Below are 113,759 nucleotides of genomic sequence, written 5' to 3'. Positions count from 1 at the left end.
TTTGGAAAGCTTGCGAACCTTGATCGGAGCCAACGTCACATTTTGTTTAATGGTCAGGTGAGGGAAGAGGTTGAAAGATTGGAAACACATGCCAACGTCGGCCCGGAGGCTGGCAAGATCCTTGCCTTCCTCTGGGAGCAGCTTGCCGTCGATGTGGATGGTGCCCTCGTCGATGGTCTCGAGGCGGTTGATGGTTCGGCACAGGGTTGATTTGCCGGAGCCGGATGGGCCCAAAACTACAACGACCTGGCCCTTAGGGATATCCAGGTTGATGTTCTTGAGAGCATGGAAGTCATCAAAGTACTTGTTCACGCCCTGAATCGAAATCATGGTGTGGTTCGCGTCACTAGTCATAAGCACACTATAAGGTAACCAGGGTCACATTTAAAACTCTCAGTCTAAATTTGCAAAGTTGTGATGCGAATAATGCGAAGAGGCACGATTTAGGAACCGCAAATGAGGGGGATAGACTGTGCAATCGTGGTCGAGGAAAAAATGAAAAACAAGACGTACGAAGTTCGCACATTCGGTTGCCAAATGAACGTGCACGATTCCGAACGACTCTCCGGTCTCTTAGAGGAAGCCGGATACTCACCTGTGCCCGAAAACGGGGAACCAGACCTCATTGTCTTCAACACGTGCGCAGTCCGCGACAACGCAGATCAGCGTCTCTACGGCACCCTCGGGAACCTGCGGAGCGTGAAAGAGCAGCGCCCGAACCTACAAATTGCTGTTGGCGGCTGCCTCGCCCAGAAAGACAAGGACGCTGTCGTTAAGAAAGCGCCCTGGGTGGACGTTGTGTTCGGCACCCACAACATCGGGTCGCTGCCTGCCCTGCTTGACCGCGCTTCGCACAACAAGAAAGCCCAGGTGGAAATCGTTGACTCCCTGGAGCAATTCCCGTCCGTCCTGCCGGCGAAGCGAGAATCAGCCTACGCCGGATGGGTTAGTGTGTCCGTGGGCTGCAACAACACGTGTACTTTCTGCATTGTGCCGTCGTTACGCGGCAAGGAAGTCGACCGCCGGCCTGGCGACATCCTCGCTGAGGTGCAGGCCCTCGTCGATCAGGGCGTGTCTGAGGTGACGCTACTCGGTCAGAACGTTAATGCTTACGGCGTGAACTTTGCCGATCCGGAACTCGAACGCGACCGCAGCGCTTTCTCTAAGCTGCTGCGCGCCTGCGGCACCATAGAAGGCCTCGAGCGTGTGCGTTTCACCAGCCCACACCCAGCGGAATTTACTTCCGACGTCATCGACGCCATGGCGGAAACCCCAAACATCTGCCCGCAGCTGCACATGCCACTGCAATCTGGTTCAGACAAAGTGCTCAAAGAAATGAAGCGCTCCTACCGGTCCGCAAAATTCCTTCGCATCCTCGACGAAGTGCGGGCGAAAATCCCTCATGCAGCGATCACCACTGACATCATCGTCGGCTTCCCGGGTGAAACCGAAGAAGACTTCCAAGCCACCCTCGACGTGGTGGAAAAAGCGCGTTTCACCAGCGCCTATACCTTCCAGTACAGCCCGCGCCCAGGCACGCCGGCCGCAGATTACGACAACCAAATTCCAAAGGAAGTTGTCCAAGAGCGCTACGATCGCCTTCTCGCGCTGCAAGAACGCATCTGCCTGGAGGAAAACAACAAGTTAGTCGGTACTGAGGTTGAGTTGCTCGTCCAGGCGGGTGGCGGACGCAAGAACGACAAGACCCACCGGATGACCGGTCGCGCCCGCGATGGCCGTCTGGTCCACTTCGCCCCTACCGGAAGCATTGACCAACACATTCGGCCTGGCGACGTCATCACCGTCACCATCACCGCAGCCGCACCCTTCTTCCTCCTCGCTGATTCCGGCGTCGGTACCCACCGACGCACCAAGGCAGGAGACATGTCCGAAATCGGCAAGGTGCCTACGACCGCACCGATCGGCGTTGGCCTTGGCCTGCCAAAGATCGGCAAACCGACCCTTTCCGTGGGGGCACCGGCAGCCAATACCGACGGCTGCTGCACGACCCACTAGATTAGGTGAAAGAACTTAGCGAGCCCCAAGGAAGAACGACAGACCGTGAGTGAAACATCCCAGCACACCGCCCACGAGCTAGCCCAACGCGAACGACACGCGGCCCGCCGAATCGACATGTCCGGCTACCGAGCCCCGCTCATCGGAGGTGCTCTCGCTATCGTGGCAAGCTGGCTGCTGCCCTACACCGGGAACATGACGGCCTTGGACATCGCCTTCCTCACCGAGCGATCCTTCGACTACGGAATCTCCACTCCAGAACGCATCTTCGTTTGGCTGTGCGTCCTCGGCCCCGTAGCCCTCACCCTCATCGCCTACTTCCGAAAGTCCACCATACTTGCGCAGCTGGCCTGGGCGCTGTCCGGCATCGCGATGTTCTTTTCCATCTTCGCCATCTGGATGCGACAAACCCGCGACCAAGGCTCCGGGGCCGGCGTCGGCCTCATCCTCGCAGCCATCGCAGTTCTGTTCGTGGTGTATGGCCTGTACAACGTGGTGACCATGCGCACCGAAGAACAGGAAGAAATCGCCGAACTGCGCCGCAAAGAGGTGTACCTCGACCCGGTGGCGCAGCAACAGGCTGAGGCTTTCGAAGGCAAGAATGCCCACAGCGCCGATGAACGCGGGCCTATCGACGACCGTCGCGCCCGAAATGCGCAGCGTCGCGCCCAGCAGCGGCAGCAAGACTCCTAAGCAACAGGGTGACCCCGATTCCCGCGGTGAGGGACTGGTGGGCTTCGGCCCGACATTACGCCCCCGACATTACGCCCCCGAGGTTGCCCCAAAAATGCCCTGTTGACCCCGAACTTCGGGAGGGTAATGTCGGGGTGAACGTGGGACGGCTCCGGCCACGTTGCGATAAAGCGACCTTTGAGACCAGTGAGGCAGTTGAGAATGCTGCGATGGTAAGCATTACGCCCCCCGACATTATGCCCCCGACAATGCACCAAAATCACCCCAAAATCACCCCAAAAACCCCGAACTTCGGGAGGGTAATGTCGGGGAGAAAACGCGGGCGGTTACCTTGCCTTAGAAACCTATGCGGCAGTACAAGGTCAATGCCGCGGCCTTCCGAAAAACCTACACCTGCTTTTGCCAGGCGGTGACGTGGCTGATAGCGGTGGCACCTAGTTCTTTGTTCAGGGCGATCATGGCGGTGTTGTCGTCAGCGACGCTGGTATAGATGCGTGCTAGTTCGGGGTGTGCAGTGAGCGCTGCGTTGTGCGCGTGTGATTTGAGGGCTGTGCCGAGGCCGCGGTGCCGGTGTTCAGAGCGGACGTAGGTTAGTCCTTGGATGGCGACTTTTGGGGAGAATCTCTCGTGGATCCAAATCTCGGAGATTCCGACAACGTCGCCCGTGTCTGTGGTGGCGATGGCGTGGTAGTTTTCGGTGCCCAGGGCCCGGAAGTGTGCGGTGCTTTCTGCCAATCGGGCAGTGTCCCATTCGGCGCGTCGAATGTCGAGGGCGCCGAGTGGTTGGTCTAGTGAGGCCGCGGTGTAGAGTTCGGCAACGCCGGGAAGGAGATCCTCGGGGAAGTCGGTGTTGGCGAATACCTCGATGTCGGGGCGGGCGAGGAGGTCTGCCAGGCGCGCGGGGATAACGTATTCGGTTTGTGCGAGGGCGCAGGTGTAGCCGGCGTCCCGGAAGGTGGCTGCAAACGCGGAAGCGGCGCCGAGGGCGTGCTGGTCCCATAGGTGGATGACGCTGCGGCCAAAGCGACGGGCGATGTCGTCGCTGATGCCGAGCATATCGACGACCAGTTCCCGGGCAGCATCGCTTGGCGGGGTGCCTGGGATGGGTTGGAAGTCGGCATCCAGGACGAGGGAAATATCGAGGCTATGGATGTTGTCAGCGAGCGGTTGCGTCACGATGAGCCACCCGACAGCGGGCGGTTCTGCTTCATCCCCGGTGGCGGAGAATTGGGGATACCCGAACTGGGAGTCGCCGAGGGCACCGGCCCACGGATCGGTGGTGACGGCGAAGATGTGAGTGTGGGCAGTGTGGGACGGGGTGGCTAGGGCGTCGATAAGCTCAGTAATCCCCCGTGAGGCGTCGGCACTGCCGGTGGTTTCCTGCGCGGCGAGGTTGGCCATAAAGACCAACGTGCGGAGCGCGTCTGATGGTTCCTCACCGACGACGGGCCCCGCACACTGATAAACAAACATTTACAGGTCTTCCACCGCACCCAGCGCTGCGTCTGCCCATTCCTGCCACTGGGCGGCCTGGGCGCGAAGCTCCTCTGCTTGCTTGTTCTTACCCGCTGCCTCCGCAGCTTCCGCTTGCTCGGTGAAGTCTTTTACTCGCGCGGTGAACTGGGCGGCGCGGGCCTGAGCTTCGGGGTCGGTGCGGCGCCATTGCGCGTCGGTGGCGTCAGCGACGAGCTTCTCCAGCGCACCAATCTTGTTCTCAAATTCGCGGACGCGGTTCTTCGGAACGAAGCCGATCTCTTCCCACTTTTCCTGCAGCTCGTGGAGCTTACGGCGGGCGCCGTCGAGGTCCTTGTCTGGGTCGATCAGCGGGGTGTACTCGGCGATGAGCGCTTCCTTCGCCTCCGCGTTGCCCTGGAACTCGCGGTCACGTTCGTTATTGACGGCGGTGCGGGCGTCGAAGAAGAAGTCCTGAGCTGCTTTGAACGCTGCCCACAGCTTGTCGTCGATCTCGCGTGGGGCGCGGCCGGCGGCCTTCCACTCCGTCATCAGATCACGGAAGGCGCGGGCGGTTTCCGCCCAGTCGGTAGAATCCTTGAGTTCCTCGGCGCGGGCAACCAGGGCTTCCTTCGCCTTGCGGGCTGCTGCGCGGCCACGATCGAGCTCAGCAAAGTGGGAGCCACGACGACGGTTGAAGGCATCCCGGGCGCGGGAGTAGCGCTTCCACAGGGCGTCGTCAGTCTTGCGGTCGATGCCCCGGATGGTTTTCCACTCATCCAAGATGGCGCGCAACCTGTCGCCGGCAGCCTTCCAATCAGTGGAGGATTCGCCGATGGTTTCGGCTTCGGCGGCCAGGGCTTCCTTTCGGGCCACTGCTTCGGCACGCGCCCTTGCTTTGGCTTCCTTGACGGCCAGGCCGGCCTGCTCGGACGAGTTGATAATGCCGTCCAGGCGCTGCTCCAGGCTGGCGAGGTCGCCAATAACCGCGGCTTCAGTAAGAGATTTCTTCAGGTCAACAGCGGAGAGGCGGATGTTGCCAGAATCTTGCGGGTGGGCGACCAGGCGGGATTCGAGAAGCTCAACCTCGGTAGCCAGGTCGTCGAAGCGGGCACCGTAGTGGGCGAGACCCTCCGCGTGGGTTCCGGCCTGCCAGGAACCGATGAGTCGTTCACCGTCAGCGGTCTTGACAAAAACGTCACCGTTGTCCGCGACCCGGCCCCATTGTGCTGGGTCATTGTGCACCGCATGTGCTGCGGCCGGCACAACTGGCTTGATACCTTGCGCTCCTGGTCGAGGTCCCGGACGAGGTCCTGGGCGTGGGCCTGGCTTCGGAGTTGGAGTGGTCATGGGACGTCCTTCGGGTGTTGTGCCGCGCGACACGGCTGCCAATAAAAGCTGCGGTTCACGGTGAATGAACGCTAAACAGACATTCTAGCCGGAACACTGTATGAGTGTGGGCACTATCCCAGGCTAGAGTTAAGCGCGTGCCCGTGATTTTTATTCCAGCTTCTCCAGCGCTCGTCCCAGAACTTGGGATAGGTGACGCGTCGAGCGTACGGCTGCGCGACGCGGCGCGCTCGCTCATCGACGCTGCCCTGTCCGATCCGCGTTGCCCCCAGGTCACCATAGTGGGCAGCACCGATCCTGACTCGTACACCGCTCACACAGGGAGCTTTCGCGCATGGGGTGCGGATGTCTCAGTAGGAGGCGGCAATCACCTTCCTGAATTGGTGGCACGCTACCTGCTCGGATCGTGCCCCCTGCCCATCACCTCGGGAACCTGGCACCCACCGTATGATGGCGAACTAGTGATTTATCCGCTCGACGGTCCAGCGGGACTGATTGATAAGGCTCCACTCGCCAAGGTTCCCGGGGCCCCTTTGCGGCACCAATGGTGCCAGCAACTGCTGCGCGGCGAAGACGTCCACTGGCCAGCTGACCTGAAACAGCTGCGTATCGACGGCATCATCGACCCCGACCCCTGGTGGGCCTTGCGAGGATCGAAGGTAGTCGGTGCCGAGCTGGTGGCAGTGGAAGAAGAACACGGAGTAGGGCGATATGTTGCCCAATGGAAGGAAATGCACTGATGCGACCGATCGCGGTTGTGGGGCCCACGGCTTCGGGCAAGTCTGCGCTGGGAGTGGCATTGGCGCACCACTTTGGTGGGGAGATCGTCAACGTCGATTCCATGCAGCTCTATTGGGGGATGGACATCGGCACCGCGAAGCTGACGATAGCGGAACGGGAGGGGATTCCACATCACCAGTTGGATGTGTGGGATGTGACCGAAACTGCGTCAGTGGCGCGCTACCAGCGGGATGCGGTGGCTGATGTCGAAGCGATCATGACGCGCGGTAATGTGCCGATCCTCGTAGGCGGCTCCATGCTGTATGTGCAATCCTTAGTGGACGATTGGCAATTTCCGCCGACATCACCCGAGGTGCGGGCCAAGTACGAAGACCGCTTGGCTCAGATCGGAGTTGCGGCGTTGCACGCCGAATTGGCGGAGATCGATCCAGCAGCCGCAGCGATCATCGAAGACGCAGATCCGCGTCGTACCGTGCGGGCGTTGGAAGTCATCGAACTGACCGGTAAGCCATACGCGGCGAGCCAACCACCGATTAACCAGCCCCCACGGTGGGGAGCCACGCTGCTAGGGCTGCGCACCACCAGTGACTGGCTGAACCCCCGAATCGAACTGCGCACAAAGCTGATGTTTGAACGTGGACTGGTAGAGGAGGTGACGGCCTTGCAACAGCAGGGGCTTGTCGCTGATTCCACCGCTGGACGGGCGATCGGCTATGCCCAGGTGCTCGCTGCGCAGGCGGGGGAGCTCACGTGGGACGAAGCCGTGGAACGCACGATCACTGGGACGCGTCGTTACGTGCGCCGACAGCGGGCATGGTTCAACCGAGACCCGCGCATCCACTGGATTGATGCTGCGGGTGACACGCTAGCCCAGGCGCTTAAGATCCTGGCAGCCCGCGAGCGACACGACGAGCCGTAATCCAGCTCTCCCGCAAACTCGCGGCCCGGTCATCGGTAATGGCGAGGAGCCGTTCAGCCTGGGACACCGACAGGGGAGCGTTGATCCTCGCGGGAAGCCGGTGCAGGAAACGTTGGGCGTTCGCACAGTCTTCGTGGAAGCCAGCAATGTCAGGATTGACGCTGTCGCGCTCCAGCAACGCTGGTCGAAGAAGCGTCCGGTCTTCCAGGTGCTGGGCGTCGGGGCTGGTGCAAAACTGGTCGAATTCGTCCAACACATCGGTGATGTCTTGGGCACTGAGCAAAATGGAGGAGCGAAGCGCATCGATCTCGACCGCGTCCGGGCGACGCCTGCTCGCCACCATCAGCATGCCGATGATACCGAGGCTGAGCAGCAAACCCACGGTTTTGAGGGTGAATATCAGCCACATGCAGCCGAGAAGGGAGAGCGCGATGAGCCACCACGGCAGTGACGAGTTGCGACGCGGCACTGAAAAATCTGGGTACTCCGGCATACTGAGCGCGCTCACCTCCTCGAATTTTTACAGCCTAGTGTAGCGAGAATCACTTTAGTAGCCACCGCAGCCGCCGGACCCGCAACCGCAGCCGCCATCGCCACCGCAACCTGCAGGTGGTTTGATTTCCGCGGCGAGCAGGAAAGTGCCGGCGACGACGGCACCATCGGCGGGGACGGCGTCGGTAAGTGGCAGGCACAAATCCAAAGCAACGGGTGCGTTGACGCGGGTACGGATGAACTTGGTGCCGGTCAGCTCGTTGGTGAGCACGGTGGCGTCGTGGATTTCCACGGCCAGTGTGGCAGAGGCGTCAGGGGTCTGGGCAGCGCCGGAGTTAACGATCCGCTCGCCGTGGCTTACCAGAGTTCCCACTGTCAGACCAGCGGCCTCTGCCTGCGCGGCGTTGTCGAACACCTGGGAGTCGATGCTGATAGCGCTGAGCTTGAGGTGCTGCCACTGCTGCGTCGGTTCATCGACGAGCAGTGGGCCCTGCGCCAAGTTGGCGGCCACAGAAGCCACGTGGAAGCCTTCATCATTGACCAGGTCACACAGCGCTAATACGTCGTTGATCATGCTGACGTGGGCGTCATGGACCGTACTGGAATTAAAACCGGCGAACGTGGTGAAGGGTTCAGCTGCCAAAATGAACATCTGTGCGCCGGAAGGATCGGTGAATTCGATGAGCTGCCCGCCGCGCACCTCTCCAATCACCTGGAGCTTTTCTGAAGCGATAGCGGCCTCCACGGCGTCCTGCCATCGCGGAAAATTCATGCCAATGCTGAGCAAATCCCGGGTCATGATTTCAGTCATGGTTTCTTAGTTTAGTGCGGTGCTGGAGCTAAGAATAATCGCGTTATTAGTGGTGGAAGTGGTGAGCATGACACAATGGCAGCTAATGACGAAAAACAATCATGATGACCTCCTTTCTGAGGTTTTTAAGGATCACACATCAGCACCTGCTGCTAACTCAAACGGGATCGATCAATCGGGGCTGCTCGCCCCTTCAGAAGACGCTCCGACAGTCGGCGAACTTGACCTGGAGGCGCGGTCCTCGCTGCGTAAACTCAGCCGTGGCGGTACCGTGCGTGACACCGAGCACCGCGAAGGTTACGAGGTCGAATACCGCAAGCTACGTCTGGAGCGTGTTGTGTTGGTAGGTGTGTGGACGGAAGGGACCACCGCCGAAATTGAAGCGAACATGGCCGAGCTCCAAGCGCTAGCGGAGACCGCCGGTTCGGAAGTGACGGAAGTGCTGTACCAAAAGCGCGACAAACCAGATCCCGGTACCTACATTGGGTCGGGCAAAGTCCGGGAGCTGGCGGACATCATCGCAGCGACCGACTCGGACACGGTCGTCTGTGACGGTGAGCTGACCCCCAGCCAGATGATCGCGCTGGAAGAAGCCCTTAGAGTCAAGGTTATTGACCGGACTATGCTGATTCTGGATATCTTCGCCCAGCACGCCAAATCCAAAGAAGGTAAAGCTCAGGTCGCATTAGCGCAGATGGAGTACCTCTTCAACCGCGTTCGTGGTTGGGGTGGCAATCTCTCCCGCCAGGCGGGCGGCCGTGCCGGTTCTAATGGTGGTGTAGGCCTGCGTGGCCCCGGTGAAACGAAGATCGAGGCGGATCGACGTCGTCTCCGCGCCGACATGGCTCGGCTGCGCAAAGAGATCGCAGGGATGAAGACGACGCGTGAAACCAAACGCGCGAAGCGACGCGCCTCCACCACACCACAGATCGCCATTTCCGGCTACACCAACGCGGGCAAGTCCTCGCTGATTAACGCGATGACTGGCGCGGGTGTGCTGGTGGAAAACGCGCTATTTGCCACCCTGGATCCCACGACACGCCGCGCGGAACTCGCTGATGGCCGTGCTGTGACCTTCACCGACACCGTCGGGTTCGTGCGCCACCTACCGACCTCCTTCGTGGAAGCGTTCCGCTCGACCCTGGAAGAAGTGGTGGATGCGGACTTGGTGCTGCATGTAGTGGACGGTTCCGACCCGTTCCCGCTCAAGCAGATCGAGGCGGTGAACAAGGTCATCCTGGAGATCGTCCGGGAAACCGGCGAGGAGGCGCCACCGGAGATCATCGTGGTGAACAAGATCGATAAAGCTGATCCGCTCACCCTCGCGGAACTGCGTCACGCGCTCGATGATGCGGTGTTCGTCTCCGCTCACACCCTCGAGGGTATTCCGGAGCTGGAAGCCCGCATCGAGCTGTTCCTCAATTCCCTCGATGCGCACGTCCACATGCTTATTCCATTCACGCGCGGCGACGTGGTGGCACGCCTGCACAGCCACGCCACGGTGTTGTCGGAGAAGTACAACGAGCACGGCACGCTTCTCGACGTCCGACTGCCCGGATCCCTGGCCGCGGAATTGGCCGAATTTGTGGTAGAGCCTGACGTCTAGCGTTTGGTGTGTAGGGCCTGGGCACGGATAATGATTAACCGTGATCAAAAGCATGAGCTGGACTGTCCACGGAGACGGTAAAACTATTAAGCCTGGGGCGGTTGTTGCTCCGGAAGAGCGCTTGAGCTGGGGCCGGACCATTGGCATCGGTATGCAGCACGTCATCGCTATGTTTGGTGCGACGTTGCTGGTCCCCACCCTGACCGGTTTCCCGGTGAACACCACACTGTTGTTCTCCGGGCTCGGAACCATGTTGTTCCTGCTGCTGACTCGGAACCGGTTGCCGTCCTACCTGGGCAGTTCTTTTGCGTTCATCGCACCGCTCGTCGCCACCCAAGGCGAAGGTATCAGCACCCAGTTGGGCGGCATTGTTGTCGCCGGCCTGGTGTTGGCACTCATCGGTGTGGTGGTCAAGGTGGCGGGGCGTCGCGTGATCGATGCGGTGATGCCACCGACGGTCACTGGTGCAATCGTCGCCCTGATCGGTCTGAATCTGTCCCCAGTGGCCGCCTCGAACTTTGCCACCCAGCCGCTGGTGGCATGCGTGACGTTGGCTGCGATCCTGGTGGCCACTGTTGCCGGGCGCGGGATGGTGGCACGTCTGGGGATCCTCATCGGCGTTATCGTTGGTTGGGTGTTTGCTGCCGTGACGGGCAATTTGAAGGAAGGTGCGGCTGACACCATCGCACAGGCTGCCTGGATTGGTTTCCCGACCTTCCACGCTCCGGAGTTTAAACTCTCGGTCATCCTGGTCACCCTGCCGGTGATTATTGTGCTGGTGGCGGAAAACGTCGGGCACGTGAAGGCGGTGTCCGCGATGACGGGCCGTAACCTCGATGATCTCGCCGGCGACGCCTTGATCGCGGATGGTCTGGCTACGACACTGGCCGGTGGTTTTGGTGGCTCCGGCACTACCACCTATGCCGAGAACGTGGGCGTGATGGCTGCAACCAAGGTCTACTCGACGGCGGCCTACTGGGTCGCAGCGTGCACCGCGATTGCGCTTGCGTTTATCCCTAAGTTTGGCGCCTTGATCTTCACCATTCCTACCGGGGTGCTGGGCGGAGCGACGATCGTGCTTTATGGCTTGATCGGTATGCTCGGCGTGCGCATCTGGCAAGACAACAACATCAATTTCAATGACCCAGTGAACCTCACCGCAGCAGCGGTGGCCCTGGTTGCGGGTATCGGCAACCTGACGCTCACCGTATTCGGAGTGGAGCTGGAAGGCATCGCCTGGGGTTCAGCAGGCATCATCGTGGTGTATCCGATCCTGCGGTGGTTGTACACGCACGTTGGTGAAGGACGTTTGGCTGGAAAGTTTTAAAACGCACTAATGGCCGGCAGGGGTTGATACCTGCCGGCCATTTTTGGTTAAGAGACCTTAAGCGTCGAGATCCTTCTCAATGAGCTCGGCGATCTTCTTCATTGCGGCCTCGTTTTCGGAGGAGACCACAACCTGGTCGTCCTTTTCTGCGCCGAGCGCCATGATCATCAGGGACGAGGCGGCGTCGGTAGGCTCGTCGTCTTCCTCACCAACGAGAGCGAGGTAGATGTCCTCGTCGTACTCTGCTGCAGCCTCTGCGATGATGGTTGCCGGGCGAGCGTGCAGGCCGACTGCGGAACCTACGGTGACGGTGGTGGAGAACATAAGATCAATCCTTTTCTGTTGGTGGAACGTAGTGTCCCAGTGTAGTGAAAACTGTGCTTAGACGGTGTGAAGGGTCTTGTTTGGCCACAGTTGCTTGACCGCGATGACAGCGAAAGCAGACACCAGCGACCCGGCGACGATGGCCACCAACCATGCCCAGAACGGGCTGATAGCGAAGAATACGAATAGACCACCGTGTGGCGCGCGGGACCCGGCGCCGAACGCCATCGAAATTGCACCGGTTACTGCGCCGCCGAGCATCATTGACGGGATGACACGGAACGGGTCTGCTGCGGCGAATGGGATGGCGCCTTCGGAGATGAAGGAAAGCCCCAGCAGCCAGGCCGATTTGCCGTTTTCCTGCTCTGCAGGGGTAAACTGCTGCTTGCGCAGGAAGGTAGCGATGGACAGCGCGATCGGTGGCACCATACCGGCAGCCATGACAGCGGCCATCACCTTCATCGAGGCTTCGTCGCCGGTGGACAGGCCAGCGGTGGCAAACAAGTACGCTGCCTTGTTCACCGGGCCACCGAGGTCGAAGCACATCATCAGGCCAAGAATGATGCCGAGCAGGATGGAGGAAGACCCGCTCATTCCGGTCAGCCAGTCCTGTAGCCCCATCATGATCGCGGCCAGCGGGCGTCCGAGCACCAGGAACATCAACACGCCAACAAGCAAGGTGGTCACCAGCGGGATGATCACCACAGGCATGAGCGATGCCACCACGCGCGGGACCTTCCAGTTACTAATCCAGTAGGCAATCAAACCGGCCAGGATGCCGGTGACCAGGCCACCAATGAAGCCCGCGCCGAGGGTCACTGCGATAGCGCCACCGGCGAAACCTGGGGCGATACCAGGGCGACCGGCGAGAGCGTAGGCGATGTAGCCGGAGAGTGCGGCGACGATGAATCCCATCGCAGCTTGTCCTATGGCGAAGAACACAGCGCCCAGATACAGGAGCAGTCCAGCGCGTTCGAACGTAACTTCAGCGCCATCGACAGAGATAGTGTTGCCCGGCAGGTTGGTCAGCGAGTACTCCGTGGCAATGTTTTCCCACCCATTGGCCATGTCATAGCCGCCGAAGAGGAATCCGAGGGCGAGCAACAAACCGCCAGCCGCGACGAAGGGGATCATGTAGGACACGCCGGTCATTACAGCTTGTTGAATCCGCTTGCCCCAACCAAGTTGGCCTTTTTCTTCTTCCGTATCCGTGGCCGCGGCGGTTCCGGAGACCCGGTGGGCGTGTGGGTTGTGGGCCGCCTTGATGGCTTCGTCCAGCATTTTGTCTGGCTCGTTAATCGCGCGTTTGACCCCGGATTCGATCACAGGTTTACCGGCGAAGCGTTCGCGTTCCTTCACTCCCACGTCGGTGGCGAAGATAACGGCGTCCGCCGCGGCAATCGTAGCCGATGGAAGCGGGGTGACTGCCGAGGAACCTTGGGTTTCCACCTGGATGGTCACGTCATCGCGCTTCCCGGCTGCTTGGGTGAGGGAATCAGCGGCCATGTAGGTGTGGGCGATTCCGGTCGGGCAGGCGGTGACGGCGACGATACTGACGGCCCCGTTGTTCTTTTCTTCGGCCGCTGTGGCTTGTTTCGGTGCTGGATTAAGAATGCCTTGGACGAGGTCGACGATTTCTTGTTCGCTAGTGGCAGCGCGCAACGCTGACGCGAACTCATCCTTAACCAGCGCGCGGGCCAGCGTTGACAGGATCTTTAGGTGTGCCTTGCCACTTCCTTCCGGGGCCGCGATAAGGAACACCAAGTCAGCGTCCCCGTCGGGGCCACCGAAATCAGCGGCTGGTTCCAGCCGCGCAAATCCCAGTGTCGGATCCTCGACAGCGGCGGTGCGACAGTGCGGAATGGCAATGCGTCCCTTGAAACCGGTGGGGGAGGTGGCTTCGCGGGCTTTGGCGTCGTGAAGCAATTGCGTGGGGTCGCTGGTACGGCCGGCCTCGGCGAGCAGCGCGGCGAGACGTTCAATGACCTCACTGGAGCTGTGGCCGAGATTGCGGTCGAGACTGACGAGCTCCGGAGTGATGACGGGAGTACTCATGAAATGTCCTTAACAGTGACGTTGCTGAGTTGGAGTTGTTCGGGGGTCGGTAATTGGGTGCCGGGCAGGGAAGCAGCGGCGGAGCCGTATGCCACGGCGTGACGCAGCGCTTCAGCAGGGGAAACATCAGTGCACGATGCCATGACGAAGCCCGCGAGGGAGCTATCTCCCGCGCCCACCGTGGACACTGCGGTGATAGGAGGCGGGCATGCAGACCAAGCGCCATCGGCGCGCACCAGGACTGCGCCGGCAGCGCCCAGCGTCACCAGCACATTGTCCACACCGCGTTCCTGCAGTTGACGCGCTGCCTTAACGACGGCCGTAACGTCGCCACTTTTGGCCTCCGCTTCCAAGGCCGCTCCATCCACACCAACGGCCTGCCCCAGTTCCTCGCCGTTGGGTTTGATCAGAGCCGGGCGGGCACGATCGATGTTTTCTAACACAGCGCGCAGGGGAGCGTCAGAGGTATCAATAGCAATGCGCAGTTCGGGGTTCTCGGTGTGCAGCAGCTCTGCCAGGTGCGAATACCAATCGACTGGTGCCCCCGGCGGCAAAGACCCCGCGAGAACCGCCCAGGATGCGCCTTTGGCTTTAGACACAAGGAGCTGCTCGCACTGTTGCAGGGCCGATTCCGTGAGCTGAGGGCCCGGACCATTTAACTTTGTGGTAGTGCCGTCAGGCTCCGTGATGGTGACGTTCGTGCGTACTGCGTCGTCATTCGTGACGAACTCGTAGTTGACGTCCTTCTTAAGCAGCAACCGGATGAACGGATCATTGTGCGGGGCAGGGAACACTGCGAGCGTCGGTCGGCGCGCCAGATGAGCCGCGACACTAACATTGATGCCTTTGCCACCAGCCGCGCGAGTGACGGTGTTCAGGCGGTGGACTGCGCCCCGGCGGAGCTGAGTTGACAGGTCCATCGTGCAGTCGATGCTCGGGTTGGGGGTGAAGGTCAAAATCATGCGACCACTACCTCGATCCCCAACGACTCCAAGATCTCATAATGCTGCGGGATCACCCCGGAATCCGTGACCACAATGTCTATCGAATCCAGCGGGGCGAAAGTAACCAAAAAGTCCTTTTTGAACTTGGTGGAATCACACAGCACCATTACCTTGTGCGCGCTCTGAACCATCGCTGCTTTCACCGCGGCTTCTGACGGGTCAGGGGTGGAACAACCGTGATTAAGGGACAACCCGTTTGCCCCCAGCACGGCCACGTCGGCACGAAGCTGTTGCAGCTCGCGAACGGTTTGGTCCCCGACGATAGCTCGGGTGATCGGTCGGATCCGTCCACCCATCAGGTGAACCCCCGTGAGCCCGTAATCAGTGGTGAGGTTTGCCACCGGAAGAGAGTTGGTGATCATCGTCATGGATGACGTGTGGGATGTCTTACCGCCACTGGCCAGCGCGCGAACGAATTCCAACGTGGTGGTGCCAGAATCGATGGTGATGGCATTGAGCTGTGGTAGCTGTTGCAGCCGGTTCCACGCCGCCGCCGCGATCCGTTTTTTCTTGTCGATGTTCACCATGGTGTTGGAGTCATACTCCATCTCCACGTTGTGGTTGGGAGAAACAGACACCGCGCCACCGTGTACCCGGACCAGCCGCCCTCTTTTCTCCAACGCTTTAAGATCGCGCCGGATTGTCTCTGGCGTGACATTAAAGTGTGATGACAGCTGAGAAACGCTCACATGACCAGCCGATTGTGTGGTCTGCGCAATTTCTGCTTGGCGTTCAAGTGCAGAAAGCATGATGCCTCGCTCTGACTGCTAGTGAAGGAAATAAAGTGACTTAAGCTATAAGCTGTTACCAGCTAGTACTAAGTAACAGCTTAATACCACGCGGTGTTGGAATGTCAACAGGTGTGACCAGGATTCCAGACATAAAACAACATCGAGGTGTTAGGCTTTAAGTAAGCTCAATCGCAATCGTAAAGACGGGTGAGAAGTAGTGACCGACGCAGCACAATCAGTGACAGTTAAAGGCACCGCCGTGGTAGATGGTGTCAGATTCGCCCCGGCCGTGTGGGTGGCTCCGCGCCCAACACTGCCCACCTCCTCCACACCGTTACCGGAGGACAAACGACCCGAAGAATTAGAGCGCTTTACCGTCGCCGCCGATGCCGTTGCAGTCCGGCTGGAAGAGCGGTCAGCCGCTGTCACGGGCAATGCTGCGGAGGTGCTCAAAGCCACCGCAGGAATGGTGCGCGACCGTGGTTGGCGCAAGGCAGTACGCAAGGCTACCAATGCCGGCCATACCGCAGAATTCGCTGTGGTCGAAGCTACGGGCAGCTTCATCGCCATGTTCGAAAAGGCTGGCGGACTCATGGCGGAACGCGTCACTGACCTGCGCGATATTCGTGACCGCGTTATCGCTGAACTGCGAGGCGAACCGGAACCAGGGCTGCCACAGGCCGACCGTGAAGTTGTTCTGCTCGCCGACGATCTCTCTCCCGCCGACACCGCAGTCCTGGATACTTCCATCTTCACGGCGCTCGTCACCCGCCTTGGTGGGCCCACCAGCCATACTGCGATCATCGCGCGACAGCTCGGCGTGCCGTGCATCGTAGCAGCTGGCTCACAACTTGAGACCATCAGCGAAGGCACCGCAGTCCTCGTCGACGGTGGCGCCGGCACCGTAACCACCGGGGTAGACCCAGAGCAAGCTGGTCGGCTGGTGGCAGACTCGCGCGCCAAGGCAGAGAAGATCAAGAGCTGGCGCGGGCCTTCCCAAACCAAGGACGGCCACCGCGTGCAACTCCTCGCCAATGTGCAGGACGGTAACGCGGCAAAGAAAGCAGCGGAAACCCAGGCGGAAGGCATTGGTTTGTTCCGCACGGAATTGTGCTTCCTGTCCGCAACGTCAGAACCTTCGGTGGAAAACCAAGCTGAGGTGTACCAAAAGGTATTTGAAGCCTTCCCGGACTCCAAAGTGGTGGTGCGTACCCTGGACGCCGGCTCGGATAAACCCGTCCCATTCGCCTCGCTCGCGCACGAGGACAATCCTGCCTTGGGTGTGCGTGGTCTGCGCATTGCTCGACAAAACGAAGAGTTACTCACCCGTCAGCTCGACGCTATTGCACTGGCATCCAAGCAAGCAGGTCGCGGACCAGACGTCCCAACTTGGGTGATGGCCCCGATGGTGGCAACGGCGTACGAGGCCCAGTGGTTCGCAGGCTTGTGTCGCGAACGCGGACTCACCGCTGGTGCCATGATCGAGGTGCCAGCCGCGGCACTCATGGCGGACCACCTGCTGCCTCACCTCGACTTTGTGTCTATCGGCACCAACGACCTCACCCAGTACACGATGGCTGCCGACCGACTCTCCCCAGAGCTGGCTTACCTCACGGATCCATGGCAGCCTGCAGTGCTGCGTCTGATCCAGCACACCTGTGAAGTAGCCAAGACCACGCAAACTCCAGTCGGCGTGTGTGGCGAAGCCGCAGCAGATCCAAACCTGGCCATCGTGTTGACTGGCCTGGGCGTGTCTTCGTTGTCTGCGGCGTCGAACTCCGTGGCCGCAGTGGGTGCGCACTTGGCTGAGGTGGACATTAATTTCTGCCTGGCAGCGGCCGACGCTGCGATGAGCGCTTCCGGGGCTCAGGAAGCCCGGGCCGCCGTGCAGGCGCTTTTCGACGCCCAGTCCTAACGAACCTGAGCCAGTTCCGGCTGCAGAACATCTGGAGTCGGAACGGCACGGGCCGGATCGCCGATCGGGGCGTTGGCATACGCAAGCGCCGAGATCAGCGCAGCTTGAGGATCAGCTGCCACGTCCGCTAGGAGCAGTCCCGCGAGGGCAGCATCCTGCCAGGGCAACCACTGTTTGCCTGGATCACCGACGAACTCAGCGGAGTAACTTGCGCCAGCTGCGCCGGAAAACAGCTCAAAATGGGTTCTGCTGTGGCACACCAAGATGTGGGGGACTGCTGCGTCGGTAAGCGTGCTTATCGCTGTGTCGCGCTGCTCGGTGCTGTCGAACTCTGCGGTGTCAATGACGAGCACATCTGGTTTGGTGGTGTACACCTGGCGTAGCACCGCGCCGAGGGGTTGACCGGACGTGGAGACCGCGATCTTCACACCAGGGTGGTAGAGGCGAAGTGCGCGCATGACATCGACGTACCAGGAGGCATGAGCGATGTCAGGAAGCATACCGGCGAGGACGACCCATTCGGCGGTTTCTGCCGCCGCTACGCACATATCCCGCAGGATCGCCAGTTCCGACACTTTCAGTTCCATGGGAGGGTCAACAAACTGCAGCTGGCGACCGGCGGGCGAATCGATGAGGTATCGCACGGGGATAGGGCCGGGGACGTCAACAATCTCGTAGGGAAGCCCCTGCAGCGAGAGCATGCGGATGAATTGACTGACCTCGGGAGCTGGGACCAGCACGCGGGTATCCTGGCCTGCGCAGTAGAGCATTTGGGCCACATTGACCCCGCCGCCTGCTGGTACCACGGCTACTTCGGACAGGGCGTTGGTGTGCTCCCAGGACAGTTCCTCGGACAGCCGTGAGGTGCGGAACAGCTCGGGCGTGGTTGCGACGTTAAGGATCATGATGCGATAACTACCTGGATCTCGCGTTCGCGCAGGGCTTCGACGATGGATTCTGGGGCGTCCGCATCAGTGACTACCACGTCGATGTCGTCGATCCCGGCGAAGCTCACCAGGTAGTCATTGCCGAGCTTGGTGGAGTCACACAGCACGACCACCTTCTGAGCATTGGTGATCATGGCGCGCTTCACCGCGGCCTCCTGGGAATCGGCGGTGGACAGACCGTGGTCCAGGGTGAGAGCATTGGTGCCGATGAACGCGACTTCCGCACGCATCAGGGCCAAGGTGCGTAGTGCGGTATCGCCGACTACCGCCTGGGTGATAGCGCGGACCGTGCCTCCCAGCAGCTGTACCTCGTCTAGTCCGGCGTTAGCCAAGCTCAGTGCGATAGACAGGCAGTTGGTAACGATGGACCAGTGGTGCGCCTGTGGATCTTCAGCCAACATATCTGCCAATGCCGCGACCGTTGTGCCAGCATCGAGGAAAATACCACCGTGCCGATCTGGAAGGAACTCCAGCGCCCCTCGAGCAATAGCGCTTTTGGCGCCAGAGGCGGACTTTGAACGCGTGTCAAGGGTGAACTCGGTGGTGAGGAAGCTTTGGGTGGCTACTGCACCACCGTGGACGCGGTGGATGATTCCTTCGTGAGCGAGTACGGCGAGGTCGCGTCGTACCGTCTCGGCGGTGACATCGAAACGTTGCGCCAGGTCGGTGACATTGACGCGGCCTTCAATAGCGGTGAGGGACGCAATCTGGCGGCGGCGTTCTTCTGCGTACATTCATACTCCTAGGGATAAAGCAGCGGTGTACCACACTAAAACGTGACCCCAGCATTCGGTTATAACTGGAGTCACTGTTGTTGCAGAGTATCTGAATAAATCCAGTCCAGTATCCCACAAAGTTGGTGTCCGATCGGGCAAAGCAAACAAAATGTGTCGCAAAAGCTACCGAAACTACCCCCGATTTGGGAAGAGGAAAGTTTTGTAATGGAAACAATGCCTGGTTGTGGTTACCCCATAGCAGGCCCCTAGCTACAACTTGCGCAGGACGGAGACCACCTTTCCCATGATTTCCGCATGCTCGGCAGGGATTGGGGAGAAGGCATCGTTGTGGGGAAGGAGCCAGACACCAGTGGAGTCTGAGTGGAACTCTTTGACCGTTGCCTCGCCGTCGATCATGGCTGCAACAAATTCACCCTCCTCTGCAACTGGTTGGGAACGGACAACAACCCAGTCTCCGTTGAGGATGCCTGCATCTCGCATGGATTCGCCGACCACTTGCAGCATAAACAGCTCGCCGTCGCCAACAATGTCGGCGGGCAGCGGGTAGTACTCCTCGATGTTCTGCTCGGCAAGAATGGGATTGCCGGCGGCAATGCTGCCCACAACCGGGATGAAGTTGGTAGCTACCGCCTCCGAAGGGGCCGGGGTTTCCACTTGCTTCTTTCGCCCAGGCTTTGGACCGGCCTTTGACTTAGTGACCTCCGGTAGGTGGCGGACATCTACCGCGCGTGGCTTGTTGGGGTCTCGGCGCAAGAAGCCTTTTTCCTCAAGCTGGCGTAGCTGATATGCCACAGAGGAGGTGGACTGCAGATCTACGGCGTCGCCAATCTCGCGAATGCTCGGAGGGTAGCCCCGAAGTACCACGGCATCGCGGATAACTTCTAGGATTCGTCGCTGGCGTTCGGTGAGCTTCGGCTGTGGCGAATTTTTCTTAGCTGGTGACATGGTAAGTCCCTTATGGTGCTTGTTCGAAAATTAACTTAGGAACGGACGTTGGTGTTTTCGAATAATGGTAGTGGCTGTGTTGTTGCCAAACACAGTACCAGCTAAAACACGTGGTGTCATATTAATTTTCGAGTGTTGAGAAAAATTTCTTTCGAAAATGTGGGCCAACGCTAGACATTCGAAAATGATCGTGCTACAAATCGAACATAGCAACGAATTTCGAACATGTGGGCTATGAAAATGCTTCGAGGGAGGGCTGCCGTGTCGGCACGATCTCCTAGAGTGCACAACCAGTCCACTAAGAAAGGAAGGTAGACCCGATGACCACCGTCAGCACTCCACGCTCTTACGCTCACAACAGCTTCGCGTCTCACGCGGTAGTACCTCCTGCGGCAACCTGGAATGGGGGAGATTCCCGGTTTACAGCGAGCCATACTCGCGTTGTTCAAGGGCGCGTGCTACCGCCACAGGGAGTGACTAGCACTCGGCGCAGCGCTTCCCCGCGTCGGTTTGCTCTTGGGCAGCTAGCAATGGGCGCGGTCTTAGGGCTCACCGCTGTGATTGGAATGCTGGCGGTAGATCCGGCTGATGACGTAGTAACGCCAGCCACGGGCACCACGCACTTCGCTTCCATGAATGTGAAGTAAGGGCACTAGAATCAGAAACGTTCCCGCCACGACTATTGCCCGGAGCGTACCTGATCCTATGTACTGTCCTTTTTGCCATCACACGACATCCCGCGTGATTGATTCCCGCGTCATCGATGGCGGCGCCGCAATTCGGCGTAGAAGAGAATGCTCTCAATGCGAGGGCCGGTTCACCACCGTAGAAAAGGCGGTGCTCTTGGTTGTTAAGCGAAACGGTGTGACGGAACCGTTTAGTCGTGAAAAAGTCATCACTGGTGTGAGACGAGCATGCCAGGGACGCGACGTGTCCGACGATGCCCTTAAGCGACTAGCTCAAGAAGTAGAAGAGTCGGTACGCAGCCACGGCAGCAGTCAAATCAACGCTAACGACATTGGCCTAGCCATCTTGGAACCGCTCCGAGAACTGGACGAGGTGGCCTACCTGCGCTTCGCCTCGGTGTATAAGTCCTTCGAAAGCGCAGACGATTTTGAGTCCGAAATTCGTCTCATGCGTCGTCGAGCCCGAAACGCTTAGCTCCCGCTACCGTAACTTAGCGATCGCCTTCTCGATCCGGCGCACCGACACCGAATGCGCGGTTCCCAGTTGCTGAGCGAACAAGCTAACCCGCAACTCCTGCAGCTGCCAATTAATATCCTTGACTGCAGCAGTCTTTTCCCTGCCTCGAGGCAAACTACGGAGCTTCTGCTTCAGCAAGTCCTGGCAGGCAGTGACTTCATCCTGCAGATCCGCATCCCGGTCGGGATCCCTGTCCATCGCATCCAGACGAATAAGCATCGCTCGCAGATACCGGGGCAAGTGACGCAGATGGTCCATCCCATGAATGCTAATGGCGTGCTGCGGCAGCAAGAACGCTAGCTGCTCTCGCATGTCGTCGATAGCCTCGCCAGTCCACTGGTCTAGCTCATCTTTTACCGCCAAATAATCCACCAGCGCCGGTGCCAGCGTGACCACTGTCGCACGGACTTTTCCGGGCACGTCCGGCTTGATCTTCGTTACCAGGTCAGCAAAAGCCTCCGGTGAACGAACGGGGCCGCCGTGGGCCAGCAGCAGATCGCGCACCGCCGCAACCTTTGCGTCCTCCAACAGGCCGGTCATTTTCCCGTGCGGATAGTGCTCTACTCCCACGCGTTGTTTCAGTGGCAGACCATTGAGCATGTTCTTGCCTGGCGTCGGAATCTCCTTGAGCAGTAAAGCAAGGGTGGCGGTGAGCATCGCAGCGTCGGCTTCCGCCTGGGTTGGTAGCGCATGCACGGCAACGCCATCCGAGCTCACCACTAAGGCAGGGTAGGCCACAATGTCCTGACCATCGACCTTAGTCACTACCTCTGTAGGGAGGCTCCCAAGAGCGTCGTTATCCCACGTCAACGCGGTGTCGCTCACTTGCTTTCCACGTCGTACCGCCTTGTTGACGGAGGCCTTAACTTTCTCCGTACTACGGCTCTTGAGCGCCGCCAAAGATTTGTCGGAGTCGACGATCTTCCCGCGTCGGTCAATCGCAGCGTAGGTGATACGCAGGTGCGGTTGGAGTTTGTCTAATGCGAAATCGCTCGGATCAATTCCTGCCGCCCCAAATCCTCGCAAGACCGTGGCGAGTTGCTGCAGCAGATCCCCAAAGTGAGGCTTGAGCTCCGGAAGGGCCCGCGCCGCGAAATCCGGCGCGGGGATAACGGTTCGGCGCAGTGGTTTAGGCAGACTGCGGATTAATTCCGTGACCAGTTCGTGGCGAAGCCCGGGCACCAGCCAATCGAAGCCTTCATCGGTGATGCCTGCGAGTAGCGGGATAGGAATATGGACTGTGACGCCATCGAATTTGTGCCCCGGCTCGAAGTGGTACTTGAGCTCGTACTCGAGTGAGCCCTGGCGCCAAACGTCCGGGAATTGCTCCTCGGCGATAGTGTCGGCCTCTGCGCTGAGCAGTTTCGCTGGATCAAAGTTGAGAAGTTCGGGGTTGCGCTGGCGCTCGCTTTTCCACCAGGAATCAAAGTGACGGGCCGTCGTTATGCGTTCCGGCAGTTTCTTGTCGTAGAAATCAAACAAGGTGTTCTCATCTACGACTAGGTCGCGACGGCGTGCCTTTTCCTCCAGCCGCGCGGCCTCTGCGAGCTGTTGTGCATTGTGGTGGAAGAACGTGTGGTGGGTGTTCCACTGGCCTTCGATGAGCGCGTTGCGGATGAACATCTCTCGCGCGGCCACCGGGTCCACGCGGTGATAGGGCACAAGCTTATCGACGACAATCGTCACCCCGAACAACGTGGACTTTTGATACACCATGGCAGCGCCACGCTTCGTTGACCAATGGGGTTCCGAATACTGATGGCGGAGCAGATCACCGGCGAGTTTTTCTACCCACGCAGGGTCAATCGCTGCCACGTCGCGGGCCCACAGCCGCGACGTATCCACCAGCTCCGCAGCCATGACGAACTGGGGTGGCTTCTTTGCCAGGGCTGAGCCCGGGAACACCATGAACCTAGCGCCGCGGGCACCCATGAATTCCTTGGAGTCACCTTCCCGTTGTCCAATGTGGGAGAGCAAACCAGCAAGAAGGGACTGGTGGAGAGCATCACTGTTGATAGGTGTGGTCTCTGTTGCCCAGCCGAGATCCTTCGTGATCCCGCGGAGTTGCCGGACGAGATCCTGCCATTCCCGGATACGTAGGTAGTGCAGGTATTCCTTGCGAACCAGTTTGCGGAAGGCGTTACCAGATAAGTCTCGGGATTGCTCCGAAAGATAGTCCCAGAGCTTGAGGTAGCTAAGGAAATCGCTGGTGGTGTCTTTAAAGCGGGCGTGCAGTTGGTCAGCTTGTGCCTGGTGTTCGAGAGGGCGTTCGCGCACGTCCTGGATGGTGAGGGCTGCGACGATGATCAGCGCCTTGTCCAAGCAGCCATTGCGATCCGCCTCCACCAGCATTCGTGCTAACCGCGGATCGACGGGAATGCGGGCGAGCTTGCGTCCGATATCAGTCAACACCGGCGCTGCATTCTTCTCTTGTTGGGACATCGCGCCCAATTCGTGGAGTAGCAGCAGGCCATCACGGATCGCTTTCGGGTCCGGCGGCTGGATAAAGGGGAATTCGGAAATATCGCCCAGGCGTAACGACGCCATGTGCAGGATGACGCTGGCGAGGTTGGTACGCAAAATTTCCGGATCGGTGAACTCCGGCCGTGAGAGAAAGTCCTCCTCGGAGTACAACCGAATGGCGATGCCGTCAGCGACACGGCCACATCGGCCAGAGCGCTGATTGGCGCTGGCCTGCGAGATGGGCTCGATCGGCAGACGTTGCACCTTGGTCCGGGTGGAGTAGCGGGAGATGCGGGCCAGGCCCGTGTCCACCACGTAGTGGATCCCGGGCACGGTCAGCGAGGTCTCTGCGATGTTGGTGGCTAAGACAATGCGTCGTCGGGAATGCGGGGCAAACACCCGATGCTGTTCCTCGTTAGAAAGCCGGCCAAACAGGGGCATGACCTCGACCCCGGAGAAGCGACGCTTGTCGAGGGCCTCCATGGCGTCCCTGATGTCGCGTTCGCCGGAGAAGAAACAGAGGATGTCGCCGTCGCCTTCGCTCATCAGTTCTTCCAGCGCCATGATGACGCCGTCAATGGGGTCGATGTCCGTGACGCGATCACCATGCACGACTTCCAGCGGCCGATAGCGAATTTCTACCGGATAGGTGCGCCCGGACACCTCGATGATGGGAGCAGGGGAGCCATCGGCTTCGGTGAAGTGTTCCGCGAAGCGCTCCGGGTCGATCGTCGCGGAGGTGATGATGACCTTGAGGTCCGGACGCTTTGGAAGCAGCGCCTTAAGGTATCCCAGCAGGAAGTCGATGTTCAGGGAGCGTTCGTGCGCCTCATCGATAATGATGGTGTCATAAGCGCGAAGTAGGCGGTCGCGCTGCATTTCGGCAAGCAGAATGCCGTCTGTCATCAACTTGACGGAAGTGGTGTCGGAGACACGATCATCAAAGCGGATGGCGTAGCCAACGCTCTCGCCGATCTTTTGATCCAGTTCCTCGGCGATGCGTTCCGCAACCGTGCGCGCGGCGAGCCTGCGGGGTTGAGTATGCCCAATGAGTCCCCGCGTGCCGCGACCGAGTTCCAGACACATCTTCGGGATCTGCGTGGTTTTGCCAGACCCGGTTTCACCAGCGATGATCACCACTTGGTGGTCGCGGATCGCTGAGATAATGTCGTCGCGACGTGCGCTAACGGGAAGCTGCTCTGGGTAGGTGATAGTGGGCACAGCTTCACGACGCATTGCCACCGCAATCTGAGCCTCATCGATATCGCGGGCAATGGCTGTGAAAGCGCGTGGCGACTTAGCTTTGGCTAAGCGGCGTCGGAAAGCTGCTTCGGCGGTGAGAGAGACCTCACTGAGGCGCTTGTACAGCTCTCGCTTGGTGGGGGACTGTGGGGTATTCATAGCTAACCCACCAGTGTAGTACTAGGTGACTAGCGCGCTGCTTCGAAGGCCTTGGCAATCACGCTGCCGAATTCCTTGAACTCCTCCGCACGGTGCGAAGAAGAACGGAACGCAAGGCCAATCGTGCGTTCGGCCTGCACCTTAGGGGAAAATTCTGCGATCGCGATCCCCGGACGGTGAGCTTCCCACTCCACCGCGGATTCTGGGATGAGTGTGGCGCCCATGCCACCGGCCACGCACTGCATGACGGTGGCCAGGCTGGAGGCCTGTGCCACGGCAGACCGAGTGGTGGTGGGGTGAACGTCAGCCAATCGGCACAGGTCCACAACTTGGTCGCGGAGGCAGTGGCCGTCGTCAAGGAGCAGCAGGTTGAGCTCTTTCAATGCGTTCAGGTCGAGATCAGTGCGGCCAGCGAGCGGGTGGCCTTCCTGTAGCGCGATGACGAACTTTTCGGTGTAGAGCGGCACCTCAACCAACCCTTGCTTGCCGGATGGGATGGCGAACAGGATGACGTCCAGGTGGCCGTCGCGGAGCTGGGCGACGAGCTGCTCGGTTTGAGCCTCAACGATGCGGGGCTCAAGATCGGTGAACTGCTCCTTCATGAGCCGAAGGAAGTTCGGGAGGATGTATGGGGCAACCGTGGGGATCATGCCGATGGTGAGGGGACCAGAGAGGGAACCGTCCGCGCCCTGGGCGTGCATGAGGAACTTGTCAGCGGCGTCGAGCGTGGCCTTTGCCTCAGGCAGCAGCATTTCACCCACCGGGGTGACGATGACGCGACGGGTGGAGCGTTCGATGAGCTGGACTCCCAGACCGGACTCCAAAGCAACAAGAGCCTGAGACAGCGAAGGCTGTGAAATCGACAGTTTTGCTGCCGCAGTGCCAAAGTGCTTGGTTTCAGCGATCGTTACAAAGGTTCGCAGCTGTGCCAGGGTAGGGCGGTATCCGCGAGATGCCATGGTGTATTCCTCATCAAACTTATGGTGGTCAGTGGATGGGAGGTTTCCTGCCGAAAATGATCGAACACAGGGGTGACCTCCACCCCACGGAACTCTCATATATAACGATTCAGTTACAGAGTTTCCTTTTGCAATTTAAACATTTTTTAAGTTACTAGTCACATAGGAATGCCCTCTAACCGGGGGTAACTGCAGTTTTATAGCGTTCTACCTCGGATTTTATAACTGCCTATTGAATTAATTTACGGTTAACTCTGACGGATGTTCAGAGTTGCGAAGCGAATTTCACCGTCCTTGTCAGACTCATCGAGGTCGATTGTCGCCTCGAATGCGAAAGCATTGTCATCATTTGGATCCTTGATGATTTGTTCCGCTTGCCACATCCGTCCCGTGGTACGCAAGGTGAAATATTGGGGCCCGCGGGCGGCCGGGCCCACATCCAGGTCCGCGTACTCATCAAAGTAATCGTCCATTGCGGCGCCGAAATCTGGCACCTCATCCAGATAGGACGTCAACTCCGCGAGTTCATCTTCCTTCTCGTACGCAAACAGCTCCACCAGTCGGAACATGGCATTGCGAATCATGATCTTCAGCGCCCGCGGGTTGGCGGACAGCGCAGTAGGATCTTCCACACCGAAGGCCAGCTCCCGGGCAACGGTATCAGCCGAAATCGGGGCATCAGGATCTGCCAGCTGCGCCCACTCATCCACTAGCGAGGAATCGATCTGGCGCACGAGCTCGCCAAGCCAGACGATGATGTCCTCAAGCTCCTCGGTGAGGTATTCCCGCGGTACGGAATGCTGCAGGGTACGCCAAGCGTCAGTGAGATAGCGCAGCGCCACGCCTTCACTACGGTCCACGCCATAGGTGGACACGAGGTCGGAGAACGTCATGGCATGCTCGATCATGTCGCGCACCACGGACTTTGGCGACAGCTGGAACTCAAGGACCCACGGATGGCCTTGGGCATACGTCTCGTACGCGTCCTCCAGCAAATCTTCCAAAGGTTTAGGCCAGGTGATGTCCTCAACGATGGCCATGCGTTCGGTGTAATCGACTCCTTCGGCCTTTAGCGCCGCGATTTCCTCACCCCGCGCGGCCTTTTGCTGCGCAATGAGGATCTGCCGCGGATCGTCCAAAATCGCCTCAAAAACACTGACCACGTCCAAGGCGAAGGTTTCGGACTCTTTGTCCAGCAGCTCCAATGCGGCGAGCGCGAAGGGAGCGAGCGGCTGGTTGAGTGCAAAATCCCGCTGCAACTCCTGGGTCAGGTGATAGCGGCGGCCGGCGTCGTCCCGCCCTGCAGGCGCCTTTTCGACGATCCCCGCTGCCATCAATCCGCGGAACAACTCGATAGCGGTGAGAATATCCTTGTTCTGCTTGGCCCGGGTGTCGTGATTGTCACGCAGCAACTTGTGCATGTGCTCGTATCCATCACCAGGCCGGGAGAGCACGTTGAGCAGCATGGATGTGCTGACCCGGAACTGCGACACCATTGGTTCCGGATCTGCCGAGATGAGTCGCTCGTAGGTGCTCGCGGTCCACGTGACCTCACCCTGGCGCGCGACTTTCTTGCGAATTTTCTTCAACTTCGCCGGGTCAGTTCCCGCCTTTTGCCGGAGCCGGTAGTTTTCGATTTCATGCTCAGGGGCCTCGATGACGACGGTCCCCACGGTATCAAAGCCAGCTCGACCGGCGCGGCCCGCAATCTGATGGAATTCGCGGGACTTGAGCATGCGCATTTTCGCACCATCGAACTTGGTCAGGCCGGTCATGAGGACGGTACGGATCGGGACGTTAATACCAACGCCCAACGTGTCCGTGCCACAAATGACTTTGAGTAAGCCGGTTTGCGCCAGCTTTTCCACCAGGCGCCGGTACTTAGGCAGCATGCCCGCGTGGTGCACACCGATTCCTTTCCGCACCAGGCGGGAGAGGGTTTTACCGAACGCCGTGGTGAAGCGGAAATCTCCGATTTCTGCAGCAATGCGTTCTTTTTCCTCGGCGTTGAGGAACGTCATGGAGGTGAGTGCCTGAGCGCGTTCCGTCGCTTCACGCTGCGTAAAGTGCACCACGTAGATGGGCGCCTTTCCGGACTTAAGAAGATCCTCAATGGTCTCATGCACAGGGGAGTAGACGTAAGAAAATTCAAGGGGAACCGGGCGCTCGGCCCCTGAGACGACGTTGCTGGTTCGTCCAGTTCGTCGGTGCAGATCCTTTTCCAAGAACGTCGTATCGCCCAACGTTGCGGACATGAGTAGGAATTGCGCTTTGGGTAGCTCGAGGAGGGGAACCTGCCACGCCCAGCCGCGATCCGGCTCGGAGTAGTAATGGAATTCGTCCATCACCACCTGGTCAATGTCCGATTCTGCGCCGTCGCGGAGCGCAATGTTCGCTACGATCTCAGCGGTAGCGCAGATGATTGGCGCGCGACCATTGACTGTGGCGTCGCCCGTCATCATCCCAACGTTTTCCGGGCCGAAGATCTCGCACAACGAGAAGAACTTTTCGCTCACCAGCGCCTTAATTGGGGCGGTGTAGAACGAGCGTTGCCCACGGGCCATAGCGATGAAATGCGCTGCAATGGCCACCATGGACTTTCCAGACCCAGTGGGCGTGGCCAAAATGACGTTGTCGCCAGCAAGAATCCCGAGAGCTGCCTCTTCCTGAGCCGGATAGAGGGAGATCCCCTTGTCACGAGTCCAGGACAGGAAAGAATCGAAGATCGACTCGTCAAACAGGGACTCTGGTACTTCACTAAGGTCAGGCAACATCTGGCTAAGGTTCACCTACTCCACAGTAGTAGGCGCCACGCCATCAGGGGTGGGAAACGGTCCCGCCAGGGTGCCCGGCTACTCCTCGTCGGAGTCGGTGTCGGTGCCTAGATCGCTGTCTAGGTCGCTGTCTAAGTCTGCGAGGAAACGTTCGAACTCTGCGCCCAGTTCTTCACCGGAAGGAATGCTGGATTCCCCTGGGAGGATCTCGCCCCGATGTTCGGTGCGGTAACGCTCCATTTCTGCGTCGTATTGCCCTTCCAGGGCGTGCACCACCGCTTGGATTTCGTGCGAGTCCTGGATTTGTTCTTCGATTTGCTCGCGCACCTTTTCCGCATCGGCTTCCAATGCTGCGAGTGGCAGTTGCAGCCCGGCTGCGTGTGCTACCGCGTCCAGCAGCCGGAACGTAGCCTCCGGGTAGTCCGAGGCCGCCAAATAGTGGGGCACGTGGGCAGTAAAGCCAGCCACGTTGCGCCCCTGCTTGTTGAGTAACCGCTCAAGGTGCAATGATGCAGACCCAGGGACATTAATCCGGGAATCAATGGAAAACAGGTGGCTGAGCAGCTCTTTCGAATTACCATGCCCGGATACCACGAGGGGGCGGGTGTGGGGAACTGCCATGGGCGCCGCGTAGAGGCAGATGGTTTGTTGCACCCCGAACCGCTCCACCAGGTCAGCGACGGAGGTGGTGAAGGCCTCCCAGCGCAGGTCTGGTTCTGGACCGGACAACAGCAGGAAAGCGGTGCCGGCGCTGTCGCGTAGTACGTTGAGGTTGAGTTCGAGCTCGTCCGCGTCGATGACCTCGCTGTGTTCGATGGTCACTACGGGGCGACGTGAGCGGTAGTCGATCAACTCATCGGTGTTAAACGTCGCCAGGGGGCGGTGGTCGAGGGCCTGAAGGAGGTGCCGGGCACCGGATTCTACTGCTTGACCGGCGTCGGCGTAGCCTTGCAAAGCAACGACGAGGGTGGGACCGTGGGGCCCTTCTTGAGAGACTTCGGGAGCCGGGTACTCAAGTTCGTACATGGATGCTTCGCGGCGATTCATCTCTTTAACCTCCTCATTACTGCTGCGGAGCAGGATACGGACTATGTTCCGCGTACTGCTTCCAACAGGTATAGGTTCCCGATTATTCCATGTTCTGCTGTTGCTGTGTGGCAAGACGCGGATCAGGTTGTGGATAACTGGCAAATTCCACAGTTTTTGCCCACATCCGAAATACGCCTGGTGCAGCCAGAGGATGTGCCTTTCATACTGTGCGCCATGACCAACATTCAAAAAAATATGCAACAAGTAAGTCCAGGTTTCCTGATGTCCAACATTCCCGGCGCTCTGGGATACCATCCCGACGATTGCCTGGTGGTGTTCCTCCTCGAGCTCCACTGCGCCGACGAATGCCGAGGCGAGTATCACCTCGGCCCGATGTTCCGGGTGGACATGCCAGACCTGCAAGCTATTTCAGAATTCGCTGAATATATTGCCGCTTGGGACCCTGATCTGGTGATGGCAGCAGTCATTGGTGATGAGAGGACCAAAGCCACTGCTCTGGAATTCGAACGGCAATGCTGCGAGTTGGAAGTTCCGCTGGTGGCGATGTGGCATGTCCCGGAGCTGTACTCAGGTGCTCGTTACGTGCGAATTGGTGGGGAATCCGCCGATAGCCTTGGGCCGTACACCAGTGGCAAGGCGTTTTGGGACGAGGGCACCATCGGGGAGATTGTTGCCGCACCAGCCATGGCAGCTTTCCGACGCCGTGGTGAGCTCCCCGACGCCAGCAGGGATGACGCGTTGGAGTTCTTCGCCCGCGATGACAAGCTGGTGAGTGTGGAGGAAGCCGCTCAGCTGGGAGCCGCCGCGACACAACACGCCGATTCTTTGCTGCGGGCGATCTCCAATAGTGGGCCGGCGGAAGCAGAGACCCTGGTGGACAACCTCTATGACGATCTCTTTGAACTGGTTGACCAGATCCTAGTCGAGGACATTTCGGTGCGGGATCTCGTGGCCGAGCTGGAACACGTCGAACAAATAGCGCCATTTTTCGCGCGGTCCGCCTTGCGCGATCCGTTGCTTGAGTTCGCAGTGTCAGATAACGCCGAAGGGTTCTTCCGGCTGTGCGTGGCTGTTGCACGCGCAACCATTGGGGTCACCAGGGTGAATGCGTTGTGTTGTGCAGCTTTGGCGGCGTCCTTCTCGGAACGGGGCCACCGGGTGCCACAGGCGCTACAGTGTGCGTTCGAGGAAGATCCAGCCCACCGGCTTTCCCATCTGATGATGCAAGCTTTGCAGTGTGGCGGGCTGCAGCTGGTCCACCAGGCTTGCCGGGAGGGATCCGAGCTTGCCTTGGCGGCGCTGAAAAAACTCGTGACAAGCTCTTAACGGCGCGCGCTATGCGCCGCATCACCAAGCTGAGAGGTGAATGCCCACGCATCAGACACGATCGTCTTTAGGTCTGTGCGCTGCGGCTGCCAGCCCAACTCCTCTTGCGCCTTGCGGGAGGACGCGATCAGCGTCGCAGGGTCGCCAGCACGGCGTGGGGCAACCTCAGCGGGGATCGGATGACCTGTGACTTCACGGCAGACATCGATGACTTGGCGAACGCTGTAGCCATCCCCGGAGCCAAGATTGAAGATGCGGTGCTGGCCAGCAACATTTGCTTCCATAGCCAACAGGTGCGCGTCGGCGAGGTCGCGGATATGAATGTAGTCGCGTACCGGAGTGCCGTCCGGGGTGGGCCAGTCATCGCCGAAGATCATGATCTTGTCGCGGTGCCCAAGAGCAACCTGGAGTACGAGGGGAATGAGGTGTGTTTCCACTTCGCGGTTTTCGCCGACCAAGCCGTAGGCTCCAGCGACGTTGAAGTAGCGCAAGCTCGTCGCAGCGAGACCGTAGGCGTTGGCGTAGGAAGTAATCGCGTAGTCGATGGCGAGCTTAGTGGCTCCATAGGGGTTGGTGGGGGAGGTGGGCATGTCTTCGGTGATGGGGACTACCTCAGGCTCGCCATAGGTAGCTGCGGTTGAGGAGAACACCAGGTTGTTCACGCCGTGTGCGCGCATGGCGTCGAGAAGCGCCAGTGAGGTGACGAAATTGTCGTGCCAGTACTCGTCGGGCTTTTCCACGGATTCTCCGACGAGCGAACGAGCCGCGAAATGCAGCACTGCGTCAAAGCTGTCAGCCGCGAAAACGGAGTCGATCATGTCTTTGACGTCGCCTTCCACAAACTGCGCTCCGGACGCGATGGCCTCGCGGTTACCAGTGGTGAGGTTGTCCAGGATAGTAACGTCATGCCCCTGTTCCACAAGAACATGGGCGCAGACACTGCCGACATAACCGGCACCGCCGGTCACCAAAACCTTCATCGGTATTTTCCTTCTCAACTGTGGGTTACTTGTGGACTTCCACGCGGATCGCGTGGCTGATGTCCTCTGGAAGGGTGAGCTCGTGATCGCCGTGAATGATGTGGGCGCCGTCGGCACGGTTAGTTACCACGACCTCCGCGCCTAGCCGGATCCCGGCCTCGCGCAGGCGAACAATCTGTTCTTCCTCGACCTGGATGATTTCGTTGATCTGGGTCACGCGCGCTGTGACGGTGAGGTCACGTGGAAGGTCAATGAGACGTTGGCCCAGCGGAGCATCCGGATCAGAAACGCCCAGTTCCGCGAGGCCGGGAATGGGGTTGCCGAACGGGGACGTGGTGGATTCGCCAAGCACCTCCACCAGGCGACGCTCGACCTCATCACTCATCACGTGCTCCCACCGGCAGGCCTCGGCATGGACCTTTTCAATGTCTAAGCCAATGATGTCAGTGAGGAGGCGTTCCGCGAGACGGTGCTTGCGCATCACGGCGATGGCGAGGGATCGTCCTTTGGGAGTCATCTGCAAGCTGCGGTCGCTAGCGACGACGACGAGGCCGTCGCGTTCCATGCGGGCGACGGTCTGGCTTACGGTAGGACCGGACTGTTCGAGTCGTTCTGCGATACGGGCACGCAGCGGAACGATACCCTCCTCTTCCAGTTCGTAGATGGTACGCAAGTACATCTCGGTGGTATCAACCAAGTCCTTCACGAACGATGACCTTTCTTTGAGGGCCCAGAAAGTGGCCAGTATCACACGGCGATCCAGGAAATGTGCCGGTCGTCAGTAGGCTTATCCTAGCGCATGATTTTCGATTGTGAGTCACTAAACACTGATGCCCCTTGTGCGTGCGCGGAACTGGCACCACAAGGGGCTGGAAGAGTTGGGCTACAGAGAGTAGTCGCGAAGCTTGTCGGCACGCTCACCATCACGGAGCTTTGCCATCACTTCACGCTCTATCTGCCGGACACGCTCACGGGAGAGCCCGAACTTGCGGCCAATCTGATCCAACGTGCGTGGCACGCCATCATCGAGGCCATAACGCAGACAGATAACATCCTGTTCCCGCTGCTCAAGGGTGTCCAACACGGAGCGGATATCAGAATGACGCAATGAGGCAACGACGGCAGTCTCTGCGTCAGTGGCTTCAGAGTCCTCAATGAAGTCGCCCAACGGGGCTTCCTCGTCTGCGCCGACTGGCATATCCAGGCTCACTGGATCACGAGACTGGCGTAGTAGCATTTCGATTTTTGCTTCGTCGATACCGGACTCGGCTGCCAACTCTTCATTAGTCGCCTCACGTCCCAGGTTCTGATACAACTCACGCTTAATGCGGGAGAGCTTGTTCACCTGTTCTACGAGATGCACTGGGAGACGAATGGTGCGGGACTGGTCGGCCATACCGCGGGTGATGGCCTGACGAATCCACCAGGTGGCGTAGGTGGAGAACTTAAAGCCCTTGGAGTAGTCGAACTTTTCCATCGCGCGGATGAGTCCAAGATTGCCTTCCTGGATGAGGTCGAGCAGTGGCATGCCCCGACCGGTGTAGCGCTTGGCTAGGGACACCACCAGGCGTAGGTTGGCCTCAAGCAGGTGAGCGCGAGCCTTTTTACCTTCCTTGGCGAGGACCTTCAGGTCACGCTTCTTGGCGCGGGTGAGGGAATCAGCCTCGTGCTTAAGCAGATACTCCGCATACAGGCCCACTTCAATATCTTGAGCGAGGGCGACTTCTTCCTCCGCGTTGAGCAGTGGGGTTTTGCCGATACCGTTCAGGTACACGCGAACCAAGTCCGCGGACGGATTATCATTCGTATGACCACGACGGCTACCGCGGTCAACTTCCGTGTCATCCATAAAGTCTGCGGACGCTTGAGTCATAAGTGCCTCCTGCTCGTCGTAGGTTCTATCCTTCCTAACGGCCGAGGCTGCGGGATAGTTCCCGAATCGCTAAAAAAGTTTTTTATGTTTCGACCAAAACGGTGAACGGGCCGTCGTTAACACTTGCTACCTGCATCATTGCCCCAAACTTGCCTTCCTCAACAGTGATGCCCCGCGCCCGCAAACCCGCGGCAATCTTCTGGATCACCGGCTCCGCAATATCGCCCGGCGCGGCGTCCGACCACGACGGCCGGCGCCCCTTCGCGGTCCGGCCGTGCAGTGTGAATTGGCTGACGAGCAGCACAGGGGCTCCCGCATCCTCGACGGAGGTTTCGCCGGCAAGGATCCGTAGCTCCGCGATTTTGCGTACCATCGTCTCCCAGGCATCCGGGGCGTCGTCCCGCCCGACGCCTACCAGCGCCAACAACCCGCCGGTCTCGGGGCAGTCGATGGCACCGACGACATCGCCGTCCACGGTGACGCTGGCGGATGTCACGCGGGTGAGCACTGCTTTCATCGTTACTCCGTTTCTATGAGTGCGGCGGGGATGAGGAACCCGTGGCGAATCAAATCTATGCACGCTCCCAGTGCGGCCGGGGTGAGAGTCCCCTCATCCAGGTCATTAGCCATACAGTACAGGCCAATCACGTCGCCCAGGCTGAGGCCTGCGGGGTGCAATCCGGAGATGATGGTGAGCAAGTGCTGGTCAATTTCGTGGCTCCACCGCGGCCCGTCCATGCGGACCAGCCGAAGAACGGTGTCTGTGAGCCCCATACCGCTGTCTGTGTTGGCAACGGCAACGGATTCGGTAGCCACCGACGGTCGCAGCAGATAGAAAGAATCAAGGATGTCCTGCGGGGATACGGTTCGTAGCCACTCGGAGCGAAGGAAATGCTCGGTGACTTCGTCGCGGAGAGGGTCGGTGAACGCCTGGGGCATTTCTTCGGCCACGATATCGGAGGGGGTGGCGTCGTCAAGGCGTTGCACGGCGACGTAGCCGAAGCCAATGCCGGTCACGCCGTGCCGGTCGAAGTGGTCGAGCCACACGCGGGTGCGCTGCGCTGCTTCTTCGGAGCGGGGGTCGATCGACTCATCTCGTAGCCAGGTGCCCACATACATCTCGGGGTCAACCACGTCGCGTTGGATGACCCAAGCGCACACCCCGTTATCGGGTAACCAGCTGGCTACCCGCTGCTGCCAACGCTCGGAATCGGTATGAACCCACGCCGCCAGCACGTGAGCAGTGCCTCCGGGTTCCAAATGATCGACGAGCTGCGAAATCACCAGCTCGCTCGCCCCATCGAGGTTGAGGCCGGAATCGCGGTACACGTGCCCGACCTCGGGAAGGCCCACCACGAATGGTGGGTTGGCGACGATGCGGTCGAAGCGTCGTCCCGCAACCGGCTCAAACCACGACCCTTGCAACAGCTCAACATGTGAGTGGCCCGCGAGGGTGGCCCGGGCGTAGTCGAGGGCGCGGCCATGAACGTCGGTGCCGGTGAGCTGCTTCACGACGCCCAGCTGCCCCAATACCTGAACCCCGGACCCGGTCCCTAAATCCAACAAGGTCTGAACCGGAGTGAGTGGGACCGTACCCAGCAACGACAACGACGCTGCCCCCACCCCGAGAACATGATCTGGGCCCGGCACATGCTGAATGAGGGAGGCGTCGACGTCGGAGAACACCCAGTGGTCGGTGTCATTAATGACGTGCGGCATGATGTCCGCTGCCACGCGTCCGTTATCTGTGAGCTGCGCTAGAACGTCCTCACCCACTAGCTGAGCCGTGGCCGCGGTGACAGGATCTTTCAGGATAAATGCAGCGATCAACACCCCGAGTGGGTCTGAACCGAGTTTGCGGCGCACTGCTTCCGGTTCGCCGCGCCGCCACGCGTCGGTAGCTGCCGGGCCCAGGTAATCCAAGATGCCGCTCACCGTGAAATTGTGCGTGCGAAACAGCTCGCGCAGGTTAGGGGCAATGCTGGCGAGGTTAGAAGGGGAAAAGGTCACTAGGGTTCCTGATTAGTCGTGGTCGATGATGGTAGGGGGTTCGGGATCGGAGTTGGTGTTCGTCCCAGCTTCAAGCTGGTGCCGTTGCGGCTTTTGCTCTGACAAGGCCTGTAGCTGCTGCTGGTGGTGGTGCCGAGCCATCTGCGGCTTGTATACCTGTTTGGTCCGCTTATCTTTCGGCTCGCCAGCCCCATTTGCGATGATCACGGCAATTCCCGGCAGCGGGATGGAAATGATGAACAGTATTGTTGCCAGAATCCAACTGTGTAGCCACATATAAGCAGCTCCAGCCGCTAGGAGAAACGGAATACGGGAAAATTGAATCCAGTTGTAGACGCGCTTACGGTGCTCCCAATTTTCCAGCGGAGAGCGCTGTGCGTCAGTGATGAGTGTGGCTTTAGGGCGTCGAAAAGCAAAGCGGCGCCGTTTTTGCTTTGAATCCCTGCTCATACCGTCAACCATAATCCCGTTGCTACATTTGCATGCACGATGGGGCATGATAGGTAACGTGAGTACGTTAACGAAGACCATCGAAAAGACCGACGTCCGGGAAGATACCGGAACTAGCGACGATACCCCGAAGTTCTTCCACTACGTCAAAAAGGACCAGATCCTCGATTCTGCTGTGAACGGCCGCGTGGTTGTAGCGTTGTGCGGTGAGACCTTCCCAGTGACTAAGCAAGCCAAGCCAGGTAGCCCCGTTTGCCCAGACTGCGAACGCATTTACCGAGGTCTGCGCAAGAAGTGAGTAGAAAGCTTCGCGCTTGGCAGCAAGCAGCGCTGGACAAATACCTTGACCAAAAGCCCCAGGACTTCCTCGCAGTAGCAACGCCGGGAGCCGGTAAGACGACCTTTGCGCTCACGGTGGCTTCCGAACTGCTCGGCAACCGAACCGTGGATCGGGTCATCGTGGTGGTTCCTACTGAGCACTTGAAGGTGCAGTGGGCGGAGTCCGCGGCGCGCTTTGGCATTTCTTTGGACCCGAACTTTAGCAACAGTTCGGGTGTGGTGAACCCGCAATACCAGGGCATTTGTGTCACATATGCGCAGGTGGCGATGCACCCCTACAAGCATCACGCCATTTCCACTGCGCGACGGACGCTGGTGATCCTCGATGAGATCCACCATGGTGGTGACGCCCGCAGCTGGGGCGATGGCATTCGAATCGCATACGAAGATGCCGAGCGGCGCCTGGCGCTCACGGGTACACCATTTCGTTCCGACGACTCCGCAATCCCCTTCGTGCGCTACGTGGAGGACGGGGAGGGGCACCTGGTGTCCCAATCTGACCACACCTACGGATACTCCGACGCACTCAAAGACGGCGTGGTGCGGCCCGTGGTGTTCCTGGCTTATTCGGGTGAAGCCCGCTGGCGAGACAGTGCGGGCGATGAGTACGCAGCCCGACTGGGGGAGCCACTGAATGCGGAACAGACAGCGCGTGCCTGGAAAACGGCCCTTGATCCACGAGGGGAATGGATCCCGGCGGTGCTGCAAGCAGCCCACATCCGGCTGCGCCAGCTACGGCAATCCATCCCCGATGCCGGTGGCCTCGTCATTGCAACCGACAAGACTACGGCCCGTGCCTATGCGCGTATTTTGGAACAGCTGTCGGAAACCCCGGTATCAGTGATTCTTTCTGACGAAGTCGGCGCCTCCGAACGCATCGAGAGCTTCTCCGCGGGAACCGACGAGTGGATGGTCGCGGTTCGTATGGTGTCGGAAGGCGTGGATGTGCCTCGCCTAGCGGTGGGCGTGTACGCGACGTCGGCGTCGACCCCGCTGTTTTTCGCGCAGGCCATTGGGCGTTTCGTGCGTAAGCGCGCGGCAGGGGAGACGGCGTCGGTGTTCCTGCCGTCGGTCCCGGTCCTGCTGGAGTTAGCCTCCAAGCTGGAGACCTCCCGTGACCATGTGCTGGGGAAGCCAGACCGGCCGAAGGAAGGTTGGGATGATGAGCTACTCGCAGACGCCAACAAGCAGAAAAACGAGAAGGACGATGTGCCGTCCTACGAATCTCTGGGCGCTGAGGCGGAACTAGACTCGCTCATCTACGACGGCTCCACCTACGGCACGGGAGCATTCACTGGGTCGGCGGAGGAAGCTGACTACCTAGGGTTGCCGGGGCTTCTCGACGCCGATCAGATGCGCGCCTTATTGCGCCAACGGCAAGCTGAACAGATTGAGGCCCGGGCCGCCGAGGAAAAGCGACACCAGGAAGCTGAGGCGAACAAACCGAAGGTTGTGCGGCGTTCGGAACTCGCTGCTGATGAAATACCACAGTTGCGTAAGGAATTGAACGCGTTGGTCTCAATCACCTCGGGACGTACCGGTCGCCCGCATGGAGCGATCCACACCGAGGCCCGCAATGCCTGCGGTGGCCCGCCGACGGCGCTGTGTACTGCGGAGCAGCTGCGCGACCGTATCGCCTACTTGCGTAAATGGTAGCTTAAGAACCGTTCAACATTTACGTATTGGTTTGTGAGGATTATCGTCGAATATGACTGCACCTGCTCCACGCACAGGACGAATGCTAGCTCCCGACTTTGCCAGAGGTTTAACCTTGCTCGGTATCGCAGGAGCAAACATCACCACGACATGGGCAAATGTTTCGGACGCGCCACTTGGCAAGCTCATGGGTGGCGTCGTCGATGACAGTGTGTGGGACAAGATAGCCATCATGGTCGGCGCAGTGCTGTTCCACGTCCGTGGCCTCCCGATGTTCGCTACCATGCTGGGCTTTGGTGTGGGTTTGATTTCCTTAAGCCTGTACCGACGCGGATACCCACTATCCGATGCACGGAAGAAGCTGATGAAACGCTACGGCTACTTGGCGCTTTTTGGTCTGGTGCACTGCGTCTTCATGTTCCACGGCGACATCATGCTCACCTACGGAGTGCTGGCAATAATCCTTGCGTTGTGTCTCACTCTAAAAGATAAAACTCTGCTCATCATCGCCGCAGTGCTGTTCGCACTGAATGCCCTCGCGATGACGGGGCTAGGAATCCTTGCCGTGGTTTTCGGGAACTCTGAAATCATGGGGCAAGCCATGTCTGGAAACTCTGGTATCGGCGCAAGTTTTGGATCATTCGATACCGGATCGTACCTCGGGCAGCTAATTGTGGGCGGTATCACGGCGGTTGCCCTGCCGTTTTCCCTTCCAATGGCGATCCCTATGATCGGCCCGTTGATGATTGTCGGCTTTGTTGCTGCCCGCCGTGGCGTGCTGTGGGACGTCGATAAGCACCGGCGGATGTTGGTGTGGTGGGCGGTTATTTCCGTGATCGTGATGCTCGGGATGGGCGTGCCTCTTGGCCTGTCTGGTATAGGTGTGCTTCCTACTAGCTGGGAACCTGGACTCTTCCTTATCAATTCGGGCGTCGGAGTACTTACCGGCCCTGGCATTGTGGCAATGATTGCTCTTGCCGTGCAGCGACTGCAGCGTGCCGTCTCCAATGGAGGACAGGTCCCTGAGCCGCTCGTAGCAATCCAAGCGCTGGGCAAAAGGTCGATGTCCGGCTATGTGTTCCAGTCGGTGGCCTTCATGATCTTCGTTATGCCTTACGGGCTCGGTTTAGGCCAGGGCCTGGGCGCGGCAGAGACTACCGGCATCGCTGTGGTGGTGTGGCTGGTCAGCGTTGTAGGGGCATACGGTCTCGAACGAGCAGGGAAGCGGGGCCCACTCGAGGCACTGCACCGTCGCCTGTCTTATGGGCCAAGCGGGTCCCTTGGTATCTATCAGCAACCCGCGGGGGCTCAGTCGTAGCCCCTTGCGGGATCGCCTCGGTGTATGAGGGGCGAGGTCTGGGTGTTGAAGGAAATACGATATTGGCTTAAGGCCGCTTGGTAGAGAATGGTTAGTAGAGAATTCGAGAGAAAGTGGCGCCACAATGGGGTTGAGGTTGTTTTCCACTCGAACTCTCTACCAACCACTCTCTACCAACCGTGATGACGCTGACCTGGAGGAGGAAAAGTCTGTCGCCGCTGGCCGGGCATTGTGGCGTCTGTACATAGTGAAGTTCCGGGCCACCGGAGATAGGTAACCGCAACTGCTAGCACAGGTGCGGTTATACGATCCGAAGCAATATAAGCCACCATGGTTCTACCACGGAAACTAGACAACACGTTTTGCCTGCTTTACCTCGAGGTCTGGGTCTTTGCTAGGGGCATTAGTTATCGTGTGAAACCCGGGAAGCATAACCCGGATCTCGGCACAAAATCGGGCTGCAGAGGGGCTATTTAGCTGATTTTCTTCCGAAACCCGGGTTATGCTTCCCGGGTTTCACGGGTTTCAGCTGCCGCTAGACCCATTCCCAATACAAAACCCGGCCGGTCACAAACGACCGGCCGGGCTTCGCATTGGAATCTAGTCGAGGTAGTCGCGCAGCACCTGGGATCGTGAAGGGTGGCGCAGCTTGGACATAGTCTTGGATTCGATCTGGCGGATGCGTTCACGGGTCACGCCATAGACCTGGCCAATCTCGTCGAGGGTGCGTGGCATGCCGTCGGTGAGGCCGAAGCGGAGCTTCACCACGCCAGCTTCGCGTTCGGACAGGGTTTGCAGCACGTCTTGCAGTTGATCCTGCAGCAGGGTGAAGGAGACTGCGTCGACGGCGACGACTGCTTCGGAGTCTTCGATGAAGTCGCCCAGCTGGGAGTCTCCTTCATCGCCGATGGTCTGGTCGAGGGAGATTGGTTCGCGAGCGTACTGCTGGATCTCCAGGACCTTTTCCTCGGTAATGTCCATTTCCTTCGCCAACTCAAGCGGGGTTGGCTCGCGGCCGAGGTCCTGGAGCAGTTCACGCTGGATACGGCCGAGCTTGTTGATGACCTCCACCATGTGTACTGGGATACGGATGGTGCGTGCTTGGTCGGCCATCGCGCGGGTGATGGCCTGGCGGATCCACCAGGTGGCGTACGTGGAGAACTTGTAGCCCTTGGTGTAGTCGAACTTCTCTACGGCGCGGATGAGGCCAAGGTTGCCTTCCTGGATCAGGTCAAGGAACGCCATGCCACGGCCGGTGTAGCGCTTAGCCAGGGAGACCACGAGACGCAGGTTGGCCTCGAGGAGGTGGTTCTTAGCCTTGCGGCCATCGCGGGCGATAGCGCGCAGATCACGTTTCACGGCAGGGGTGAGCTTGGCATCCTTGTCACCGCCAGCGAAGGCTTCTTCTAGCTGCTCAAGCTTGTAGGTGGCGTAAAGGCCGGCTTCGATGCGCTTTGCCAGGGACACCTCCTGTTCCGCGTTAAGCAGGGCGACCTTGCCGATCTGCTTCAGGTAGGCGCGCACCGAGTCTGCGGAGGCGGTCAGCTCGGCGTCTTTGCGGGCCTGGCGCAGCGCAGCAGATTCGTCCTCGTCCCAGACGGAGGAGCCGTCGTCTTCGTCTTCTTCCTCTTCGGTGTCGTCTTCGTCGTCTTCTTCGCCGAGTTCGGTGAAGTCGCCGTCGAAGTCCTCGTCCATGTCGCCGTCGAGGTCGTCGCCGTCCATGTCACGGTCGAGGTCGTCGTCTTCGAGTTGATCGTCCTCGAGGAGTTCGTCTTCGTCCTTGGTCTCTGGAGCTGGCTTTGCTGCTGCTTTCTTGGCTGTCTTTCTAGCTGTTTTCTTCGCAGCCTTTTTGGCAGTCTTCTTAGCGGCTTTCTTAGTGGCCTTTTTGGCTGTCTTCTTGGCAGCCTTCTTAGCGACCTTCTTGGCAGCAGCAGCCACTGGGGTGTCGGTTGCTTCGGTATCTTGCGCAGGAGCAGTCGCCACAGGAGCAGCCGCGACTGGCTCAGTTGCTGTTTTAGCCACGCGCGGGCTTGCCTTGCGGGCCGCCTTCTTAGCGACCTTCTTCACTGCGGTCTTCTTCACAGTCTTCTTCTCAGCGGCACCTTCAGGTTGCGCCGAATCAGGAGAGTCAGTGGCTACCACGTACGCCCTTTCACCTTGATGATTCATCTTTCGCCAAACGCTATTGCCACGGCGTTAGCGCTAGTGCAGAAATCAAGCGCATCGTGGACATCGTGTCTTATCAGTTAGGTTGTCGCCGTCTTGTGGGCGATGTGGGGATGTCCGTGCCGATGCATACCTGAAGTCAACGGTCAACACGCCAGTATAGAGCAACTTGTGCTCGCCGTGTGTCAGCGCCCCACGTTTTTAAGGGGCAAGCCGCTTTTCGACGGCCATTGCCGCCCCCACGATTCCCGCTTGATTACGCAATTGTGCTGGGATAACAGGAGTGTCGACGGAAAGCAGTGGCACCCACTTTTCGTGTTTACGAGATACGCCGCCGCCCACGATGAATGCGTCGGGTTGGAAGAGTCGCTCGTATTCGCGCAAGACTTTGTCCAGGCGCTTGGCCCACTGTGCCCAGGAGAGATCCTTTCGCTCCTTGACCGCTGAGGAGGCCCGCTTTTCAGCCTCTTTACCCTCAATGATCAGGTGCCCGAGCTCGGTGTTGGGGAACAGTTCACCGTTCAACAGGAAGGCAGATCCGATGCCGGTACCCAGGGTTAACAAAACAGCGGAGCCGGTGGACGCTTCTGGCGTGCCGAAGGTTGCTTCTGCGATTCCGGCGGCATCGGCGTCGTTAAGCACGTAAACTTCGCGGGCGGCCAGGTGCTTGCCGAAAAGCTCCTGAACGTCGGTGTTGACCCAGGTTGGGTCAATGTTGGCGGCGGTGAGGGCGTGCTGCTTTTTGATCACCGACGGCAGTGCGATGCCGACGGGGCCGTCCCACTCTGCCTGGCGGACGATTTCGGCAACGGTTTCACCGACAGCGTCTGGGGTCGCAGGCTGCGGGGTAGCAATTTTGATGCGGTCTCCGATTAGTTCGCCGGTGGCTAGGTTGACCAGCCCACCTTTGATTCCGGAACCTCCAACATCGATACCTAATCCTTGCTGAGTCATGCCGTCCATTCTAGGAAAATTTGCGGGTGCTCGGCGCGCGGGCAGCAAACCAAGCACAATGAAAGCTATGACTACACACCTTGCTGCTCTGAAAGACGTTGCGGAACAGGTAGCACTGGAAGCTGCCACCGCGATCCGCAACAAACGCGCCGAACTCGGTGATATCGCGGGGTACACCCAAACCAAAAGCACGCCTGTCGATCCGGTCACGGTGGTGGACACCTATGCCGAAGAAGTCATTGCGCAGCGGTTGCGCCAGCTACGGCCGGATGATGGGCTGGTCGGAGAAGAAGGCAGCGATACCGCAGGCACCTCTGGCGTGACATGGATTGTGGATCCCATCGATGGCACCGTGAACTTTGTGTACGGTATTCCGCAATTCGCGGTATCCATCGCGGCAGCCATGGACGGCGAGGTCATCGCGGGGGCTGTGATTAATGTCTCCACGGGAGAGTTGTTTAGTGCCGCGAAAGGGCAGGGGGCCATGGTGCAGCGCGACGGAGGCACCGAGCAGCTCGCGTGCAACTCCGTGACGGACCCCGCGAAGGCGCTGCTCGCGACCGGGTTTGGGTATTCGGCTGCGCGTCGAGCACAGCAGGCACAGTTCGTCGCAAAGCTGTTGCCACAAGTGCGCGATATTCGCAGGATGGGCAGCGCTGCCCTCGACCTGTGTGCCGTCGCCTCCGGGCAGGTCGATGCTCACCTCGAACATGGGCTCAATGCCTGGGATTATGCTGCCGGAGCCCTCATCGCTGCGGAAGCAGGGGCGGAAGTTCATGTGCCGCCACTGTCCAGCTCAGGTGCACTTGGGGAGCTCGTATTTGTCGCCGCGCCTGGGATTTTCGATCAGCTATGGGAAATTGTGGCACAGGCGGGCGGAACCGAGCCGTTTCGGGTGCACTGAGGGGCAAAAAACTCGCAGTAAAACGCCTGGTCACGGGTAGTGTCGAAAAAATTTGGTGTGGCAAGATGACAATTCAAAAAATCTGTTTTAATATCCGCCACGACATAACGCACAAAATCAACCTCAGCGGTTGACGAATATCTCAAGGACTCAAACAGTCATGGCTACCGATTACGACGCTCCCCGCCGCCGCATCGACGACGACCTGGAAACCGACTCTCTGGAAGGTTTGAAGGCTGCGGAAAACACCGTCAACGATATGGACGATGATGGTGACATCGTCGAACCATTCGACCTGCCAGCACTGGACCTTTCCGGTGAAGAGCTCAACGTGACCGTGGTGCCACGTCGCGATGACGAATTCACCTGCGGCAGCTGCTTCCTAGTGCAGGGTCGCAATCGCATCTCTCACGTGGAACCAGACGGCACCATCATCTGTCTCGACTGCGCATAGAAAGCACCGCACGACAAAGCCCTGCCAGAGGAATGCTCTGGCAGGGCTTTAGTTAGTTGAGGAAGCGAAATCGAGCGTACGGTTGGGATTTTTCGCCGCTTGCAACGTCCCATCGGTACACTCGATTTCGGCTACCTGTAGAACCTAGCTGTGGAACGCCTCCAGGAGCTCGGTCGGGTTGTGAGAGGAGACCAGCCAATAAGGGGTGGGGTCCTCGGGGTCGTCGATAACGAACATAGCCATCTCTGGCACCCAGCTGCGCGCGACGACGAAGGCAGCCGGATCCAACTGACGTCCCAGCGCGTTGCGTTTCGCGGTGGCTGGGACGGCTAGGGTACGGGAGACGACGGTCGTCGGTAAGTTTGCGCCCTTCGCGGTGAGCCACGTGACCCCGTCGGCGTCCTTCTCCACGGTGATGACCGTGCTGGACAGCTGCCACAGCGCCCACAGCGCCAACGTGGTGAAGATGATGAGTGGGATCCAGAACCAGAAAACGGAGCGGTTGTGGCCGAGCTGAGCGGCTGTCAGCAAGGAGGCGCCGATGCCGGCGAGCCACCAATACCAGGGAACCCACTGTTGTTCACGATAGATAACGTTGGGGGCATTGTCGGTGGCATTAGATCCTGGAGTACTCACGGCTAATAACATTACTAGACCGAAGAAAGCTAGGGTGGAGACCGTGGATTACCCAGAAACGATAAAAATCAAACGTCTTGATCCTGAGCTGCCCCTGCCTCGTCGGGCGCACCGTGGTGACGCGGGTGCAGACCTGCACGCTGCGGAATCCGTGACTATTGGCCCCGGTGAGCGTGCCCTCATTGGTACCGGTATTGCTATCGCCCTGCCGCTGGGCACCGTGGGGTTGATTCACCCGCGATCAGGGCTGGCTGCTAAGCACGGCATTTCGATTGTTAATACGCCGGGGACGGTCGATGCCGACTACCGTGGAGAGCTGAAGGTATGCCTGATCAATCTTGATCCGCGGGAACCCTTCACCGTCGAGCGTGGTGACCGCATCGCTCAACTCGTGGTGCAGCGCGTGGAGCTTGTGGACTTTGAAGAAGTTGATTCGCTGGATGAGACGGTCCGTGGCGCCGGTGGCTACGGTTCAACGGGCGTGTAGCAGGTAACTTAAGAAGGAGAGCTAAATGTGGCCGTTTAAAAAGAACTCAGCAACCGAGGAAGAACTAGACGTAGAGGCGCCAGTAACCCCCGAGCCCGACCCTACGCCCGACCGCGGGCCGTTTAATGGCGATAGCGTCGAGATCACTGACTTCGACTTCTCAGACTTTTCCGATGGCACTCTCGACCTCGGTTCCATCAAGGTGCCAATGCCGCGTCCTTCCGAGGTACAGGTGGAGATGGGGCCGGATGGCCCCCGCATGGTTCACATTGTGACGAAGGTCGGGCGCATCACCCCCGTGGCGTTCGCGTCGACTGCTTCCGGTGGGTTGTGGCAAGAGTCGGTGACCGACATCATCGCGGGTATGCGTAACGATGGTTTGGAAGCGACCACCGAACAAGGCCCTTGGGGTGAAGAGGTCGTGGGCGTCACAGAGCACGCTACGATTCGGATGATCGGTGTGGAGGGCGACCGCTGGACGTTGCGGGTCACCCTAGCTGCTCCAAACGAATTTGCCACTGACCTCGCCGAATTGGGTAGGGAAATAGTCGCCCGGACCTTCGTGTACCGCGGTGAACAACCGATGATGGCGGGTACCGTGCTTCCCGTGGTCATGCCGGCGCCGTTGGTCGAACAGGTGCAAAAGGCCATGACCGAACGCGCTGCGGCAGCGCAAAAACCGGCGCCGACCCCAACGCCGGAACCCGTCGCGCCAGTGGCACCGACCCCGAACACCACTGACCTTAGCCACGACGAAGGCTCCGCGCTGGAACAGATGCAGCAACGCTCCGATAACCCAGAACACCCATGACAGGACTCACCGTGGGGGAGGAACTAACCCTCACCATCACCGCGCCAGCACACGGCGGGGAAGGCATTGCCCGGCACGAGGGCGGCGTTGTGTTCGTGCGGGGCGGGCTTCCTGGCGATACCGTCACCGCACGGCTTTACGACGCCAAGAAGAAGTTTGCTCGTGCCACCATCACGGATGTCGTACACCCCGCTTCTGGTCGCGTTTCCCACCGTTGCCCGGCAGCGGCGCAGGGCGCCGGGTGTTGCGACTACTCCACCGCCAGCCCAGAGCTGGAACGCAGCCTCAAAGAGGAGGTGCTGCGGGATCAGCTGCGTCGCATCGGCAAGCTTACTGACCTGCCGGATATCGACTATGTCGACCTTGCGCCCGCACATGGGTGGCGCACCCGACTACGCCTCGGCGTCGATTCCCAGGGCCGCGCTGGATTTCGGAAACCCCAGTCCACGGACATCGTGGTGGGGGCGCAGTGTGTGCAGGCCCCAGAGGGTGTTCTTGACGATATCCTGGCGCCCGATGCGCGGTTTACCCCGGGCGCGGAGCTCGTCGTTGCCGTTGATTCTGATGGGCAGCGCGCTGTTCTAGAGACGAAACGAGCTGCCCGCGGGCGGAGCGTATCGCGCGTCATCAGGCACGTATCCGGGCCGAAGAAACTGACGCAACGAGTCGCAGACACCGAATTCCGTCTGGACCCGCTCGGATTTTGGCAAGCCCATGTGGCAGCGCCCGAGGCATACACGGACACGGTCACTGACTGGCTCGAGCCCCTCGCACTCAGCGAACCGACAGTTTGGGACCTCTATGGTGGCGTTGGCCTCTTCGTCCCAGCGATCCTTCGAGCGCTAGCTGGAGCGCACGTCATCTCGGTGGAACTCGGGCCGGCAGCGGCCCGGACGGGGTCGAAGGCGTTGGCAGGCAAGGCAGTCGAGTTCGTGACGGGTGATGTGGGACGGGTCGTCGATAAGCTGCCTGCTCCGGACGTTGTGGTCCTAGACCCGCCACGTAAAGGCGCCGGCGCCGACGTTGCGGCAGCCATCGCTGCACGAGAGCCAGCCGCCATCGTTCATGTCGGATGTGACCCGGCCACGTTCGCACGCGACGTCGCCGCGTGGAACCAACAGGGATACCAGCTCAAGCGCTTGCGATTGTTCAATGCGTTCCCCGGCACGCATCACAGCGAAACCTTCGGATTTCTAACACGCATCTAGGGGAGTTGGAACCTGTGCGGTACAACCGCGTACCATTGCGAGAAACGGTTTTACGCTGCCCGCGCCACCACTGCGAGAGCGTCAAACAGGAAAAATTGGTGAGACTGAGGTGTCTTTATGGATGAGATGAAGCTATTAGCAGGGATTTCGTCGCCTGCTGATGTGAAGGCGCTGGATCCTGAGCAACTCCAGAAGCTAGCGGCTGAGATCCGTGACTTCTTGGTCCACAAGGTATCGGCCACCGGCGGGCACTTGGGCCCAAACCTCGGCGTTGTGGAACTCACCATCGCCCTGCACAAGGTTTTCAATTCGCCCGAGGACCCGGTTATCTTCGATACCTCGCATCAAAGCTATGTGCACAAGATCCTCACTGGTCGCCACGACCAGTTCGATACCTTGCGCCAACAAGGTGGGTTGTCCGGTTACACCTGCCGGGCGGAAAGCGAACATGACTGGACGGAATCCAGCCATGCCTCAGCGGCGCTTTCGGTAGCAGACGGCCTATCCAAGGCAGCAGCCCGACGCGGTAAGATCGGGACCAAAACGATCGCCGTGGTCGGTGACGGGGCCCTCACCGGCGGCATGTGTTGGGAAGCCCTCAACAACATTGCGGCGGACAAAAACAGCAACGTGGTTATCGTGGTCAACGACAACGGGCGGAGCTACTCTCCAACCATCGGAGGCCTCGCAGACAACCTCGCTCAGCTGCGGATGCAGCCTTTCTACGACCGCGTCATGGAGCAGGGCAAATCCACCCTAAATTCCATGGGGTGGGTGGGGCGCCGCACCTTCGACGTGATGCACGCCTTCAAAGAAGGAGTGAAAAACACTGTCATAACCACGGAAATGTTCCCAGAGCTGGGAATGAAATACGTGGGGCCCGTGGACGGGCACAATCTCAAAGCCCTGGAGAACGCGTTCGAATATGCGCAGGAATATGAGGGACCACTGATTGTCCACGTGGTGACGGAAAAAGGGCGTGGTTATGCGCCCGCCGAGGCTAACACTGCCGACCTGATGCACTCCACCGGCGTGATCGATCCCCGCACCGGCGATCCGCTCTCTGAATCCGGGCCATCCTGGACCGGGGTGTTCTCTCGCGCTGTCATCGCCGCCGCCGAAGAGCGCGAAGACATCGTGGCGATCACCGCCGCTATGGCGGGTCCTACCGGATTGGCTGCATTTGGAGAGAAGTTCCCCGACCGCTTTTACGACGTAGGCATTGCTGAACAACACGCCGTCGCTTCCGCGGCGGGCCTCGCGCTCGGCGGACTGCACCCTGTGGTCGCCATCTACGCCACGTTCATGAACCGCGCGTTTGACCAGGTCCTCATGGATGTTGCTTTGACTAAGCTGCCGGTGACGTTCGTGCTCGACCGCTCTGGAATCACCGGCAATGACGGCGCTAGCCACAACGGCGTGTGGGATCTATCGCTACTCAGCATCGTTCCCGGCATTCGCATCGCCGCACCACGCGACGGGGTACAGCTGGAAGAACAATTCGCTGAGGCCCTCACCGTGGACGATGGCCCGACGGTGGTGCGGTTCCCTAAGGGCAATCTGCCAGAACCAATCGAGGCTGTGGAGCAGCTTGGCGACGGCGTCGACGTGTTACGCTACGCCGACGCGGACGACTCAGAGGACACCCCGAGCGTTTTGATCGTCGCGGTCGGATCCCTGGCCAAGGAGGCGCTCGTCGCGGCAGAGGAGCTGGTGGCGGACGGCTGTAATGTGACCGTGGTTGATCCGCGGTGGGTGGTTCCTATCGCGCCGTCGCTCGTTGCGATGGCCGCGGACCATGACCTGGTGGTTACCGTGGAAGACGGCGTGATGCACGGCGGTGTGGGCGCGCTGCTGGCAGAATCGTTGACATCCGCCAGCATCGACGTTCCCGTCAGGCACATTGCCGTACCGGAAAAATTCCTGGACCACGCCTCTCGTGGCCAGATCATGGCGGAACTGCAGCTTGATGCCCCAGGTATTATCGCGCAAGTGACCGGGTGGGTAGCAGAGCTCACTGAACCGGCAGAAAGCTAAAACAGTGCGGAGGCAAGCAGCGGGGTAGTAAGTTCTCGCTGCCATTGCCGAGCGCCCTTTTCCGCAAGGTACTGCGCCACGTCCGCGCTCGTGGTGAGTTTCCGGGTCACCGTCACGTCCCACACCAGGTGACGAAGCGTCGCTGGTTGCAGGAGGTTTTCTACCGGAGTGTGGCAATTCTCGCTCAGTTCCGAGAGCAGTTCACGGCAACGATCGAGCGCTTCCTGCGCCTCTGGGAACCCGGACTTCCACTGCGAGCGTGGGGCTGGGAAGTCATTGAAATCAATGCGCGGTTTGCTCGGCCACTGCAGCTTCGGGGTAGCTCGTGCCTTTCCGAGTACTCGGGATAGCCGGGTGACCTGGCTGGTATTGCTGCGCCTACCCAGGACGCTCCGGATCTGCTGCCGAGAAGTAGGCAGTGTGTAGGCCAGCTCCACTAGCGCCTTGGTAGCCAACACCTTATGGGGTGCCCGGTCGGATTCGCGGGCTATCTGTTGCCGGCGTTCCCAAAGGGCCTTCGCCACCATGAGTTGCTCTGAGGTTTTCAGTCGGCCGATTCCCTTCATGTCGGTCCACTGCGGCTCTGGGATGGTTACTGAGCGCATGATGTGCGCGCATTCTTGTTCCAACCAGGTAAGTTTGCCGACGTCGTCGAGAAGCTCAGCGAGCACTTCGGCGAGTTCTAGCAACAGCTCGACATCGAGAGCGGCATAGTTGCGCCAGGATTCCGGAAGAGGCCACTGGGACCAGTCTTCGTTGCCGTGGTTTTTCTCCAGCAGGACGCCCAATATGTGCTCGGTGAGGGCCGCGAGGTTGACCTTGGGCAAGCCCAGGAGTCGGCCGGCAAGTTCGGTGTCAAAAAGGTTGCCGGGGTGTAGCCCCAGCAGCTGCAGGGAAGGTAGGTCGCTCGGCGCGGCATGGAGAACCCACTCGTGACCATTGATAACGGGTGCTAGTGCGTCGGTACACGCACCGCGATCGGATTCGGGGGCGATGAGAACGGTCCCAGAGTCGCGGCGTCGAAGCTGGATGAGGAACGCGCGATCATCGAAGCGGTAGTCAGACGCACGCTCGGTATCGATCGCGATGGGGCCTCGGCCGGCGGCGATCTGTTGCGCGGCGCGGTGAAAGCCCGCTGGGGTATGCGCAACCTCGGGAATGCCGTCGGCAGGGCGCAGCAGCGGGGTAGCAGACACCTAAGCCCTACCTGGGATCCCGGCAACACCTTCGGGTGGCAGACCAGCAACGTTGGCGAGAACCTGCGCAAAGGCCTCCACGTGTGGCGTGAGGTCATTAGTCTTAGCGGTCCACGAGGCTCGCAGTTCCAGCTGGAACGCGCGTGGTGGGCCGCCTATTTCCCCGAAGCGCACCGATGCGGTGGAAGTAACGGTACCACCCAGGTTGCTGTAAGAAGCATTGATGTCGTCGAGTCCCTCTTTGAGCCACTCCCACGCGACATCTGGCAGCAGGGGATCGCCTGCTACAGCGTCATCCATATCGGCCTGGATGTACGCGACGAGACGCATGTCGCCGTCCCAGGTGTCATCGGAGCTGGGGTCATGGAGCAAAATGAGGCGCCCGAAGGCATCGCCGTCACTGGTTTCGGAGATATAGTCCGTCTCCGGGTGCAGCACTTCAATACCGATGGCGTGACTAAACGGGGCAAGACGCTGGGGCGGGCGAATCGTCCCGAGCGACAGTTCGGATCGCAGGCTCGCACGATGCATCGAGTCGACCGCATCCCGAAACGCCACCGGGGTGGCATCCTGCTGGGTGTTAGCGGACGATAGGGTTCGAATTTCGGAGTCGCTCACAAGCAATTAAGCTAGCCACCGGAATTAGCACAGTGGTGAAGGCGCGCCGAGGGAAGGCAGGGGCTTATCGACGCCGTGGGTCGTCATCCTCATCCAACTAAAGATTGATATAGTTGGCGAGAATACTCATTTGAGAAAGGACATCAGTATCCATGGCTGAGAAGTTGGATTTTGACAAGCTCAACAGCATGCAGCGCTACTCCCAGTTCGTTACTTTCAAGGTGCTCACCGGCGCCTTGGGTGAAGAACGCGCCGACATCGTCGCAGAAGCACGCGCCTTTTTCGCCAACCTGGAACAGGCCGGAGTTGTCACCGTGCGTGGTATCTACGACATCTCCGCAGTCCGCGCAGAAGCTGATTTCATGATCTGGTGGATCGCTGAAGAGCTCCAAGACCTCCAAAAGGCCTACAACGACTTCCGTCGCACCACTGTCCTCGGCCAGGTTTCCGAGGTGTTCTGGACCGGCACCTCACTGCACCGCCCAGCTGAATTCAACCGCTCCCACCTCCCATCGTTCATCATGGGTGAAGAGCCAGGAGCCTGGATCTGCGTCTACCCATTCGTCCGCTCCTACGACTGGTACCTGATGGATCCGAAGGAGCGTCGCCGCATCCTCGCCGAGCACGGCATGCAAGCCCGCGAATACCCGGACGTCCGCGCTAACACCGTCCCAGCGTTTGCGCTTGGCGACTACGAGTGGATCCTGGCGTTCGAAGCACCGGAGATGCACCGCATCGTCGACCTCATGCACGAAATGCGCTACACCGAAGCACGCCTCCACGTCCGCGAAGAAGTACCGTTCTTCTCCGGCCGCCGCGTCGCTGACATCGCAGAGATCATCGACGTGATGCCATAACCATGACACGAAAAATGGCGCCCGCTCCAGCAGGAGTGGCGCCGTTTTCCTTACTCTTCCATTTGATCAGGCTCAAACGTCAGGCAAATAGAATTGATGCAATAGCGCAGATCCGTGGGGGTAGCATAGCCCTCGCCTTCAAAGACGTGTCCCAGGTGCGATTTGCAGTTAGCACAGAGCACTTCTACGCGGCGCATACCTAAGGAATTATCTTCGCGCTCAATGATCCGATCCCCGGCGAGTGGGCTAAAAAACGCCGGCCAGCCACAGTGAGCCGCAAACTTCGTGTCAGAACGAAACAACTCTGTGCCACAGGCCCGGCAAGAATACACTCCTGCCGCAGTGGTATCGGTGTATTCGCCAGTAAAGGGAGCTTCCGTACCAGCGCGTCGGAGAACCCGAAACTCTTCCGGGGAGAGGCGTGCGCGCCATTGGTCGTCGTTAAGCAGTGCGAAGTCTGTCATGAGCGATCCTTTCATCGATGATCACCCACACTACCGCGGACACAGAAATCACGACCACCGTCAGCGCCCAGCCCACGGTAGGAAGCAAGAAATTGAACCACCGGCTGGAATCAATCCATTCGACGGAATTCCAATCGTCATAGGACAAAAACCCGTATGCTGCCAGCCACGCTAGCCAATTATGCATCGGGGAGCGGGGCAATAACACCGTAAAAAGCAGCGGGAACAGCAGCATCGAATAGTACATTTGGCCCAGCGAAGAAAGGAAAAACACGCCCGCAAACAGCAACGACGACGTCCCCGTCAGCCATAGCAAAGGATCACTGTAGCGATAACGCAACAATGCCAACAGCCCTGCAATCACAATCGCGGCGAACGTGAAAAACCAGAACTTTTCCTGCCAACCTGGCATCCCGAAATAAATTGCGATACCAGGAAGGGAGGAATTAGCGAAATCGCGGACCTGTCCCAAATACGGCATCGTGCGAGTCACATAATCACTGGCCTGCGGAACAATCGGCCACGCCACGACGTTAAGCACCACCGGAATCGCCAACGCCGACACAATAGTCTGCCAATTAGCCTTCACAAACGGTAAAAACAACAGCGGTGCAAAAATCGGCTTAATCAAAATAGCCAGCCCCAGAACAACGCCCGCAGCCCACCGCTTATCGGCGTGAAAAAGGGACAGAAAACCAGTCAGCGCAAGCAGCAAAAGACCATTAATGTTGGAGAAAATCAGCGTATTGTGTACCGCCTCGGTCAAATAGGCGAGCGCCACCGCAGCAGGAAATACGCCACTACGCAAACTAAACCCAAACAACCGAGTCAAAATGCCCAACGCGACAATGATCGCCACCGCATTAGCGATAATGAAGATTGTGCGCGCAGTTTCGAAATCAGTCTGCAAACCTAACGGCGACAAAAACAGCGTGGCGCCAGGACTATACAAATAGTGCGGGTCCACGAAATAATAGGTCTCGTTATACACCGGAACACCATCATGGAACCGGCGCAGGGCGTAGTACACCGTGGAAAAATCATCCGTGACACTGCCATTGACCGCAAGCACGAACACACGGTGAAGCACCAACATCACCGCAAGCGGCCACAATGCGAGATTCGCCACCCGATCAAACGGAGTACGACGAATCTCCGTCGGTCGGCTCACAGCCGGGGGAGAAGACACCCAAACATTTTCTAGCTTCGTGGTTAGCGCAGTGATCACCCGCTAACAGTAACTAACCGGGCGCAGCCGGTGAGCTACCAACACTCAGTTGCGTACCCGGTAGCGTAGAAAAACACAGCCCTCATCATCGTGGACACAGTGCTCCAGGTCCAACGCGACCCGATCCGGAGAGTCGCTAGGCAGGAGCGGGGCAGTGGACGCCAAGCTCAGAGATGGATCAATAGTCAAATGGATCACATCCACCTCACCGCGAGCGAGCACCTGCCGATAGAGCGAAGGGCCACCTTCCACCACGATGCGGCGAAAGCCCCGCGCGCGAAGAACGTCGATGAAATCCCCATCACAAGGCACAACCGTGCCGCCCGCTGCTTCGATCCGGTGGTGCGCCGATGGATCGTCATTGGTCGTCAAAAACAACGGCTGGACTCGGGCTTCCCGGAACACCCTCGCCGATGCCTGAAAGTCCAACGAACTCGATACCACAGCCAATGGGGAAGGATCATCTCCGCCGACCCCGCCGTAATCCTCCGCCCGCACTGTTCCGGCCCCCACCAGCACCACATCAGCCCACTCGCGCAGCGCCAACAGCAGCTCAGCATCAAGTGCGCTGCCCAGGCTTGCCGACGTCCCTTCATGGGAAATCTGGCCATCCGCAGTCACCACAGCAATCATCCGCACTTCGAATTCATCCGGCTGGCGGAGGGGACCAATCATCTCAGACAACATGGCAGCTAAGCATACCGGGGAGTGTGGGGTGGATTGATCTGCTGGGTGGATTGTTTTTGCTAAAACCCGGGAAGCATTTCCCGGGTTTCACGGGATTAAAAAGTAGGGCATGGGGCTGACCGGGGTAGGTACGACACAGGGCCCCGGTCCAAAACCAACCGGGGCCCTGCTTTCACAGAGAGCGGATGACGAGACTCGAACTCGCGACCCTCACCTTGGCAAGGTGATGCGCTACCAACTGCGCTACATCCGCATTCGATTCCCGAAAGGAATCTGTGCGCGATACTGGGATTGAACCAGTGACCTCTTCCGTGTCAGGGAAGCGCTCTCCCGCTGAGCTAAACGCGCTAACTGTGAGGTGGAAACGGGAATCGAACCCGTGTGCACGGTTTTGCAGACCGTTGCCTCACCACTCGGCCATTCCACCGTGGCAGGAAATTCCCGCCTCGAGTATTTCCTGGAAAGAAATACCAGAGCGGATGACGAGACTCGAACTCGCGACCCTCACCTTGGCAAGGTGATGCGCTACCAACTGCGCTACATCCGCATTCGATTCCCGAAGGAATCTGTGCGCGATACTGGGATTGAACCAGTGACCTCTTCCGTGTCAGGGAAGCGCTCTCCCGCTGAGCTAAACGCGCGAAATAATGGTTTGAAAATAAACCAGAGCGGATGACGAGACTCGAACTCGCGACCCTCACCTTGGCAAGGTGATGCGCTACCAACTGCGCTACATCCGCATGCTCCGTGCAACCTGTGTTGCTTGGTGCGAACACAAACATTAGCGGTAAATGGCGGGCCAACACAAATCGCCACCTTAAAGGGCATTTTTTAAAGTTACGGCTGTGTAACTCACGCGCCTAGGGGGCGATTTTCTTTTTTGGTTAGCTCGGTGCTAGTGTTATCCGCAGATTGCTTCCCGCAGTCGTACACCGGTCCTATGGCTCAGTGGAAGAGCGTTCCGTTCACACCGGAAAGGTCGCTGGTTCGATCCCAGCTAGGACCACAGTTAAAGCCCCTGCACATGCTGCAGGGGCTTTTCGCTTACGCCGGGCGGGGGTACACTCAAAAGGCGCTGGGAACTAACCTAAACTCCTCTCCGACTATTACCCAGACCATTACTTTGGTAGCCCTTTTATTGAGGGGGCTGCCAATGTTGCCATGTTTAAGGAGAGGGAAGGATGGAAGTGAAAAAACAATTCACTGCACTCGTAGCTAGTGCCGGAATCCTTTTCGCCCCGGTCATGGGCGGTTTACCGGAAGCCCAGGCCCATGACGTGGTCATGCGCGCCAATCCCGGAGATGGGGCAATTATTAGCCAAGCCCCGACGGAGTTGGAACTTGAGTTTTCGGGCATTCCGAAGGAAACCTTCAATACAGTTGCCTTGAGCAACCAAGATTCTGGAACCGTGTTGTTCACGGCCACCCCCACGCTTGATGGGCCGATTATTCGAGCTGCGGTGCCGGAGGATGTGGACCTTGGCCCGGGCCACTACAAAATCGGATTTCAGATCACCTCGTCAGATGGTCACGCTACTCGTGGCATGACTACCTTCACCATTGCTGGTGATATACCAACGGCCAGTTCCGAAGAGGAGATGGTCGCCGGTGCTTCGGAATCACCGTGGTCTAATACCCAGTTCCTCTACGCGGTAGTCGGTGTATTCATTGCATTGATTATTATTGTCGTAGGGGTAGTCCTCGCACTTTCACGAAGGAAGAAATGAAGATGAACGCATCTATCAAGAAGATCAGCACCATTGCTATTGCGGCACTGACCGCGGCATCCCTCGCCGCGTGTGGTAACTCTCAGAAGGATTCTGAGACCAAGGTTGAGACGGCAACGGGCGTCGAAAAGCCAGCACAGACCTCCGCTATGAAGTCTGAGAAGACCACCGCTGTAGCTGCGGCTAACGAAGTGACCTTCGAGGACACCTTCGTGAAGGCAAAGCCGGCTGACAAGTCTATGACCGGCATCTTCGGCACCTTGAAGAACGGCACTTCCAAGGACGTCAAGATCGAGTCCTTCACCACCAACCTGAACGCAGGTAAGTACGAGATCCACGAAGTGGTCAACGGTGTCATGCAGCTCAAGTCAGGCGGTATCACCATCCCAGCTGGCGGTGAGTATGTGCTCAAGCCAGGCGGCGACCACCTGATGATTATGGACATCAATGATCCGATCGAAGCTGGCACCACCGTCAAGGTGACCCTGAACTTCAGCAACGGCGAGAGCGTTGACGTCAATTCCGAGGTTCGCACCATCGCTTCCGGTCAGGAAAACTACGGTGCAAACGGTGGAGTGGAAGGCGTCACCGGCATGACCCCAGCTGCTACTCCGATGCACGATCACAACCACGACCACAACCATGGCTAAAAAGCGCATTTCACGTCGTAGTTTCCTCACGGCCTCCGCTACCGCGGCGGCCGGTGGGGTAGTTGCGTCGTGCTCTTCACCGGCGGGTGACGCGCCCGGAGAAACCGTTGCGCTGCTTGCAGACCAGGTAGTGCCTTTCGACGGGCCTCATCAAGCCGGTATCTCGACTGCGAGCCAGGCGCACCTGAACTTGGTCGCTTTTACGCTGCGGCCTGGTGTCGATCGGGTGCGGATCATTCAGCTCATGAAGGTATGGACCGATGATGCCCGTCGGCTCACCTCCGGGGCCACCCCGCTGGGGGATCTGGAACCGGAGATGACGAAAGCGCCATCTAATCTCACGATTACCTGCGGTTTTGGTGGTCGGTTGTTTGAGATCATCGGTGAGGACGTTCCGGAGTTTGTCAAGCCCATCAAACCGTTCAGCAGAGACAAGCTGGACGATCGTTGGGGTGAAGCGGACATCGTGCTGCAGCTGTGCTGTGACGACCCGCTGACACTGTCACATGCAACACGCCAGCTGATTCGGGGTGGTATTGACTACGTAGCGGTGCGCTGGATGCAACAAGGCTTCCTGCACGCCGACGGTGCGAAGTCGAAGAATGATACCCCGCGTAATCTGTTCGGCCAGCTTGATGGCACTGTTAATCCGCGGGAGGACCGCGAGTACAACGAACAGGTCTGGATTGATGAAGGACCAGCATGGGCCAAGGGTGGCTCTGTCATGGTGGTGCGCCGCATCAGCATGAACCTGGACACCTGGGAAATCCTCGACCGGGATTCCCGCGAGTTGTCAATGGGGCGAAAACTCGATAACGGAGCTCCGCTGACCGGAAACGAGGAACTTGACCCTGCAAAGTTCGACCAAATCGATGATTTCGGTTTGCCCGTCATTGATCCGATGAGCCACATGGCCCGGGCCACCATGCCTAAGGGGCATCCGGAGCAGCGGCTCAAGCGGAGGGCGTATAACTACGACCTGCCTGTCGAGCCTGGTTCGGAGCAGACGTCAAACGCTGGCCTGGTGTTTGTCTGCTTCCAGAAAGATCCCAGGACCCAATTCGAGCCGATCCAACAGCGACTGGACGAGGGGGACCGACTCAACCAATGGATCGAACACATCGGCTCAGCAGTGTTCTTCATTCCACCGGGAACTGAGAATTCGGACGAGTATTGGGGTGCTGCACTTCTAGAGAAGTAGAGCCTCTTGTAGGATCATTTTCTAGGCAACTTTGATCGGCGGCGACAGGACTAGCTGAGCTTGGAGAATGCCAGCTAGTCCCGTTGTTGTTTTTGACGAGTATGTTGGGAATTTTAGGAACACGGGTGACGGCCAGGTATGCCGCCACCCCTAAGCGCGTAAGGAGCGCAAACAGTGACCACCATGACTTCTTTCCAGGTTCCAGCAGGAGTAGCCGTCGGCGCTGCAATGCGGAAACTGGACCTGCCAAACAAGGGCCCAGAGGCGATTGTCGCAGCTAAAGATACCACCGGCGACATCAAGGACCTTTCCTTCGTTCCTACAGAAGAAACTACGTTCACTCCTGTCCCAGCTAACACCGAGGATGGTCGCGGTGTTATCCGTCACTCCACCGCACACGTGCTAGCACAGGCTGTGCAGCAGCTGTTCCCTGGCACGAAGCTGGGTATCGGCCCAGCGATTGAGGGTGGTTTCTACTACGACTTTGAGACGGCCGAGCCGTTCACCCCGGAAGATCTGAAGAACATCGAAAAGGCGATGAAGAAGATCATCAAGTCGGGGCAGAAATTTGAGCGTAAGGCGTATGCCTCCGTGGAGGAAGCCCGCACGGAATACGCCGCCGAGCCTTTCAAAATGGAGCTTATCGACGACAAAGGCAACGTCGACCCAGATTCCGACGAGGCGATGGAAGTGGGTGGCGGTGAGCTGACTGCGTACTCCAACATCAACCCACGTACCGGCGCCGTGGAGTGGTACGACCTCTGTCGCGGCCCGCACGTGCCAACCACCAAGTACATTCCGGCTTTTGCTCTGACTCGTTCCTCGGCTGCGTACTGGCGTGGCGACCAGTCCAAGGCCGGCATGCAGCGCATTTACGGTACCGCCTGGGAATCCAAGGAAGCGCTGGAGGAGTACCAGACGATGCTGGCGGAGGCCGAGAAGCGCGATCACCGTCGCCTCGGCGCTGAGCTTGACCTGTTCAGCTTCCCGGACGAGATCGGCTCCGGTTTCCCGGTGTTCCACCCCAAGGGTGGCATCATTCGCCTTGAGATGGAGGAGCACTCCCGTCGTCGGCACATCGAGTCCGGCTACTCCTTCGTGAACACCCCGCACATCACCAAGGGGGATCTGTTCAATAAGTCCGGGCACCTGGATTTTTACGCGGACGGCATGTTCCCTCCAATGCAGCTCGATGGCGAGTACGACGAGCACGGCAATTGCACCAAGCAGCCTCAGGACTACTACGCCAAGCCGATGAACTGCCCGATGCACAACCTGATTTTTGCATCTCGAGGCCGTTCCTACCGTGAACTGCCACTGCGCCTGTTCGAGTTCGGTACGGTGTACCGCTACGAGAAGTCCGGCGTGATCCACGGCCTGACCCGTGCTCGTGGCTTCACCCAGGATGACGCGCACATCTACTGCACCGAGGACCAACTCGAAACGGAGCTGACCTCCGTGCTCGAGTTCATCATCTCGCTGCTGAAGGACTACGGTCTGGACGATTTCTACCTTGAATTGTCCACTAAGGATCCGAATAAGTTCGTCGGTTCCGACGAGATTTGGGAGAAGTCCACCGAGATTCTGCAGCGTGTCGCCACGAACTCGGGTCTGGAATTGGTCCCAGACCCAGCTGGTGCGGCGTTCTACGGCCCGAAAATTTCGGTGCAGGCCCGTGACGCGATTGGCCGTACCTGGCAGATGTCCACGGTGCAGCTCGACTTCAACCTCCCGGAGCGTTTCAACCTGGAGTACACCGCGCAGGACGGTACCAAGCAGCGCCCGATCATGATTCACCGTGCACTGTTCGGCTCCATTGAGCGTTTCTTCGGTGTGCTGCTGGAGCACTACGCTGGTGCCTTCCCAGCATGGCTTGCGCCGCTGCAGGTAGTGGGCATTCCGGTGGCTGCGGACTTCGCGGAGCACCTGGAGGGCGTCGCTAAGCAGTTGCGTGCCCGTGGCTTGCGTGCCGACGTCGATACTTCCGACGACCGCATGCAGAAGAAGATCCGCAACCACACGCAGGCACGCGTGCCGTTCATGCTGCTGGCAGGTGCCCGTGACGTGGAGGCCGAGGCAGTGAGCTTCCGTTTCCTGGACGGTACGCAGATTAACGGCGTGCCGGTGGCCGAGGCAGTGGAGCTTATCGACGCCTGGGTCCGCGAGCGCATCAACGATCAGCCGAACGAGGATAACATTGGTGCCCGCCGATAGCGACGACACGTATGTCGATACGGGGCTCGGCCACGAGGATCGGTTGCAGCGCCTGTGGGCGCCGTACCGGATGAACTACATCGCTACCAAGCCCCGTACCGAAAAAAGGTCCGACCCGTTTGTTGAGATCCCTCAGCTCAGCGACGAAGAGGGCTTGATCGTGGCGCGCGGTGAGCTCGTGTATTGCCTGCTCAACCTGTTTCCGTACAACTCCGGGCACTGCATGGTGGTGCCGTACCGGAAGGTCGCGAACTTGGAGGACCTGCAGCCGGAGGAGAGCGCGGAGCTGATGGCATTTGCCCAGGCGCTGGTCACGGTGATCAAAGCGGTGTCCCACCCGGATGCGTTCAATGTCGGGTTTAATCTGGGGCGGGCGTCCGGCGGGTCGATCGGTGACCACCTTCATCTGCACGTGGTGCCGCGCTGGTCGGGAGATGCTAACTTCATGACTGTCCTGGGTGGCACGAAGGTGTTACCGCAGCTGCTTCGGGATACCCGCCACATCTTGGCTGAAGAGTGGGCGCGGCGCGATGATCTGCCTGGCGTTGCCCGGCCGTAGCGGGAGGAGAGGAAACTTAAGTGTTAAGCGTGCATGGTCGCAAGCCTGCAGCCGTCATCGTGGAGCCGATTGCCCGGACCTTCCTGAAGCTGGGGCTGAGCCCTAACGTCGTGACCGTTGCGGGGACAGTGATTTCTTGCGCGATCATCCTCACGTTAGTGCCTACCGGCCACCTGTTCCTCGCAGCGGTGCTCTCGGGGCTGTTTACGGCCTTTGACATGCTCGACGGCACGATGGCTAGGCTACGCGGTGGTGGTACCGTGTTTGGCGCTACGTTGGATGCCAGTTGTGACCGTGTCACGGACGGGGTGCTGTTTTCTGTCATCGTGTGGTGGCTGATCTACCGCTATGAGGCGTCGCAGGCCCTGGTCGCAGCAGCATTTACTACGTTGGTGGCTTCCCAGGTGATTTCCTATGTGAAGGCGCGGGCAGAGGCCGGTGGCATCAAAATCATCGGTGGCCTGATCGAGCGCCCGGAGCGGCTCATCATTGGCCTCACAGGGCTGGGGCTGACGGGCCTGGGCGTGCCGTACGCCATCGATGTGGCCCTGTGGGTGCTGGCTGTTGGTTCTGTGGTCACTGTTGTTCAGCGCCTGATGAAGGCGAGCCATGATCCGCACGGAACCGAGTTCATCACGGCTCCGCCGGGGGCGTAAGGTGCAGCTCATTCAGGCGCTTCGATCCCGCGATGTGGCCGCTGTGGGTTATATCGCTGCGTGGAAGATAGTGGGGTTGTTGCCTCCCCGGTGGGTTCGTCGTCTTGCGGAGTTCGCAGCGTCGCGGGTCACGCCTCCTAAGCAGCTCCGAACGAACCTCAGGCGGGTGACCGGCGCGGATCCTTCGCCAGCACTTCTCGACGCCTCCCTGCGCTCCTACGCCCGGTACTGGGCGGAAGCGTTCTGCTTGCCTCGCATGGCTTCCCGCGCTGCGTTGCGTGCGCAACTCGACGCCTCGGTAATCGGTGTGTCTTACCTGGACTCATCGCTCGCCAAAGGCAAGGGTGTTGTCTTGACTTTGCCGCATTCCGGGAACTGGGACATGGCCGGGGTGTGGTTGGTGCATCACGCGGGCAGCTTCACGACGGTTGCCGAGCGCCTCCGCCCAGAAGTCCTTTTCGATGCGTTTGTGGAATATCGCAACAAGCTCGGGTTTGAGGTGCTGGCCCACCGCGGTGGCCCTGCGCCTTTCGAACACCTAGCAACCGTGCTGCGCGGTGGCGGGGTCGTGTGCCTCATGGGAGAGCGGGATTTGAAGGGCAAGGGCGTGCCTGTGACATTCTTCGGTGAGCCCACCACGTTTCCCGCCGGGCCGGCAGAGCTTGCTCGGGTGACAGGCGCGGCCTTGCACACTGTGGATTGCCATTTCACCGATGGTGGATGGGAAATGGAGATTTCCGAGCCGCTGGTGGTTGACGACCTAGTAGCCACCACCCAACGCATTGCTGATCGCTTCGCCCGCACTATTGCGGAGCACCCGGCAGATTGGCATATGCTGCAACCAGTATGGCCGGCTGACAGACGGAGGGACTGACCGTGCGCATCGGCATCGTGTGCCCCTATTCCTTTGACGAGCCGGGTGGCGTCCAGGCCCACATTTTTGACCACGCACGTTACCTGCAGCAACAGGGCCATTTCGTGCAGGTCATTGGACCGTGTTCGGCCCGTACCGAGGTGCCTGATTTTGTGGTGAAGGGTGGTCCGTCCATCGGGATTCCATACAACGGGTCAGTTGCGCGGCTAGCCGTGGGGCCGGAAGTGCGTCGTAAAGTGCGGCGGTTCATTACGGAGGGCGACTTTGACATCTTCCATATTCATGAGCCCAACGCGCCGAGCTTTTCCCTGCACGCTCTAGCTCTGGCGCAGGGGCCGATTGTCGCTACGTACCACGCCTCGGCCACAGATTCGTGGTTGCTGCGGCTGGCGGCGGCGAGTCTGCGCCCGCTGCTGGAGAAGATTCGCGGTGGCATCGCGGTGTCGGAGATGGCCCGGCGCTGGCAAGTCGAGCAACTGGGCGGGGATCCAGTGTTGATCCCGAACGGGGTAGAGGTGGCGCAGTATGCCACGGATCGGCCTCATACTCCACGGGAGCTGGTGTTTCTGGGGCGCCTTGATGAACCGCGCAAGGGGTTGGCTTTGCTGTTGGAGGCGCTGGAGATGCTGGAGACTAAACTGCACGTCACCGTGATTGGCGGTGGTACCCCGATCCCAGCCCCTGGGGTGACGTATGTGGGCAAAGTGAGTGAGGAGGACAAGATCGCCTACTTACAGCAAGCGGACATCTATGTTGCCCCAAACACCGGCGGGGAGAGCTTCGGCATTGTGCTCGTGGAAGCGATGGCCGCCGGGGCTGTGGTGGTAGCTTCTGACCTGGAAGCGTTCTCTAGCGTGCTGCACAGCGACTCAGCTACTCCGTGCGGATACACCTTTCGCTCCGGATCAGCAGTCGACTTAGCGCGCGTGCTTGATCGGGTGGTAGGCGAGCAGCAGCGTAGGGACGAGGTTCGGGAACGGGGCCGGGCGCGGGCCTGGGATTTTGATTGGTCGCGGATCGGCGCGGAGATCCAGCGGGTGTATGACACGGTGGCGGACGGCACGAAGGTACGGGTGCGATGAGTTGGACAATCCTTGCGGTCATCGTACTCACGCTCGCACTATCGTGGGCATTTTTCACCGCGCAACGCCTCAACCGCCTGCACATCAGGGTCGACGCGGCGCTCAGCAGCCTCCAGTCCGCGCTCGATCGTCGGGCTGCCGTGGTCGCGGCGCTGGAGCCGTCGGTAAGCGAGCTTGCGCAGCACGCTGAGTCCATCCGCCTCACGCCCGCGCTTTTCGACGACCGGGCCGCCGCCGAACGGAAACTGATGGAGAGCGTGACCAGCGAGCACCCTCTGATTGTGGACGCCTCTGCCCGGGTACAGCTCGCGCATCGCTTCTACAACGATGCCGTGAGCGACACCCGCGCCGTCCGCACCCGGCCTCTCGTGCGGGCGTTACGACTCGGGGGAACCGCCCGCCTGCCGGTGTATTTTGAACTGCGTTCATGAACTAGGCGGGGCGGTTGGTAGCTCGGAAAAGTGAACCGTTTAACATGGGGTGAGTCGAAACTATTGACATAAAAATAAAGGAGGCACCACCGTCGTGACCAACCAGGAACCAACACAGGGCACTGCGCGCGTCAAGCGCGGTTTGGCAGAAATGCTCAAGGGCGGCGTCATCATGGACGTTGTTACCCCAGAACAGGCAAAGATTGCTGAAGACGCAGGTGCAACCGCCGTAATGGCACTCGAGCGCGTCCCAGCCGACATCCGCGCCCAGGGAGGCATTTCCCGCATGTCTGACCCAGACATGATCGAGGGAATTATTAACGCCGTGTCCATCCCAGTGATGGCGAAGGCCCGTATTGGTCACTTCGTAGAAGCACAGGTGCTGCAGTCCCTCGGTGTCGACTTCATCGACGAATCCGAGGTGCTGTCCCCAGCTGACTACGCTAACCACATCGACAAGTTCGACTTCACTGTGCCGTTCGTGTGCGGTGCCACCAACCTTGGCGAAGCACTGCGTCGCATCAACGAAGGCGCAGCGATGATCCGTTCCAAGGGCGAAGCCGGCACCGGCGACGTCTCTAATGCCGTGACCCACATGCGTACCATCCGCGCAGAAATCAATCGCCTCAAGTCCATGGCTGAAGACGAACTCTACGTGGCAGCCAAGGAACTGCAGGCGCCATACGAGCTGGTCCGCGAGGTCGCACGCGAAGGCAAGTTGCCAGTGGTACTGTTCACCGCAGGTGGCATCGCCACTCCAGCCGACGCGGCTATGATGATGCAGCTTGGCGCTGAGGGCGTCTTCGTGGGATCTGGCATATTCAAGTCCGGTAACCCAGAAGCTCGCGCCAAGGCGATCGTCCAGGCAACCCAGAACTTCGATGATCCAGAGACCATCGCCCGCGTCTCCCGCGGCTTGGGCGAAGCTATGGTTGGCATCAATGTTGAGGACGAGCCAGTACCGCACCGGCTCTCTGAGCGTGGCTGGTAGCCACTAGTCGCTCCAACGGAAACAGCCCGCTACCTGTGAACATAGGAGGTAGCGGGCTTTGTGGATTAAGAGACAAAATGTGTGTCTGAATTCCACAGTAAAGCCAGGTCAGGGCATGTAAACAGGTGCTGTATATTGTTTCGGGCCTTATAAACCCACAAATCTTGTTCCATACCGCCAGTGATACCGCACCAGTGCTAGCAGGTGCGGTTACCTAACTCCGGTGACCCAAAAACCGACCCGATGCCCCGTCTGCCTGGGACAAAGGCAACAACAACGGCACCACCAGGTGGCGCTTCGACCACCAATACCAAAGCTGATCACACACGTGGCGACCTTACGGGCTACGGGCCTTCCATGCTTATGCTGTCAGCTCAACCGCAATGACCGATGCTGCAGGCTCGTTGAGCATCTCCCGATGGAGTCTGGATTGCAGGTTCGCGCCCTTTTGTTGCTTAACCCCGCAAAACCCGGGAAGCATTGCCCGGGTTTCGGTGATTTTTTAGGCTTCACACCTGCTATTTCACTGTGTTGGGCCCGAGATCCGGGGAATGCTTCCCGGGGTTTAGTAAGAAACTTCAGGGGCCGTGATCAGAGCCCCCCAGGGGTGAGGTAACAACTGACAACACGCCGACCGGACACACTTTTTGCTACTTAACCGTTGCTTGTTGCGGGCTAATTCTTCAGTGCTTCGAGTGGGGAACCGAGAGACAGCAACGTAAGGAACACCACCACGATCAGTGCGAGGATCACGACCGCTGCGATCAGCGGGCGACGCACGATCAGCGCCAGGATGTGCTCGAAGAACCCTTGTGGCTGCTCGGTGGTATCGCGGAAGCGCCACGGGCCGTCGATAAGCCCGGCCTTTTCTACGGAGCGCTCAAACGGCACGGTGCAAAACGGAATGAGGGTGGATAACAAGCCGAGGATGCCACGGGAAGCTGGCCAGCGGTTGTTAATCCATAACAAAATGGTGACCGCGCCGTAACAGAGGAAGACGAAGCCGTGAATACCGCCGGCAAATCGAACCGCTAGGTCAGTAATTCCGGTGTATTTCAGCACCATGGCGCTCAGGAGGAGAGTCCAGGTGACCATTTCTGCTTTGGCAAGGGTGGCATAGAGCTTTTTAGGGGACATAGCGATAGAGCCTACGTCAGTCGTGGTGTAATGGTGAGGTCAGGTGTATGGCCCTGGTGTAGATGGGAGTTTTTAGTATGGCTGTGATTGATGAGGTCCTTAACCTCGAGCGGATTGACCGCGATATCTACCGCGGGCCGGTAGTCCCTACAGCCTTCATCCGCACCTTCGGCGGGCAAGTTGCCGCCCAAGCCCTGGTCGCAGCAACTCGCACGGTGGACCCGGAATATCGAGTTCACTCCCTGCACGGCTACTTCGTGGCGCCCGGCAAGTCCGACCAGCCCACCACGTACCTCGTGGATCGAATCAGGGACGGTCGCAGCTTCTGCGCTCGGCAAGTCAAAGCGATGCAAGATGGCGAGCCGAACTTCATCATGCAGGCGAGCTTCCACAAGATCGGCGATGTAGGTATCGAACACACAGACCAGATGCGGGACGTCCCCGATCCTGAGGACATCGTGGTGAACACTGAGGCAATGATCCCCAGGTCACAGGCACTGCTGAAAGAGTGGAGCGAATGGGACATTCGCATGGTGCCTAACGACGCCTTCGACCACAACAAATACACCTCTAGCCAGCAAGTAGTGTGGTTCAAATCCAAAACCCCACTGCCTGACGACGACACCTTCCACGTCTGCACCCTGGCATACATGTCCGATATGACACTGCTGCAAAGTGCACTGGTGCCGCACCCTGATGTTGCCGTCATGCAGGCCTCGCTGGACCACGCCATGTGGTTCCTGCGGCCGTTCCGCGCCGACGAATGGTTGCTTTATGATCAAATCTCACCGTCCGCAGCCGATGGGCGTGCGCTCACGCACGGACGCATCTTCGACCGCAGCGGCAACCTCGTCGCTGTGGTCACCCAAGAGGGGCTCACCCGGCTACTTAAACCCGGCAAAAAAGCCTTCCCGATGAAAACACTCAAGGTAGGAGAAGCATGATCATTGGCGTACTGGCAGTTCAGGGAGGCGTTGCAGAACACGAGCGGACCCTGGATGAGTTGGGTGTGGAGCATCGGCAGGTACGCAGGGTTGCCCACTTAGAGGGCCTCGACGGCATCATCTTGCCGGGCGGGGAGTCCACGACCGTCTCCAAGCTGCTGGAACTGGGCGGCCTGCTGGAGCCGCTAAAGGGCGCTATCCGAGGCGGGCTTCCGGCTTATGGCACCTGTGCTGGGATGATCCTGCTGTCTTCCGAGATACTCGATACCCGTGCAGACGCCCAGTGCTTGAGTGGGTTGGACATCACGGTGCGACGCAATGCGTTCGGCCGCCAAGTCGATTCTTTTGAAGCGACACTGGACTTTGCCGGTATCGTCGACCCCGTGCCAGCTGTTTTTATTCGTGCGCCGTGGGTGGAACGAGTAGGCGAGGGGGTAGACGTACTCGCCACTGTCCCAAATGGCCCCGCAGCTGGGGCAATTGTTGCGGTTCGCTCCGGAAATGTGATGGCCACGTCCTTCCATCCAGAGGTTTCAGGCGACACCCGGGTACATGATTACTTCCTGGATATTGTGCGCGGGCACGCAAGCTAGTTCTCTTTCCGTAGCAACGGGAGCGTATACTGTGCCCCTAGAACTGGCACCATTGTCAATAGGTGCGACTCGAAGAAAGGTTTATAGTTAATGGCCGGCCACTCAAAATGGGCAACAACCAAGCACAAGAAGGCAGCGAACGATGCCAAGCGCGGCAAAGAATTTGCCAAGCTGATTAAGAACATCGAAGTTGCTGCTCGTACCGGCGGTGGCGATCCTGCTTCGAACCCGACCCTCGATGACATGATCCGGAAGGCCAAGAAAGCTTCCGTTCCTAACGACAACATCGAGCGTGCCCGCAAGCGTGGCTCCGGCGAAGAAGCTGGTGGCGCGGACTGGCAGACCATTTTCTACGAAGGCTACGGCCCGAATGGCGTGGCCATGCTCATTGAGTGCCTAACCGATAACCGCAACCGCGCCGCCACCGAGGTCCGCACCGCGCTGACCAAGAACAACGGTAACCTGGCTGAGTCTGGCTCCGTGTCCTACATGTTCACCCGCAAGGGGATCGCGCTGGTGAAGAAGGGTGAGCTAGAAGAGGACGACATCCTGATGGCCGTGCTTGATGCCGGTGCGGAAGAGGTCAATGACCTCGGCGAACAGTTCGAAGTAGTGTCTGACTCTGGCGACGCTACCGCCGTGAAACAGGCTCTCATCGATGCCGACATCGAAGTCGACGACACCGACACCGATTTCCGTGCTTCCGTCCTGGTTCCGCTGGAGCTCGATGGTGCTAAGAAGATCATCAAGTTGATCGATGCCCTGGAAGACTCCGATGATGTCCAGAACGTGTACACGAACATGGATGTTTCCGATGAGGTGCTCGCAGAGCTTTAGTCTGTTACAACGTGACAAGCCCAAACCGATAGTGGTTTGGGCTTTGCTGTTGTTTCGGCAGCGCTCTGAAATACGTTCGACGATTCGAAATTGTGTGCTATGTGTTGTACAGTGGCGCTTACAGTGTGAGGAAAAGGAGAGCGGTGTCAACTGCGGGATTGCGGGTGATGGGCATTGACCCAGGGCTCACCCGATGCGGGCTGTCCGTGGTGCAAACGGGAACTGGCCGTAGTATCTATCCGGTCTCGGTCGGGGTGGTGCGCACTCCGGCGGACGCACCGCTCAGCGAACGTTTGCTGCGGCTTAGCGACGCCGTAACCAGCTGGATCGCAGAATACGAACCGGATGTCGTGGCTATTGAACGCGTCTTTGAACGAGGCAACGTCTCCACCGTCATGCACACCGCACACGCAGTGGGGGTGTTGGTCCTTGCTGCGGCGCAGCAAGGACTTCCGGTGCACATGTACACCCCCAGTGAGGTGAAAAAGGCGATCTCGGGTAATGGCAGGGCTGACAAGAAGCAGATGACCTCGATGATCACTAGGATCCTGGGGCTTAGCGAGCCGCCGAAACCCGCTGACGCCGCTGACGCCCTGGCTCTTGCGGTCTGCCACTGCTGGCGGGCACCGATGCTGGAGAGACAACGACTCACCGATGAACAGCTCGCCCACGCGCGACGCATCCAGGCCGGTAAATTGGGTAAAGCGAAAGCTGACTTCAACCAGAATCGGCGACAGCGCAGCACCCCAGTTCCCACCATCACCCATTCGAATACGCACCGAAGGAGCGGCTCATGATTGCATCACTGCGTGGCACGGTAGTGGCCATCGAATTGGGAGGAGCGGTGATCGAATGTGGGGGAGTCGGCTACTACTTCGCAGCAACGCCACAAACCCTTGGCGAGTTGCGCCGCGGTGAGGAGGCGTTCGTCCACATCACGATGACGGTACGCGAGGACGCGATGAACCTCTACGGCTTTCACGATGCCGAGGCCAAAGCGATGTTCTCAACACTGCAAGGCGTGTCCGGCCTGGGACCAAAATTGGCGCTGGCAGCGCTGGCTATGTATAGCGCAAGTGACCTCTCTGGCTTCATCTCTCAGGGCGAAGTGAAGCAGTTGCAGCGGATTCCGGGGGTGGGAAAGCGCACAGCGGAACGCATGATCGTGGATCTGAAGGACAAGGTGGCGGTCTTTGCTGAGGAAGAGTCGGTGGCGTCGGTAAGAGTGGCTACTCCAGTCGCAGGTGGTGCCGACATCGTGGAAGCACTGGTCGGCCTCGGCTTTCCGGAGAAGAATGCTTCCGCCGCGGTGGATTCGGTGCTTGCGGAAAAGCCGGACAACGACCGCTCCAGCACGCTGCGGGACGCCCTGAAACTCTTGGGCAGGAAGTAGGCGCACGTGAAGGATATTGAACGCACGGAATTCGAGATCCCCGGTGGCCTCCCGCCACGGGGAAGGACCCCAGACTCAGCTGTTGATGCCACCGCCCAGCGCGGTGAAACAGACATGGAGGTGTCGCTGCGCCCGAAAAGCCTCACCGAATTCATTGGCCAGCCGAAGGTCCGGAGCCAGCTCGACCTTGTTCTTACAGGGGCGAAGAACCGCGGGGTAGCGCCGGATCACATTCTGCTGTCCGGGCCGCCAGGGCTGGGCAAAACGACGATGGCGATGATCGTCGCCCAGGAACTCGGGGCTAGCCTGCGGATGACTTCCGGGCCGGCGCTGGAACGCGCTGGCGACTTGGCCGCGATGCTGTCCAACCTCATCGAAGGCGATGTGTTGTTCATTGACGAGATTCACCGCATCGCACGCCCCGCCGAGGAAATGCTGTACATGGCGATGGAGGATTTTCGGATTGACGTGATTGTCGGCAAGGGACCCGGCGCCACCTCGATTCCGCTGGAAATCGCCCCCTTTACCCTGGTAGGGGCCACGACTCGTTCCGGTATGCTCACCGGGCCATTGCGCGATAGGTTCGGCTTTGTCGCCCAGATGGAGTTCTATAACGATGAGGATCTCACCAAGGTAGTGACTCGCGCCGCGTCGATTCTTGGTGTCGCGATTGACGCCGACGCTGCCTATGAGATTGCGTCTCGTTCCCGAGGCACGCCACGTATCGCTAACCGGTTGCTGCGCCGCGTGCGAGACTTTGCCGAAGTGCACTCCGACGGCCACATCGACCTTTCCGCAGCGCAGCAAGCGCTCGTGGTGTTTGACGTCGATGAGCTAGGGCTTGACCGCCTGGACCGCGCAGTATTGGACGCGCTGATCCGTGGTCATGGGGGAGGCCCGGTGGGGCTCAACACGCTCGCGGTCGCCGTAGGTGAGGAACCTTCCACCGTGGAAGAAGTTTGCGAACCGTTCCTCGTGCGTGCAGGTCTCATCGCCCGCACCGCGCGGGGCCGCGTCGCCACGGCAGCCGCCTGGCACCACATCGGATTGCAACCGCCTGACGACGCAATCGGCAGTTACAGCACGCCCTAGCGACTTAGCCCGGTGTTATGACGTACGATAAGGCGTTGTCTTTTTACATGACCGTGGTTCGGCTCCTCGTTACAGCCGACCACCTTTAAAAGGAGTTCGTTAGTGTCAAGCACGTCTGGACGACCTCGCGGCCGTCGGGCATGGCCGAAACAAGCTATTGGTTTGTTCGTGCTCGCCCTCTTACTCGTCTACGGTGTGGTGTTCCTCACCGGTGACCGCACCGCCAACCCGAAACTTGGTATTGACCTGCAGGGCGGTACCCGAGTCACGCTCGTGCCGCAAGGCGCTGAGCCGACCCAAGACCAGCTGGCTCAAGCCCGCCTGATTCTGGAAAACCGTGTGAACGGCATGGGTGTTAGCGGCGCGAGCGTCGTCACCGACGGCAATACCCTCGTTATTACGGTTCCTGGTGAAGACACCAGCCAAGCCCGGGCGCTGGGCCAGACCTCGCAGCTGATGTTCCGCCCGGTGTCGCAGCCGGGTATGCCGGACGCCAAGGCAGTAGTGGATTCCGCTACCGACATGGCCACCCGATGGGTGGAAAAAGGCCTGATCACCTCTGAGCAGGCGAACACGTCCATGAAGGGCTTGATCGAATCCGTTAATAGCGGACTCGCAGAGGGGGAGGCACCATTCGAGGTCAAGGAGATTAGCGCCGCTGGACCTGAGGAGCCAAAGAACTCCGTTGAGGCGACGAAGCGCCGCCAGGAGATCACCGAAATGCTGCGCAAGGACCGGCAGAGTGACGATCCGAACGTGCAGTTCGCAGCCGCGTCGTTAATGCAGTGCACGGAAGAGCTGGATCCGCTGGCCGGCTCGGATGACCCGGCCAAGCCGTTCGTCACCTGTGATACCAGTGGCCAGAAATACGTTCTGGAACCGGTGCCACTGCTGGTGGGCGAGCAAGAAGGTGGCAAGCGCCTGACGGGTAACGAGATCGACTCCAACCGGCCAATCTCCGGTGGATTGAACTCGCAGACCGGCCAGATGGAAATCGGTTTTTCCTTTAAGTCAGAAGGCGGTGAACAAGGTGGCGCTACCTGGGCGAAAGTCACGCAGGAATACCTGCAGCGCCAAGTAGCGATCACGCTGGACTCCCAGATTATTTCCGCACCGACGATTCAAGGCGCAACTCCAGCCGGATCTGCCACCTCGATCACCGGTAACTTCACGCAGCAGGAAGCGCAGGATCTAGCGAACAACCTTAAGTACGGTGCGCTGCCGCTGAGCTTCGCCGGTGAAAATGGCGAAAAGGGCGGCACCACGACGACGATCCCAGCGTCCCTCGGCGTGGCCTCGCTGAAGGCCGGTCTTATTGCAGGCCTCGTCGGGTTCATCGCTGTGGCGCTCTACGCCCTGGCTTACTATCGGGTCTTTGGCGTCCTCGCGCTGTTTACTTTGGTAGCATCTGGCGCCTTGGTGTACGGCTCACTCGTCATCCTGGGGCGGTGGATTGGCTACTCGCTGGATCTGGCTGGCGTCGCAGGCCTCATCATCGGTATCGGCACCACGGCTGACTCCTTCGTGGTGTTCTATGAGCGCATCAAGGACGAGATCCGCGACGGCCGCACGTTCCGTTCCTCCGTTCCACGGGCGTGGGATTCCGCAAAGCGGACAGTACTCACCGGTAACTTTGTGTCCTTGATTGCGGCCGTGGTGCTGTACATCTTGGCTGTTGGTGAGGTCAAGGGCTTCGCATTCACCCTGGGTCTTACTACCGTGTTTGACTTGTTTGTCACCTTCCTGCTCACCGGGCCACTGGTCATCCTGGCGTCCCGGCACCCATGGTTCGCCCGACCGGGGGTCAATGGCCTTGGCGCGGTGACGAGGGTGGCGCAACGGCGTCGTGAAGCAGGCGAGCTCGCCGACGTAGAGGAGAAGAACTAATGACCGCAGGTACCCTCAGCCGCCTCTACACAGGCGAAGGCGGAATCGACTTTGTCGGCCGCAGCAAACTCTGGTACGGCATCACCGCCGTACTCCTCGCCGCTAGCGTCGCGCTGATCGCGCTGCGCGGATTCTCCCTCGGCATTGACTTTGAGGGCGGCACGAAAATGAACATGCCCGACGCGAACTACAGCGTCGAGCAGGTCGAAGAAACATTTGTCGACGCCACCGGCATCACCCCAGAACTGGTGCAGGTGGTCGGCGCGGGCGACTCTCGCATGGTCGAGATCAACTCCGAACGACTCACCGAGGAACAGATCGACAACGCCCGCGTGGCGCTGTTCGAGAAGTTCCAGCCGACCGACCAAACCGGCGAGGCAACCCCAGACGCCATTGGCGACTCCACGGTGTCTGAATCCTGGGGTTCCACGATCACGAACCGCATGCTGATGGCCATGGCGGTGTTCCTGATCCTGACCTTCGTCTACATCGCGATCCGCTTCGAACGGGACATGTCCATCGCAGCAATGAGTGCCCTCCTCGTGGACCTCGTGTTGATCTCCGGAATCTACTCGCTCGTCGGCTTTGAAGTCACCCCAGCGACCATCATCGGCCTGCTCACCGTGCTGGCTTTTTCGCTGTATGACACCGTGGTCGTGTTCGACAAGGTGAAAGAAAACACCGCAGGCTTTGAAGCTTCCCGACGCCGCACCTACGCCGAACAAGCGAACCTAGCGGTGAACCAAACTGTCATGCGTTCCATCTCCACCACCGTGATCTCCGCGCTCCCTATCATCGCACTCATGGTCGTGGCAGTTTGGCTCATGGGCGTAGGCACCCTCAAAGACCTTGCCCTCGTGCAGCTCATCGGCGTCATCGAAGGCACCTTGTCTTCCGTATTCCTGGCGACCCCAATCTTGGTATCCCTCAAGCGACGCCAAAAGAAAATGCAGGAACACGAACAATCAGTTCTCGACCTGCGCGCTGGGAAAAACCCGGAAGAAACTCCAGTCACCCGCATAGTGACACCAGTGGCGGACAACATCCCACAAGGATTCCGCGACACCATGGGCAATGGAAAAACCTGGCGACCAGGGCAGTAGTGCATTAAGAAAACAGTCGGCGACTGAGGTAACCGCCGGCTGTTTTTCTGTTTCTGTTTCCAAAGGTCCCGACATTACCCTCCCGAAGTTCGGGCCCGTTGGGGGTGTTTTTGGAGCATTCTCGGGGGCATAATGTCGGGGTGGTTGCAAGCATCTCGTCAGCTAACCACAGTGTGGTGCGTAGCCCGAGCACAGTGAGTCATTCCGTGGGCACTATAATTGATTCGGTTGATAGCAAATGAGCTAAAGGTGCGTCATGTTTGGGTTTGGTAAGTCAGCTTGTGGGCTTATAAAGTCTGCGCTAAAGCATGCACGCGCTCTGGCTGCTGTGGTTACAGTGACTGCCGTTGCGGGCTGTTCGCAGGGAAACCCAGCTTCGGACGTAGACCATTTTGGTTACGCCGTCGCTTCGCCATTGCTGACCACGAATGCCCAGACACTGGTGGGGGTTTCCACCGCGAGCGAGATGCTGGCGGGGCGGTTGTATCCTCCTGTGTTTGTTCCGGGGCCGTCGGGGCAGATGATTCCGAATCGCGATTTGGCGACTGTCCAGCTGCTGCCCGGCCCGAACATCCAGGTGGTGTACAAGATTAATCCGAAAGCGGCGTATTCGGATGGCGAGCCAATCACGTGTACGGACTTTTTGTTGGCGGTGAAAGCAGGGTCGCATCCGAGTTTGTTTGGCTCTCGTGCGCCGCTGATGCAGCAGGTTGCGTCCGTTGATTGTGTTGCGGGCGCCCGGGAGTTTACGGTCAAGTTCAAGGAAAATACGGGGGCTCGTTGGCGCCAGTTGTTTGGGCCGGGAACGGTGGTGCCTTCGCATGCAGTGGGCCGACGGTTGGGACTGTCTGAGGAGCAGTTCGTTGCGTTGTTGCAGTCTGACAATCGCGCTGCGTTGATGCCGGTTGCTCAGCTGTGGAATAAGGGTTTTGATCTGCGGAACTTTGATCCGGAGTTGCAGGTGTCGGCAGGCCCGTACCGGATTGAGTCGGTGGGGGAGCAGGGGCAGGTGCAGCTTGTGCGCAATGAGAATTTCCACGGCGACGCGGCGAACATCGAGCGCGTCATGATGTGGCCGCAGAACACTGACTTGGTGGAGGTCAATGAGTCGAACAGTGTTGAGGTGGCCGACCTGGTAGGCGTCAAGGACATCCCGTGGGTGAACCGCGACGATCCGCGTAACAGGTTTACGGTTCAGCACGAGGCGGGGCTGCTTACCGAGGTGTTAGCACTGGGCAATGCGGGTGTTTTTGCAGAGGCTGCTTCACGACGCGCATTTGCCGCATGCGTGAACCAAGAAGAGATCGCTCGAGTTTCCAGCACCGAGTCTGGGGTAGAGGTCATGCCCATGACCAGCAGACTGACTAACGCTGATGATCCTATTAACGCCCAATTGGAATCGGTCGGTGCGGCACATGTCGGCGTCAACCTGGCGGAGGCTGAGGCGTTGCGCGGACAAACGATCCGCATCGGCTATTCAGGCCCAAACCCGCGGAAACAGGCGATGGTCGCGGCAATTCAAGCCTCGTGTTCCCCCGCCGGAATCACGGTGGTCGATGCCTCCTCTGACAACGCATCGCTGGGTGATGTGAGCCGGAAGGAAAACTATCACGGGGGAGAGCGCGACTATCAGGGATCTCTTGACGCCTTCCTGTATGCCGCTGATCCACATCAGGGATACGGACACGTTGATGGGGGACTTGATGACGTCGAAAAGCTGCGTGCCACCGAACAGCAACTGTGGGACGAAACTGACACCATTCCGTTAGCAGCCCAACCACGCACTATTGTCTATGACAGCAAGATTGCCAATATTGTGCCCAACAGCTCCCTCTCCGGCATCGGATGGAACATGGAACGTTGGGTAGAAGGGACCACCAAGTGAGCAACCGATACGCCACCGCGCACGAAGCACTAACCGACCTCGTCCGGTTAGTCCCCGACTTCCCCAGCGAAGGCATCCTATTCGAGGACCTCACCCCGGTGCTGGCCAGCCCGGAAGGGTTCTCAATCATCGTGGACGAACTCGCGGCGGCTGCTAAGGGCATGGGCGCCGAAATCATCGGGGGACTCGATGCACGTGGTTTCCTCCTCGGCTCCGCCGTGGCCTACAAGCTTGGGCAAGGCATCCTGGCAATCCGCAAGAAGGGCAAACTGCCGCCACCAGTTCACACCAAGTCTTATTCGCTGGAATACGGCGAGGCGGCGCTGGAAATTCCAGCCAGTGGCATCGAGGTAGAAGGTAAGAAAGTGGTGCTCGTCGATGACGTCCTCGCTACCGGTGGCACCCTGGTCGCGGCGCATGACCTCCTGGAAAAATGCGGCGCGGAGGTCGTCGGATACGTTGTGGTCCTGGAAGTTCCCGGCCTTGGTGGCCGCGATCGACTCGCGGGCGCACCAGTGGTGGTTCTGAACGAACAGTACTGATTACTCACCGCGATACCTGTGATGGGTAGCATAGAGGGGTAGTTACGAAGGGGTGTGTGATGGCCGAGCGAAAGCAGCAAAAACAGCAGGTTAACATGCGCAGTATGTCTGCGCGGTTAGCCCGCAGCCTCACCGGTGGGCGCACGCGGATCGATCCGATCCTGGAACCACTGCTCAGCATCCACCGGCAGTTCCATTCCCGCGCCGACGCGGCGCTGCTGCAACGCGCCTACGACACTGCTGAACGTCTCCACGAAGGGGTTTTCCGGAAGTCCGGAGACCCGTACGTGACCCACCCGCTGGCCGTCGCGACGATCGCCGCGGAGATCGGCATGGACACTACTACGCTGGTTGCCGCTCTGCTGCACGACACCGTGGAAGACACGGACTACTCGCTTGCAGACCTCACCGCCGACTTCGGTGAGGAAGTAGCGCGGCTTGTCGACGGCGTCACCAAACTCGATAAAGTTGCCCTCGGCGCGTCCGCTGAGGCCGAAACGATCCGCAAAATGATCGTCGCGATGAGCCAAGACCCTCGCGTCTTGGTCATCAAGGTGGCGGACCGGCTGCACAACATGCGCACCATGCGGTTCCTGCCACCAGAAAAGCAAGCGAAGAAAGCCCGCCAGACTCTGGAAGTGATTGCGCCTCTGGCGCACCGTCTGGGCATGGCGTCAGTGAAGTGGGAGCTAGAAGACCTCTCCTTCGCCATCCTGTACCCGAAGAAATACGACGAGATCGTCCGGCTTGTTGCTGATCGCGCTCCCAGCCGTGACCGCTACCTTTCGGAGATTATTGATTCGGTCTCCGGAACGATGAAGGAAAACCACATCGTCTCCGAGGTCGCGGGACGACCAAAACACTACTGGTCGATATACCAGAAGATGATCGTCCGGGGACGCGACTTTGACGAGATCTTCGATCTCGTCGGCATCCGCATCCTGGTCGACAGCATCCACGATTGCTATGCAGCCATCGGCGCCGTCCACGCCCTCTACCCAGCGATGCCAGGCAGGTTCAAGGACTATATTTCCGCACCACGGTTCGGTGTGTATCAGTCGCTGCACACCACAGTCATTGGCCCCGGTGGCAAGCCCCTCGAAGTGCAGGTTCGTACGCACGAAATGCACTACAACGCGGAATTCGGCATCGCAGCGCACTGGCGATACAAGGAAACCAAGGGCAAAAACTCCGGTGAACAAACCGAGGTCGACCAGATCGCGTGGATGCGGCAGCTGCTGGACTGGCAAAAGGAAGCAGCCGACCCAAACGAGTTTCTAGACTCCCTGCGCTACGACCTCACCACGAAACAGATCTTCGCCTTTACTCCTAAGGGTGACGTGGTAACCCTGCCAGCTGGTTCCACCCCGGTGGATTTCGCTTACGCCGTGCACACCGAAGTTGGGCACCGTTGCATTGGTGCGAAGGTTAACGGCAAGTTGGTGGCACTGGAATCCGCACTCAAATCCGGGGACCGCGTTGAGATCTTTACCTCCAAGGATCCTGCCGCTGGGCCGAGTCAGGACTGGCAGAAGTTCGTCGTTTCGCCACGCGCTAAAGCGAAGATTCGCCAATGGTTCGCAAAGGAACGCCGCGAGGAGTCTCTCGAGGCTGGTCGCGACGCCCTCGCAGCGGAAATTCAGCGAGGCGGCTTGCCGAAGCACCGGTTGTTCAACGCCCACTCCATGAAGGATGTGGCCTCCCTTCTGAACTTCCCAGACGTGGACGCCCTCTACACCGCAATCGGCGACGGCAAAATCACACCACGGCACGTGGTAGAACAGATCACCGCCTACTACGGTGACGACGAAGACGTCCAAGACGTCCTCGCGTCCCGCGCCCCACTCAGCGAAATCGTCAACGCGCAGTCTCACGCACGAAACACCGCTGCCACTGGCTCCGGGATCCTGGTCGACGGCAGTCCCGACGTGATGGCCAAGCTCGCCAAATGCTGCATGCCAGTACCCGGTGATGAAATCTTCGGCTTCATTACCCGAGGCGGCGGGGTGTCCGTGCACCGCGCCGACTGCACCAACGCCGCCAAACTCTTCGAAGAAAAAGAGCGGCTGATTAAGGTGGAGTGGGCGTCGGAAAGCAAGGCGGTTTTTGCGGCGAACCTGCAGCTTGAGGCGATTGACCGTAGCGGCTTACTCATGGACATTACTCGCGTTATCAACGAGGAACGCCTCACCACAACCGCGATGAACATCCATACCGCCGACGACCGGGTCGCCGTTGCGCGCTTCACCTTCGAAGTTTCGGACACCAAACAATTGGGTTCCGTGATGGCGCGCTTGCGCAATATCGAAGGCGTATATGACGTGTACCGCTTGACGTCAGGCGGGTAGCGGGGTGAGAGGATACTCGGGAAATTTAGCGTACGGATGGGATTTTTGAGCAACGAATCGTCCCATCCGTACGCTGGATTTCGCTTCTGAATTGCGAAGCCCGCTAGGAGTATTCCTAGCGGGCTTTTAATGCAAGGCTTGAAGTGCCAGTGTATTAGAACTTGAGCAGCTTGGTGATAGCGTCGAAGTTCTTGAAGATGGTGATGATAGCACCCAGCAGGCTGCCGATACCGGAAACAGTCGCAACGACCTCTTTGAGTTTCTTGGAGTCGAAGTCGGAAGAACCGGAGACGAAGTCGGTGGACCCATCGCCGTTAGCTGGCTTCGTGGCGTCTTCCTTCTTGTTTTCCTGGGCAACAACGGTCACAGAAGGAGCAGCCATTGCAGGAGCGGTCAGAGCGCCGGTGGAGATCGCAGCGGCAGCGACGGTTGCAGCAATTGCCTTGCGGGAGAAGAGCTTCATATTGTTCCTATCGTCTTGTAGAAGCGGTGAACCTTCCAACATGATATGGGTCGGACCGTAACAATGCAACGGGTTAGTAAAAGTTTCCTGTGTAAAAGTTGTTCAAATATGACACCTTAAAAATTGCTTACCGAACCATAAAATATTGCTTCTACCTTGAGGTATGGCAAAAAAGATTCCGGCTCCACTACTGAAAACTAGTGTGAAAAGCCGGAAACTTGTTATGGAATTGTTATCAAGGTCTGTTGCTGAAGGGGCCTATGGTGTTAGTGGTACCTGCGGGGGAGCCTACTATTTCGCCTCAGCCTTGGTGATGCGCACCTCTTCAGTTGGGGCACCATCCGCAGCGCCTCCCTGCACGCCATTAGCTGCAACCTTGTCCAGAGTTTCCAATCCAGCCTCATCGATCTGACCGAAGTAGGTGTAGTTGGCGGCAAGTGGCGAATCCTTGAAGTTCAGGAAGAACTGGGAACCGTTGGTGTCCTTGCCCGAGTTTGCCATTGCTACAGAGCCTCGTGGGTAGATCACCTGTGGGTCGTCTGCCATCTCGTCAGTGGGGTACTCATTAGCGAAGGAGAATCCTGGACCACCGGTTCCGGTTCCAGATGGGTCGCCACATTGCAGCACGAACAGGCCAGCGGTGGTGAGGCGGTGGCACACAGTGTCGTCATAGAAACCGTTGCTCACGAGGTGCTCGATGGCGTTAACGGTACATGGCGACGCAGCACGGTCCAGATCAAGTCCGATGGGGCCCTGGGAGGTGGTCAGGGTGACGTTCACAGTGCCCGTTGCTGGGACGCCGCTGGTCTTAGCCGGCGCGGTCACCGGTTTGGCTGCTTCGCCGCTGGCCGGGTAGGCACATTCCACAGTGTCCGGCAGGGCAGTGGCACGCTTCATGGCCAGTGGTTTTACTTCTGGCGCTTCGGTGGATGGCTGCGTCTGGGTGGATTCAGAGCCAGCCTCGGTTTCGGTGTCATTGGTTCGGGTGGCTGCGAACCAAATACCGCCGACGAGCGCCAGGATCACTACCGCGGCGGTCACGATGACGCCCAGTGGTTTCGTCTTTTCCGCTCGATCGCGGCTTTTCAGTTCCCGCTCGAGGCTGTGCATAGCTTGTTCGCGCCGTTGCTTATTAGAAGTCACAGTAGTGTTGCTTTCCATAGAAGAGGACATAAATCGTTCATTAATCCTAGTCGAGTGCCTTGGCAGAGTATGGTGAGGGCATGGAAATTATGGGGTTTGCCGCTGGGCCATTCCAAACAAACTGTTACTTCTGGGTCAACGAAGGCGCTTGTGTGATCATCGATCCCGGCATGCACGCCCACGATCGGGTGGTACAGGCCGTCGACAAGCAGCAGCTAAGAGTAGAGGCGATCGTGCTTACGCACGGTCACATCGACCACACGCGCGACGCCGGCTCATTGGCGCAGCGGTTCGGGGTGCCGGTGTACATCCACCCTGAGGATGAGTTCATGCTCGATAAGGGGGCGGGCATGAGGGAGGAAACGCGGCAGCTTTTCGACGCAGACAGCATGGTTGCTATTTCCGACCTGAAACTGATGAACCACGGCGATAACGTCTCCATGGCCGGTGTGGACTTTGAGGTCCGCCACACCCCTGGCCACTCGCCAGGATCAGTGCTGCTCGTGAACGCCGACGCACAGGTGTGCTTCGCGGGCGATGTCCTTTTTAAAGGCTCCATCGGTCGAACCGACCTGAACTTCTCCAATCACGCGCACATGCTGACCTCGCTGCGGGAACAAGTCCTCACTCTGCCGGATGAAATGAATGTGCTGCCGGGACACGGGGACGTTACTACGATCCGGGCCGAGCGTGCCACTAACCCCTTCCTGCAACAACTGAAATAGAACAAGGTAAAGTTTTTCGTTGTGAGTCAAGCAAAGAAATTCCAGCCCCTGTCCGCTCCCAAAGGCGTGCCGGACTACGTCCCACCGGTCTCCCCGGAGTTCCTCGCCGTGCGCAACACCTTTGCGCATCAAGCACACCTGGCTGGATACGAGCACATCGAGCTGCCGATCTTTGAAGAAACCGCCCTGTTTGCCCGCGGCGTCGGTGAATCCACCGACGTGGTGTCTAAGGAGATGTACACGTTCGCCGATCGTGGGGATAGGTCCGTGACCTTGCGCCCCGAGGGCACCGCCGGTGTGATGCGCGCCGTCATTGAACACGGCCTCGACCGGGGACAGCTACCCGTGAAACTCACCTATGCTGGCCCATTCTTCCGGTACGAACGCCCCCAGGCTGGCCGCTACCGCCAGCTGCAGCAGGTGGGCGTCGAGGCCATCGGCATCGATGACCCAGCCCTCGACGCTGAGGTCATTGCCCTGGCGGATCGCTGCTTCCGCTCCATCGGCCTAAGTGGCTTCCGTCTGGAGCTCACCAGCCTTGGCGACGACACCTGCCGCCCGGCCTACCGCGAAAAGCTGCAAGAATTCCTGTTCAAGCTGCCGCTCGACGAAGAAACCCGCCGTCGCGCTGACATCAACCCGCTGCGCGTTCTGGACGACAAACGCCCAGAAATGAAAGAGCTGCTAGTCGACGCGCCACTCATGCTCGACCACCTCTCCGACGAGTCCAAGGCCCACTTCGACACCGTCCTCGGCCTGCTCGACGACATGGGCGTGCCGTACGTCATCAACCCGCGTATGGTCCGTGGACTTGACTACTACAACAAGACCACCTTCGAATTCGTCCACGACGGCCTCGGTGCCCAATCCGGCATCGGTGGCGGCGGCCGCTACGACGGGCTCATGGCCCAACTCGGCGGTCAGGAGCTCTCCGGCGTTGGTTTCGGTCTGGGTGTAGACCGCGCTCTGCTCGCTCTCAAGGCTGAGCAACAGCAGGTCACCGCAGGTAACCGTGTCGACGTCTATGGTGTGGCCATGGGGGCAGAAGCCAAGCGCCGGATGGTCGGCCTGATTAACGAGCTGCGCGTCGCTGGGATCTCCGCCGACATGGCATACGGCGATCGCGGGCTCAAGGGAGCGATGAAGGGCGCAGACCGGGCAGGCGCAGCCTACGCCCTCGTGCTCGGCGACCGGGAGTTGGAATCCGGCGTGGTGGCAGTGAAGAACCTCGCCGAACATTCACAGGAAGAGGTGGCGCTGGAGAGCGTCGTGAAGCAGCTCGGTGCAGCGCTCGGCTAACACTCCGTGTGGTTGACCGGCAACCCAATATGTACAGCGAGGCCTCCCATGGAGGTCTCTTTGTATTTGCTCATCATGTCGCGGCCGGTGTCGGCCATCGTGCGGACGCAATCGTCGAGCGACACGTGGTGGATACCAGTGCCCAGGTTCGCCAATCGCGCCGCGTTGATCGCCTGCACCGCCGCGATGGCGTTGCGTTCGATACATGGAATCTGCACTAGACCACCCACCGGATCGCAGGTGAGCCCCAGGTTATGCTCCAGCGCAATCTCGGCGGCGTTAGCGACCTGCTCCGGGGTGCCTCCCAAAATTTCGCTTAGGCCTGCAGCAGCCATTGCAGCCGCGGAACCCACCTCGCCCTGGCAGCCGACCTCGGCACCAGAGATCGAGGCGTTTTCCTTGATAATCAGGCCCACAGCGGCGGCCGCCAGCAAGAATCGGCGTGATTCGGCCTTAGTGAATTGTGGCAGGAAATCGCGGGCGTAGTGCATCACCGCAGGAATAATGCCAGCGGCGCCATTGGTCGGGGCTGTGACAATCCGGCCGCCGGCGGCGTTCTCTTCGTTCACCGCGAGGGCATAGAGGTTCACCCACTCCATCGCTCCGAACGCATCGGTGGCAAGCTGCTCCCGCTTCCGTACCAGCTGCTTGTAGAGGCCCGGCGCGCGACGTTCCACGTTCAATCCGCCCGGCAGTATGCCTTCCGTAGAGATACCGGCAGTGACGCACTCGCGCATCGTCTGGCACACCAGGTCGAGATGTGCTTCTACGGATTCCCAGCCGTGCAACGCAGTCTCATTGGCCTTCATGAGGTCTGAGATGCTGAGGTCATACTTGTGGCACAGCATGAGCAAGCGGGCGCTGGAGGTGAAATAGTAGGGGACATCGTCGGGGCGGCCGGTGGTGGACACGCCGGCGCCGACACCGCCTTGGTTGTGCTGTTCCTCGTATTCAGGGGCGGAAAGGATGAAGCCACCACCTACGGAGTAGTAGCACTCCTCCTGGTCCCCGGCGCGGAAGATGACTGCGTTGGGGTGTGCGGGCAGAGGTTCGGTGTCAAAGGTGATGGAATAGGTAAGTCCGCCGGGCAAGGTTCCGCTGGCGGGGATGTCGGAGCCTGCGGTGGGTTCTACGTCGGCGGGCACTGTGGCGGGGGCAAAGCCTTGGAGGCCTAGGAGGACTGCACGGTCAGTGCTGTGTCCTTTGCCGGTGGCGGCGAGTGAGCCACGCAGTTCGATGTCCACGTGCGTGGCGGGGTGTTCTGTGATGAATCGTTGGGCCGCGCGCATCGGTCCCACGGTATGGGAGGAAGAAGGGCCAATACCTACGCTAAAGAGATCTACGACACTAATCGTCATAGCACGCGATTTTAGTTATATTTCCTTATTCTGTCCGCGAAGCTGCCTTCCCCCAGGTCATCTGACTCTCCGTCGCGTGCGAAGGTACCACCGAGCCCGCCGACGGTCGTACTTACCGACGTCAAACTGGTAGCCAATTCACCGGCTGCGCGCACGATCCGGTCCCCGAGTTCGTTGGAACCACCGAAGTCTTCGGTAGCAGCGAACACCGCGGTGGCGATGGTGCGTGCCCGCAGGAAGGAAAACAGGGGACGGACAGCGTGTTCGAGAGCGAGGGAATGCCGAGGGCTACCGGCAGTGGCGCCCATGAGTACCGGCTTATCGATGATCGCTTTTTGATCAATGATGTCGAAGAACATCTTAAATACGCCGGAGTAGCTTGCCTTGTAAATGGGTGTGACCACGATGAGAGCGCTCGCCGATTCCGTGCGCTCAATCGCGGCGCTGAGCTTCGGAGAGCTAAAACCAGGGTTGGTAAACGACTGCGCCAGGTCCATTACCAGGTCACGCAGGTCAATGTAGTGGATGTCTGAGGCTTCGCCACGCGTGGAAAGTGCGGTGGTCGTTGCTGCCGCGAGTTGCTCGGCGAGGGTGCGGCTCGAGGAGGGCGTCGATAAGCCTGCGTTGATCACAACGAGGTGATGCATTAACTTTCCTTTCCTGGCATGACCTTAAAGTGCGGCGAATCTGGTTGTGCTTTGAGGGTAGCGTGCGTGGGCGGATTGGATGGCACATGGTCCGGGCGACGCGCTTCCATACGACGGCGCAGCTCCGGAACGATGTCGCGACCGAGAATCTCGATCTGTTCGAGGACCATTGTAAGGGGCAGCCCGGCGTGGTCGATGAGGAAAAGCTGACGTTGGTAATCGCCGACCCAATCCGCGAACTGCATGGTGCGTTCGATGACCTGCTCGCACGTGCCGACGGTCAGTGGTGTTACTTCGGTAAATTCTTCTAGCGACGGTCCGTGACCATACACTGGGGCGTTGTCAAAATACGGGCGGAAGATGCGCTTTGCCTCGGCTTCAGAATCGGCCACGAAAATCTGACCGCCCAATCCGACGATCGCTTGGTCGGCCCTGCCGTGGCCGTATTGTTCGAAGCGGCGCCGATAGGAGTTCACCATGCGAGCGGTGTGTTCCTTGTTCCAGAAAATATTGTTGTGGAAGAATCCATCGCCATAAAAGGCTGCCTGATCTGCGATTTCGACCGAACGAATTGAGCCGTGCCACACGAACGGAGGCACGCCGTCCAGTGGGGCTGGGGTGCTGGTGTAGCCCCGCAGCGGGGTGCGGAACTCACCTTGCCAATTCACCACATCCTCGCGCCACAAACGACGAAGCAGGTGATAGTTTTCCACGGCGAGCGGGATGCCCTGGCGGATGTCCTTACCAAACCAGGGATACACGGGGCCGGTGTTCCCGCGACCCATCATCAGGTCCACGCGGCCACCCGATAGGTGCTGCAGGAACGCGTAGTCCTCCGCGATCTTCAACGGATCATTGGTGGTGATCAACGTGGTAGCGGTGGACAGGATAATGTTGTCGGTTTTTGCGGCAAGGTAGCCCAGGTGCGTGGTGGGGGATGAGGGGACAAAAGGCGGGTTGTGGTGCTCGCCAGTCGCGAACACATCAAGGCCTACCTCTTCCGCTTTGAGTGCGATGTCAGTCATGGATTGGATGCGCTCGGCCTCGGTGGGGCTGCGCCCGGTGGTGGGATCCGTAGTGACGTCGCCGATGGTAAAAATTCCGAATTGCATGTGGATCCTAACTGACCGAGAAAATATTGTTACATCAACAATAATGCTTTTTGTTAGCGTTTTCGAACAGCCCTCACCGGCTCGGTTGCCGCATGGAGAGTAGGCAGATCGCTACGACCGATGACGCGCAGCGGGGTCTCATGCTGGTGCCCGTTCTCTGTGATCAGCGCAAACTGGATCGAGCCGGGGCTAAGGAGAGTGAGCAGAGCCGTCGTGGCCGAGACATTACGAGGCAAAAACTCCACCGCCTCCGAGTTACTGGCGTAGCGTAAAACGTCAGTGACCGTCATAGCATCGAGTGTGCCGTTATCCGTATAGTCATTGGCCACCCACCGGGTGAGTGTGCGGGCGGAAAGTAAGCCATGAAACCGGCGCCCCTGATACACGGGGAACTGGGTGAACTGTGTCGTGCGCACTAGCTCCAACACGTCAGCGATGGTATCTTCCGGGCCCACCGTCCGCACGGGGAGGGGGCCGAGGACAGTGAGAGCTGACGGGGGATGAAGCAAACTATCTCGAATAGCCTCAATGGTTGTGATTGTTTGTTCGCGGGGGTCAGCGATCGGCTGACCATCATCGAACTCGCCGTGGACAATTGCGTTCCGTAACTCCGCATAGTCCAACAACGTGCGTGACTGGCGCTCTGTCATGATCCGGCGCTGCGCTGCCTGACGCACCATCCAGGAAAAGCTATCGGAATTTCGTGCATTCAAGGCGTTCCGAAGGTGGCTCTCGATGGCGTTAAAAGCTGCGAGAAAAGCTGTGGCTGGCGACGTGGTCATACCTTCCAGACTAGGTCAGGAGACGGGCCGGAGCCCGGTGAGCACAATATCGACCAGTTGGGTTTCCACGTTCGGCACCGCCGGCAGGATGGTAGTGACTGCTGGCCGGGCTGCCTGAATGATGCCGTTAATAAACAGTGCGGAAGAAATATCCGCCCGCACCAGTCCATGCTGCCGGGCCAAGCCGACAATCCGTCGATTGTTGGCTGTGATCTGGTCGCGGAACTCCAAGAAGTGGGGAAGTAGCTCGCGCACCGTGTCATCACTCGCTTTGACGATCAGCGGAGCCAAGCCAAGGTCAATAAGACCATGAGCGTAGGCGTGCCACTTTCGTTCCGGTTCTGATTCGAAAGAGGCAAGCGTGTCTTCTTGGAGGCTGACGATCGCGGCCAGGAGGTCGTCGAGAAGCGCGATGAGCAATGCATCCTTGTCGCGGAAGTTGCGGTACACGGTGGCGATGCCCACCCCGGCCACTTTGGCTACATCCTCCAACGTGCCTGAGTCTGGGCCGGCTGCGAAAACAGTCTTCGCGGCCTCGATAATTGCCTCTCTGCGTCGACGCGCATCAGCACGCATGGCTGGCTTCCCACCTCCATATTTGCGAATGTATCTCTGTAGGAGCATGATAGACCCACAGTTAAGTGATAGTCCAACCTCCGGTTAGGAAATTAGGAACCGATGCCCCCGGATACTTTTTTGCATGTTGACTCCCTTGTGGTCGCTACCGGACAACATGTCCCGGATTTCACCCTGACCACACCCCTCAATCTGGTCACCACAGGTCGGGAGTCTTCCGCAACCACCACTATGCTCACGCTCGCCGGACGCATGAAGCCGCGGGAAGGCAGCATCGTCCTGCGCGGAGTGGGCGGTGAGGAACTTTCCACGCCTCGCAGCATCGCGCAACAAGTTGCCCTCGCAGGTGTCCCGGACATCGACGGCCTCGACCGCAACGTCTCCGCCGCCACCTACATTCGCGAGGTATCTGCCTGGTCAGCGCCGTGGTACCGGCGCACCCCGCGCGACGTCGACCAGATCGAGCGGTGGAAAGAACTCGCAGAGCTGTTTGCCCTCGAGTTTGATCCGGCGCTGCACGTCGGCAAGCTGGGGCCCGCCGACCGCTTCCTGTTGCGTGTCGCTCTGGCACTCCTTGCGAGGCCCGAACCTGCCCTCGTCATCATCGACGACATCGACCAGGTTCGCAGCGGAGCCATCCGGGCAGATTTGATTTCTCAGCTCCGGCGCCTTTCTGAACGAGTGCCTGTCCTGGTGGCCTCAACCAATCCCGATGAACACTCAGACTTTGACACCGTTATTTCCCTGGACGGAGGAAGCGTCCAATGAACCTGTTCCACATTGGCTCTGAGTTGCGTCGATTTGCTACTGGCAAACTCCCACGCGCGGCCTTCGTTGTTCTCACTCTCCTCCCACTGATCTTCGGCGGATTGTTCCCCTGGGCATACTGGGACCCAATTACGGGCCTGAAAGACCTCCCCGTAGCGGTGGTCAATTCCGACACCGGAGCCGAGGTGAAGGGCGAGCACATCAACGCCGGTGAACAAGTCCAGCGCAAGCTCATCGAGAGCGACAAGGTCGGTTTTGTCGAAGCCACAGCGCAAGAGGCAGAACGTGGCGTCGCCGACGGTACCTACTATTTCGCGCTCGAACTGCCCACCGACTTTTCCGAGGCTGTGACCAGCGTCGATAGCGACAATCCGCATGCCGCGCAGATCGCCACGGTGTACAACAACGCTAACGGCTTCATCGCCACCATGCTGGGCAACACCGTCACAAACCAGGTCGTGAGCACCATCGACGCGGAACTCGGCAAAAAGGCCACCAACCAGCTGCTCATCGGCTTCAACACCATCAGTAGCGGTCTGGGGCAGGCAGCCGATGGCTCCAAGAAACTCAGCGACGGCGTCAGCCAGGCCCGCACCGGCTCCGATAAGCTCGCCGAGGGCAACCACACTCTCGCCGAGAAAAGCACCCAACTCAACAACGGTGCACAACAGCTTGCCAACGGCACATCCCAGCTAGACGCAGGGATTAAAAAAGCTGCCGACGGCGCAGTCCAGCTCGATAACGGACTGGGCCAGCTACAAGGGGCCACCACCCAGCTCGGTTCCGGAGCCTCCCAAATCGCTGCCGGGGTAGACAAGATCGTCGGGATGGCAGGCGGCCTCACCAACGCCCAAAACCAAGTGCTGGCTCCGCTGGTGAACGCTTCGGCGCAACTTCGCGCCCTGGGCATCCCAGCAGCGATCGACTTGGCCAACCAGTTTGATGGGGTCATTGCGTCGATAAGCCAGCAGGGCGTCGGGCCCGCATCGAAAACCGCCGCCGACCTGCAGCGCCTCCAGACCGGCGCGCACGCCCTCGCGTACCAGCTGGACAACCCTGAGTCCGAGTACCGCCAAGGCATGACCGCGGCTGGAACCGGCGCAAGCCAGCTGGCCACGGGACTTGGTGCGCTTTCAGAAGGGTCGGGCAAGCTTGTCATCGGCACGAAAACTCTCACCGCGGGCACCACGCAGCTTGTCGACGGCACCCAACAACTCTCCGTTGGAGCAGCCGCCTTGCGTGATGGCCTGGTGCAACTCGACGAAGGCTCCGGGGAGCTATCCCTAAAACTGAGCGACGCCAGCCAAAAAGTCCCCAACTTCGACGACGACAAACGCGAAAACGCCTCCACCATGCTGGGACGAATGGTCAACACCCACAATGAAGGGCAAGAGCTGACCAAATTCGGTGTCGGTCTCGCACCATTTTTCGCATCGCTGGCCATGTTCCTCGGCGGAACCATGATGTTCATGGTGCTGCGGCCCCTCAAGCGGCGTGCCATCGACGCCGGCATGCACCCCTTCCGGGTCGCTATTTCCTCCTGGATCCCCGGCATCATTATTGGCAGCCTCCAGGCCACCGCAGTATGGTTCGTCCTCGAATTCCTCCTCGGGGCCCACGCCGTACACCCACTCGGGCTGTGGGCTGCGCTGATTGGGGTATCCATGACCTTCGTGGCCGTCACTCAATCCATCAACGCCCTCGTGGGGACCTCGGCAGGCCGCTTGCTGTGCATCATTCTGATGGCGCTGCAACTTGTCTCTTCCGGTGGGCTCTACCCGCCGGAAACACAGCCAGCCTTCCTGCGCTGGTTCCACACGATAGACCCGATTACCTATTCAGTGAACCTGTTCCGACAGATGCTGGTAGGGGGACACTCCGTCTGGGACGGACGCCTCACGCAATCAATTCTGGTGCTCGGCTGCGTCCTCATCGGCGCACTCACCATCACCACGCTGTCCGCCTGGCGCGACCGGGTCATGAGCTTGGATACCCTGCATCCGGAGCTGAATATTTAGGGCAACCCGGATTTAGCGTACGGATGGGATTTTTTAAGCTAGAATCATCCTATCTATACGCTAAATTTCCTATTAGCTTCTACTTATATACCCCGCGGCCGAGAGTGTCGCAGGACTTCATGGTGCCTTGCTGGTATCCCGTCATGAAAGCTTTAGCGCGGTCGGCGGAGGAGCCGTGGGTCCACAGGTCCGGTCGAACCTCGCCTCCGGACCGCTTTTGGATGTTGTCGTCGCCCACCGCAGCGGCTGTTTCCACAGCGGAACGGACCTGGTCGTTAGTGATTGTCTCCAGCATCGCGCCTTCGCCCTTGTCAGCGTGGTGGGCCCAGATGCCGGCGTAGCAGTCGGCCTGCAGTTCGATCTTGACCGCATTGGAATCTGCGCCCGGCTGGTTGTAGTTGGAAAGGCCGAGAGTGCCCTCGATCTTTTGTACGTGGTGCCCGAATTCGTGGGCCACAATGTACATCTGTGCCAGTGGTGCGTTGTCACCTCCGAGCTTTTCTAGCTGGTTGAAGAATGATACATCGAAGTAGGCGGTGTCGTCGGCAGGGCAGTAGAACGGACCGGTGTTAGCGGATGCCATACCGCAACCGGACATGGTCGAGTTGGTGAACACGACGAGTCCTGGCTTGGTGTACTGCAGTCCTGCCTGCTCGGGCAAAACCTTTTCCCACACCTTGTTGGTGGACACACCTGCTTCTTCCACTCGGCAGTCTGCGCGAGTGTTGGCGGCTTCCGCGCTATCGCAACCTTCGAGATATCCAGCCTCACCACTGGACTGTTGGGTGTTATCGCCGAGGATTTCACCGATATCGCCGGGGTTGCCACCGAGAAGTAGGAATAAGCCCACCAGCAGCAGGGAACCGATGCCACCACCAGCAGCGAGGCGTCGGCCTCCGCCTCCGGTGCGGGCGTACTTTTCGGAATAGTCAGCGTCTTCGCGGAATGTCATGGCGATAATCTTTCCACATCACTGGCGATAACGGGGCGTAATGGCGGTATTGGGTGAGGTAATCGTGTACTCCACCAACTGTGGCAGGTAGACTGGCCGACAGACTAAATGACGTTAGACGTTTTCGCTGGAAGGACACGATCTGAAGTGTTGCGTACGCACCTTGCGGGTGAACTCCGTAAAGAATCTGTTGGGCAAACTGTCACTTTGACTGGTTGGGTGGCGCGTCGTCGCGACCACGGTGGCGTGATCTTCATTGACCTGCGCGACCGCTCCGGCATCGCACAGGTTGTGTTCCGGGAAAGTGAAGTGGCCGAGCGAGCACACTCACTGCGTTCCGAATACTGCCTGCGTATCACCGGTGTTGTGGAAGCACGCCCGGAAGGTTCCGAGAACCCGAACCTTGCTTCCGGTGACATCGAAGTCAACGTCACGGAGCTGGAAATTCTCAACGAGGCAGCGGCACTGCCATTCCAGATCGACGACCAGTCGAACTCCGGTGAAGTTGGCGAGGAGACCCGACTGAAGTACCGCTACCTGGACTTGCGTCGGGAATCCCAGGGCAACGCGCTGCGCCTCCGTTCCGAGGTTAACAAGGCTGCTCGTCGCGTGCTGGATGCGAACGACTTCACCGAAATTGAAACCCCAACGCTCACGCGTTCCACCCCTGAAGGTGCCCGTGACTTCTTGGTTCCAGCTCGCTTGAAGCCAGGTTCCTGGTATGCGCTGCCGCAGTCCCCGCAGCTGTTTAAGCAGCTGCTGATGGTTGCTGGTATGGAGCGGTACTACCAGATCGCCCGTTGCTACCGTGACGAGGACTTCCGCGCCGACCGGCAGCCCGAGTTTACCCAGCTGGACATCGAAATGTCCTTCGTGGATCAGGACGACGTCATCGCGCTGGGTGAGCAGCTTGCCACCGAAATCTGGAAGCTCATCGGGTACGACGTACCAACGCCCATCCCGCGGATGACCTACGCCGATGCCATGAAGTACTACGGCTCCGACAAGCCGGATCTTCGGTTCGACATCAAGATCGTGGAATGCACCGAGTTCTTCGCCAACACGACCTTCCGCGTGTTCAAGAATGACTACGTTGGTGCCGTCGTGATGCAGGGCGGTGCCTCCCAGCCACGTCGTCAGCTTGACGCATGGCAGGACTGGGCGAAGCAGCGTGGCGCCAAGGGCCTGGCCTACATTCTGGTGGGCGAGGACGGCGAACTGGCCGGCCCGGTAGCCAAGAACATCACCGATGAGGAGCGCGCAGGCATTGCAGCTCACGTCGGCGCGCAACCTGGTGACTGCATCTTCTTCGCAGCTGGCGATGCTAAGAGCTCCCGTGCGCTGCTTGGCGCTGCTCGTGGCGAGATCGCTAAGAAGCTGGGCCTGATCAAGGAAGGTGATTGGGCATTCACCTGGATCGTGGATGCGCCACTGTTCGAGCCTTCTGCCGATGCGACGGCCTCTGGCGACGTTGCGCTCGGTCACTCCGCGTGGACCGCAGTGCACCACGCATTCACCTCGCCGAAGCCGGAATGGATCGATACCTTCGATGAGAACCCAGGCGAAGCTACTGCATACGCCTACGACCTGGTATGCAACGGCAACGAAATCGGTGGCGGTTCCATCCGTATCCACCGCCGTGACGTGCAGGAACGCGTGTTCAAGGTGATGGGTATTACCGAGGAAGAAGCGCAGGAGAAGTTCGGCTTCCTTCTGGAGGCCTTCTCCTATGGTGCACCACCTCACGGCGGCATCGCTTTCGGTTGGGACCGTATCGTCTCCCTGCTGGGCGGCTTCGACTCCATCCGCGACGTCATTGCCTTCCCGAAGTCCGGTGGCGGCGTCGACCCGCTGACCGACGCTCCGGCACCGATCACCCCGCAGCAGCGTAAGGAAGCCGGCATCGACGCAAAGCCAAAGAAGGCTGAGCCAAAGAAGGCTGAGCCGAAGAAGGCTGAGCTGAAAAGCTAGCGGACGACCAAGTATCGGAAAGTGGCTTGCGCGCAGATGCGTTGGCCACTTTCTTGTGTGACCTAGCCCCACAACTGTTGTTCAACCCCTGGGGCGCTTACGTAGAATAAATCTCAGTTGAACACTTACGTTCTAGGAAGGACCACGATATGCCAACCGATTCCGACATTGTCGGGCTGGCAGCGGAGCTGCTGTCTAAAAGGCTGGGTGGTACCCAAACGTTGTCTGATCCGGAGCCGTTGAGCGGTAATGGTTCGGCGCGGGTGCTTCGCGCACGAGTGAGCCCGTCGCCGTTTCTAGACGAGCGCTCCGTGGTCATCAAGTACGTTCCGCCTTCCGAGGACGCGATCGATGATGCCGCCCTGATCCGCGAAATCGTCGCCTACCAGTTCACTAACTCTCTCGGTGAGGATGTGCGTCCGGGTCCGGTGCTGCTCGGTTACGACGTCGAACACCGCATCCTCGTTATCACCGACGCCGGTGATAGCGAAACCTACGAGCAGCTCCTGGCACACCCCGACCTGGAGGTGCGTAAGCAGCACCTGCGGAATTTGGGTCGGGCGTTGGGCAAGCTGCATGTGGCCACGGCTACGCACGAGCAGGACTTTGATGTGTTACTTGCGCGGATGCTCAAAGCGCACCCGGATACGGGACACCTGCAGAATCTGCGTGATCTTTCGCTGCTTGCCAGCATTGACAACGGCCTGGACCTGATCGAGCAGTCGGGGGTTGCGGCGCCGGAGGAAGTGCGCCGTGTGGCGCGCGAAGCTAAACGACGCCTCATGTCCGGCAATCACAGGGCGTTCACACCGTTTGATTTGTCTCCTGACAACATTTTGTCGGCGAATCGCACCTACTTCCTGGATTACGAGTGGGCTGGTTTCCGCGATGTCACCTTCGACGTGGCCTGCGTCGTGGCGGGATTCCCACAATTCGTGTCTGCTCGCATCATCACTGATGAGGAAGTGGATGCATTTGTGGAGTCTTGGGCCCGCGAAGTCCGGGAGCTGTGGCCGAACGCTGATGATGTGAACCGTCGTGGCGGCCGGATTGTCACAGCATTGATCGGTTGGGCTCTGGCTAGCGTGGCATACCTTTACCACGGTTCGATGAACCAGGCGGTGTCCCTGGTGGGTTCGGTGGACGAGTGGGACGGTGAGGTTGATCCCGAGCTTGAGGCGCTGATCGCTGCCGATATGGACGCTGAGTTTAACCTGTTCACGGCAGATTTCTTGTCGGAGGGTACCCCGGAGGGGCGCCTTGCCCGCAAAGATTTGTACGAGACCTTTGAAGCCCTGGCCCGCTTCGCGGCACGCTGGGATGACGGCCGGTTCGCCCCAATTCAGGTGTTCGCCGAAACTATGGTCGATCGGCTCAGCTTGTCTGACGGGTAAGCCGTGACTCAGTCGTCGTTGTTTCCCGAAGATCCCAGCACCGAGGCGAAGGACTATTTCCATCCTGACCACGGTGCTCCGTTGGCCGTTCGGATGCGCCCGCGGTCGTTGGACGAGGTGGTAGGCCAGCAGCATGTGCTGGGCCCTGGGAAGCCGCTGCGCCGGATCATTGAAGGCAATGGGGAAGCGTCTGTGATCTTGTATGGTCCGCCCGGAACTGGCAAGACGACTATCGCCTCGCTGATCAGCGAGGCCACCGGCGATAACTTCGTAGGGTTGTCCGCGTTGAGCTCTGGCGTGAAGGAAGTTCGCGCGGTGATTGACAAGGCCCGCCGGGATCTCATTCACGGTAAGCGGACCGTGTTGTTCATTGATGAAGTGCATCGGTTTTCCAAGACTCAGCAGGACGCGTTGCTGGCGGCGGTGGAAAACCGGACCGTGCTGCTCGTTGCAGCGACCACGGAAAATCCAAGCTTCTCCGTGGTGGCACCGTTGCTGTCGCGTTCCCTGCTGATCCAGCTGCATTCCCTGCCACCAGAGGCAATTAGGGAAGTATTGCAGCGCGCGCTTCACGACGACCGTGGCCTGGCATCCCGGATCACCGCCAGTGCGGAAGCGGTTGAGATGTTGGTCCAGCTTGCCGGTGGTGATGCCCGTCGTTCGCTGACTTACCTGGAGGCTGCTGCGGAAGCTGTGGACGACGGGCAAGAGTTGACTCCGGAAATCGTGGGAGCGAATATCAACCGGGCTGTCGCACGTTATGACAGAGATGGGGACCAGCACTACGATATTACGTCGGCGTTCATTAAGTCGATTCGTGGCTCTGACGTAGACGCCGCACTGCATTATTTGGCTCGGATGATTGATGCGGGGGAGGATCCTCGTTTTATTGCTCGACGGCTGGTCGTGCATGCGAGCGAGGATGTGGGGATGGCGGACCCGTCGGCCTTACAGACCGCCACTGCTGCGTACCATGCTGTGAGTTTCATCGGGATGCCTGAGGGACGGCTGGCGTTGGCACAAGCCACCATTCACCTGGCCACAGCGCCGAAGTCGAACGCGGTGTATGTTGCGATAGACCGCGCGCTTTCCGACGTCCGTAGCGGCAACATCGGTGTGGTGCCGCCGCATTTGCGTGACGGCCATTACGCCGGAGCAAAGCAGCTCGGAAACGCAGTCGGCTACACATACCCGCACGATGATCCTAGGGGAGTGGTGCCCCAGCAGTATGTGCCGGAAGAATTGGCCGATGCTGTGTATTACGAACCGACGACCCATGGCGCTGAAAAGCGGTTGCATGACTTCCTTGGCCGGCTTCGCAGGATAGTGCGTGGCACGTCCTAGGCCTTCGGGCAGCGGCGGACTGAGCCGCACGCGTCTCGGAAGGAAACTTCTATGTATTCGGGCCCCTCGGGTGGTATGGGCCCGAACGTGTCGGTCGCCTGTTCAGAAAGTTGCCATCCTAGGTGCTTGGCCAAACCTCGGATACCCACCAAAGCGTCGTACCGCCGCATTGCAACGTCCACTAACACATCGGCTAGAAAAGTAAAGACGTCATCAAAGGTGACCGTGAAATCCGGTGGCAAGAAGTCGGAAATCAGCACAACAAACCCAGATACCTCCGAGGTCGATACCCACATTGGTATATATCCAGGGCCTAAGATCTCTGCGGCTACCCCGCCCAAGTACCGAAACGCATCGGTGCGGGCTGCCAACCGGTCGGAGTCAGGGGTAGCTGGATCTGCATAGTAGAACGCCTCTGTATTGAAGGCCTCCAATTGCATCTGTCGCCCGAATTGAAAAATCTGCATGGGAACTGGGCTAAGGTCCCTACGGTTAGCAAACATGGAGGCGTAGCCCCACAGCATGGTGGTAGGTTCCAAGGACAATGACGCCATCAAATGCGCCTTGGCGTGCATCACCGGTGCATCGGGACGATCCGGATGATAAAACGAGGCAAACGGTGGCTGGCCGTAACGAATGACGGGCAGAGTTCACGGCTCCGACAGTACTGAGAACGAAGAAAATGTGTGGCCGTCGAAAAGCGGGCTGTGCAACGGGGTAAACTGAAACGCTGTAACTTATCGCCCAACGAAGCAAGGAACATTCGTCGTGCAGACCCATGAAATCCGGGAACGATTCACCCAGCACTTTGTCAACGCCGGCCACACCGCAGTGCCCAGCGCGTCCCTGATTCTGGACGATCCAAACCTGCTGTTCGTTAACGCAGGCATGGTCCCTTTTAAGCCCTATTTCCTGGGTCAGCAGACACCTCCGTTTGAAACCGCCACCAGCATCCAAAAATGCGTGCGCACCCTGGACATCGAAGAGGTCGGCATCACCACCCGCCACAACACGTTCTTCCAGATGGCGGGCAACTTCTCCTTCGGCAACTACTTCAAAGAAGGCGCCATCAAGCACGCTTGGTCCCTGCTGACCAATCCGGTAGAAGAGGGTGGCTACGGCTTCGATCCAGAGCGGCTCTGGGTGACTGTGTACTTGGATGACGACGAAGCCGCCGACATTTGGCACGAGCAGATTGGCCTGCCAAAGGAACGCATTCAGCGCCTCGGCATGGCGGACAACTACTGGTCCATGGGTGTTCCTGGCCCGTGCGGCCCCTGCTCCGAGATTTACTACGATCGCGGCCCAGAGTACGGCAAGGAAGGTGGCCCGATCGCCGATGATTCCCGCTACCTGGAGATCTGGAACCTCGTGTTCATGCAGAACGAACGCGGCGAGGGCATTGGCAAGGATAACTTTGAAATTCTCGGGCCGCTGCCGAAGCAGAACATCGATACCGGCATGGGCGTCGAACGTATCGCCTGCCTGCTGCAGGGCGTGGACAACGTCTACGAGACCGACCTCCTGCGTCCAGTGATTGATGTTGCGGAGAAACTCACCGGCGCCACCTACGGTGCTAAGGACGAGGACAACATCCGTTTCCGTGTCATTGCTGACCACTCCCGCACCGGCATGATGCTCATCCTCGACGGCGTCACCCCAGGTAACGAAGGCCGTGGCTACATCCTGCGTCGCCTGTTGCGCCGCATTATCCGCTCGGCACGACTGCTTGGCGCTACCGGCGCTACCATGGCCGAGTTCATGAACACCATCATGGACACCATGACCCCGTCCTACCCGGAGATCGCGGATAGCCGCGAGCGCATCCTCGCCGTGGCTGTCAATGAGGAAAAGGCCTTCCTGAACACCCTCGAATCCGGCACCAAGCTCTTCGAAGAAGCAGCCGCTGCGGCCAAATCTTCCGGCAAGACCATCCTGGACGGTGCGGAAGCATTCACACTGCACGACACCTACGGTTTCCCCATCGACCTCACCCTGGAAATGGCGGCAGAAGCTGGGCTGTCTGTGGATGAGGACCGTTTCCACGCCCTGATGGCTGAGCAGAAGGCCCGCGCCAAGGCTGATTCCCAGGCAAAGAAGCACGGTCACGCTGACCTGTCTATTTACCGCGAGTGGGTGGATCAGAATCCGACCGAGTTCGTTGGATACGACAACCTCGATGCAGAGGCCAATGTCATTGGCTTGCTCTCTGGCGGGGAGAAGAAAACGTCCGTATCTCGGGGCGAAGAGGTCGAGGTGATCCTTGACGTTTCCCCGATGTACGCTGAGGCCGGTGGCCAGCTGGGCGACCGTGGCCTGATCAAGGCTGGTGGCGCGCTGCTGAGCGTCACGGACGTGCAGAAGATCGGTAAGAAGCTTTGGGTGCACAAGGCGGTGGTGACCGAAGGTGAGCTGGGACTGGAGCGGGTCACCGCGAGTGTGGATAAGCAGTGGCGTCACGCCGCTCGTCAGGCACACACCGGTACCCACCTGATCCACGCTGCGCTGCGCCAGGTACTCGGCCCAACAGCTGTCCAGGCCGGTTCCATGAACAAGCCTGGCTACCTGCGGTTCGACTTTAACTACACCGAGGCTCTCACCCCGGAGCAGCTGCACGAGATCGAGCAGATCACCAACCAAGCCGTGGATAACGACTGGGCTGTCAACACCATCGAAACCAGCCTGGCGGAAGCCAAAGCCATGGGTGCGCTAGCCCTGTTTGGCGAAAACTACGGCGACGAAGTTCGCCTGGTGGAGATCGGTGGTCCGTTCTCCATGGAGCTGTGTGGTGGTACCCACGTGTCTCACTCGTCCCAGGTTGGTCCAGTTGCCGTCCTTGGTGAATCCTCCGTGGGCTCCGGCGTGCGTCGCATCGAGGCCTACTCCGGCATGGATTCCTTCAGCTACCTGTCCAAAGAACGCGCCCTTGCGGCTGGTCTGGCAGCTTCGCTCAAGGCACCATCGGAGGAACTACCGGATCGTATCGCAGCGCTCACTGAAAAGCTCAAGGCGGCAGAAAAAGAAGTTGAGCGGATGCGCGCAGCTCAGCTCGCAGCCGACAGCTTGAAGCACGTGGACTCCGCTCAGAACGTCAACGGGTTCAAGGTGGTCACGGCGCAGTTGGCCAAGGGCGTGCAGGCTGGTGACTTGCGTGGCATCGCTACGCAGATGCGTGACAAGCTCTCCGCCCAGGACGCCGTGATCGTGCTGGCAGCGGAGGCCGGCGACAAGGTGCCGTTCATCGTCGCCGCTACCAAGTCCGCCATCGACCGAGGCGTCAAGAGTGGTGACTTGGTCAAGTTGATGGGCCAGTACGTGGACGGCCGTGGCGGTGGAAAGCCGGACATGGCACAAGGCGCAGGTACCAACGCTGCTGGGCTACACGAGGCATTTGCCGCTGTAAAGCACGAGTTGGAGCAGCGCTAAGAGTTTTCAGACACGCCCAGGGCATTGCCCTGTGGCGGGCCGGAAACCCGCTAAGTTGAAAACATGGTGAAACCGGACATCCCAGGGGAAAATGACCCAGGCCAAGGCCGACGGCTCGCGTTGGACGTGGGTACTGTCCGTATCGGGGCTGCCTACTCAAATAGAGAAGCAACCTTGGCGATGCCCCTGGAAACCATCGCCCGCACTACCGGCCTGAAAGACCGCGATTCCACTGATATCGAGCGGATCTTGGCCCTCATCGAGGAATACGATGTCGTGGAGGTAGTCGTGGGACTGCCCCGTGATCTGCAAGGCAATGGTTCTCGCAGCGTCAAACACGCCAAGGACATTGCCTTCCGCATCAAGCGACGAAAAGACATCGCCGTGCGCCTCGGTGACGAGCGGCTCACTACGGTAGCAGCCCTCGGGGCTGTTCACGCTGCTGGGCGAACAGAAAAGCAAACCCGCGCCGTGATTGACCAGATCGCGGCCGTGGAAATCCTGCAATCGTGGCTCGACGCACGCCACCGGTACCTAGAAAGGGCTTGAACGACATGCGTATGGAACCTAAGTACCGGAAGCGCCGTGAGCGTGGCCTCGCCGTGCTGGTAGCCTGCCTCCTCCTCATCATTGGAGCGATCGTGTTCATTGGATACACCCGTGCGAATCCCCCGAGCCTGGGAGACTTCAAAGGTGCCGGAAATGGCGAGGAAGTCATGGTGGAAATCGCGGAAGGCGAGAGCGTTTCTCAACTCGGCCCCGAGCTTGTGAAACTGGGCGTGGTGAAGTCCAACGGCGCGTTCCAGCGGGCCGCCGGTCAAAACGATGCCGCCGCTACTGTCTCGCCTGGGTTCTACCGGGTGCAGAAGGAAATGTCGGCTGCCGACGCGGTAGCGGCGCTGGTTGATCCTAAGAACAAGGTGGAGTTGTTGCAGGTGCCGGGCGGACAAACCCTGGCTGATGTGACGGTCGTTGGCGGTGAAACCCGCAAAGGTATTTACTCCACCATTGAAGATGTGACGTGCAAGCACTCAAACAACTGTGTGAACGTCGCGCAACTCGAGCAGGTTGCGGCCTCAGCAGACCCGAAGGCGCTCGGGGTGCCGGAGTGGGCGGTAGCGGACGTCGTGAAGCGTGGCAATGACCCGAAGCGTCTGGAGGGCCTTATCGCCCCAGGGCAGTACGTGATCAACCCTAGCCACGACGCCACCGCCATCCTTACCGATCTGATCACCCGCTCCGCGAAGCAGTATGAGGATTCCGGTATTGTTGAGCGCTCTGCCGCCATGAAGCTCACGCCGTATCAGCTGCTCACCGCAGCATCGCTGGTGGAGCGGGAGGCACCGCGCGGTGACTTCGATAAGGTCGCGCGAGTGATCCTGAACCGCCTCGCCGAGCCGATGCGCCTGGAATTCGACTCTACGGTCAACTATGGGCTCCCCACCGTGGAGGTCGCCACCACGGACGAGGATCGCAAGCGCGAAACCCCGTGGAACACCTACACCAAGGAAGGCCTGCCGGAAACCCCGATCTCCGCAGCGTCTATGGAAGCTATCGAGGCCATGGAAAATCCCGCACAGGGAGACTGGTTGTTCTTCGTCACCGTTAGCAAGGACGGCACCACGAAGTTCAACCGCACCTTCGAGGACCACCAGCGCGATACGAACGAAGCGATCGCGAACGGCGTGTTGGATAGTCAGCGCTAATGCCACACGCAGCCGTATTAGGAAGCCCGATCGCTCATTCGCTCTCCCCGTTGCTCCACAACGCGGGGTACGCGGCCTTAGGGCTCGATGACTGGACATACACCGCGATCGAATGCACCGCGGAGCAGCTGCCGACGCTGATTGACCCATCATTCGCCGGTTACTCAGTGACCATGCCCTGCAAATTTGCGGCCCTCGACGCAGCGACCGAGGTCACTGATCGGGCCCGCGAGATCGGCTCAGCTAACACCTTGGTACGCCGTGGCAACGGGTGGCTCGCGGACAACACCGACTGCCTCGGTGTGCTCGGCGCGCTCGAAGAACTCGATGTCGCACCCCGTACCGCCGTTGTCATCGGCGCAGGTGGTACTGCGCGCGCCGTGCTGTGGGCGCTGCGCGAGCTCGGCGTCTCGGACGTCACCGTGATGAACCGCAGCGACCGCACGAAGGAACTCGCCGGGCTTGCCGACGCCCAGTGGCTGCCACTCGGGACCATTCCGGACGCTGATGTGGTGGTCTCTACGCTACCCGGTGCCGCCGCGGCCGAGCTGAGCATCGATGCGCCCTTGTTTGACGTCAGCTACAGCCCCTGGCCACCGCCACTGATCGCGCAGGCCGCGTCGAAAAACTTGCCACACGTGGCTGGGCACGTCATGCTCGCACACCAGGCATACGCCCAGTTTGAACTATTCACGGGCCAGCCGGCACCTCGCGATGCGATGCGCAGTGCGCTGGAGGCACGGTTGTTCCCCGCGCGCGAAGAGGCGTAACGCCTGCTAGCCTGATGCCCCATGGGGGTATTTTTCTGGGCCACTGCGCTGTGTGGCTATGACATCTGTTTTCGGCGCCTGCCGGATTGGCTTACTCTTCCGGCTATCGCGGTGGCGTGGTGGTGGCATCCGACTTGCATTCTTGGGGGAGTGGCATGGGCCGCGTTATACCTGCGACGTGGCGTCGGGGGTGGTGACGTCAAGTTGGCCGCCAGCCTGGGCACGCTGGCTGTAGCGGGCGGAGTCATGGATTTATTCGCTGCGATTGCGCTGGCGTCGTTAGCAACGGTGTTACTGTGCCTCCTGCTGCGGCGCTCTGCACTGCCACACGGTCCAGCTATGATCGTGGCCACATTGCTAATAAGGGGGTATTAGCTTTAAGTGCACCACGCCACATGAGACAATGTTGGGCATGCTTCGATGGACTACTGCAGGTGAATCTCACGGCCAAGCCCTCATCGCGATGGTGGAAAACATGCCAGCCGGCGTGCCGCTGTCCTCTGAAGAGGTCTCCTACCAGCTCGCGCGTCGTCGACTCGGCTACGGTCGTGGCGCCCGCATGAAGTTCGAGGCCGACGAGGTCACCCTGCTCACTGGCGTTCGCCTGGGTGAAACCTTGGGCTCGCCCGTGGCCATCATGGTGGGCAACACCGAGTGGCCCAAGTGGACCACCATCATGTCCGCCGATCCTGTGGACACCTCCGATGAAGAGGTTGCTAAGGCTTTCGACTCCGGTCGTGGCGCCAAGCTCACTCGGCCTCGCCCAGGTCACGCCGACTTCTCTGGAATGGTCAAGTACGGTTTTGAGGACGCCCGCAACGTGCTGGAGCGTTCCTCCGCACGAGAAACCGCGGCCCGGGTCGCGGCAGCGACGCTGGCCCGCAACTTCCTGAGGGAGACCCTCGGGGTCGAGGTGTTCTCTCACGTGCTCGGCATCGGCGGGTTCTCCTACGAAGGTGCCGTGCCGGACTTCAGTGATCTGGAAGCCATCGACGCTTCTCCTGTGCGTTGCTTTGACAAGGACGCCGAACAATCCATGGTGTCTGAAATCGAGGCCGCGAAGAAGCAGGGAGACACGCTTGGCGGCGTGGTGGAAGTCGTCGTTAAGGGCTTGCCAATCGGTTTGGGATCGCACGTGTCCGGCGAGAGCCGACTGGACGCGCAGCTCGCAGCAGCGTTGATGAGCATCCAAGCCATCAAGGGCGTGGAGATCGGCGACGGTTTCGCACAAGCGCGCAGCCGGGGCAGTGACGCCCACGACCAAATCGTGCGAGATGCCGACGGTATTCGCCGCGAAAGCAACCGCGCCGGCGGCCTCGAAGGTGGCATGACCAACGGGGAAACCCTCATCGTGCGTGCTGCCATGAAGCCGATTTCCACCGTGCCTCGCGCACTGAAAACCATCGACATGAAGGACGGTTCCGCAGCGAGCGCGATCCACCAGCGTTCCGATGTGTGCGCTGTCCCAGCAGCCGGCGTCGTCGCCGAGGCGATGGTTGCGCTCGTGCTGGCCAAGGCCGTGCTGGAGAAGTTTGGTGGCGACAGCCTCGCCGAAACAAAACGTAACGTAGCATCCTACCTGGATGCAGTTGCCCAGCGGTTGGAGTTTTAACGTATGTCCACTTTGGTTTTGGTCGGCCCACCCGGGGCCGGGAAATCTACCATCGGGCGCCGATTGGCGCGGGCATTGAACCAAGAATTCACCGATACCGACGAGCTCATTGCCCAGCAATTCGGGAAAACCTGTGGTGAGGTGTTTGCAGAACTCGGTGAGCCTCGGTTCCGGGAGATTGAGGAAGAGGTCGTCGCTAAGGCCGTGCGGGGCGGTGGCGTGGTGAGCCTCGGCGGTGGCGCCGTCCTCAGCCCCCGCACCCGCGAGCTGCTGCGCGACTACGAAGTGGTGTGGCTCGACGTGTCCGTCGTGGAGGGGCTGCGCCGGACACAGGACAATTCCCGCCCGGTGTTGCAGGCGGAAGATCCTGAGGCCCGCTACCGGGAAATCCTCACCACCCGCGAGCCTTTGTACCGCGAGGTGGCCAGCTACCGCGCGAAAACCAGCTCGACGACGCCACAGAAAGTCGTTACCGAAATTCTGACGCACCTGGAGGAACAGTGAGTATCAAGGTCGGCACTTCTTACGAGGTCCACATCGGGCGCAATCTCCTTGACCAGGTGGCAGCAACACCGACAGGTAAAGCCCTCATCGTTCACCAGCCCGTGATGCGGGATCACGCCAAGCAGCTTGCCGAGGCCTTCGAGGATGCTCACCTGTTTGAGATCCCTGATGCCGAGGAGGGCAAGACCCTCGCCGTGGCGGAGAAGGCCTGGGACTTACTAGGCAGCCTCGGATTTAGCCGCAGTGACCTCATCGTGGGGCTCGGCGGTGGCGCAACCACTGATGTCGCTGGTTTCATCGCGTCGGCGTGGATGCGGGGCATCCGCGTGGTGCAGGTGCCCACCACCTTGCTGGCTATGGTCGACGCCGCAGTTGGTGGCAAAACCGGTATCAACACCGCGGCCGGCAAAAATCTAGTCGGCGCATTCCATGAGCCTGCTGCGGTGTACGTGGACCTGGCTTTCCTGGACACTCTGCCACGCGAGGAGCTGGTGTCGGGGTCCGCCGAAATCATTAAGACGGGCTTTATCGCTGACGAAGAGATCCTGCGGATCTACGAGTCCGGCGAAGACAAGCTCCCTGAGCTCATCGAACGCTCCATTGCCGTGAAAGCGCGCGTCGTGGCCGCCGACCTGAAGGAAAGCTCGCTGCGGGAAATCCTCAACTACGGCCACACCTTCGGACATGCCGTTGAGCTTGCGGAAAACTACCAGTGGCGCCACGGCAACGCCGTCGCAGTGGGGATGAGCTTCATCGCGCACCTGTCGCACCGCAAGGGGCTTATCGACGCCGATCTGCTGCAACGCCACCTGTCCATCATCACCGCCGCTGGCCTGCCTACCCGCTACGACGGTGATTTTGACGAGCTATATGACGGCATGACCCGCGACAAGAAGAATCGTGGTGGCGGGATCCGCTTCGTCGCCATCACCGCGGTGGGCGAGACCACGCGGTTGGAAGGCGTCACCAAGGAGGAGATGCGCGCCGCGTTTGAGGAGATGAACCGATGATTCTGGTGCTCAACGGACCGAACTTGGATCGGCTCGGGAAGCGACAACCCGAGATCTACGGTTTCACCACTCTCGCCGACGTCGAGGCTGACATCCGTCGCGTGGCCAGTGAGCTGGGCGTGGAAGTAGAGTGCCGGCAGTCCAACTACGAGGGGCAACTTATCGAATGGGTCCACGAGGCTGCCGAGAACGGGTGGAGCATCATCATCAATCCAGGCGGATACACGCACACCTCCGTCGCCCTCCGCGACGCCCTCGTGGAAACCACCTTCATTGAGGTACACATTTCCAATGTGCACGCGCGCGAACCTTTCCGCGCGCACAGCTACTTATCACCCATCGCGCGGGGCGTAATTGCGGGGCTTGGGGTGAAAGGATATGAATTAGCACTTCGCAGCCTAGCTGACGAAGTACTATAGATTTCATGTCTCATTTTGCCGATACCCGTTTCCTCACCCGCCGCCGTGCGCTGTCCGCAAAACTTGCTGGGCAGCGCATCGATTCCATGCTGGTCACGCACCTGACACACGTGCGGTTCTTGTCCAACTTCTCCGGCTCCAATGCTGCGTTGCTGGTAAACAAGGATCTCACTGCGAAAATATGCACCGATGGTCGCTACACCACCCAGATTTCTGAGGAAGTCCCGGATATCGACGCTCTGATCGAGCGAAACAGTGCCAGCGCGCTGTTGGCAACCGTGACGGGGCCACGTCGCGTGGGTTTCGAGGCGGATTATGTCTCCGTGGCGCAGCTGGAAAAGCTCAAGGAAGCAGCGGGGGACGACATCGTCCTGGTCCCCGTCACTGGGGTCATCGAGGAACTTCGCTTGCTGAAAGACGCCACCTCGCTGGAGCGGCTGCGTGACGTCGCGGCACTCGCTACTGGCTGCCTGGAACAACTCCTGGCAGGCCCGATTAAGGGTCGTACCGAGCGCGATGTTGCTGCAGAACTGGAATATCTCATGCGCAAGGCCGGCGCGGAACGACCCAGCTTCGACACCATCATGGCATCCGGTGAGAACAGCGCGAAACCACACCACGGCGCAGGTGACCGGGTCATCCAGGACGGGGATTTCCTCACCATTGATTTCGGTGCCCATGATCGCGGATTCAACTCCGACATGACCCGTACCTTTGTCGTCGGCGAGCCGTCCGAGCAGCAGCGCGAGATTTACAACCTGGTTCTTCAGGCGCAATTGGCCGGCGTTGCTGCGGCAACGCCGGGGACGGCGCTGTCGGACGTCGATAAGGCGTGCCGTGACATCATTGAGGCGGGAGGCTACGGTGACTATTTCGTCCACTCCACCGGCCACGGCGTCGGCCTCGATGTCCACGAGGCACCATACGCCGCGAAGACCAGCGAAGGCGTGCTCGAGGAAGGGATGACACTGACGATCGAACCCGGTATTTACGTTCCCGGAGTCGGTGGCGTCCGAATTGAGGACACGCTCATCATCACCGGTGGCGCGCCGGAAATCATCACCGTAATGTCCAAAGACCTTCGGGTGTTGTAGAATACTCGGGTTAATACCTAAAGAGGGAGATTTTTCGTGGCGACTACCGCTGATTTCAAGAACGGCCTTGTCCTGAAGATGGAAGGCAAGCTCCAGCAGATCATCGAGTTCCAGCACGTCAAGCCAGGCAAGGGCCCAGCTTTCGTGCGCACCAAGCTCAAGGACGTGGTCTCCGGCAAGATCGTCGACAAGACCTTCAACGCTGGCGTCAAGGTTGAAACCGCAACCGTCGACCGTCGTGACATGACCTACCTGTACTTTGACGGATCTTCCTACGTCCTCATGGATTCCAAGACCTACGACCAGATCGAACTCGCACCACACCTGATGGGTGAGGGCGCAAAGTTCCTGCTGGAAAACATGGTTGTTCAGGTGTCCTTCCACGAAGGTGAGCCACTGTTCGCAGAACTGCCAATTTCTGTTGACCTGAAGATTGAGCACACCGACCCAGGCCTGCAGGGCGATCGCTCCACCGGTGGCACCAAGCCTGCCACCCTGGAGACCGGCGCGGAAATCCAGGTCCCGCTGTTCCTCGAAACCGGCAACGTGGTCAAGGTAGACACCCGCGACGGCTCTTACCTCTCTCGCGTCAACAACTAATGCGCAACGATCCGAAACGACGCGGCGCCCGCTACAAAGCACGTCGCCGCGCAGTTGACATTCTTTTCGAGGCCGAAGCCCGCGACGTCGACCCAGTTGCCGTCGTTGAAGACCGCATCGAACTCGCACGCCTCCCCGAGCCACCGGTCGCGCCCGTTGCACCGTACTCGCAGGAGATTGTGCGTGGTGTCGCCGTCGAGCTCGACCGCATCGATGAGGCCATCGAGCGGTTCCTTGCCGAGACCTGGACGCTGGAACGCATCCCAGCAGTCGACCGGGCGATCCTGCGTGTCGCCACCTGGGAAATCCTGTTCAACCCAGAGGTTCCGCGCAAGACCGCTGTAGTGGAAGGCATCGAACTTGCGTCCGAGTACTCCACCGACGTAGCTCCGCCATACATCAACGCCGTACTCGACGACGTGCTCAGCAACGCCGACGAGATTCTCGCCGCGCCCGAAGAAGTAGCTTCTGAGGTTGCTTCCGAGGATTCTCCTGAGGCTGAAACGTCGTAGTCGTAGCTGGAAGTGTGAACCCCCGATCCATCGTGGTCGGGGGTTTGGCGGTTCTATCACCCGATGTGCAAGTCCTGTTTTTCGAGTCTCGGTGAATAAAATGGCTATGCCCCGTCAAACCGGCCTAACGGGCTCCGAGACTCGAATTCTAGGTTTCGAGTTTCCGTACTCCCGCCAGCCCCGACGCCCGTACACTGGCTCTATGAGCACATTGACAGTTAAAGAAGCAAAAAGCTTGCGGTTTACCACCATGGATGTGGATCCGCAGGCGACGCCGGGCTTTAAAGGCGACAAAGCAGCTATCGAGAAGAATGCTGAGAAGGTTGATGCCGAGCTGCGGGAGTTGCAGGAGAAGCTTTACGCTAACGCGCGGTCGGGCGATAACCCGGGCAGTGTGCTGATTGTGCTGCAGGGGATGGATACCTCGGGCAAGGGCGGGGTGGTCAAGCATACGCTTGATCCGCTCGATCCGCAGGGAGTGCACATCGCGAGCTTTGGAAAGCCTACCGAGGAAGAGTTGGCGCACGATTTTTTGTGGCGGGTGGAAAAGCAGCTGCCTGCGCAGGGAAAGATCGGGATCTTTGACCGTTCGCATTATGAGGATGTGATCATGCATCGCGTTCATCAGCTCTCCAGCCCGGAGGAGATCGAACGCCGGTACGGGGCGATCAACGATTTTGAGGCGCGGCTGGTGAAAAGCGGCACCCGGGTGATTAAGGTGTTCTTGCACATTTCGCGTAAGTTCCAGAAGGAGAATTTGCTCGAGCGTCTGGAAGATCCGGAAAAATACTGGAAGTACAACCCCGGGGACGTGGATGAGCGCGCCCGATGGGACGACTATATGGAGGCGTATCGGATTGCGTTTGAGCGCACCGATACCGGCGCCGCGCCGTGGTACATCGTGCCAAGCGATAACAAGCCGTACGCCAGGCTGGTGGTGAAGATGCTGCTTCTCGACGTCCTACGCAGCATGAACTTGGACTGGCCAGCGCCTGATTTTGATGTTGCTAGGGAACTGGAACGCGTCAAGAATTCTTAGCAGCAAACAGCTGATCGATGCCAACCTTGAGCAGGTGCTTGAGTTGTTCATCGTCCAGACCCGCAGCGGTTGGGAAACTATATTCCAATCGGGTGAGAGGGGATTGGGCGTCGATAAGCGCGGCGCTCACAAACAGTGGGGCAGCGTTGACCTCGTTGCACCACGGGATGGACGTGGCGGGGCAGTCCATGCGTAGCACCACCTGTGACGGCAGCGAGAGGACCTGCATCAACTGTCCATTCAAATCAGCGACCCACAAGCGTGGCGTCGGAGTCGGGGTGAGCTCCACGCCGAGAGCGCGGGCCGAGTCGAGGATACGGGGGTATGTTACTTCCATTGTGCAAACCATTCGCAAGCGGATCCGATCGAGCCAAGAGCACTGGCGAGGAAGAATCCGAGTTGATCATCAGTCGGGTCCGCCAGCGCTAGCCCAGCCTTAAAATACAGCTCCCCACCCAGCACAAACGCTGTTGGATTTGGGTGTTCGACATTCCACTGGTTGACCTTCGTGAGGTTCTTAAACGGCTCCCGGTACCGGGCGCTCACCAGCAGCTGCTGGCCCGACCACAACACGGTGATCGCCACGTCATCGAACCCCGTGGACACGCTCCGGTCGTCGGACACGTAGGCAATGCCCTCAGCATCAAAAAACGCCGCCACTCGATTAAGCACGATGTCCTCCCAATTCGTGAGCCAGCGCCTCAGATAGCGCAGGGAAACGGAACTGCTCAAACGACGTCGCTACCCGCTGATCCGCCAAGGCCAACTCCGTCGCGCCTTCCTTACCCAACAGCAGTTTCGGGCCGAAGCTCGGCACGTTCAGCAGTGCGGGACGACGCAGCTCCTTCGCCAAACATTCCGCGAACTCAGAATTGCGCACCGGCTGGGGCGCCACCGCATTGACCGGGCCGGATATGTCCGAAAACAACGCGGTGGCATACATATCCACCAAGTCATCGATAGCCACCCAGCTCATCCACTGCTCACCCGTCCCCAATGGGCCACCGAGTCCGGTAGAAAACAGGGCCTTGAATACCGGCAGCAACCCACCCCGACCAGAAAGCGCCAGCCCGGTACGCATCAGCACCGTCCGCTTCGTGCAGGTTGCCGCGGAAGCCTCCCATTGCTGCACCACATCCGCCAAGAAACCTGAGCCTGCCGGTGAATCGACAGTGACAGGGGCGTCTCCACCGCAGGACGGGCCATAGAAACCGACCGCAGAAGCGGAAATCATAGCCTGGCACGTTTCGGACCGGGACACGAGGTCTGCCAGCTTTGCTGTCGGCTCCACCCGGGACTCGACCAACAGTGCCTTGTGACTGTCTGTAAACCGGCCCCCAATAGGCTCTCCGGCCAGGTGAATGAGGGCGTCCACCCCGTCCAACAGGTCAGCAGCCGGGGCGTGCGGGTTCCAGTGTCGTTGGCCCTCCTTCACATTGCCGCGAACAAGCTGAACTACCGTCACACCCATCGTGGACAAAAATGCAGACAGGGCGCGCCCCACCAGACCGCGGGATCCCGTCATCGCCACAGTGAGGGGGCGGGTGTCCAACCGGGCGGCAGTGGTGAGATCCCCGAGCAGCTGGGCCTGGCGGTAGGCGAAGGTGGCCCGCACTGTGGCAGAGGGGACGCGGGTATCGACAAAGTCCGTGACGGTGCACCCGCCTTCCGCATCCGCAAACCGGTGTACGTGCCGCCACTGCGCGAAAGCCTTAAATGGGGCCGACACACATTCGTCGGCGAATTGCCGACCACCCCGATAGGCGGTGATGTCATGGCGCGCGATCCACTTGAGGCCTGCGGGGAGGGAAAAGATAGTTGTGCCGTCGGCAAGGCTGTTGGCCTGACGCACGGGGGTCATCGGCAAAAATGGGGGTGACAGCCGGGTGATGGCACCCTTTCGGGTGTGGTACTCCCAGACGGTGGCGCGGTCGAACGGCAGGAATTGCGTGGTGGTGTAGCTCATTCGTTGTGCCTTTCGTGCCTGGGTAGGTACCGGTGCTAGACTCGTCGTTGCCATACCAGCATAGAGACATCCTTTAATGGTCCGCACAGAGAGGCGGGGAAGGAGGTCACGATGAGCGACAACGTGGAAACCGAACTGCTGTCCACAGCAGATGTTGGTCGAACCGTCGCGCGAATCGCGCACCAAATTATTGAAAAGACGGCCCTGGATGCCCCAGGGAGTGCCCGAGTGGTCTTGCTTGGCATTCCATCCGGAGGCGTCCCACTAGCGCAGCGACTAGCTGCGAAGATCGAAGAATTCTCCGGGCAGCGGGTTCCCACCGGCTCGGTAGACATCACCTTGTACCGCGACGATCTGCGCAAGAAGCCGCATCGCGCGCTACTTCCCACAGTGATCCCCGAGTCCATTGACGGAGCAACGGTCATCCTCGTCGATGACGTGCTGTTTTCCGGACGTACGATCCGGGCTGCGCTCGATGCGCTGCGGGATGAAGGTCGCCCGGCGATGATCCAACTGGCTGTCTTGGTCGACCGTGGCCACCGCCAGCTACCGATCCGTGCCGACTACGTGGGCAAAAACATCCCGACGTCCAAGGACGAAGACGTGATCGTTCGCCTGTCGGAAATCGACGGCCACGACAGCGTCACCATCACTCGAGAAAGCTGACTATGAAGCACTTGCTGAATATTGCTGACTTAAGCTCCGAGGAAATCATCGGGCTTTTGGATGAAGCTGATAAGTTCCGCGAGGCTCTTGAAGGACGCGAGGTAAAGAAGCTGCCCACCCTGCGTGGTCGCACCATCTTCACCATGTTCTACGAGAACTCGACCCGTACCCGTTCCTCCTTCGAAACCGCCGGCAAATGGATGAGCGCAGATGTTATCAACATTTCCGCGTCCAGCTCCTCGGTGAAGAAAGGCGAATCCCTCAAGGACACCGCTGCCACACTAGCCGCCGTTGGCGCCGACGCGATTGTGATGCGACACCCGTCGTCAGGCGCGGCGCAGCAGGTAGCACAGTGGCTCAGCCCCGACGGAGTGAGTGGCCCGTCCATCATCAACGCCGGCGATGGCGCGCACCAACACCCAACGCAGGCGCTTCTCGACGCCGTCACCATGCGCCAACGCCTCGGCCGGATCACCGGTCTCAAGGTCGTCATTGTGGGTGACTGCCTGCACTCGCGTGTGGTCCGCTCCAACGTGGATCTGCATGCCACCCTTGGCAATGAGGTGGTCCTCATCGCGCCACCGACACTGTTGCCAACAGGCGTGGAGCACTGGCCGGTGCGCTTCGCCTATGACATGGATGAAGAGATTAAGGACGCGGACGTCGTTATGATGCTGCGCGTCCAGCAGGAGCGCATGCACGGCGGGTTCTTCCCGTCGCACCGCGAATATGCGACGCTCTACGGCATGTCCAAAGCCCGGGCCGCGTCGATGCGTGACGATGCGATCATCATGCACCCCGGCCCCATGCTGCGCGGGATGGAAATGAATTACCACGTGGCCGATGCACCACAGACCGCCGTATTGCAGCAGGTCAGCAACGGTGTGCACGTGCGCATGGCAGTGCTGTTCACCACTTTGATCGGGACGGAGGGCTAAGAATGCACTACCCAGAAACCGGGCAACTCGCGCCAGTGGCGGAGCAGTCCTTATTGATTAAAAACGTCCGCCCCTACGGTGAAGACACTGTTGATGTGTTCGTAGAAAACGGCGAGATCACCCAGATCGGCGCCAACTTGGATGTCACGGCGGATCGAGAAATCGACGGGCAAGGCCAGGTTCTGCTTCCAGGCTTGGTGGATATTCACGTCCACCTGCGGGAGCCGGGCCGTGAGGACACCGAAACCCTCGCTACCGGTTCGGCAGCTGCTGCGAAGGGCGGGTTTACCGCCGTGTTTACTATGGCCAACACCATCCCGGTGATGGATCAACCGACCATCGCAGAATCAGTGTGGCTGAAATCCCAGGCCCTTGGGCTGTGCGATGTGCACCCGGTGGGATCGATCACCAAGGGCCTCGAAGGCACTGAGATCACCGAGTTCGGCATGATGGCCCGCTCCGCAGCCAAGGTGCGGATGTTCTCCGATGACGGCAAATGCGTGGACAACCCGATGATCATGCGCCGTGCCATCGAGTACGCCAAAGGCCAGGACGTGTTGCTCGCGCAGCACTGCGAGGACCTCCGCCTGACAGACAACGCCCCAGCCCATGAAGGTGAAACCGCAGCCCGGCTCGGGCTGCGCGGGTGGCCCCGTGCCGCCGAGGAATCCATCGTTGCCCGCGACTCTCTCCTCACTCGTGACTACGGCACCCGCATGCACATCTGCCACCTGTCCACCGTCGGCTCTGTGGAGCTGGTCAAATGGGCAAAGAGCCAGGGCATTCCGATCACCGCGGAAGTCACGCCACACCACCTGGTGCTTACCGACGCGTTGCTGGAATCCTACGACGGCGTGTACCGCGTGAATCCACCGCTGCGGGAAGACCACGACACCGTGGCGCTGCGCCAAGCCCTGCTCGACGGGATCATCGACTGCGTCGCCACCGACCACGCCCCACACGGCTCGGAAGAAAAGTGCGTCGAATTCGAGCACGCTCGGCCCGGCATGCTGGGGCTGGAAACCTCGCTGGCAGTGATCGCTGATACCTTCGTTCGCACCGGCCAGGCCGATTGGCGCTGGGTGGCAAAAGTCATGTCCGAACGTCCCGCCGAGATCGTCCGGCTGCCGGGCCATGGTCGCCCGATCGCCGTCGGCGAGCCAGCAAACTTGACCCTCGTTGCGGAAGACACCACCTGGATTGCACGTGGCGTGGACATGGATTCCAAGGCGGAAAACACTCCGTACGAAGGCACGGAGTTCCACACCAAGGTCACTACCACCATCCTGCGTGGCCACATCACCTGTGCTGAAGGCAAGGCCGCCGCGCCTCGCGCCGTATAAGTTAAATAGAAAGGTTTTCACAGTGAACAACGACGTACCAGCAATCTTGGTGCTGGCCGACGGCCGCACGTTCCGCGGTACCGGCTTCGGCGCGACCGGAACCACCCTCGGCGAAGCAGTTTTTACCACTTCTATGACGGGTTACCAGGAGTCCATGACGGACCCATCCTTCCACCGCCAGATTCTGGTCACCGCCGCACCGCACATCGGTAACACCGGTTGGAACGACGAGGACAATGAATCCCACGACAACCGCATCTGGGTTGCCGGCCTTGTGATCCGCGATCTGTCCCAGCAGGTGTCCAACTGGCGGGCGAAGCGGAGCCTTCCGGAACAGATGCAGGCCCAGGACTGCATCGGTATCGCGGGCGTCGATACGCGCGCGCTGGTGCGCCACCTGCGCAACCACGGTTCAATCGCAGCCGGCATTTTCTCCGGCGATGACGCCTTGAAGCCCGAGGCAGAACTGCTGGAAATTGTGAAGGCGCAGCCAGCGATGGCCGGAGCCGACCTCGCGGCAGAGGTATCCACCAAGGAACCCTACGTGCTAGAGGCGGAAGGGGAGACCAAGTACACCGTCGTGGCCTACGACATGGGCATTAAGTCCCAGACCCCACGCAACTTCGCTGCCCGTGGCATCAAGACCGTCGTGGTCCCAGCAAACACTCCATTTGAGGAAATCAAGCAGTACAACCCGGACGGCGTGTTTATTTCCAACGGCCCTGGTGACCCAGCAACTGCAGACGTGATGGTGGGCATTGTTGAAGACATCATCAAGGCAGATCTGCCACTGTTCGGTATCTGCTTCGGTAACCAGATCTTCGGACGCGCCTTGGGGCTCAAGACCTACAAGATGAAGTTCGGCCACCGTGGCGTGAACAT

Annotated in this window: 109 protein-coding genes and 7 tRNA genes (2 of these 116 cut by a window edge); 67 read left to right on the top strand and 49 right to left on the bottom strand. The window is 59.5% G+C overall.

The window, feature by feature from the left end; all coding sequences use genetic code 11:
- A protein-coding gene (gene gluA, locus ACZ6ZO_RS01380) for a glutamate ABC transporter ATP-binding protein GluA (RefSeq protein WP_208769164.1) crosses the window boundary here: on the bottom strand, nt 1-330 show its start. It extends 399 nt beyond the left edge of the window; 330 of the gene's 729 nt are visible here — the first part of the coding sequence; its start codon is at nt 328-330; its stop codon lies off the left edge, out of view.
- 165 nt (nt 331-495) lie between these two features.
- Between gluA and miaB the strand changes: the two genes are divergently transcribed.
- Both miaB and ACZ6ZO_RS01370 read left to right on the top strand, forming a co-directional pair.
- Nucleotides 496-2,016, top strand: coding sequence for a tRNA (N6-isopentenyl adenosine(37)-C2)-methylthiotransferase MiaB (miaB, locus tag ACZ6ZO_RS01375; RefSeq protein ID WP_465289972.1), 1,521 nt, complete (start codon nt 496-498; stop codon nt 2,014-2,016).
- Between the two features lie 45 nt (nt 2,017-2,061).
- Nucleotides 2,062-2,709 (top strand): Rv2732c family membrane protein, encoded by a 648-nt coding sequence (locus ACZ6ZO_RS01370; RefSeq protein WP_465289970.1) that lies wholly within the window; start codon nt 2,062-2,064, stop codon nt 2,707-2,709.
- A 387-nt stretch (nt 2,710-3,096) separates the two neighbouring features.
- Here ACZ6ZO_RS01370 and ACZ6ZO_RS01365 read toward each other — a convergent pair whose 3' ends face one another.
- Nucleotides 3,097-4,182, bottom strand: coding sequence for a GNAT family N-acetyltransferase (locus tag ACZ6ZO_RS01365; RefSeq protein WP_465289968.1), 1,086 nt, complete (start codon nt 4,180-4,182; stop codon nt 3,097-3,099).
- Nucleotides 4,183-5,544, bottom strand: coding sequence for a DUF349 domain-containing protein (locus tag ACZ6ZO_RS01360; RefSeq protein ID WP_465289966.1), 1,362 nt, complete (start codon nt 5,542-5,544; stop codon nt 4,183-4,185).
- A gap of 104 nt (nt 5,545-5,648) precedes the next feature.
- Between ACZ6ZO_RS01360 and ACZ6ZO_RS01355 the strand changes: the two genes are divergently transcribed.
- Both ACZ6ZO_RS01355 and miaA read left to right on the top strand, forming a co-directional pair.
- Nucleotides 5,649-6,251: a hypothetical protein gene (locus tag ACZ6ZO_RS01355; protein WP_182386300.1), complete on the top strand. Its 603-nt coding sequence runs from the start codon at nt 5,649-5,651 to the stop codon at nt 6,249-6,251.
- Complete coding sequence (gene miaA / locus ACZ6ZO_RS01350) at nt 6,251-7,171, top strand: tRNA (adenosine(37)-N6)-dimethylallyltransferase MiaA (protein ID WP_465289964.1); 921 nt, start codon at nt 6,251-6,253, stop codon at nt 7,169-7,171. Before ACZ6ZO_RS01355 ends, miaA begins: the two co-directional genes overlap by 1 nt.
- Here miaA and ACZ6ZO_RS01345 read toward each other — a convergent pair.
- The gene (locus ACZ6ZO_RS01345; RefSeq protein ID WP_208767360.1) at nt 7,131-7,679 is read right to left on the bottom strand and encodes a hypothetical protein; all 549 of its coding nucleotides are present in this window, start codon (nt 7,677-7,679) and stop codon (nt 7,131-7,133) included. The genes miaA and ACZ6ZO_RS01345 overlap by 41 nt on opposite strands.
- A 39-nt stretch (nt 7,680-7,718) precedes the next feature.
- On the bottom strand, nt 7,719-8,462 hold the full coding sequence (locus ACZ6ZO_RS01340) for a hypothetical protein (protein ID WP_465289994.1): 744 nt from the start codon (nt 8,460-8,462) through the stop codon (nt 7,719-7,721).
- 79 nt (nt 8,463-8,541) lie between these two features.
- Here ACZ6ZO_RS01340 and hflX point away from each other — a divergent pair, with 79 nt between their 5' ends.
- Together hflX and ACZ6ZO_RS01330 are read left to right on the top strand one after the other, a co-directional pair.
- Entirely contained in the window at nt 8,542-10,080 is a 1,539-nt protein-coding gene (hflX, locus tag ACZ6ZO_RS01335; protein ID WP_465289962.1) for a GTPase HflX, read from the top strand.
- A 52-nt stretch (nt 10,081-10,132) separates the two neighbouring features.
- Nucleotides 10,133-11,407, top strand: a complete 1,275-nt coding sequence (locus tag ACZ6ZO_RS01330; RefSeq protein ID WP_465289992.1) for a uracil-xanthine permease family protein — start codon at nt 10,133-10,135, stop codon at nt 11,405-11,407.
- Between the two features lie 57 nt (nt 11,408-11,464).
- On the opposite strand, the gene ACZ6ZO_RS01325 is transcribed toward ACZ6ZO_RS01330, so the two are convergent.
- Genes ACZ6ZO_RS01325 through ACZ6ZO_RS01310 form a run of 4 tightly spaced genes read right to left on the bottom strand, consistent with a single transcriptional unit; the run spans nt 11,465 to nt 15,539 of the window.
- Nucleotides 11,465-11,731 (bottom strand): HPr family phosphocarrier protein, encoded by a 267-nt coding sequence (locus ACZ6ZO_RS01325; protein WP_182386296.1) that lies wholly within the window; start codon nt 11,729-11,731, stop codon nt 11,465-11,467.
- A 57-nt stretch (nt 11,732-11,788) separates the two neighbouring features.
- Nucleotides 11,789-13,786, bottom strand: coding sequence for a PTS fructose transporter subunit IIABC (locus ACZ6ZO_RS01320; protein WP_465289960.1), 1,998 nt, complete (start codon nt 13,784-13,786; stop codon nt 11,789-11,791).
- Nucleotides 13,783-14,748: a 1-phosphofructokinase gene (gene pfkB / locus ACZ6ZO_RS01315; protein ID WP_182386294.1), complete on the bottom strand. Its 966-nt coding sequence runs from the start codon at nt 14,746-14,748 to the stop codon at nt 13,783-13,785. Before pfkB ends, ACZ6ZO_RS01320 begins: the two co-directional genes overlap by 4 nt.
- A complete protein-coding gene (locus ACZ6ZO_RS01310; protein ID WP_465289957.1) occupies nt 14,745-15,539 on the bottom strand; it encodes a DeoR/GlpR family DNA-binding transcription regulator in 795 nt (264 codons plus the stop codon). Before ACZ6ZO_RS01310 ends, pfkB begins: the two co-directional genes overlap by 4 nt.
- A gap of 199 nt (nt 15,540-15,738) precedes the next feature.
- Between ACZ6ZO_RS01310 and ptsP the strand changes: the two genes are divergently transcribed.
- Entirely contained in the window at nt 15,739-17,436 is a 1,698-nt protein-coding gene (gene ptsP / locus ACZ6ZO_RS01305) for a phosphoenolpyruvate--protein phosphotransferase (RefSeq protein WP_465289955.1), read from the top strand.
- Here ptsP and ACZ6ZO_RS01300 read toward each other — a convergent pair.
- From ACZ6ZO_RS01300 to lexA, 3 genes are all read right to left on the bottom strand, one after another.
- Nucleotides 17,433-18,341, bottom strand: a complete 909-nt coding sequence (locus tag ACZ6ZO_RS01300; RefSeq protein WP_208767365.1) for a carbohydrate kinase family protein — start codon at nt 18,339-18,341, stop codon at nt 17,433-17,435. The genes ptsP and ACZ6ZO_RS01300 overlap by 4 nt on opposite strands.
- A complete protein-coding gene (locus tag ACZ6ZO_RS01295) occupies nt 18,338-19,117 on the bottom strand; it encodes a DeoR/GlpR family DNA-binding transcription regulator (protein ID WP_208767366.1) in 780 nt (259 codons plus the stop codon). The genes ACZ6ZO_RS01300 and ACZ6ZO_RS01295 overlap by 4 nt, the downstream gene beginning before the upstream one ends.
- A 252-nt stretch (nt 19,118-19,369) precedes the next feature.
- On the bottom strand, nt 19,370-20,065 hold the full coding sequence (lexA, locus tag ACZ6ZO_RS01290) for a transcriptional repressor LexA (protein ID WP_182386289.1): 696 nt from the start codon (nt 20,063-20,065) through the stop codon (nt 19,370-19,372).
- Between the two features lie 320 nt (nt 20,066-20,385).
- On the opposite strand from lexA, the gene ACZ6ZO_RS01285 reads away from it, so the two are divergent.
- Nucleotides 20,386-20,712 (top strand): hypothetical protein, encoded by a 327-nt coding sequence (locus ACZ6ZO_RS01285; protein ID WP_208767368.1) that lies wholly within the window; start codon nt 20,386-20,388, stop codon nt 20,710-20,712.
- A gap of 58 nt (nt 20,713-20,770) precedes the next feature.
- Nucleotides 20,771-21,226 carry a transcriptional regulator NrdR gene (gene nrdR / locus ACZ6ZO_RS01280; protein WP_182386287.1) on the top strand — a complete coding sequence of 152 codons (456 nt, stop codon included), beginning with the start codon at nt 20,771-20,773 and terminating at the stop codon, nt 21,224-21,226.
- Between the two features lie 6 nt (nt 21,227-21,232).
- On the opposite strand, the gene hrpA is transcribed toward nrdR, so the two are convergent.
- The 4 genes from hrpA to ACZ6ZO_RS01260 form a co-directional block, all read right to left on the bottom strand.
- Complete coding sequence (gene hrpA, locus ACZ6ZO_RS01275) at nt 21,233-25,132, bottom strand: ATP-dependent RNA helicase HrpA (RefSeq protein WP_465289952.1); 3,900 nt, start codon at nt 25,130-25,132, stop codon at nt 21,233-21,235.
- Between the two features lie 29 nt (nt 25,133-25,161).
- Complete coding sequence (locus ACZ6ZO_RS01270; RefSeq protein WP_182386285.1) at nt 25,162-26,091, bottom strand: LysR substrate-binding domain-containing protein; 930 nt, start codon at nt 26,089-26,091, stop codon at nt 25,162-25,164.
- 248 nt (nt 26,092-26,339) lie between these two features.
- Nucleotides 26,340-28,880 (bottom strand): DEAD/DEAH box helicase, encoded by a 2,541-nt coding sequence (locus ACZ6ZO_RS01265; RefSeq protein WP_465289950.1) that lies wholly within the window; start codon nt 28,878-28,880, stop codon nt 26,340-26,342.
- A gap of 63 nt (nt 28,881-28,943) precedes the next feature.
- A complete protein-coding gene (locus ACZ6ZO_RS01260) occupies nt 28,944-29,912 on the bottom strand; it encodes a PAC2 family protein (RefSeq protein ID WP_465289948.1) in 969 nt (322 codons plus the stop codon).
- A gap of 216 nt (nt 29,913-30,128) precedes the next feature.
- Here ACZ6ZO_RS01260 and ACZ6ZO_RS01255 point away from each other — a divergent pair, with 216 nt between their 5' ends.
- Nucleotides 30,129-31,241 (top strand): DUF4192 domain-containing protein, encoded by a 1,113-nt coding sequence (locus ACZ6ZO_RS01255; protein ID WP_465289946.1) that lies wholly within the window; start codon nt 30,129-30,131, stop codon nt 31,239-31,241.
- Here the strand turns inward: ACZ6ZO_RS01255 and galE are convergent.
- The 6 genes from galE to ACZ6ZO_RS01225 all read right to left on the bottom strand — a co-directional run bounded on the left by galE (nt 31,238) and on the right by ACZ6ZO_RS01225 (nt 36,554).
- Nucleotides 31,238-32,221: a UDP-glucose 4-epimerase GalE gene (galE, locus tag ACZ6ZO_RS01250; protein WP_465289944.1), complete on the bottom strand. Its 984-nt coding sequence runs from the start codon at nt 32,219-32,221 to the stop codon at nt 31,238-31,240. The two genes, ACZ6ZO_RS01255 and galE, sit on opposite strands and share 4 nt — an antisense overlap.
- Nucleotides 32,222-32,246: 25 nt before the next feature.
- Nucleotides 32,247-32,927, bottom strand: coding sequence for a metal-dependent transcriptional regulator (locus ACZ6ZO_RS01245; protein WP_182386280.1), 681 nt, complete (start codon nt 32,925-32,927; stop codon nt 32,247-32,249).
- 177 nt (nt 32,928-33,104) lie between these two features.
- Nucleotides 33,105-34,094: a sigma-70 family RNA polymerase sigma factor gene (locus ACZ6ZO_RS01240; protein ID WP_269149332.1), complete on the bottom strand. Its 990-nt coding sequence runs from the start codon at nt 34,092-34,094 to the stop codon at nt 33,105-33,107.
- An 82-nt stretch (nt 34,095-34,176) separates the two neighbouring features.
- A complete protein-coding gene (gene dtd, locus ACZ6ZO_RS01235; RefSeq protein ID WP_343159748.1) occupies nt 34,177-34,611 on the bottom strand; it encodes a D-aminoacyl-tRNA deacylase in 435 nt (144 codons plus the stop codon).
- 2 nt (nt 34,612-34,613) lie between these two features.
- Nucleotides 34,614-36,104 carry a DUF7782 domain-containing protein gene (locus tag ACZ6ZO_RS01230; protein ID WP_465289942.1) on the bottom strand — a complete coding sequence of 497 codons (1,491 nt, stop codon included), beginning with the start codon at nt 36,102-36,104 and terminating at the stop codon, nt 34,614-34,616.
- A 12-nt stretch (nt 36,105-36,116) separates the two neighbouring features.
- A complete protein-coding gene (locus tag ACZ6ZO_RS01225; protein WP_244310927.1) occupies nt 36,117-36,554 on the bottom strand; it encodes a DUF3099 domain-containing protein in 438 nt (145 codons plus the stop codon).
- Nucleotides 36,555-36,612: 58 nt separating this feature from the next.
- Between ACZ6ZO_RS01225 and ACZ6ZO_RS01220 the strand changes: the two genes are divergently transcribed.
- The 4 genes from ACZ6ZO_RS01220 (at nt 36,613) to ACZ6ZO_RS01205 (ending at nt 40,144) form a co-directional block, all read left to right on the top strand.
- Nucleotides 36,613-36,852: a DUF3039 domain-containing protein gene (locus tag ACZ6ZO_RS01220; protein WP_232843295.1), complete on the top strand. Its 240-nt coding sequence runs from the start codon at nt 36,613-36,615 to the stop codon at nt 36,850-36,852.
- On the top strand, nt 36,849-38,549 hold the full coding sequence (locus ACZ6ZO_RS01215) for a DEAD/DEAH box helicase (RefSeq protein ID WP_465289940.1): 1,701 nt from the start codon (nt 36,849-36,851) through the stop codon (nt 38,547-38,549). The genes ACZ6ZO_RS01220 and ACZ6ZO_RS01215 overlap by 4 nt, the downstream gene beginning before the upstream one ends.
- A gap of 52 nt (nt 38,550-38,601) precedes the next feature.
- A complete protein-coding gene (locus ACZ6ZO_RS01210) occupies nt 38,602-39,867 on the top strand; it encodes a DUF418 domain-containing protein (protein ID WP_465289938.1) in 1,266 nt (421 codons plus the stop codon).
- 136 nt (nt 39,868-40,003) lie between these two features.
- The gene (locus ACZ6ZO_RS01205; protein ID WP_182386273.1) at nt 40,004-40,144 is read left to right on the top strand and encodes a hypothetical protein; all 141 of its coding nucleotides are present in this window, start codon (nt 40,004-40,006) and stop codon (nt 40,142-40,144) included.
- Nucleotides 40,145-40,467: 323 nt separating this feature from the next.
- Here the strand turns inward: ACZ6ZO_RS01205 and ACZ6ZO_RS01200 are convergent, their stop codons facing one another.
- Complete coding sequence (locus tag ACZ6ZO_RS01200) at nt 40,468-42,009, bottom strand: RNA polymerase sigma factor (RefSeq protein WP_420839115.1); 1,542 nt, start codon at nt 42,007-42,009, stop codon at nt 40,468-40,470.
- A gap of 225 nt (nt 42,010-42,234) precedes the next feature.
- On the bottom strand, nt 42,235-42,987 hold the full coding sequence (gene ppgK / locus ACZ6ZO_RS01195) for a polyphosphate--glucose phosphotransferase (protein ID WP_465289936.1): 753 nt from the start codon (nt 42,985-42,987) through the stop codon (nt 42,235-42,237).
- Between the two features lie 67 nt (nt 42,988-43,054).
- On the opposite strand from ppgK, the gene ACZ6ZO_RS01190 reads away from it, so the two are divergent.
- Nucleotides 43,055-43,891 (top strand): inositol monophosphatase family protein, encoded by an 837-nt coding sequence (locus ACZ6ZO_RS01190; protein ID WP_407926261.1) that lies wholly within the window; start codon nt 43,055-43,057, stop codon nt 43,889-43,891.
- Between the two features lie 160 nt (nt 43,892-44,051).
- Nucleotides 44,052-44,345 carry a DUF4193 domain-containing protein gene (locus tag ACZ6ZO_RS01185; protein ID WP_465289934.1) on the top strand — a complete coding sequence of 98 codons (294 nt, stop codon included), beginning with the start codon at nt 44,052-44,054 and terminating at the stop codon, nt 44,343-44,345.
- Nucleotides 44,346-44,489: 144 nt separating this feature from the next.
- On the opposite strand, the gene ACZ6ZO_RS01180 is transcribed toward ACZ6ZO_RS01185, so the two are convergent.
- Nucleotides 44,490-44,993 carry a DUF3093 domain-containing protein gene (locus ACZ6ZO_RS01180; RefSeq protein WP_182386267.1) on the bottom strand — a complete coding sequence of 168 codons (504 nt, stop codon included), beginning with the start codon at nt 44,991-44,993 and terminating at the stop codon, nt 44,490-44,492.
- Between the two features lie 31 nt (nt 44,994-45,024).
- Here ACZ6ZO_RS01180 and dut point away from each other — a divergent pair, with 31 nt between their 5' ends.
- The 4 genes from dut to dxs all read left to right on the top strand — a co-directional run bounded on the left by dut (nt 45,025) and on the right by dxs (nt 49,524).
- A complete protein-coding gene (dut, locus tag ACZ6ZO_RS01175) occupies nt 45,025-45,468 on the top strand; it encodes a dUTP diphosphatase (protein WP_343159756.1) in 444 nt (147 codons plus the stop codon).
- Between the two features lie 25 nt (nt 45,469-45,493).
- Nucleotides 45,494-46,279, top strand: a complete 786-nt coding sequence (locus ACZ6ZO_RS01170; RefSeq protein ID WP_465289932.1) for a DUF3710 domain-containing protein — start codon at nt 45,494-45,496, stop codon at nt 46,277-46,279.
- Nucleotides 46,276-47,487 (top strand): class I SAM-dependent RNA methyltransferase, encoded by a 1,212-nt coding sequence (locus ACZ6ZO_RS01165; RefSeq protein WP_465289930.1) that lies wholly within the window; start codon nt 46,276-46,278, stop codon nt 47,485-47,487. Before ACZ6ZO_RS01170 ends, ACZ6ZO_RS01165 begins: the two co-directional genes overlap by 4 nt.
- Nucleotides 47,488-47,613: 126 nt before the next feature.
- Nucleotides 47,614-49,524: a 1-deoxy-D-xylulose-5-phosphate synthase gene (gene dxs, locus ACZ6ZO_RS01160; RefSeq protein WP_182387240.1), complete on the top strand. Its 1,911-nt coding sequence runs from the start codon at nt 47,614-47,616 to the stop codon at nt 49,522-49,524.
- On the opposite strand, the gene ACZ6ZO_RS01155 is transcribed toward dxs, so the two are convergent.
- On the bottom strand, nt 49,521-50,720 hold the full coding sequence (locus tag ACZ6ZO_RS01155) for an HRDC domain-containing protein (protein ID WP_465289928.1): 1,200 nt from the start codon (nt 50,718-50,720) through the stop codon (nt 49,521-49,523). The genes dxs and ACZ6ZO_RS01155 overlap by 4 nt on opposite strands.
- Nucleotides 50,721-51,338, bottom strand: a complete 618-nt coding sequence (locus ACZ6ZO_RS01150; RefSeq protein WP_465289926.1) for a DUF3000 domain-containing protein — start codon at nt 51,336-51,338, stop codon at nt 50,721-50,723.
- A gap of 152 nt (nt 51,339-51,490) precedes the next feature.
- On the opposite strand from ACZ6ZO_RS01150, the gene hemQ reads away from it, so the two are divergent.
- Nucleotides 51,491-52,195 (top strand): hydrogen peroxide-dependent heme synthase, encoded by a 705-nt coding sequence (hemQ, locus tag ACZ6ZO_RS01145; protein WP_182386262.1) that lies wholly within the window; start codon nt 51,491-51,493, stop codon nt 52,193-52,195.
- A 50-nt stretch (nt 52,196-52,245) separates the two neighbouring features.
- Here hemQ and msrB read toward each other — a convergent pair whose 3' ends face one another.
- The 9 genes from msrB to ACZ6ZO_RS01100 all read right to left on the bottom strand — a co-directional run bounded on the left by msrB (nt 52,246) and on the right by ACZ6ZO_RS01100 (nt 55,314).
- Nucleotides 52,246-52,659, bottom strand: a complete 414-nt coding sequence (gene msrB / locus ACZ6ZO_RS01140; RefSeq protein WP_182386261.1) for a peptide-methionine (R)-S-oxide reductase MsrB — start codon at nt 52,657-52,659, stop codon at nt 52,246-52,248.
- Nucleotides 52,637-53,788, bottom strand: coding sequence for a glycosyltransferase family 87 protein (locus ACZ6ZO_RS01135; protein WP_232843291.1), 1,152 nt, complete (start codon nt 53,786-53,788; stop codon nt 52,637-52,639). Before ACZ6ZO_RS01135 ends, msrB begins: the two co-directional genes overlap by 23 nt.
- A gap of 144 nt (nt 53,789-53,932) precedes the next feature.
- The gene (locus tag ACZ6ZO_RS01130) at nt 53,933-54,574 is read right to left on the bottom strand and encodes a dihydrofolate reductase family protein (RefSeq protein WP_182386260.1); all 642 of its coding nucleotides are present in this window, start codon (nt 54,572-54,574) and stop codon (nt 53,933-53,935) included.
- Nucleotides 54,575-54,754: 180 nt separating this feature from the next.
- Nucleotides 54,755-54,827, bottom strand: a tRNA-Gly gene (locus ACZ6ZO_RS01125).
- Between the two features lie 23 nt (nt 54,828-54,850).
- Nucleotides 54,851-54,922 (bottom strand) — tRNA-Val (locus ACZ6ZO_RS01120).
- 8 nt (nt 54,923-54,930) lie between these two features.
- A tRNA-Cys gene (locus tag ACZ6ZO_RS01115) sits at nt 54,931-55,001 on the bottom strand.
- Nucleotides 55,002-55,048: 47 nt separating this feature from the next.
- Nucleotides 55,049-55,121, bottom strand: a tRNA-Gly gene (locus ACZ6ZO_RS01110).
- Between the two features lie 22 nt (nt 55,122-55,143).
- Nucleotides 55,144-55,215, bottom strand: a tRNA-Val gene (locus ACZ6ZO_RS01105).
- 26 nt (nt 55,216-55,241) lie between these two features.
- Nucleotides 55,242-55,314, bottom strand: a tRNA-Gly gene (locus ACZ6ZO_RS01100).
- Between the two features lie 194 nt (nt 55,315-55,508).
- Between ACZ6ZO_RS01100 and ACZ6ZO_RS01095 the strand changes: the two genes are divergently transcribed.
- The 11 genes from ACZ6ZO_RS01095 to pdxS all read left to right on the top strand — a co-directional run bounded on the left by ACZ6ZO_RS01095 (nt 55,509) and on the right by pdxS (nt 64,959).
- Nucleotides 55,509-55,580 (top strand) — tRNA-Val (locus ACZ6ZO_RS01095).
- A gap of 175 nt (nt 55,581-55,755) precedes the next feature.
- A complete protein-coding gene (locus ACZ6ZO_RS01090) occupies nt 55,756-56,301 on the top strand; it encodes a copper resistance CopC family protein (protein WP_208767386.1) in 546 nt (181 codons plus the stop codon).
- 2 nt (nt 56,302-56,303) lie between these two features.
- The gene (locus ACZ6ZO_RS01085) at nt 56,304-56,951 is read left to right on the top strand and encodes a copper chaperone PCu(A)C (protein WP_182386259.1); all 648 of its coding nucleotides are present in this window, start codon (nt 56,304-56,306) and stop codon (nt 56,949-56,951) included.
- Nucleotides 56,944-58,152: a Dyp-type peroxidase gene (locus ACZ6ZO_RS01080; RefSeq protein ID WP_465289923.1), complete on the top strand. Its 1,209-nt coding sequence runs from the start codon at nt 56,944-56,946 to the stop codon at nt 58,150-58,152. Before ACZ6ZO_RS01085 ends, ACZ6ZO_RS01080 begins: the two co-directional genes overlap by 8 nt.
- Before the next feature lie 183 nt (nt 58,153-58,335).
- Nucleotides 58,336-60,366 carry a threonine--tRNA ligase gene (gene thrS, locus ACZ6ZO_RS01075; RefSeq protein ID WP_182387231.1) on the top strand — a complete coding sequence of 677 codons (2,031 nt, stop codon included), beginning with the start codon at nt 58,336-58,338 and terminating at the stop codon, nt 60,364-60,366.
- Nucleotides 60,353-60,925, top strand: a complete 573-nt coding sequence (locus ACZ6ZO_RS01070) for an ATP adenylyltransferase (RefSeq protein WP_420839116.1) — start codon at nt 60,353-60,355, stop codon at nt 60,923-60,925. The genes thrS and ACZ6ZO_RS01070 overlap by 14 nt, the downstream gene beginning before the upstream one ends.
- Before the next feature lie 20 nt (nt 60,926-60,945).
- Nucleotides 60,946-61,581, top strand: coding sequence for a phosphatidylinositol phosphate synthase (pgsA, locus tag ACZ6ZO_RS01065; RefSeq protein ID WP_182386257.1), 636 nt, complete (start codon nt 60,946-60,948; stop codon nt 61,579-61,581).
- The gene (locus ACZ6ZO_RS01060; protein ID WP_465289921.1) at nt 61,535-62,455 is read left to right on the top strand and encodes a phosphatidylinositol mannoside acyltransferase; all 921 of its coding nucleotides are present in this window, start codon (nt 61,535-61,537) and stop codon (nt 62,453-62,455) included. Before pgsA ends, ACZ6ZO_RS01060 begins: the two co-directional genes overlap by 47 nt.
- A 2-nt stretch (nt 62,456-62,457) precedes the next feature.
- Complete coding sequence (locus ACZ6ZO_RS01055) at nt 62,458-63,537, top strand: glycosyltransferase family 4 protein (RefSeq protein WP_182387229.1); 1,080 nt, start codon at nt 62,458-62,460, stop codon at nt 63,535-63,537.
- Entirely contained in the window at nt 63,534-63,968 is a 435-nt protein-coding gene (locus ACZ6ZO_RS01050; protein WP_182386255.1) for a LemA family protein, read from the top strand. Before ACZ6ZO_RS01055 ends, ACZ6ZO_RS01050 begins: the two co-directional genes overlap by 4 nt.
- 94 nt (nt 63,969-64,062) lie before the next feature.
- Nucleotides 64,063-64,959: a pyridoxal 5'-phosphate synthase lyase subunit PdxS gene (pdxS, locus tag ACZ6ZO_RS01045; RefSeq protein WP_182386254.1), complete on the top strand. Its 897-nt coding sequence runs from the start codon at nt 64,063-64,065 to the stop codon at nt 64,957-64,959.
- A gap of 675 nt (nt 64,960-65,634) precedes the next feature.
- Here pdxS and ACZ6ZO_RS01040 read toward each other — a convergent pair.
- Nucleotides 65,635-66,096: a DUF3817 domain-containing protein gene (locus ACZ6ZO_RS01040; protein WP_465289918.1), complete on the bottom strand. Its 462-nt coding sequence runs from the start codon at nt 66,094-66,096 to the stop codon at nt 65,635-65,637.
- Between the two features lie 77 nt (nt 66,097-66,173).
- On the opposite strand from ACZ6ZO_RS01040, the gene ACZ6ZO_RS01035 reads away from it, so the two are divergent.
- From ACZ6ZO_RS01035 to ACZ6ZO_RS00985, 11 genes are all read left to right on the top strand, one after another.
- Nucleotides 66,174-67,040 (top strand): acyl-CoA thioesterase, encoded by an 867-nt coding sequence (locus ACZ6ZO_RS01035; protein WP_465289916.1) that lies wholly within the window; start codon nt 66,174-66,176, stop codon nt 67,038-67,040.
- Nucleotides 67,037-67,633 (top strand): pyridoxal 5'-phosphate synthase glutaminase subunit PdxT, encoded by a 597-nt coding sequence (gene pdxT, locus ACZ6ZO_RS01030; protein WP_465289914.1) that lies wholly within the window; start codon nt 67,037-67,039, stop codon nt 67,631-67,633. The genes ACZ6ZO_RS01035 and pdxT overlap by 4 nt, the downstream gene beginning before the upstream one ends.
- Before the next feature lie 90 nt (nt 67,634-67,723).
- Nucleotides 67,724-68,470, top strand: coding sequence for a YebC/PmpR family DNA-binding transcriptional regulator (locus ACZ6ZO_RS01025; RefSeq protein WP_208767395.1), 747 nt, complete (start codon nt 67,724-67,726; stop codon nt 68,468-68,470).
- 143 nt (nt 68,471-68,613) lie between these two features.
- Nucleotides 68,614-69,267 carry a crossover junction endodeoxyribonuclease RuvC gene (ruvC, locus tag ACZ6ZO_RS01020; protein ID WP_208767396.1) on the top strand — a complete coding sequence of 218 codons (654 nt, stop codon included), beginning with the start codon at nt 68,614-68,616 and terminating at the stop codon, nt 69,265-69,267.
- A complete protein-coding gene (gene ruvA / locus ACZ6ZO_RS01015) occupies nt 69,264-69,863 on the top strand; it encodes a Holliday junction branch migration protein RuvA (RefSeq protein WP_465289911.1) in 600 nt (199 codons plus the stop codon). The genes ruvC and ruvA overlap by 4 nt, the downstream gene beginning before the upstream one ends.
- A 6-nt stretch (nt 69,864-69,869) precedes the next feature.
- Nucleotides 69,870-70,955 carry a Holliday junction branch migration DNA helicase RuvB gene (ruvB, locus tag ACZ6ZO_RS01010; RefSeq protein WP_465289909.1) on the top strand — a complete coding sequence of 362 codons (1,086 nt, stop codon included), beginning with the start codon at nt 69,870-69,872 and terminating at the stop codon, nt 70,953-70,955.
- 102 nt (nt 70,956-71,057) lie between these two features.
- The gene (secD, locus tag ACZ6ZO_RS01005) at nt 71,058-72,842 is read left to right on the top strand and encodes a protein translocase subunit SecD (protein ID WP_465289907.1); all 1,785 of its coding nucleotides are present in this window, start codon (nt 71,058-71,060) and stop codon (nt 72,840-72,842) included.
- Complete coding sequence (gene secF / locus ACZ6ZO_RS01000; RefSeq protein ID WP_465289905.1) at nt 72,842-73,945, top strand: protein translocase subunit SecF; 1,104 nt, start codon at nt 72,842-72,844, stop codon at nt 73,943-73,945. The genes secD and secF overlap by 1 nt, the downstream gene beginning before the upstream one ends.
- Nucleotides 73,946-74,282: 337 nt before the next feature.
- Nucleotides 74,283-75,830, top strand: coding sequence for an ABC transporter substrate-binding protein (locus ACZ6ZO_RS00995; RefSeq protein WP_465289903.1), 1,548 nt, complete (start codon nt 74,283-74,285; stop codon nt 75,828-75,830).
- The gene (locus tag ACZ6ZO_RS00990) at nt 75,827-76,372 is read left to right on the top strand and encodes an adenine phosphoribosyltransferase (protein WP_465289901.1); all 546 of its coding nucleotides are present in this window, start codon (nt 75,827-75,829) and stop codon (nt 76,370-76,372) included. Before ACZ6ZO_RS00995 ends, ACZ6ZO_RS00990 begins: the two co-directional genes overlap by 4 nt.
- Before the next feature lie 59 nt (nt 76,373-76,431).
- A complete protein-coding gene (locus ACZ6ZO_RS00985) occupies nt 76,432-78,720 on the top strand; it encodes a RelA/SpoT family protein (protein ID WP_465289899.1) in 2,289 nt (762 codons plus the stop codon).
- A gap of 154 nt (nt 78,721-78,874) precedes the next feature.
- Here ACZ6ZO_RS00985 and ACZ6ZO_RS00980 read toward each other — a convergent pair whose 3' ends face one another.
- Nucleotides 78,875-79,183 carry a hypothetical protein gene (locus ACZ6ZO_RS00980; protein WP_182386242.1) on the bottom strand — a complete coding sequence of 103 codons (309 nt, stop codon included), beginning with the start codon at nt 79,181-79,183 and terminating at the stop codon, nt 78,875-78,877.
- A gap of 291 nt (nt 79,184-79,474) precedes the next feature.
- The gene (locus tag ACZ6ZO_RS00975; RefSeq protein WP_465289897.1) at nt 79,475-80,326 is read right to left on the bottom strand and encodes a peptidylprolyl isomerase; all 852 of its coding nucleotides are present in this window, start codon (nt 80,324-80,326) and stop codon (nt 79,475-79,477) included.
- An 80-nt stretch (nt 80,327-80,406) separates the two neighbouring features.
- Here ACZ6ZO_RS00975 and ACZ6ZO_RS00970 point away from each other — a divergent pair, with 80 nt between their 5' ends.
- Together ACZ6ZO_RS00970 and hisS are read left to right on the top strand one after the other, a co-directional pair.
- Entirely contained in the window at nt 80,407-81,051 is a 645-nt protein-coding gene (locus ACZ6ZO_RS00970; RefSeq protein WP_465289895.1) for an MBL fold metallo-hydrolase, read from the top strand.
- 21 nt (nt 81,052-81,072) lie between these two features.
- Complete coding sequence (gene hisS / locus ACZ6ZO_RS00965) at nt 81,073-82,350, top strand: histidine--tRNA ligase (RefSeq protein ID WP_465289893.1); 1,278 nt, start codon at nt 81,073-81,075, stop codon at nt 82,348-82,350.
- On the opposite strand, the gene ACZ6ZO_RS00960 is transcribed toward hisS, so the two are convergent.
- The 5 genes from ACZ6ZO_RS00960 to ACZ6ZO_RS00940 are packed head-to-tail and all read right to left on the bottom strand — an operon-like array spanning nt 82,347 to nt 86,825.
- Nucleotides 82,347-83,708, bottom strand: coding sequence for an L-serine ammonia-lyase (locus tag ACZ6ZO_RS00960; protein WP_465289891.1), 1,362 nt, complete (start codon nt 83,706-83,708; stop codon nt 82,347-82,349). The two genes, hisS and ACZ6ZO_RS00960, sit on opposite strands and share 4 nt — an antisense overlap.
- Nucleotides 83,709-83,719: 11 nt before the next feature.
- Nucleotides 83,720-84,355 carry a CE1759 family FMN reductase gene (locus tag ACZ6ZO_RS00955; RefSeq protein WP_465289889.1) on the bottom strand — a complete coding sequence of 212 codons (636 nt, stop codon included), beginning with the start codon at nt 84,353-84,355 and terminating at the stop codon, nt 83,720-83,722.
- Complete coding sequence (locus ACZ6ZO_RS00950) at nt 84,355-85,467, bottom strand: LLM class flavin-dependent oxidoreductase (RefSeq protein ID WP_465289887.1); 1,113 nt, start codon at nt 85,465-85,467, stop codon at nt 84,355-84,357. The genes ACZ6ZO_RS00955 and ACZ6ZO_RS00950 overlap by 1 nt, the downstream gene beginning before the upstream one ends.
- 53 nt (nt 85,468-85,520) lie before the next feature.
- Nucleotides 85,521-86,249 (bottom strand): CBS domain-containing protein, encoded by a 729-nt coding sequence (locus ACZ6ZO_RS00945; RefSeq protein ID WP_465289885.1) that lies wholly within the window; start codon nt 86,247-86,249, stop codon nt 85,521-85,523.
- A gap of 15 nt (nt 86,250-86,264) precedes the next feature.
- A complete protein-coding gene (locus tag ACZ6ZO_RS00940) occupies nt 86,265-86,825 on the bottom strand; it encodes a TetR/AcrR family transcriptional regulator (RefSeq protein WP_465289883.1) in 561 nt (186 codons plus the stop codon).
- Nucleotides 86,826-86,927: 102 nt separating this feature from the next.
- Between ACZ6ZO_RS00940 and ACZ6ZO_RS00935 the strand changes: the two genes are divergently transcribed.
- The gene (locus tag ACZ6ZO_RS00935; RefSeq protein WP_182386233.1) at nt 86,928-87,593 is read left to right on the top strand and encodes a hypothetical protein; all 666 of its coding nucleotides are present in this window, start codon (nt 86,928-86,930) and stop codon (nt 87,591-87,593) included.
- Nucleotides 87,590-89,611: a YhgE/Pip domain-containing protein gene (locus tag ACZ6ZO_RS00930; RefSeq protein WP_182386232.1), complete on the top strand. Its 2,022-nt coding sequence runs from the start codon at nt 87,590-87,592 to the stop codon at nt 89,609-89,611. Before ACZ6ZO_RS00935 ends, ACZ6ZO_RS00930 begins: the two co-directional genes overlap by 4 nt.
- A gap of 79 nt (nt 89,612-89,690) precedes the next feature.
- Here ACZ6ZO_RS00930 and ypfJ read toward each other — a convergent pair whose 3' ends face one another.
- Nucleotides 89,691-90,563 carry a KPN_02809 family neutral zinc metallopeptidase gene (ypfJ, locus tag ACZ6ZO_RS00925; protein ID WP_182386231.1) on the bottom strand — a complete coding sequence of 291 codons (873 nt, stop codon included), beginning with the start codon at nt 90,561-90,563 and terminating at the stop codon, nt 89,691-89,693.
- A 147-nt stretch (nt 90,564-90,710) separates the two neighbouring features.
- Here ypfJ and aspS point away from each other — a divergent pair, with 147 nt between their 5' ends.
- The 3 genes from aspS to ACZ6ZO_RS00910 all read left to right on the top strand — a co-directional run bounded on the left by aspS (nt 90,711) and on the right by ACZ6ZO_RS00910 (nt 95,272).
- Nucleotides 90,711-92,534, top strand: a complete 1,824-nt coding sequence (gene aspS, locus ACZ6ZO_RS00920; protein WP_465289880.1) for an aspartate--tRNA ligase — start codon at nt 90,711-90,713, stop codon at nt 92,532-92,534.
- A gap of 149 nt (nt 92,535-92,683) precedes the next feature.
- Nucleotides 92,684-93,928, top strand: coding sequence for a phosphotransferase (locus tag ACZ6ZO_RS00915; protein WP_465289878.1), 1,245 nt, complete (start codon nt 92,684-92,686; stop codon nt 93,926-93,928).
- An 18-nt stretch (nt 93,929-93,946) separates the two neighbouring features.
- A complete protein-coding gene (locus ACZ6ZO_RS00910; protein ID WP_465289990.1) occupies nt 93,947-95,272 on the top strand; it encodes a replication-associated recombination protein A in 1,326 nt (441 codons plus the stop codon).
- Here ACZ6ZO_RS00910 and ACZ6ZO_RS00905 read toward each other — a convergent pair.
- Complete coding sequence (locus ACZ6ZO_RS00905; protein WP_465289876.1) at nt 95,269-95,850, bottom strand: DUF6882 domain-containing protein; 582 nt, start codon at nt 95,848-95,850, stop codon at nt 95,269-95,271. The two genes, ACZ6ZO_RS00910 and ACZ6ZO_RS00905, sit on opposite strands and share 4 nt — an antisense overlap.
- A gap of 190 nt (nt 95,851-96,040) precedes the next feature.
- Between ACZ6ZO_RS00905 and alaS the strand changes: the two genes are divergently transcribed.
- From alaS to ACZ6ZO_RS00840, 13 genes are all read left to right on the top strand, one after another.
- Nucleotides 96,041-98,698, top strand: a complete 2,658-nt coding sequence (gene alaS / locus ACZ6ZO_RS00900) for an alanine--tRNA ligase (protein WP_465289874.1) — start codon at nt 96,041-96,043, stop codon at nt 98,696-98,698.
- A 63-nt stretch (nt 98,699-98,761) separates the two neighbouring features.
- Nucleotides 98,762-99,247 (top strand): Holliday junction resolvase RuvX, encoded by a 486-nt coding sequence (gene ruvX / locus ACZ6ZO_RS00895; RefSeq protein ID WP_182386227.1) that lies wholly within the window; start codon nt 98,762-98,764, stop codon nt 99,245-99,247.
- Between the two features lie 5 nt (nt 99,248-99,252).
- Nucleotides 99,253-100,404: an endolytic transglycosylase MltG gene (mltG, locus tag ACZ6ZO_RS00890; RefSeq protein ID WP_465289872.1), complete on the top strand. Its 1,152-nt coding sequence runs from the start codon at nt 99,253-99,255 to the stop codon at nt 100,402-100,404.
- Nucleotides 100,404-101,174 carry a shikimate dehydrogenase gene (locus tag ACZ6ZO_RS00885; protein ID WP_465289870.1) on the top strand — a complete coding sequence of 257 codons (771 nt, stop codon included), beginning with the start codon at nt 100,404-100,406 and terminating at the stop codon, nt 101,172-101,174. Before mltG ends, ACZ6ZO_RS00885 begins: the two co-directional genes overlap by 1 nt.
- A gap of 21 nt (nt 101,175-101,195) precedes the next feature.
- On the top strand, nt 101,196-101,549 hold the full coding sequence (locus ACZ6ZO_RS00880; RefSeq protein ID WP_465289868.1) for an A24 family peptidase: 354 nt from the start codon (nt 101,196-101,198) through the stop codon (nt 101,547-101,549).
- A gap of 28 nt (nt 101,550-101,577) precedes the next feature.
- Nucleotides 101,578-102,786, top strand: a complete 1,209-nt coding sequence (aroC, locus tag ACZ6ZO_RS00875; RefSeq protein ID WP_182386223.1) for a chorismate synthase — start codon at nt 101,578-101,580, stop codon at nt 102,784-102,786.
- A gap of 3 nt (nt 102,787-102,789) precedes the next feature.
- On the top strand, nt 102,790-103,290 hold the full coding sequence (locus ACZ6ZO_RS00870) for a shikimate kinase (RefSeq protein WP_182386222.1): 501 nt from the start codon (nt 102,790-102,792) through the stop codon (nt 103,288-103,290).
- On the top strand, nt 103,287-104,300 hold the full coding sequence (gene aroB, locus ACZ6ZO_RS00865; RefSeq protein ID WP_182386221.1) for a 3-dehydroquinate synthase: 1,014 nt from the start codon (nt 103,287-103,289) through the stop codon (nt 104,298-104,300). The genes ACZ6ZO_RS00870 and aroB overlap by 4 nt, the downstream gene beginning before the upstream one ends.
- Nucleotides 104,297-104,719: a type II 3-dehydroquinate dehydratase gene (gene aroQ / locus ACZ6ZO_RS00860; protein WP_182386220.1), complete on the top strand. Its 423-nt coding sequence runs from the start codon at nt 104,297-104,299 to the stop codon at nt 104,717-104,719. Before aroB ends, aroQ begins: the two co-directional genes overlap by 4 nt.
- Nucleotides 104,720-104,724: 5 nt before the next feature.
- Complete coding sequence (locus ACZ6ZO_RS00855; protein WP_182386219.1) at nt 104,725-105,813, top strand: aminopeptidase P family protein; 1,089 nt, start codon at nt 104,725-104,727, stop codon at nt 105,811-105,813.
- A 36-nt stretch (nt 105,814-105,849) separates the two neighbouring features.
- Nucleotides 105,850-106,413: an elongation factor P gene (gene efp / locus ACZ6ZO_RS00850; RefSeq protein WP_182386218.1), complete on the top strand. Its 564-nt coding sequence runs from the start codon at nt 105,850-105,852 to the stop codon at nt 106,411-106,413.
- Nucleotides 106,413-106,925: a transcription antitermination factor NusB gene (gene nusB, locus ACZ6ZO_RS00845; RefSeq protein ID WP_182386217.1), complete on the top strand. Its 513-nt coding sequence runs from the start codon at nt 106,413-106,415 to the stop codon at nt 106,923-106,925. Before efp ends, nusB begins: the two co-directional genes overlap by 1 nt.
- Before the next feature lie 202 nt (nt 106,926-107,127).
- Entirely contained in the window at nt 107,128-107,964 is an 837-nt protein-coding gene (locus tag ACZ6ZO_RS00840) for a PPK2 family polyphosphate kinase (protein WP_465289863.1), read from the top strand.
- Here the strand turns inward: ACZ6ZO_RS00840 and ACZ6ZO_RS00835 are convergent.
- From ACZ6ZO_RS00835 to ACZ6ZO_RS00825, 3 genes are read right to left on the bottom strand one after another with little or no spacing between them, the layout of a single operon-like run.
- Nucleotides 107,951-108,301, bottom strand: coding sequence for a YbjN domain-containing protein (locus ACZ6ZO_RS00835; RefSeq protein ID WP_465289861.1), 351 nt, complete (start codon nt 108,299-108,301; stop codon nt 107,951-107,953). The two genes, ACZ6ZO_RS00840 and ACZ6ZO_RS00835, sit on opposite strands and share 14 nt — an antisense overlap.
- Entirely contained in the window at nt 108,292-108,636 is a 345-nt protein-coding gene (locus ACZ6ZO_RS00830; RefSeq protein WP_208767427.1) for a YbjN domain-containing protein, read from the bottom strand. The genes ACZ6ZO_RS00835 and ACZ6ZO_RS00830 overlap by 10 nt, the downstream gene beginning before the upstream one ends.
- Complete coding sequence (locus ACZ6ZO_RS00825; RefSeq protein WP_465289859.1) at nt 108,629-109,930, bottom strand: TIGR01777 family oxidoreductase; 1,302 nt, start codon at nt 109,928-109,930, stop codon at nt 108,629-108,631. The genes ACZ6ZO_RS00830 and ACZ6ZO_RS00825 overlap by 8 nt, the downstream gene beginning before the upstream one ends.
- A 111-nt stretch (nt 109,931-110,041) precedes the next feature.
- Here ACZ6ZO_RS00825 and pyrR point away from each other — a divergent pair, with 111 nt between their 5' ends.
- The 4 genes in view from pyrR to carA are tightly spaced (at most 22 nt apart) and all read left to right on the top strand, a layout consistent with a single transcriptional unit that may run on beyond the window.
- Nucleotides 110,042-110,596 carry a bifunctional pyr operon transcriptional regulator/uracil phosphoribosyltransferase PyrR gene (gene pyrR / locus ACZ6ZO_RS00820; protein WP_182386212.1) on the top strand — a complete coding sequence of 185 codons (555 nt, stop codon included), beginning with the start codon at nt 110,042-110,044 and terminating at the stop codon, nt 110,594-110,596.
- 2 nt (nt 110,597-110,598) lie between these two features.
- Nucleotides 110,599-111,534 carry an aspartate carbamoyltransferase catalytic subunit gene (locus tag ACZ6ZO_RS00815; RefSeq protein WP_465289857.1) on the top strand — a complete coding sequence of 312 codons (936 nt, stop codon included), beginning with the start codon at nt 110,599-110,601 and terminating at the stop codon, nt 111,532-111,534.
- A 2-nt stretch (nt 111,535-111,536) separates the two neighbouring features.
- On the top strand, nt 111,537-112,877 hold the full coding sequence (locus tag ACZ6ZO_RS00810; RefSeq protein WP_208767430.1) for a dihydroorotase: 1,341 nt from the start codon (nt 111,537-111,539) through the stop codon (nt 112,875-112,877).
- Nucleotides 112,878-112,899: 22 nt separating this feature from the next.
- Nucleotides 112,900-113,759, top strand: partial view of a glutamine-hydrolyzing carbamoyl-phosphate synthase small subunit gene (carA, locus tag ACZ6ZO_RS00805; protein WP_182386209.1) — the 5' portion only. It continues 268 nt past the right edge of the window; the window shows 860 of its 1,128 coding nt (coding positions 1-860); its start codon is at nt 112,900-112,902; the stop codon falls past the right edge of the window.

The sequence above is a fragment of the Corynebacterium sp. NPDC104732 genome (assembly GCF_055583565.1).
This window is presented reverse-complemented; position numbering and strand designations above follow the sequence as displayed.

Excerpts from the sequence above, each read along its gene's own strand:
- ACZ6ZO_RS01040 (WP_465289918.1), bottom strand. The coding sequence starts at position 66,096 with ATGTCCCCTAAAAAGCTCTATGCCACCCTTGCCAAAGCAGAAATGGTC.
- aroQ (WP_182386220.1), top strand. The coding sequence starts at position 104,297 with ATGATTCTGGTGCTCAACGGACCGAACTTGGATCGGCTCGGGAAGCGA.
- ACZ6ZO_RS00815 (WP_465289857.1), top strand. The coding sequence starts at position 110,599 with ATGAAGCACTTGCTGAATATTGCTGACTTAAGCTCCGAGGAAATCATC.
- ACZ6ZO_RS01185 (WP_465289934.1), top strand. The coding sequence starts at position 44,052 with ATGGCTACCGATTACGACGCTCCCCGCCGCCGCATCGACGACGACCTG.
- ACZ6ZO_RS01325 (WP_182386296.1), bottom strand. The coding sequence starts at position 11,731 with ATGTTCTCCACCACCGTCACCGTAGGTTCCGCAGTCGGCCTGCACGCT.
- hemQ (WP_182386262.1), top strand. The coding sequence starts at position 51,491 with ATGGCTGAGAAGTTGGATTTTGACAAGCTCAACAGCATGCAGCGCTAC.
- ACZ6ZO_RS01210 (WP_465289938.1), top strand. The coding sequence starts at position 38,602 with ATGACTGCACCTGCTCCACGCACAGGACGAATGCTAGCTCCCGACTTT.
- ACZ6ZO_RS01035 (WP_465289916.1), top strand. The coding sequence starts at position 66,174 with ATGGCTGTGATTGATGAGGTCCTTAACCTCGAGCGGATTGACCGCGAT.
- dxs (WP_182387240.1), top strand. The coding sequence starts at position 47,614 with ATGAAGCTATTAGCAGGGATTTCGTCGCCTGCTGATGTGAAGGCGCTG.
- ACZ6ZO_RS01090 (WP_208767386.1), top strand. The coding sequence starts at position 55,756 with ATGGAAGTGAAAAAACAATTCACTGCACTCGTAGCTAGTGCCGGAATC.
- ACZ6ZO_RS00810 (WP_208767430.1), top strand. The coding sequence starts at position 111,537 with ATGCACTACCCAGAAACCGGGCAACTCGCGCCAGTGGCGGAGCAGTCC.
- ACZ6ZO_RS00825 (WP_465289859.1), bottom strand. The coding sequence starts at position 109,930 with ATGAGCTACACCACCACGCAATTCCTGCCGTTCGACCGCGCCACCGTC.
- nusB (WP_182386217.1), top strand. The coding sequence starts at position 106,413 with ATGCGCAACGATCCGAAACGACGCGGCGCCCGCTACAAAGCACGTCGC.
- ypfJ (WP_182386231.1), bottom strand. The coding sequence starts at position 90,563 with ATGACATTCCGCGAAGACGCTGACTATTCCGAAAAGTACGCCCGCACC.
- msrB (WP_182386261.1), bottom strand. The coding sequence starts at position 52,659 with ATGACAGACTTCGCACTGCTTAACGACGACCAATGGCGCGCACGCCTC.
- ACZ6ZO_RS01050 (WP_182386255.1), top strand. The coding sequence starts at position 63,534 with ATGAGTTGGACAATCCTTGCGGTCATCGTACTCACGCTCGCACTATCG.
- ACZ6ZO_RS01340 (WP_465289994.1), bottom strand. The coding sequence starts at position 8,462 with ATGACCCGGGATTTGCTCAGCATTGGCATGAATTTTCCGCGATGGCAG.
- ACZ6ZO_RS00870 (WP_182386222.1), top strand. The coding sequence starts at position 102,790 with ATGTCCACTTTGGTTTTGGTCGGCCCACCCGGGGCCGGGAAATCTACC.
- ACZ6ZO_RS01300 (WP_208767365.1), bottom strand. The coding sequence starts at position 18,341 with ATGATCCTTAACGTCGCAACCACGCCCGAGCTGTTCCGCACCTCACGG.
- ruvA (WP_465289911.1), top strand. The coding sequence starts at position 69,264 with ATGATTGCATCACTGCGTGGCACGGTAGTGGCCATCGAATTGGGAGGA.
- ACZ6ZO_RS01260 (WP_465289948.1), bottom strand. The coding sequence starts at position 29,912 with ATGAATCGCCGCGAAGCATCCATGTACGAACTTGAGTACCCGGCTCCC.
- miaA (WP_465289964.1), top strand. The coding sequence starts at position 6,251 with ATGCGACCGATCGCGGTTGTGGGGCCCACGGCTTCGGGCAAGTCTGCG.
- ACZ6ZO_RS01170 (WP_465289932.1), top strand. The coding sequence starts at position 45,494 with ATGTGGCCGTTTAAAAAGAACTCAGCAACCGAGGAAGAACTAGACGTA.
- ruvX (WP_182386227.1), top strand. The coding sequence starts at position 98,762 with ATGGTGAAACCGGACATCCCAGGGGAAAATGACCCAGGCCAAGGCCGA.
- ACZ6ZO_RS01130 (WP_182386260.1), bottom strand. The coding sequence starts at position 54,574 with ATGTTGTCTGAGATGATTGGTCCCCTCCGCCAGCCGGATGAATTCGAA.
- nrdR (WP_182386287.1), top strand. The coding sequence starts at position 20,771 with ATGTACTGTCCTTTTTGCCATCACACGACATCCCGCGTGATTGATTCC.
- secF (WP_465289905.1), top strand. The coding sequence starts at position 72,842 with ATGACCGCAGGTACCCTCAGCCGCCTCTACACAGGCGAAGGCGGAATC.
- lexA (WP_182386289.1), bottom strand. The coding sequence starts at position 20,065 with ATGTCACCAGCTAAGAAAAATTCGCCACAGCCGAAGCTCACCGAACGC.
- ACZ6ZO_RS00915 (WP_465289878.1), top strand. The coding sequence starts at position 92,684 with ATGCCAACCGATTCCGACATTGTCGGGCTGGCAGCGGAGCTGCTGTCT.
- ACZ6ZO_RS00935 (WP_182386233.1), top strand. The coding sequence starts at position 86,928 with ATGCCCCCGGATACTTTTTTGCATGTTGACTCCCTTGTGGTCGCTACC.
- hflX (WP_465289962.1), top strand. The coding sequence starts at position 8,542 with ATGACACAATGGCAGCTAATGACGAAAAACAATCATGATGACCTCCTT.
- ACZ6ZO_RS01190 (WP_407926261.1), top strand. The coding sequence starts at position 43,055 with ATGACTACACACCTTGCTGCTCTGAAAGACGTTGCGGAACAGGTAGCA.
- ACZ6ZO_RS00970 (WP_465289895.1), top strand. The coding sequence starts at position 80,407 with ATGGAAATTATGGGGTTTGCCGCTGGGCCATTCCAAACAAACTGTTAC.
- ACZ6ZO_RS00840 (WP_465289863.1), top strand. The coding sequence starts at position 107,128 with ATGAGCACATTGACAGTTAAAGAAGCAAAAAGCTTGCGGTTTACCACC.
- ACZ6ZO_RS00940 (WP_465289883.1), bottom strand. The coding sequence starts at position 86,825 with ATGCGTGCTGATGCGCGTCGACGCAGAGAGGCAATTATCGAGGCCGCG.
- ACZ6ZO_RS00885 (WP_465289870.1), top strand. The coding sequence starts at position 100,404 with ATGCCACACGCAGCCGTATTAGGAAGCCCGATCGCTCATTCGCTCTCC.
- ACZ6ZO_RS01255 (WP_465289946.1), top strand. The coding sequence starts at position 30,129 with ATGACCAACATTCAAAAAAATATGCAACAAGTAAGTCCAGGTTTCCTG.
- ACZ6ZO_RS01310 (WP_465289957.1), bottom strand. The coding sequence starts at position 15,539 with ATGCTTTCTGCACTTGAACGCCAAGCAGAAATTGCGCAGACCACACAA.
- galE (WP_465289944.1), bottom strand. The coding sequence starts at position 32,221 with ATGAAGGTTTTGGTGACCGGCGGTGCCGGTTATGTCGGCAGTGTCTGC.
- ppgK (WP_465289936.1), bottom strand. The coding sequence starts at position 42,987 with ATGACTCAGCAAGGATTAGGTATCGATGTTGGAGGTTCCGGAATCAAA.
- ACZ6ZO_RS00945 (WP_465289885.1), bottom strand. The coding sequence starts at position 86,249 with ATGACCACGTCGCCAGCCACAGCTTTTCTCGCAGCTTTTAACGCCATC.
- pfkB (WP_182386294.1), bottom strand. The coding sequence starts at position 14,748 with ATGATTTTGACCTTCACCCCCAACCCGAGCATCGACTGCACGATGGAC.
- ACZ6ZO_RS01295 (WP_208767366.1), bottom strand. The coding sequence starts at position 19,117 with ATGTACGCAGAAGAACGCCGCCGCCAGATTGCGTCCCTCACCGCTATT.
- ACZ6ZO_RS01320 (WP_465289960.1), bottom strand. The coding sequence starts at position 13,786 with ATGAGTACTCCCGTCATCACTCCGGAGCTCGTCAGTCTCGACCGCAAT.
- ACZ6ZO_RS00855 (WP_182386219.1), top strand. The coding sequence starts at position 104,725 with ATGTCTCATTTTGCCGATACCCGTTTCCTCACCCGCCGCCGTGCGCTG.
- miaB (WP_465289972.1), top strand. The coding sequence starts at position 496 with ATGAAAAACAAGACGTACGAAGTTCGCACATTCGGTTGCCAAATGAAC.
- ACZ6ZO_RS01080 (WP_465289923.1), top strand. The coding sequence starts at position 56,944 with ATGGCTAAAAAGCGCATTTCACGTCGTAGTTTCCTCACGGCCTCCGCT.
- ACZ6ZO_RS00950 (WP_465289887.1), bottom strand. The coding sequence starts at position 85,467 with ATGCAATTCGGAATTTTTACCATCGGCGACGTCACTACGGATCCCACC.
- ACZ6ZO_RS00985 (WP_465289899.1), top strand. The coding sequence starts at position 76,432 with ATGGCCGAGCGAAAGCAGCAAAAACAGCAGGTTAACATGCGCAGTATG.
- ACZ6ZO_RS01240 (WP_269149332.1), bottom strand. The coding sequence starts at position 34,094 with ATGACTCAAGCGTCCGCAGACTTTATGGATGACACGGAAGTTGACCGC.
- ACZ6ZO_RS00955 (WP_465289889.1), bottom strand. The coding sequence starts at position 84,355 with ATGCATCACCTCGTTGTGATCAACGCAGGCTTATCGACGCCCTCCTCG.
- ACZ6ZO_RS01025 (WP_208767395.1), top strand. The coding sequence starts at position 67,724 with ATGGCCGGCCACTCAAAATGGGCAACAACCAAGCACAAGAAGGCAGCG.
- ACZ6ZO_RS00835 (WP_465289861.1), bottom strand. The coding sequence starts at position 108,301 with ATGGAAGTAACATACCCCCGTATCCTCGACTCGGCCCGCGCTCTCGGC.
- pyrR (WP_182386212.1), top strand. The coding sequence starts at position 110,042 with ATGAGCGACAACGTGGAAACCGAACTGCTGTCCACAGCAGATGTTGGT.
- ACZ6ZO_RS00980 (WP_182386242.1), bottom strand. The coding sequence starts at position 79,183 with ATGAAGCTCTTCTCCCGCAAGGCAATTGCTGCAACCGTCGCTGCCGCT.
- ACZ6ZO_RS01085 (WP_182386259.1), top strand. The coding sequence starts at position 56,304 with ATGAACGCATCTATCAAGAAGATCAGCACCATTGCTATTGCGGCACTG.
- ACZ6ZO_RS00930 (WP_182386232.1), top strand. The coding sequence starts at position 87,590 with ATGAACCTGTTCCACATTGGCTCTGAGTTGCGTCGATTTGCTACTGGC.
- ACZ6ZO_RS01060 (WP_465289921.1), top strand. The coding sequence starts at position 61,535 with ATGATCCGCACGGAACCGAGTTCATCACGGCTCCGCCGGGGGCGTAAG.
- ACZ6ZO_RS01180 (WP_182386267.1), bottom strand. The coding sequence starts at position 44,993 with ATGTTATTAGCCGTGAGTACTCCAGGATCTAATGCCACCGACAATGCC.
- ACZ6ZO_RS01285 (WP_208767368.1), top strand. The coding sequence starts at position 20,386 with ATGACCACCGTCAGCACTCCACGCTCTTACGCTCACAACAGCTTCGCG.
- aroC (WP_182386223.1), top strand. The coding sequence starts at position 101,578 with ATGTTGGGCATGCTTCGATGGACTACTGCAGGTGAATCTCACGGCCAA.
- ACZ6ZO_RS01225 (WP_244310927.1), bottom strand. The coding sequence starts at position 36,554 with ATGAGCAGGGATTCAAAGCAAAAACGGCGCCGCTTTGCTTTTCGACGC.
- ACZ6ZO_RS01365 (WP_465289968.1), bottom strand. The coding sequence starts at position 4,182 with ATGTTTGTTTATCAGTGTGCGGGGCCCGTCGTCGGTGAGGAACCATCA.
- ACZ6ZO_RS01270 (WP_182386285.1), bottom strand. The coding sequence starts at position 26,091 with ATGGCATCTCGCGGATACCGCCCTACCCTGGCACAGCTGCGAACCTTT.
- dtd (WP_343159748.1), bottom strand. The coding sequence starts at position 34,611 with ATGAAAGCAGTGCTCACCCGCGTGACATCCGCCAGCGTCACCGTGGAC.
- pdxT (WP_465289914.1), top strand. The coding sequence starts at position 67,037 with ATGATCATTGGCGTACTGGCAGTTCAGGGAGGCGTTGCAGAACACGAG.
- ACZ6ZO_RS01330 (WP_465289992.1), top strand. The coding sequence starts at position 10,133 with ATGAGCTGGACTGTCCACGGAGACGGTAAAACTATTAAGCCTGGGGCG.
- hrpA (WP_465289952.1), bottom strand. The coding sequence starts at position 25,132 with ATGAATACCCCACAGTCCCCCACCAAGCGAGAGCTGTACAAGCGCCTC.
- ACZ6ZO_RS00960 (WP_465289891.1), bottom strand. The coding sequence starts at position 83,708 with ATGACGATTAGTGTCGTAGATCTCTTTAGCGTAGGTATTGGCCCTTCT.
- mltG (WP_465289872.1), top strand. The coding sequence starts at position 99,253 with ATGCGTATGGAACCTAAGTACCGGAAGCGCCGTGAGCGTGGCCTCGCC.
- thrS (WP_182387231.1), top strand. The coding sequence starts at position 58,336 with ATGACTTCTTTCCAGGTTCCAGCAGGAGTAGCCGTCGGCGCTGCAATG.
- ACZ6ZO_RS01165 (WP_465289930.1), top strand. The coding sequence starts at position 46,276 with ATGACAGGACTCACCGTGGGGGAGGAACTAACCCTCACCATCACCGCG.
- ACZ6ZO_RS00880 (WP_465289868.1), top strand. The coding sequence starts at position 101,196 with ATGGGGGTATTTTTCTGGGCCACTGCGCTGTGTGGCTATGACATCTGT.